Origin of the sequence: Methylobacterium bullatum (assembly GCF_014845095.1) — a bacterium.
Taxonomy (GTDB): Bacteria; Pseudomonadota; Alphaproteobacteria; order Rhizobiales; family Beijerinckiaceae; genus Methylobacterium; species Methylobacterium bullatum.
On record NZ_NKUG01000036.1, the window covers coordinates 1 to 104218 of the forward strand.

At 67.1% G+C, this 104218-nt stretch carries 95 protein-coding genes, 1 tRNA gene and 1 pseudogene; 44 read left to right on the plus strand and 53 right to left on the minus strand.

Annotated elements, in window-relative coordinates; translation table 11 throughout:
* Positions 1 to 71: 71 nt before the first annotated feature.
* From MBTS_RS04700 to MBTS_RS04715, 4 genes are read right to left on the minus strand one after another with little or no spacing between them, the layout of a single operon-like run.
* Complete coding sequence (locus tag MBTS_RS04700; protein ID WP_192215189.1) at positions 72 to 1097, minus strand: Gfo/Idh/MocA family protein; 1026 nt, start codon at positions 1095 to 1097, stop codon at positions 72 to 74.
* Positions 1097 to 2281, minus strand: a complete 1185-nt coding sequence (locus MBTS_RS04705; protein ID WP_192215190.1) for a class I SAM-dependent methyltransferase — start codon at positions 2279 to 2281, stop codon at positions 1097 to 1099. Before MBTS_RS04705 ends, MBTS_RS04700 begins: the two co-directional genes overlap by 1 nt.
* 31 nt (positions 2282 to 2312) lie before the next feature.
* Entirely contained in the window at positions 2313 to 3209 is an 897-nt protein-coding gene (locus MBTS_RS04710) for an HD domain-containing protein (RefSeq protein WP_238253762.1), read from the minus strand.
* Between the two features lie 23 nt (positions 3210 to 3232).
* The gene (locus MBTS_RS04715; RefSeq protein ID WP_018044958.1) at positions 3233 to 4426 is read right to left on the minus strand and encodes an inositol-3-phosphate synthase; all 1194 of its coding nucleotides are present in this window, start codon (positions 4424 to 4426) and stop codon (positions 3233 to 3235) included.
* 316 nt (positions 4427 to 4742) lie between these two features.
* Here MBTS_RS04715 and MBTS_RS04720 point away from each other — a divergent pair, with 316 nt between their 5' ends.
* From MBTS_RS04720 to MBTS_RS04735, 4 genes are all read left to right on the plus strand, one after another.
* Positions 4743 to 5933 carry a transglycosylase SLT domain-containing protein gene (locus MBTS_RS04720; protein ID WP_192215192.1) on the plus strand — a complete coding sequence of 397 codons (1191 nt, stop codon included), beginning with the start codon at positions 4743 to 4745 and terminating at the stop codon, positions 5931 to 5933.
* Positions 5934 to 6093: 160 nt separating this feature from the next.
* A complete protein-coding gene (locus tag MBTS_RS04725; RefSeq protein WP_192215193.1) occupies positions 6094 to 8568 on the plus strand; it encodes a PBP1A family penicillin-binding protein in 2475 nt (824 codons plus the stop codon).
* Positions 8569 to 8645: 77 nt separating this feature from the next.
* The gene (locus MBTS_RS04730; protein WP_147830225.1) at positions 8646 to 9080 is read left to right on the plus strand and encodes a MarR family winged helix-turn-helix transcriptional regulator; all 435 of its coding nucleotides are present in this window, start codon (positions 8646 to 8648) and stop codon (positions 9078 to 9080) included.
* Positions 9077 to 9862, plus strand: a complete 786-nt coding sequence (locus tag MBTS_RS04735) for an NADPH-dependent F420 reductase (protein WP_339161065.1) — start codon at positions 9077 to 9079, stop codon at positions 9860 to 9862. Before MBTS_RS04730 ends, MBTS_RS04735 begins: the two co-directional genes overlap by 4 nt.
* A gap of 103 nt (positions 9863 to 9965) precedes the next feature.
* On the opposite strand, the gene MBTS_RS04740 is transcribed toward MBTS_RS04735, so the two are convergent.
* Entirely contained in the window at positions 9966 to 11435 is a 1470-nt protein-coding gene (locus MBTS_RS04740) for an AMP nucleosidase (RefSeq protein ID WP_026176131.1), read from the minus strand.
* A gap of 230 nt (positions 11436 to 11665) precedes the next feature.
* On the opposite strand from MBTS_RS04740, the pseudogene tsaA reads away from it, so the two are divergent.
* Positions 11666 to 12166: pseudogene (gene tsaA / locus MBTS_RS04745) on the plus strand (tRNA (N6-threonylcarbamoyladenosine(37)-N6)-methyltransferase TrmO); the annotation flags it as partial.
* Between the two features lie 98 nt (positions 12167 to 12264).
* Positions 12265 to 12960 (plus strand): SGNH/GDSL hydrolase family protein, encoded by a 696-nt coding sequence (locus tag MBTS_RS04750; RefSeq protein WP_056140655.1) that lies wholly within the window; start codon positions 12265 to 12267, stop codon positions 12958 to 12960.
* On the opposite strand, the gene MBTS_RS04755 is transcribed toward MBTS_RS04750, so the two are convergent.
* From MBTS_RS04755 to MBTS_RS04765, 3 genes are all read right to left on the minus strand, one after another.
* Positions 12961 to 16059 (minus strand): efflux RND transporter permease subunit, encoded by a 3099-nt coding sequence (locus MBTS_RS04755; protein ID WP_192215194.1) that lies wholly within the window; start codon positions 16057 to 16059, stop codon positions 12961 to 12963. It abuts the gene before it with no gap.
* 62 nt (positions 16060 to 16121) lie between these two features.
* Positions 16122 to 17207, minus strand: a complete 1086-nt coding sequence (locus tag MBTS_RS04760) for an efflux RND transporter periplasmic adaptor subunit (protein ID WP_192215195.1) — start codon at positions 17205 to 17207, stop codon at positions 16122 to 16124.
* On the minus strand, positions 17204 to 18322 hold the full coding sequence (locus MBTS_RS04765) for an efflux RND transporter periplasmic adaptor subunit (protein ID WP_210322658.1): 1119 nt from the start codon (positions 18320 to 18322) through the stop codon (positions 17204 to 17206). The genes MBTS_RS04760 and MBTS_RS04765 overlap by 4 nt, the downstream gene beginning before the upstream one ends.
* 101 nt (positions 18323 to 18423) lie before the next feature.
* On the opposite strand from MBTS_RS04765, the gene MBTS_RS04770 reads away from it, so the two are divergent.
* A complete protein-coding gene (locus tag MBTS_RS04770; RefSeq protein WP_147830222.1) occupies positions 18424 to 19017 on the plus strand; it encodes a TetR/AcrR family transcriptional regulator in 594 nt (197 codons plus the stop codon).
* A 6-nt stretch (positions 19018 to 19023) separates the two neighbouring features.
* Here the strand turns inward: MBTS_RS04770 and MBTS_RS04775 are convergent, their stop codons facing one another.
* Positions 19024 to 19923 (minus strand): histone deacetylase family protein, encoded by a 900-nt coding sequence (locus MBTS_RS04775; protein WP_192215196.1) that lies wholly within the window; start codon positions 19921 to 19923, stop codon positions 19024 to 19026.
* Positions 19924 to 20086: 163 nt separating this feature from the next.
* Here MBTS_RS04775 and MBTS_RS04780 point away from each other — a divergent pair, with 163 nt between their 5' ends.
* The 3 genes from MBTS_RS04780 (at position 20087) to MBTS_RS04790 (ending at position 23694) form a co-directional block, all read left to right on the plus strand.
* Positions 20087 to 21247: a ceramide glucosyltransferase gene (locus MBTS_RS04780; RefSeq protein WP_147829159.1), complete on the plus strand. Its 1161-nt coding sequence runs from the start codon at positions 20087 to 20089 to the stop codon at positions 21245 to 21247.
* A gap of 96 nt (positions 21248 to 21343) precedes the next feature.
* Positions 21344 to 22720 carry an ethanolamine permease gene (gene eat / locus MBTS_RS04785; protein WP_147829157.1) on the plus strand — a complete coding sequence of 459 codons (1377 nt, stop codon included), beginning with the start codon at positions 21344 to 21346 and terminating at the stop codon, positions 22718 to 22720.
* Between the two features lie 275 nt (positions 22721 to 22995).
* Positions 22996 to 23694, plus strand: a complete 699-nt coding sequence (locus MBTS_RS04790; protein WP_147829155.1) for a glutamine amidotransferase-related protein — start codon at positions 22996 to 22998, stop codon at positions 23692 to 23694.
* A gap of 43 nt (positions 23695 to 23737) precedes the next feature.
* Here MBTS_RS04790 and MBTS_RS04795 read toward each other — a convergent pair.
* Positions 23738 to 23824, minus strand: a tRNA-Leu gene (locus MBTS_RS04795).
* A 143-nt stretch (positions 23825 to 23967) separates the two neighbouring features.
* On the opposite strand from MBTS_RS04795, the gene MBTS_RS04800 reads away from it, so the two are divergent.
* Positions 23968 to 24549 (plus strand): YqaA family protein, encoded by a 582-nt coding sequence (locus MBTS_RS04800; protein ID WP_018044975.1) that lies wholly within the window; start codon positions 23968 to 23970, stop codon positions 24547 to 24549.
* The gene (locus MBTS_RS04805) at positions 24546 to 25037 is read left to right on the plus strand and encodes a disulfide bond formation protein B (protein WP_192215197.1); all 492 of its coding nucleotides are present in this window, start codon (positions 24546 to 24548) and stop codon (positions 25035 to 25037) included. The genes MBTS_RS04800 and MBTS_RS04805 overlap by 4 nt, the downstream gene beginning before the upstream one ends.
* An 18-nt stretch (positions 25038 to 25055) precedes the next feature.
* Here MBTS_RS04805 and MBTS_RS04810 read toward each other — a convergent pair whose 3' ends face one another.
* From MBTS_RS04810 to cpdR, 4 genes are all read right to left on the minus strand, one after another.
* Entirely contained in the window at positions 25056 to 25541 is a 486-nt protein-coding gene (locus MBTS_RS04810; protein ID WP_056140625.1) for a DUF1178 family protein, read from the minus strand.
* Positions 25542 to 25566: 25 nt separating this feature from the next.
* On the minus strand, positions 25567 to 26442 hold the full coding sequence (locus MBTS_RS04815) for a carbon-nitrogen hydrolase family protein (protein WP_056140622.1): 876 nt from the start codon (positions 26440 to 26442) through the stop codon (positions 25567 to 25569).
* Positions 26439 to 26711: a glutaredoxin 3 gene (gene grxC / locus MBTS_RS04820; protein WP_056140619.1), complete on the minus strand. Its 273-nt coding sequence runs from the start codon at positions 26709 to 26711 to the stop codon at positions 26439 to 26441. Before grxC ends, MBTS_RS04815 begins: the two co-directional genes overlap by 4 nt.
* Positions 26712 to 26829: 118 nt before the next feature.
* Positions 26830 to 27186 (minus strand): cell cycle two-component system response regulator CpdR, encoded by a 357-nt coding sequence (gene cpdR, locus MBTS_RS04825; RefSeq protein ID WP_003603128.1) that lies wholly within the window; start codon positions 27184 to 27186, stop codon positions 26830 to 26832.
* Positions 27187 to 27394: 208 nt separating this feature from the next.
* Here cpdR and MBTS_RS04830 point away from each other — a divergent pair, with 208 nt between their 5' ends.
* Positions 27395 to 28303 (plus strand): N-formylglutamate amidohydrolase, encoded by a 909-nt coding sequence (locus tag MBTS_RS04830; RefSeq protein WP_147829151.1) that lies wholly within the window; start codon positions 27395 to 27397, stop codon positions 28301 to 28303.
* A gap of 324 nt (positions 28304 to 28627) precedes the next feature.
* Here MBTS_RS04830 and galU read toward each other — a convergent pair whose 3' ends face one another.
* Positions 28628 to 29494: a UTP--glucose-1-phosphate uridylyltransferase GalU gene (galU, locus tag MBTS_RS04835; protein WP_026176136.1), complete on the minus strand. Its 867-nt coding sequence runs from the start codon at positions 29492 to 29494 to the stop codon at positions 28628 to 28630.
* A gap of 188 nt (positions 29495 to 29682) precedes the next feature.
* Between galU and galE the strand changes: the two genes are divergently transcribed.
* From galE to MBTS_RS04850, 3 genes are all read left to right on the plus strand, one after another.
* Positions 29683 to 30675, plus strand: coding sequence for a UDP-glucose 4-epimerase GalE (galE, locus tag MBTS_RS04840; protein ID WP_192215198.1), 993 nt, complete (start codon positions 29683 to 29685; stop codon positions 30673 to 30675).
* Entirely contained in the window at positions 30672 to 31898 is a 1227-nt protein-coding gene (locus MBTS_RS04845; RefSeq protein WP_192215199.1) for a lytic murein transglycosylase, read from the plus strand. Before galE ends, MBTS_RS04845 begins: the two co-directional genes overlap by 4 nt.
* 405 nt (positions 31899 to 32303) lie before the next feature.
* Entirely contained in the window at positions 32304 to 33674 is a 1371-nt protein-coding gene (locus MBTS_RS04850; protein WP_147829175.1) for an SGNH/GDSL hydrolase family protein, read from the plus strand.
* A gap of 78 nt (positions 33675 to 33752) precedes the next feature.
* Here MBTS_RS04850 and MBTS_RS04855 read toward each other — a convergent pair whose 3' ends face one another.
* From MBTS_RS04855 to gltB, 4 genes are all read right to left on the minus strand, one after another.
* Positions 33753 to 35186: a glutamate synthase subunit beta gene (locus MBTS_RS04855; RefSeq protein WP_147829147.1), complete on the minus strand. Its 1434-nt coding sequence runs from the start codon at positions 35184 to 35186 to the stop codon at positions 33753 to 33755.
* 72 nt (positions 35187 to 35258) lie between these two features.
* Entirely contained in the window at positions 35259 to 35660 is a 402-nt protein-coding gene (locus MBTS_RS04860; RefSeq protein ID WP_192215200.1) for a type II toxin-antitoxin system VapC family toxin, read from the minus strand.
* Positions 35660 to 35890: an AbrB/MazE/SpoVT family DNA-binding domain-containing protein gene (locus MBTS_RS04865; RefSeq protein WP_056140600.1), complete on the minus strand. Its 231-nt coding sequence runs from the start codon at positions 35888 to 35890 to the stop codon at positions 35660 to 35662. Before MBTS_RS04865 ends, MBTS_RS04860 begins: the two co-directional genes overlap by 1 nt.
* A 95-nt stretch (positions 35891 to 35985) precedes the next feature.
* Complete coding sequence (gene gltB / locus MBTS_RS04870; protein WP_018044988.1) at positions 35986 to 40698, minus strand: glutamate synthase large subunit; 4713 nt, start codon at positions 40696 to 40698, stop codon at positions 35986 to 35988.
* Between the two features lie 434 nt (positions 40699 to 41132).
* Between gltB and MBTS_RS23970 the strand changes: the two genes are divergently transcribed.
* Complete coding sequence (locus MBTS_RS23970; protein WP_280529911.1) at positions 41133 to 41264, plus strand: hypothetical protein; 132 nt, start codon at positions 41133 to 41135, stop codon at positions 41262 to 41264.
* Positions 41265 to 41342: 78 nt separating this feature from the next.
* A complete protein-coding gene (locus MBTS_RS04875) occupies positions 41343 to 42260 on the plus strand; it encodes a superantigen-like protein SSL4 (protein WP_192215201.1) in 918 nt (305 codons plus the stop codon).
* An 85-nt stretch (positions 42261 to 42345) separates the two neighbouring features.
* Here the strand turns inward: MBTS_RS04875 and MBTS_RS04880 are convergent, their stop codons facing one another.
* From MBTS_RS04880 to MBTS_RS04905, 6 genes are all read right to left on the minus strand, one after another.
* Positions 42346 to 42639, minus strand: a complete 294-nt coding sequence (locus MBTS_RS04880; protein WP_018044990.1) for a formate dehydrogenase subunit delta — start codon at positions 42637 to 42639, stop codon at positions 42346 to 42348.
* A gap of 42 nt (positions 42640 to 42681) precedes the next feature.
* Complete coding sequence (gene fdhD, locus MBTS_RS04885; protein ID WP_147829139.1) at positions 42682 to 43539, minus strand: formate dehydrogenase accessory sulfurtransferase FdhD; 858 nt, start codon at positions 43537 to 43539, stop codon at positions 42682 to 42684.
* A complete protein-coding gene (fdhF, locus tag MBTS_RS04890; RefSeq protein WP_056140590.1) occupies positions 43526 to 46387 on the minus strand; it encodes a formate dehydrogenase subunit alpha in 2862 nt (953 codons plus the stop codon). The genes fdhD and fdhF overlap by 14 nt, the downstream gene beginning before the upstream one ends.
* A 13-nt stretch (positions 46388 to 46400) precedes the next feature.
* On the minus strand, positions 46401 to 47960 hold the full coding sequence (locus MBTS_RS04895) for a formate dehydrogenase beta subunit (RefSeq protein ID WP_192215202.1): 1560 nt from the start codon (positions 47958 to 47960) through the stop codon (positions 46401 to 46403).
* The gene (locus MBTS_RS04900; protein ID WP_018044994.1) at positions 47957 to 48430 is read right to left on the minus strand and encodes a formate dehydrogenase subunit gamma; all 474 of its coding nucleotides are present in this window, start codon (positions 48428 to 48430) and stop codon (positions 47957 to 47959) included. The genes MBTS_RS04895 and MBTS_RS04900 overlap by 4 nt, the downstream gene beginning before the upstream one ends.
* A gap of 154 nt (positions 48431 to 48584) precedes the next feature.
* Positions 48585 to 49493, minus strand: coding sequence for a LysR family transcriptional regulator (locus MBTS_RS04905; protein ID WP_018044995.1), 909 nt, complete (start codon positions 49491 to 49493; stop codon positions 48585 to 48587).
* Positions 49494 to 49916: 423 nt separating this feature from the next.
* Between MBTS_RS04905 and coxB the strand changes: the two genes are divergently transcribed.
* The 15 genes from coxB to MBTS_RS04980 all read left to right on the plus strand — a co-directional run bounded on the left by coxB (position 49917) and on the right by MBTS_RS04980 (position 66462).
* Positions 49917 to 50768 (plus strand): cytochrome c oxidase subunit II, encoded by an 852-nt coding sequence (coxB, locus tag MBTS_RS04910; RefSeq protein ID WP_026176137.1) that lies wholly within the window; start codon positions 49917 to 49919, stop codon positions 50766 to 50768.
* A 107-nt stretch (positions 50769 to 50875) separates the two neighbouring features.
* Complete coding sequence (gene ctaD / locus MBTS_RS04915; protein WP_018044997.1) at positions 50876 to 52504, plus strand: cytochrome c oxidase subunit I; 1629 nt, start codon at positions 50876 to 50878, stop codon at positions 52502 to 52504.
* Between the two features lie 198 nt (positions 52505 to 52702).
* Positions 52703 to 53665: a heme o synthase gene (locus MBTS_RS04920; RefSeq protein WP_027172192.1), complete on the plus strand. Its 963-nt coding sequence runs from the start codon at positions 52703 to 52705 to the stop codon at positions 53663 to 53665.
* Positions 53666 to 53670: 5 nt separating this feature from the next.
* On the plus strand, positions 53671 to 53835 hold the full coding sequence (locus MBTS_RS04925) for a hypothetical protein (protein WP_162238932.1): 165 nt from the start codon (positions 53671 to 53673) through the stop codon (positions 53833 to 53835).
* Positions 53836 to 53878: 43 nt separating this feature from the next.
* Entirely contained in the window at positions 53879 to 54493 is a 615-nt protein-coding gene (locus tag MBTS_RS04930) for a cytochrome c oxidase assembly protein (protein ID WP_192215203.1), read from the plus strand.
* Between the two features lie 165 nt (positions 54494 to 54658).
* Positions 54659 to 55510: a cytochrome c oxidase subunit 3 gene (locus MBTS_RS04935; protein ID WP_018045001.1), complete on the plus strand. Its 852-nt coding sequence runs from the start codon at positions 54659 to 54661 to the stop codon at positions 55508 to 55510.
* A gap of 140 nt (positions 55511 to 55650) precedes the next feature.
* Complete coding sequence (locus tag MBTS_RS04940; protein ID WP_026176139.1) at positions 55651 to 56019, plus strand: DUF983 domain-containing protein; 369 nt, start codon at positions 55651 to 55653, stop codon at positions 56017 to 56019.
* Complete coding sequence (locus MBTS_RS04945; RefSeq protein WP_147829135.1) at positions 56019 to 56795, plus strand: SURF1 family protein; 777 nt, start codon at positions 56019 to 56021, stop codon at positions 56793 to 56795. Before MBTS_RS04940 ends, MBTS_RS04945 begins: the two co-directional genes overlap by 1 nt.
* Before the next feature lie 95 nt (positions 56796 to 56890).
* A complete protein-coding gene (locus MBTS_RS04950; RefSeq protein WP_192215204.1) occupies positions 56891 to 57313 on the plus strand; it encodes a DUF4864 domain-containing protein in 423 nt (140 codons plus the stop codon).
* A 220-nt stretch (positions 57314 to 57533) separates the two neighbouring features.
* Positions 57534 to 58868: a glycosyltransferase gene (locus MBTS_RS04955; protein ID WP_192215205.1), complete on the plus strand. Its 1335-nt coding sequence runs from the start codon at positions 57534 to 57536 to the stop codon at positions 58866 to 58868.
* A gap of 133 nt (positions 58869 to 59001) precedes the next feature.
* Positions 59002 to 60414 carry a threonine synthase gene (gene thrC / locus MBTS_RS04960; RefSeq protein WP_192215206.1) on the plus strand — a complete coding sequence of 471 codons (1413 nt, stop codon included), beginning with the start codon at positions 59002 to 59004 and terminating at the stop codon, positions 60412 to 60414.
* Between the two features lie 6 nt (positions 60415 to 60420).
* Positions 60421 to 61716, plus strand: coding sequence for a M16 family metallopeptidase (locus MBTS_RS04965; protein ID WP_056140569.1), 1296 nt, complete (start codon positions 60421 to 60423; stop codon positions 61714 to 61716).
* Between the two features lie 401 nt (positions 61717 to 62117).
* Positions 62118 to 64937, plus strand: coding sequence for an EAL domain-containing protein (locus MBTS_RS04970; protein WP_238253768.1), 2820 nt, complete (start codon positions 62118 to 62120; stop codon positions 64935 to 64937).
* Positions 64938 to 65051: 114 nt separating this feature from the next.
* Positions 65052 to 65429 carry a hypothetical protein gene (locus tag MBTS_RS04975; protein ID WP_018045009.1) on the plus strand — a complete coding sequence of 126 codons (378 nt, stop codon included), beginning with the start codon at positions 65052 to 65054 and terminating at the stop codon, positions 65427 to 65429.
* 76 nt (positions 65430 to 65505) lie between these two features.
* Entirely contained in the window at positions 65506 to 66462 is a 957-nt protein-coding gene (locus MBTS_RS04980; protein ID WP_187273291.1) for a ferredoxin reductase domain-containing protein, read from the plus strand.
* A gap of 126 nt (positions 66463 to 66588) precedes the next feature.
* On the opposite strand, the gene MBTS_RS04985 is transcribed toward MBTS_RS04980, so the two are convergent.
* The 3 genes from MBTS_RS04985 to MBTS_RS04995 form a co-directional block, all read right to left on the minus strand.
* Positions 66589 to 67302: an RlmE family RNA methyltransferase gene (locus MBTS_RS04985; RefSeq protein WP_056140564.1), complete on the minus strand. Its 714-nt coding sequence runs from the start codon at positions 67300 to 67302 to the stop codon at positions 66589 to 66591.
* Positions 67299 to 68405, minus strand: a complete 1107-nt coding sequence (locus MBTS_RS04990) for a Ppx/GppA phosphatase family protein (RefSeq protein ID WP_026176142.1) — start codon at positions 68403 to 68405, stop codon at positions 67299 to 67301. Before MBTS_RS04990 ends, MBTS_RS04985 begins: the two co-directional genes overlap by 4 nt.
* Before the next feature lie 109 nt (positions 68406 to 68514).
* Complete coding sequence (locus tag MBTS_RS04995) at positions 68515 to 68985, minus strand: response regulator (protein ID WP_018045013.1); 471 nt, start codon at positions 68983 to 68985, stop codon at positions 68515 to 68517.
* A 392-nt stretch (positions 68986 to 69377) separates the two neighbouring features.
* Here MBTS_RS04995 and MBTS_RS05000 point away from each other — a divergent pair, with 392 nt between their 5' ends.
* Both MBTS_RS05000 and MBTS_RS05005 read left to right on the plus strand, forming a co-directional pair.
* A complete protein-coding gene (locus tag MBTS_RS05000) occupies positions 69378 to 70136 on the plus strand; it encodes a cold-shock protein (protein ID WP_018045014.1) in 759 nt (252 codons plus the stop codon).
* 174 nt (positions 70137 to 70310) lie between these two features.
* Positions 70311 to 70577, plus strand: a complete 267-nt coding sequence (locus MBTS_RS05005; protein WP_147829127.1) for a hypothetical protein — start codon at positions 70311 to 70313, stop codon at positions 70575 to 70577.
* Here MBTS_RS05005 and lpxB read toward each other — a convergent pair.
* From lpxB to MBTS_RS05050, 9 genes are all read right to left on the minus strand, one after another.
* Positions 70555 to 71745 carry a lipid-A-disaccharide synthase gene (gene lpxB, locus MBTS_RS05010; protein ID WP_187273290.1) on the minus strand — a complete coding sequence of 397 codons (1191 nt, stop codon included), beginning with the start codon at positions 71743 to 71745 and terminating at the stop codon, positions 70555 to 70557. The genes MBTS_RS05005 and lpxB overlap by 23 nt on opposite strands.
* Positions 71742 to 72626 carry an LpxI family protein gene (locus MBTS_RS05015; protein WP_192215207.1) on the minus strand — a complete coding sequence of 295 codons (885 nt, stop codon included), beginning with the start codon at positions 72624 to 72626 and terminating at the stop codon, positions 71742 to 71744. Before MBTS_RS05015 ends, lpxB begins: the two co-directional genes overlap by 4 nt.
* Complete coding sequence (gene lpxA, locus MBTS_RS05020) at positions 72623 to 73426, minus strand: acyl-ACP--UDP-N-acetylglucosamine O-acyltransferase (RefSeq protein ID WP_018045018.1); 804 nt, start codon at positions 73424 to 73426, stop codon at positions 72623 to 72625. Before lpxA ends, MBTS_RS05015 begins: the two co-directional genes overlap by 4 nt.
* Positions 73427 to 73431: 5 nt before the next feature.
* Positions 73432 to 73887: a 3-hydroxyacyl-ACP dehydratase FabZ gene (gene fabZ / locus MBTS_RS05025; protein ID WP_373321248.1), complete on the minus strand. Its 456-nt coding sequence runs from the start codon at positions 73885 to 73887 to the stop codon at positions 73432 to 73434.
* A gap of 160 nt (positions 73888 to 74047) precedes the next feature.
* Positions 74048 to 75112, minus strand: coding sequence for a UDP-3-O-(3-hydroxymyristoyl)glucosamine N-acyltransferase (gene lpxD, locus MBTS_RS05030; RefSeq protein ID WP_147829123.1), 1065 nt, complete (start codon positions 75110 to 75112; stop codon positions 74048 to 74050).
* Positions 75113 to 75159: 47 nt separating this feature from the next.
* On the minus strand, positions 75160 to 77745 hold the full coding sequence (gene bamA / locus MBTS_RS05035) for an outer membrane protein assembly factor BamA (RefSeq protein WP_147829121.1): 2586 nt from the start codon (positions 77743 to 77745) through the stop codon (positions 75160 to 75162).
* A 353-nt stretch (positions 77746 to 78098) separates the two neighbouring features.
* Positions 78099 to 79259 carry an RIP metalloprotease RseP gene (gene rseP, locus MBTS_RS05040; RefSeq protein ID WP_026176144.1) on the minus strand — a complete coding sequence of 387 codons (1161 nt, stop codon included), beginning with the start codon at positions 79257 to 79259 and terminating at the stop codon, positions 78099 to 78101.
* A 164-nt stretch (positions 79260 to 79423) separates the two neighbouring features.
* A complete protein-coding gene (locus MBTS_RS05045; RefSeq protein WP_056140540.1) occupies positions 79424 to 81001 on the minus strand; it encodes a DHA2 family efflux MFS transporter permease subunit in 1578 nt (525 codons plus the stop codon).
* 9 nt (positions 81002 to 81010) lie between these two features.
* Entirely contained in the window at positions 81011 to 82228 is a 1218-nt protein-coding gene (locus tag MBTS_RS05050) for an HlyD family secretion protein (protein ID WP_056140889.1), read from the minus strand.
* Between the two features lie 89 nt (positions 82229 to 82317).
* On the opposite strand from MBTS_RS05050, the gene MBTS_RS05055 reads away from it, so the two are divergent.
* From MBTS_RS05055 to MBTS_RS05065, 3 genes are all read left to right on the plus strand, one after another.
* Positions 82318 to 83007, plus strand: a complete 690-nt coding sequence (locus tag MBTS_RS05055) for a TetR/AcrR family transcriptional regulator (protein WP_210322659.1) — start codon at positions 82318 to 82320, stop codon at positions 83005 to 83007.
* 91 nt (positions 83008 to 83098) lie between these two features.
* Complete coding sequence (locus MBTS_RS05060) at positions 83099 to 84397, plus strand: SDR family oxidoreductase (protein ID WP_192215208.1); 1299 nt, start codon at positions 83099 to 83101, stop codon at positions 84395 to 84397.
* A 5-nt stretch (positions 84398 to 84402) separates the two neighbouring features.
* Positions 84403 to 84882, plus strand: coding sequence for a DUF2269 family protein (locus MBTS_RS05065; protein WP_147829111.1), 480 nt, complete (start codon positions 84403 to 84405; stop codon positions 84880 to 84882).
* A 7-nt stretch (positions 84883 to 84889) separates the two neighbouring features.
* On the opposite strand, the gene dxr is transcribed toward MBTS_RS05065, so the two are convergent.
* The 15 genes from dxr to MBTS_RS05140 form a co-directional block, all read right to left on the minus strand.
* Entirely contained in the window at positions 84890 to 86059 is a 1170-nt protein-coding gene (gene dxr, locus MBTS_RS05070) for a 1-deoxy-D-xylulose-5-phosphate reductoisomerase (protein WP_147829109.1), read from the minus strand.
* 13 nt (positions 86060 to 86072) lie between these two features.
* Positions 86073 to 86939: a phosphatidate cytidylyltransferase gene (locus MBTS_RS05075; RefSeq protein WP_147829169.1), complete on the minus strand. Its 867-nt coding sequence runs from the start codon at positions 86937 to 86939 to the stop codon at positions 86073 to 86075.
* The gene (locus MBTS_RS05080; RefSeq protein WP_018045030.1) at positions 86939 to 87784 is read right to left on the minus strand and encodes an isoprenyl transferase; all 846 of its coding nucleotides are present in this window, start codon (positions 87782 to 87784) and stop codon (positions 86939 to 86941) included. Before MBTS_RS05080 ends, MBTS_RS05075 begins: the two co-directional genes overlap by 1 nt.
* A gap of 49 nt (positions 87785 to 87833) precedes the next feature.
* Entirely contained in the window at positions 87834 to 88397 is a 564-nt protein-coding gene (frr, locus tag MBTS_RS05085) for a ribosome recycling factor (protein WP_018045031.1), read from the minus strand.
* Positions 88398 to 88548: 151 nt separating this feature from the next.
* Positions 88549 to 89028, minus strand: coding sequence for a BLUF domain-containing protein (locus MBTS_RS05090; protein WP_192215209.1), 480 nt, complete (start codon positions 89026 to 89028; stop codon positions 88549 to 88551).
* 166 nt (positions 89029 to 89194) lie between these two features.
* Positions 89195 to 89917 (minus strand): UMP kinase, encoded by a 723-nt coding sequence (gene pyrH / locus MBTS_RS05095; protein ID WP_192215210.1) that lies wholly within the window; start codon positions 89915 to 89917, stop codon positions 89195 to 89197.
* A 241-nt stretch (positions 89918 to 90158) separates the two neighbouring features.
* Positions 90159 to 91082, minus strand: coding sequence for a translation elongation factor Ts (tsf, locus tag MBTS_RS05100; RefSeq protein ID WP_056140520.1), 924 nt, complete (start codon positions 91080 to 91082; stop codon positions 90159 to 90161).
* Between the two features lie 122 nt (positions 91083 to 91204).
* Positions 91205 to 92269: a 30S ribosomal protein S2 gene (locus MBTS_RS05105; RefSeq protein WP_192215211.1), complete on the minus strand. Its 1065-nt coding sequence runs from the start codon at positions 92267 to 92269 to the stop codon at positions 91205 to 91207.
* A gap of 177 nt (positions 92270 to 92446) precedes the next feature.
* Positions 92447 to 93196 (minus strand): pseudouridine synthase, encoded by a 750-nt coding sequence (locus tag MBTS_RS05110; protein WP_056140515.1) that lies wholly within the window; start codon positions 93194 to 93196, stop codon positions 92447 to 92449.
* A gap of 10 nt (positions 93197 to 93206) precedes the next feature.
* On the minus strand, positions 93207 to 94130 hold the full coding sequence (locus MBTS_RS05115; protein ID WP_018045037.1) for a class I SAM-dependent methyltransferase: 924 nt from the start codon (positions 94128 to 94130) through the stop codon (positions 93207 to 93209).
* 359 nt (positions 94131 to 94489) lie between these two features.
* A complete protein-coding gene (gene era / locus MBTS_RS05120; protein WP_085984279.1) occupies positions 94490 to 95419 on the minus strand; it encodes a GTPase Era in 930 nt (309 codons plus the stop codon).
* A gap of 49 nt (positions 95420 to 95468) precedes the next feature.
* Entirely contained in the window at positions 95469 to 96281 is an 813-nt protein-coding gene (gene rnc / locus MBTS_RS05125; protein WP_056140511.1) for a ribonuclease III, read from the minus strand.
* Positions 96282 to 96292: 11 nt separating this feature from the next.
* Positions 96293 to 97093 (minus strand): signal peptidase I, encoded by an 801-nt coding sequence (gene lepB / locus MBTS_RS05130; protein WP_027172155.1) that lies wholly within the window; start codon positions 97091 to 97093, stop codon positions 96293 to 96295.
* 60 nt (positions 97094 to 97153) lie between these two features.
* On the minus strand, positions 97154 to 97609 hold the full coding sequence (acpS, locus tag MBTS_RS05135) for a holo-ACP synthase (protein ID WP_192215212.1): 456 nt from the start codon (positions 97607 to 97609) through the stop codon (positions 97154 to 97156).
* Positions 97606 to 98373: a pyridoxine 5'-phosphate synthase gene (locus MBTS_RS05140; RefSeq protein ID WP_147829167.1), complete on the minus strand. Its 768-nt coding sequence runs from the start codon at positions 98371 to 98373 to the stop codon at positions 97606 to 97608. The genes acpS and MBTS_RS05140 overlap by 4 nt, the downstream gene beginning before the upstream one ends.
* Before the next feature lie 115 nt (positions 98374 to 98488).
* Here MBTS_RS05140 and MBTS_RS05145 point away from each other — a divergent pair, with 115 nt between their 5' ends.
* The 4 genes from MBTS_RS05145 to MBTS_RS05160 all read left to right on the plus strand — a co-directional run bounded on the left by MBTS_RS05145 (position 98489) and on the right by MBTS_RS05160 (position 101103).
* Positions 98489 to 98863 (plus strand): PH domain-containing protein, encoded by a 375-nt coding sequence (locus tag MBTS_RS05145; RefSeq protein WP_056140506.1) that lies wholly within the window; start codon positions 98489 to 98491, stop codon positions 98861 to 98863.
* Between the two features lie 72 nt (positions 98864 to 98935).
* Positions 98936 to 99199 (plus strand): PepSY domain-containing protein, encoded by a 264-nt coding sequence (locus tag MBTS_RS05150; RefSeq protein WP_147829098.1) that lies wholly within the window; start codon positions 98936 to 98938, stop codon positions 99197 to 99199.
* A 95-nt stretch (positions 99200 to 99294) separates the two neighbouring features.
* On the plus strand, positions 99295 to 99960 hold the full coding sequence (locus MBTS_RS05155; RefSeq protein WP_192215213.1) for an MgtC/SapB family protein: 666 nt from the start codon (positions 99295 to 99297) through the stop codon (positions 99958 to 99960).
* A 483-nt stretch (positions 99961 to 100443) separates the two neighbouring features.
* On the plus strand, positions 100444 to 101103 hold the full coding sequence (locus MBTS_RS05160) for a transglycosylase domain-containing protein (protein WP_210322660.1): 660 nt from the start codon (positions 100444 to 100446) through the stop codon (positions 101101 to 101103).
* 85 nt (positions 101104 to 101188) lie between these two features.
* On the opposite strand, the gene MBTS_RS05165 is transcribed toward MBTS_RS05160, so the two are convergent.
* On the minus strand, positions 101189 to 102958 hold the full coding sequence (locus tag MBTS_RS05165; RefSeq protein ID WP_192215216.1) for a methanol/ethanol family PQQ-dependent dehydrogenase: 1770 nt from the start codon (positions 102956 to 102958) through the stop codon (positions 101189 to 101191).
* 373 nt (positions 102959 to 103331) lie between these two features.
* Between MBTS_RS05165 and rpsF the strand changes: the two genes are divergently transcribed.
* A complete protein-coding gene (rpsF, locus tag MBTS_RS05170) occupies positions 103332 to 103799 on the plus strand; it encodes a 30S ribosomal protein S6 (protein ID WP_018045048.1) in 468 nt (155 codons plus the stop codon).
* Between the two features lie 3 nt (positions 103800 to 103802).
* Positions 103803 to 104084 carry a 30S ribosomal protein S18 gene (rpsR, locus tag MBTS_RS05175; protein ID WP_018045049.1) on the plus strand — a complete coding sequence of 94 codons (282 nt, stop codon included), beginning with the start codon at positions 103803 to 103805 and terminating at the stop codon, positions 104082 to 104084.
* Positions 104085 to 104218 lie beyond the last annotated feature (134 nt).

Sequence of the window (104218 nt, forward strand, 5' to 3'; positions counted from 1 at the left end):
TTCGAGGCTGCTTCGCAGCACCTCAGGATGAGATCCGGGGTGGGAAGCAAGTAGGCGTCGCGGTCCGCATTCTAGTCCTCGACGACCCGAGCGGTCCGGCAACCTTCGTAAGCTCGCGCCAGGAGCCGCATCGTGTGAAGGTCGCGCTCGGCACTGTAGGCGTCGCGCTCGGCGGGCCGGCGCAGGGCGGAGCCGAAGGCGCGGACCTGTTCGAGGAAGGGCGAGGCCTCTGCGTCGAAGGAGAGGGCTTGCGCCTGCCCGCTGACACCGTCGGTGAGGCTGAGCGTGCCGCCCGCCACCTGCCCCATCGTGTCGATGGCGGTGAGGGCCCCCTTGGTGCCGATCGCTTCGAGGCGGCGGCGTGGCAGCGCGTCAGGGCAATTGTAAGCGACGTGAAGGTTGGCGAGGATGCCGGAGCCGGTACGGCCGATGAGAAGCGCGCCGTCATCGACGGCGTAATCCTGCGCCCTCGCCTGGGTCAGAGCGGCGATGTCCTCGATGGACTCGTCGAGGAGGAAATCAACGAGGTCGATGCCGTGGGGTGCCAGATCCATCAGCGCTCCGCCGCCTGCCTTCAGCGGGTCGATGCGCCAATTGTCCTGTCCGGCGAAGGAGGTCCAGGCGCGGTCGAGCCAACAGGCATAGACGATGCGGATCGTGGTCACGGCGCCGATGCGGCCCTGGCGGATCGCGTCGCGCATGGCCCGGTGCGCCGGGTGGTGACGCTGGTCGAAGGCGGTGCCGTAGAAGATGCCGCCTTTGCTAACCGCAGCGACCATCGCCTCGGCGTCGGAGAGCGAGGCCGCCATCGGCTTTTCGCAGAGCACCGCCTTGCCCGATGCGGCGAGGGCCTCCACCGCCTCTCGGTGGAGGTGGTTCGGGGTCGCCACGTAGACCGCCTCGACCTCCGGCTCAGAGAGCAGACCGGCGATGTCGGCATGAGTGCGCGCGCCCTCGGCCTCGGCCGCCGCGCGCGAGGCTTGCCCGGAATCGGACACGGCAACGAGCCGATGCCCCGCCGCGCGGATGCCCGGAGCCATGTAATCCCGCGCGACCCAGCCGTACCCGACGATGCCCCAACCGATCGAATCGCCCATCACCAGCGCTCCGGCAGGTCGACGAACTCGCGGCGGCGGACACGGTCCTCGTGGGGCGATTGCTCGCCGCCGACCCAGTCGAGGATCTCGGGTCCGTCCGAATGCGACGGATAGGTGACCCGGGACGCGTATTCCGCCTCGTAGCGTTCGGAAGGCCAAGCGACGGTGTAGCCGCCCGCCGGGTCGGGCTCATAGAGAGGGTTGAGGCGAAGCGACGTTCCCTCGCTCGGCCAGGTCAGACCATCGAGGATGGCGCGCGGGGCTGGCCTCATTCCGGCGCCGGCGACCACGGAGAACGCCTCCACATGTCGCAGGTCGGCCGGGCGCCGTGGCGACGGCGCGCGCTTCTCGACGAGGGCGCGGGTGAGTTCGTCGTCGTCATAGACGAGCGCGTCCGGAAACAGCTCCTCGATCTCGTCCGCCGAGACCGCACGACCGGCCGAGAAGCCCGGCCGCTCGGAATTGTGAATGTGGCTGAGAACGAGCCAGCCATCGTCGCCGGCATTCTGGCGGAGGCATTCGAGCACGGCCGGCTTGTCGTCGAGGAAGTAGAACGCGTCGTTGCAGACGACGAGATCCACCGGCGCACCCGGGATCGGCCAATGCGGCGAACCGGCGTCGAAACAAACGAACTGCGCCGTCTCGCCGACGACCCAGTGGCGCGCCACCCAAAGCTTGGCGAAGACGACGTCGGCGCCCGCTACTTTGACGCCGCGCGCCTGGATCTCGCGCAGATAATGGCCGATGCCGCAGGCGAATTCGAAGACGCAGAGGGGGTCGTTCCAATGCGCTTCGAGGAGCGTCAGCCCGGCCAGGAAGGTCGGGTCGGTCCAGCGATGCAGGAAGTAATCGCCGACCCGGCCCCAGCCGAGAAAACGCACGGCGTCGCGCAGACTGGCCTTGCTGCGGTCGCGGACGAGGGCATGGAGGTCCAGCGGATCGGCCGGCGGGCCGGTCCACCAATCGTCCTGATCGGCAAGGAGACCTTCCAGGGCAAGATCATCCTGCTCGTTGTCGAGCAGGGCGAGCGTGGATTCGACGAGGTCGTCGCGCCCGGTTCGGAGGTAGGGAATGCCGTCCACGACGGGCCAGCGCACATTCGTCTCCACGTCGCGCAGGGAATGCGGCGTGTCGGCTTTGAGCGCGTGCCCCGTGTGAGGGGAAAGGAGGTCGAATGGAATCATGACACGCGGCCCATCCTGCCGCTGCAAACCATCACGGGATTCGCATGTCCCTGAGGACACGGTCGTGGAAGCCCTTCACCGGTCCGGCATGGACCAGTTCCATGTCGTCGAGCACGGTCGTCATGGTCAGGGACGCAGCCTTAAGGTGCTGGGAAATCTGAAGAACCCGGTCGATGCAATCGGCGGCGTGGAAGGCGCGACCCTCAGCCGTCGCATCGTCGGGCAGGACTGCGCGCGCCCGCTCAACGGTCTCGCGCAAGGGGGCGTCCAACTCGTCGAGCGCCCATTGCGTGGTGCGCGCCATTATCGGAGCGAGGTGGTCGCCGAGCAGCATTTCGCCGGTGAAGCCGGCATCCGGCATCGCCGCGTTGTGGAAGTGGTGGCTCATGGCCGCCAGAAAAACCAGGGTGGGGTCGGCCCGGTAGAACGGGCTCAGCACGACCCCGTAGACCGCCACCATCAGGCAATGTTCGGCATGGTTTTCCGGCGGCTCCAGCAGGATGCGAGGCTTGCCGGGACAGGTCACGCCGGCGCGCGGCTGGTGGCTCAGTGCCGCCACGAAGCCCGGCAAAGGACCGCCATGCACCACCCCGTTCGTGCGCAACGCGACGGCCAATCGCCGCTTCAGCTCGGGGTCGACCGTGGCGGTGACGGCGTCGAGTCCAGACGTCAGAACATCGCCGATTTCCACCTCGCCGAGACCGGCGGAGGCGAGGAACGCCGCATCGAGGTCGCAGAGCCGGGAGGCCGCGAGCGCCTTGGCGGTGATGTCGATGGCGACCGTCTCGGGATCGGCGCCACCGGTCAGGGCCGACCAGCCTTGAGCGAACAGCCGCTCGGCGATGGAGCCGATGCGCCCGGCCGAATGCACGCGCTTGAGGTCGTTGAGCTCGACGAACAACTCGCGCAACGCGAAGGGGGCAGCCATGCCGCCCCCCGTATCGGACGAGGTCATTGCTGGCCGCCGAGCCACTCGAGCAGCATGTGCTGCTGCTTGCCGAAATCGTGCTCCGGCCCATGGCCGTTGGCGACCATCGGCGCCTTGAAGAACGAGGACAGCTGCTCCTGGGGGCCGCTCTCGCCGCGCTTCTTGGCGAGGTCGAGAACGCGGGCGATCTCGATCACCAGGGGTGCGGCAAGGATGGAATCCTTGCAGAGGAAGTTGACCTTGATCTGCATCCGCTGACCGAGAAATCCGGTGACGTCGATATTGTCCCAGGCTTCCTTGTCGTCGCCACGCGGACGGTAATAGTGGATGTGGACCAGATGGTCCTCGACCGGATAGCCGAGGATCGAATCCAGCACCGTACCCTTGGTGTTGAGCTTCGACTGGAGCGAATCCTTGTCGTTCAGGGCGAGACCGTCGCGGTTACCGAGGATGTTGGTGGAGAACCAACCATCCACGTGCAGGGCACGGGCCTTGAGGGCCGGCGCCAGGACGGTCTTCATCATGGTCTGGCCGGTCTTGCCGTCCTTGCCCGCCAACGGCACGCCGTTCTCGCGGGCGAGTTCGAGCAGGGCCGGAATGTCGGCGGCCACGCTCGGGGTGAAGTTGGCGTAAGGCACGCCGCTCTGGATCGCCGCATAGGCGTAGAGCATCGCCGGGCTGATCGCCTCGTCGCTGGAATCGAGACCCTTCTCGAAAGCGTCGCGCGAGTTCAGTGCGGGCGCATCCAGGTTGGGCCAACGTTCCGTGGAGGCGAGGTTGATCACGACGACTTCGTCGAGATTGCTCTCCAGGCGAAAACGACGAAGGTCGTTCGCGATGACGGAGACCGCCTCGCGGTGATCGGCGGCGACGATGCGGTTGGCACCCTCGATGTTCTTGCAGAACTTGGCGCTGCCGACAGCCGGCCAGGGCTTGATGCCCTTGAGCACCTGGGCGCCGTTCTCGATATCCTGCTTGGTGAGCACGCCGTGGCCGGTGGCGGCCGAGGCGAGATCGTCGTCGTTGAGATCCCAGCCGCCGAAAACGAGATCCTTGTAATCGGCCAATCCGGCCACCGAGAGGCCTGCGAGAGGCAACCCGTCGAGGCGGTTCGATCCGGATTTGATCATCTCGATGCCGGCGATGGCGGTGGTGGCGACAGCGCCACCCATACCGACGAAGGCAACGCCGACGCGGCGACCGGTCTGCATGCTCATTGGAAAAAGGCTTCCTTCAATGGGTCCATCGGGGCGCGTCTCGTCGATGTTTCGAAATCGCCCTCTGGGACCATCGTAACTGGGCTACGGAGCCTTCGTTCCAACCCCGGCCAGAATGCCTTTTTGACGCGGCCTCTCTGAACCGCGTCCGAACGATTACTTAAAATATCGTTAAATCATAGCCTTAACCGTTCCTTAAGCGTGCCACGCTTGAATCACGGAGCTGTCCCAATGTGGTCACAGCTCCCAGCGAGATGTCCGCTCGCTGAACTGATCGAAGCCGCGTCCTAGAACGCCGCGGCACGAACAAGGAACAATGATGGGGCTTTTCCCGGAGCCGGCGCATCGCGCCGACGACGCGTGCCGTCTCGTGCCTGACGAGACCCTCGATCGTGACGAGACGGTTGCTTGGCTGAAGCCCGGCTCCCTTCGCGACAGGAAGAAGGCAAGCACCACGGTATCGGCCAAACTCACCCTCGCGAAGATCGCGATCGGCCTGCTGCTCGGCTCGGGACTGCCGCAGAGCGCCTTGGCGCCGGCAGCGACCGCCCACGACCGCATCGACATCCGCGCCTACGTCGCCAGCGATTTCGCGGCGTCCACGATCGACAAACCCACGGATTGGGATGGGGTTCCCCTCCTCGACCAGGAACCTGCGACGGCCAGCCTGATCGAAAACGACCTCGCTTCTCTTCCCCAGAGCCGCGAGAGCGACGGACGGGACGTGCTTCGGTTCGGCGACATGAATGTGCCGCGCGACATCGTCGAGACGATCCTGAAGGCGTCGTCCGAAACCGGGGTCGATCCGGTCTACATGATGGCGCTGGCCGACAAGGAATCGAGCTTCTCGACCACCGTGAAGGCATCGACCTCTTCGGCCGAGGGGCTGTTCCAGTTCCTGTCCGCCACCTGGCTCGAACTGCTGCGAACCTATGGCGCCCGCTACGGCTATGAGACCGAGGCGAATGCAATCACCGGCCGCGGCAATGCCATCACGATCCAGGACGAAGCCACCCGCACCCGCGTGCTGCGCCTTCGGCAGGACCCCTATGCGGCAGCCCTCATGGCGGGAGAACTGATCAAGCGCGACCGCGCCCGCATCGAGCAGCGTATCGGCCGCGAACTGAAGACGTCCGAACTCTATCTCGCCCACTTCCTCGGGACATCGAGCGCCGGCAAGTTCCTGACGCTGAGCGACGACAACCCGGATCTCGTGGCCAAGCAGGCTTTTCGCGCCGCCGCGCGCGCCAACCGCAGCCTCTTCACCGCGAAGGACGGCAAGCACCGCCGCAGCCTCACCGTCGCGGAAGTTCGCGAGCGCCTCGGCGACATGATCGACCGCCGGCTCGACCAGTATGAAGGCGTCACCGCCCTGGTCGGTACCCAGGACGTCACCCCGGGGACGAACAGCGATCCGAGCCAGGCTTCGGCCCTCCTCGATGCCAGCCTGCGCGTTTCGGCCCCGACCCAGCGGATGCAGGTGACCGAGGCTTTGCCGAGAGAGTAGAGCTTCGGAGGAGATTCGGCGCTCGGGCTGCACGGGACCAAAGGGCGTGACGATGCCGCTTCCGGCATGGCGTCCACGGTTCTTTCCGGTCTAGAACCGCCAAATCAGCGCCGACGGTAAGCCGACGGGACCTGCACTCCTGGATGACGACCGGCGGCCGATGACAGATCAAGAACCGGAACGGCCGAAGGCCCCTGACGTGCCGGATGCCCGAACCGCCGCCCGCGAAGCCGGGCAGGCGGCACGTGTCCTGTTCAGGCATCTCGGCTTCCTCCTCGCCACGGCCTTACGCGGCCTCGCGCGGGGCTCGCTTTCGACGGGGCGCGCTGCGAGGCGGATGCTCGGCACCCTCGGTTCGAGGCTCACCGCACGCACCACGTCAGCGCGAGCGAGCGACACGGGCACTCCGCCTGCGGCAGGGATCGCTCCGGCGGCGCAGACGCCACAATCGGGCTGGCGCGGCCGTCTGCGGCAACGGCCCTACCTCGCTGCCGGTCTTGCGGCCCTCGCCCTGCCGCTGGTCTTCGTCGCTTGCCTCGTCCTCTACAGTTTCGCGACCCTGCCCCCGCTCGGCGGGGTGGTGCCGGAAGGCGGCCAGCGCGCCCTCACGGTGGAGGCGGATGACGGGAGGGTCTTCGCCACGCGCGGCGCCTTCCAGGGCCAGAAGCTCACGGCGGCGGACATGCCCGCTCATCTCGCCCAGGCGGTGGTCTCCATCGAGGACCGGCGGTTCTACTCGCATTGGGGGGTCGACCCGCGCGGGCTGGTGCGGGCGCTCTGGCGCAACACCGTGAGCGGCGGCGTGCGCGAGGGCGCGTCCACCATCACGCAGCAATATGTCCGGCTCACCTCCCTCACCCAGGAGAAGACGCTGCGCCGGAAGATCCAGGAAGCGTTCCTGGCCCTGCGCGTGGAGAGCACGATGTCGAAGGAGGACATCCTCCTCGGCTATCTCAACACCGCCTATTTCGGGGCCGGCGCCTATGGCATCGACGCCGCGTCCCGGCGCTATTTCGGCAAGGGCGCGAAGGCGCTGACGCTGCCCGAGGCGGCGATGCTGGCGGGCCTCGTCCGGGCGCCGTCGCAATTGGCGCCGACGCGCAATTTCGGCGGCGCCAAGGAGCGCGCCGACATCGTGCTGCAGACCATGGTCGAGACCGGCGCGATCACCGCCGCCGAGGCCGACAAGGCACGCGCCGAGACGATCACCCTGCGCACCCCGCCCGAGACGCCGCCGGGCACCAACTACTTCCTCGACATGGTGTCGGCGGACGCCAAGCGCCTGTCGGACACATCCGGCGACGTCACCCTGCGCACCACCCTGAACCTCGATCTGCAGAGCCTGGCGGAGGGCGTCATCGCCCGGCGGCTCGATGCGGAAGGGGCCAAGAAGAAGGCGAGCCAGGGCGCCATGGTCGTCCTGAACAAGGAGGGCGCGATCCTCGCCATGGTGGGCGGGCGCGATTACGAGGACAGCCAGTTCAACCGGGCGACCCAGGCCAAGCGCCAGGCCGGCTCACTGTTCAAGCTGTTCGTCTACCTCACCGCCTATGAGAAGGGCCTCTCGCCGGAGACGGTGCTGGTGGACCGGCCGATCCAGATCGGCGATTGGGAGCCGCAGAATGCGAGCGGCCGTTTCCGGGGAGCGGTCCCCCTCCGCACCGCCTTCGCGCAATCGATCAACACCATCGCCGCGCAGCTCGCCGATGAGATCGGCATGGCCTCCGTGATCGAGACCGCACGCAAGCTCGGCGTCACCTCCGACCTTCCCAACGTACCGAGCCTCGCCCTCGGCTCGGCCGAAGTCTCCCTGCTGGAGATGACACGGGCCTATGCCGGCGTGCTGGCGAGCGCCCAACCCCTCGACACCTACGGCGTCCATGCCATTCGCGGCCCCGGCCCAGACCCGCTCTACCTGCGCCCCGACGCCAAACCGACGACGCCGCTGCCGGGCGAGAGCCGCGCAATGATGCTCGATTCGCTTCAGGCCGTGGTGGATAGCGGAACCGGGCGGGCGGCGCGGATCACCAACCTCGCGGTGGGCGGCAAGACCGGGACGACGCAGGATTACCGCGACGCCTGGTTCGTCGGCGTGACGCCGGACCTCGTCGTCGGCGTCTGGGTCGGCAACGACGACAATTCCTCCATGAACAAGGTCGGCGGCGGCGACCTGCCGGCGGCGATCTTCAAGGACTTCACCCAACGCGCCACCGTGCAGATGGCGTCACGGCGCAAGCGCCCCTCGGCCGCCCGCGCCGAGCCGGCCCCCGCCGCCAAGGAGACCAGTGCGGCCGGGGCGTTGCGCGGCGTGCCGGAGGTGATCGATACCGGAACTCTCTCGTTCCGTGGCCGGACGGTGCGCCTGCTGGGCGTCGATGGCGAGCGCGGCGCCCTGGCGCGCCAACTCGCGCGCTATCTGCGCCGGCGCGAAGTCGTCTGTGCCCCGGCGGCCGGCGAGGCGACCGACGAGGCGCAGCCCGCGGGCCTGCGCTGCCAGATCGACGGCGACGACCTCGCCTCCCTCATCCTCACGGCCGGCGGTGCCCGCGCGTCTGAGGATGCCCCGTCGGACCTCCTGGCAGCGGAGGAGCAGGCCCGGTCCGAGCGGGCCGGTTTGTGGCAGCGGGAGCGGTAGGATCGTTCGCCCGTCGTTGACAGGCGACCATCCCTCACCCATTTGTGTAGTACGCTATATGATAGTAAGCTGCACGAATGACCCGTGATCGACAGAGGATCGCGACGGAGTTTTCCTTCGCGCTCAACGCCGCCGCCAACCGCATGGTGCGGCTGCACAAGCCTTTCCTCGAGCCGCTTGGCCTGACGTTCTCGCAATACCTCGTCGCCCTCGAATTGATGAATGGCTCGCCGCTGACGGTGGGCGAGTTATGTGCCCGCCTCGACATGGAGACGGGCACCCTGACGCCGCTGCTCAAGCGGCTGGAGGCCGCCGGCGTGGTGACACGGACACGCGACGCCTCCGACGAACGCCGGGTGTTGATCGATCTGACCCCGCATGGCCGAGCCCTGGAAGGAGCGCTTCGCGGCATCCCCGACAGGATCCGGACGGCGTGTCAGCTGACCCCGGAGGCCATCGAAGAGCTGCGCCGCACTCTCGACGGCCTCGCGCGCCCGGTGGCCGCCCCGTGAGGGGGGCGGCCACCCCAAATTCAAAGGACACAGGCATGAAAATCGGCGTCATCGGCACCGGCAATATCGGCGGCACGCTCGCCCGCAAGCTCAGCGCGGCGGGACACCAGGTCCGCGTGGCGAATTCGAAGGGCCCCGACGGCGTGCGCGCCTTCGCCGAGGAGATCGGCGCGACTCCCGCCGATGCCCACGGGGCCGTCGCGGGCGCGGACCTCGTGATCCTGTCGATCCCGTTTCCCGCCGTCGCCCAGCTGCCGAAAGACCTGTTCGACGGCCTGCCCGAGGCGACCCCGATCGTCGACACGGGCAATTACTATCCCGGCCTGCGCGACCCGCAGATCGCCGAACTCGACGCGGGTAAGACGGAGAGCGTCTGGGTGTCGGAACAGATCGGCCGCCCCATCGTCAAGGCGTTCAACAACATCCTCGCCCATTCCCTCGCCGAGCTCGGGCGTCCGGCGGGTGCGCCCGACCGGATCGCCGTCGCCGTGGCCGGCGATGCCGAAGCGGCGAAGCGGACCGTGATGGACATCGTGGACCAGGTCGGCTTCGACCCGGTGGATGGGGGATCGCTGGCGGAGTCCTGGCGCCAGCAGCCCGCCACCCCGGGTTATTGCTGCGACTACGACGCGGAGACGATGCGCGAGGCCCTGCTCGCCGCAGTGAAGGGAGAGGCTCCCAAGACCCTGAACCGGGTCTATGGCCTCTTGGGAAAACTCGGTCCCAATCCCAGCCATGCCGAGATGATCGCCATGAACCGTTCGGTGCATGCGGCCGACTGAGAGCGGACGAACCGTAACCCGGGACCATTCGCGGCGCCGCGCCGATCCGATGGCACCGGGGCGGCGTCCCACATCGTCCCTCGGTCGCCGGCCTTCGGACGGCCTACCGGAACGGCGGTTCGTCGAAGCTCCTCAGCTTGCGCGAATGCAGGCCGTTGCGGTCGGCGCGGAGGATATCGAGGGCGGAGAGGCCGATGAGCAGGTGCTCGGCCACCGCCCGTTCGTAGAAGGCGTTGGCCGCCCCCGGCAGCTTGATCTCGCCGTGGAGCGGCTTGTCGGACACACAGAGGAGCGTGCCGTAGGGAACCCGCAGGCGGTAGCCCTGCGCCGCGATGGTGCCGCTCTCCATGTCGACGCCGATGGCGCGGGACAGGTTGATCCGCCGCCGCTCCTGGCTGAAGCGGAGCTCCCAGTTGCGGTCGTCGTAGGTCACCACCGTGCCCGTGCGCAGGCGCCGCTTCAGGTCGTCGCTGGTCTCGCCGGTGACGCTGGCGGCCGCGGCCTGGAGCGCGAGCTGGACTTCGGCCAGGGCCGGCACCGGCACGTCCGGCGGAACCAGCTCGTCGAGGATACGATCCCGGCGCAGATAGCCATGGGCGAGGACGTAATCGCCGATGGTCTGCGACTGCCGCAACCCGCCGCAATGGCCGACCATGAGCCAGCAATGCGGACGCAGGACCGCCAGATGGTCGGTGATCGTCTTGGCGTTGGAGGGGCCGACGCCGATGTTGACCAGCGTCGTGCCCTGCATCGACCCGTCGGGGCCGCGCGCCACGAGGTGATAGGCCGGCATCTGGAACTTGTGCCAGGGCGACGCGGCGATGAGGGCCGCCGGATCGATGCCCGCCGCCTCCTCCCGCGAGACGGTGATACCGCCGGGCAGGATCATGCGCTCGTAGCCGTCCCTGCCGCTGGCGAGCTGCTCCAAGCCGTGCCGGATGAAGCCATCGACGTAGCGATGGTAGTTCGTGAGCAGGATCCACGGCTGGACGTCGCGCCAGTCGCAGCCGGTGTAATGGACGAGGCGGCGCAGGGAGTAATCGACCCGGATCGCGTCGAACAGCGCCAGGGGCTTCGGCTCTTCGACCGGCGCCACCCAGAGGCCGTCGGCGATCTCGTCACCCACCACCGAGAGCAGCGGGACGGGGAAGTAGGTGGCCAGATCGCGCGGCGTGATCCCGCTGCCCGAGAGGTTGGCGCCGGGCTCCAGCACGTAGGGATAGGGAATTTCCTGCGCGCTCAGGCCGACTTCGAGGGTCGCACCGTAATCCCGGATCAGGGGCGTCAGCTGCTCCAGCAGGTACGGCCGGAAATGCGCCGGCTGCGTCACCGTGGTGGCGTAGGTGCCGGGAGACTGGAACTTCGCCGTCGCGCGGGAAAAGCGCGGGATCGGCCCGGACGGGTGATAGGTGATCCGCAATTCGGGATAGCGGAACTGAAGCCGCTCGGCATGGTCGGGCGCGGCGCCCCCGTCGAGATAGCGGGTCAGGGCGGTCTGGAGCGACTGGATCGCACCCGCGTAGAGAGCGGCGAGGCGGTCGACGGCGGTCTCGGCATCGCCCACGGATTCCATCGGGCGCCATTCGCTGGTGGTCACGCTCTCTCCTTGGGAAGGCTTCGGCCCGAAGGCCGGCGGTGCCGCCGACGGCCATATGCAAGAATCTATACCGCACCGGCGCCCGATGGAACGATGCGGCCCGCATGGCGGCTCGCTGTCGACCGGCTTGCGCACGGGGGCGAGTTGTCCGACATGCTCGCTTCGAACGGCTCGGGGCTCTTCCGGGCACCGCCTCTCCAAATCCGATGCGTCTGATGAGCGACCCGATCGACCGGCGGCCCGGCGAAGAGACCGTCACGCTGCCCGCCTCCCACGATGCAGGGCTCTACTTCATCGGCCGTGTACGGACCCCGTGGGCGACCCGCGCGGAATGCCCCAAGAACGGGCTTCAGACCGACGCCATCTGCACCCTGGAGGTCGATGCCACCTTCGCCCCCGGCTTGCAGAACGTGGAGGGGGCGAGCCACCTCATCGTGCTCTACTGGATGGACCGGGCCGCCCGGGACATCGTGCGCCAGAGGCCGCGCCATGCGGAGGGCAGCCGGGGCACGTTCTCCCTGCGCTCGCCGGCGCGCCCGAACCCCATCGCGCTCTCGGTGGTGGAACTCCTCGGCATCGACGGAGCGACCCTGAGCGTCCGGGGGCTCGACTGCCTCGACGGCACGCCGCTCCTCGACATCAAGCCCTATTACGCCACGACGGATTCGCGGCCGGGCGCCACCGTCGACAGGGCCGGCACGGCGAAGACCTCGGAGGTATCGACGACATTGGAGGTATCGACGACATTGGAGGTATCGACGACATCGGAGGTATCCAAGACATCGGACTCGCCGGGAGCAACCCGATGAAGGCCCTGCGTCTGGGCATTGCCGGGCTGGCCGTCCTCGGTGTGGGCTTCGCCGTCGGATGGGTCGAGAAGCCCTCGCGTCTCAACGCCCGGCTCTACGCCACGGACCGGCTGCCTTCGATCCAGGCCCATCTCGACGATGCACCGAACGGCTACATCCTCCTCGCCGGCGATTCGCAGGCCGAGTTGCAGAGCCCGGCCCAGCGGGTCTGCGGTACGGAGATCGTCAATGGCGGCATCAGCGGCGCATCGGCTTCGGTCTATGCCGATCTCGTGGCCAAGCTGTCGGTGAAGACCCGCGCCCGCGCGGTGGTGGTCTTCATCGGAACCAACGACCTGCAGCGGAAGAAGGAGCCGTTGTCCGACAGGACCGCCCGGGGCTTCGACGACGCGGTGGAGCGGATCGTGACGCGGCTGCAGGCCGGCAGCGACCGTGTCGTGGTCGCCGCCGTTCCGCCCATCTCCCGTTCGGTGGAAAAGCGCCTCGAACCGGCGGCGGTCGTCGCGTACTCCGCGCGGATCGAGGCCCTGTGCCGGCGCCTCTCCTGCCGGTACGTGGACCCCTACGCGGATCTGCGCGACGGCGACACCGGGTTCGCCCTGCCCGGCGCCTTGCGCGACGCTCTGCACATCACCGATTATCGCCGCGTCATGCGGGCCCTGGAGCCCGCACTCTGCGCCGCAGCGCCCTGATCAGGCCTCGGCGTGATGGCCCGCCGCCGGGGCCGTCGATGCGCCGCCCGCGGGGCGATCCCCCTTCGGAGCCTTGATGCGGTACCAGCCGACATAGAGCGCGGGCAGGAAGAACAGGGTCAGGAAGGTGGCGGCGATGATGCCGCCGATCATGGCGTAGGCCATCGGCCCCCAGAAGACCTCCCGCGCGATGGGGATCAGGGCGAGGCTCGCCGCGCCGGCGGTGAGCAGGATCGGCCGCATCCGGTGGCAGGTCGCCTCCACCACCGCGTCCCATGGGGTGTAGCCCTCGCGGTCGTACTCGTCGATCTGCATCACCAGGATCACCGAGTTGCGGATGATGATCCCGATGAGCGCCAGCACGCCGAGGATGGCGACGAAGCCCAGCGGCTTGCCGAAGGGCAGCAGGATCGCCACCACGCCGATGAGGCCGAGGGGCGCCACGCTCGCCACCAGGAACAGCTTCTGGAAGCTCTGGAGCTGGATCATCAGGAACATCGCCATGGCGAGCAGCATCACCGGCGCCACGGCCGCGATGGGTCCGCTGCCCTTGGCGCTCTCCTCCACCGCACCGCCGACCGCGAGGGTGTAGCCGTCCGGCAAGGTCTTCTCGAACGCCTTGATGGCCGGATCGAGGGCGTTGACGATGGTGGGCGCCTGGGTGTCGTCGACGATCGCCGCCCGCACCGTGATAGTGGGCAGGCGGTCGCGGCGCCAGACGATGGGCTGTTCGAGTTCGTAGCTCACGGTGGCGAAGGCCAGCAGGGGCACGACGCTCCCGTTCGACAGCGGCACCTGCAGGCTTTGCAGCGTCTCGACGGAGTTGCGTTCCGCCGCCTGGGCGCGGCCGACCACGTCCACGAGGTAGATCGAGTCGCGCACCTGCGTGATCGAGCGACCGCCAACGATGCCGTTGAGGAGCCCGGCGATATCCTCCGAGGTGACGCCCAGCTGGCGCGCCTTGTCTTGGATGATGTCGACCTTCAGCACCTTGCCGGGCTCGTTCCAATCGAGGTTCGGCAGGCCGACATTCGGGCTCGATGCGACGATGTTGCTGAGCTGGAGCGCGAGGCCGCGCACCTTCTGGAGATCGGGCCCGCTCAGCCGGTACTGGATCGGTCGGCCCACGGGGGGACCGAGGTCGAGGGAGTGGACGAAGACGTCGGTGCCGACGAATTCCTTGGCCGCCAGCGCCTCGAATTTCTGGATCATCTTATCGCGGGCCTCGAGCGAGGAGGTCACCACGATGATCTGGCCGAAGAACGCGTTGCCGAGCTGCTGGTCCAGCGGAAGATAGAAGCGCACCGCGCCCTGCCCGACATAGGAGCTCCAGCGCAGGATCTCGGGATCGCCCTTCAGCGTCGCCTCGAACCGGTCCATCTGGGCCTTGGTCTCGGCGATGCTGGCATTCTGCGGAAGGGTCATGTCCACGAGGATCTCGGGACGGTCGGAGGCCGGGAAGAACTGCTGCTGCACGAACTGGATGCCGTAGAGGGACAGGCCGAGCAGGCCGACGCAGAAGGCCACGGTGATCCAGCGGAACCGCATGGCCGGCAGCAGCAACCCGCGGAAGGTGCGAAGCAGGAAGCTCGGTTTGTCGTGATGCTTCTTGATCGTCTTCGGCAGCAGCTTCACGCCGATCAGCGGCGCGAACAGCACCGCCACGACCCATGAAATCAGGAGAGAGGCCGCGATGACCACGAACAGGCTGTAGGTGTATTCGCCGGCCGCCGAGCCGTTGAAGCCGATGGGCAGGAAGCCCGCCACGGTGACCAACGTGCCCGTGAGCATCGGGAAAGCGGTGGAGGTGTAGGCGAAGGTCGCCGCCTTCTTCAGGGTGTCGCCCACCTCCAGCCGTGCGACCATCATCTCGACGGTGATCATGGCGTCGTCGACGAGGAGGCCGAGCGAGATGATGAGGGCGCCCAGCGAGATGCGCTGCAGCGTGACGCCCATCACCTGCATCACCACGAAGACCACGGCGAGGACGAGGGGGATCGAGAACGAGACCACGAGCCCCGCCCGCCAGCCGAGGCTGATGAAGCTGACGCCCAGCACGATGACCACGGCCTCGATCAGGGCCTTGGTGAAGCCGCCCACCGCCTCCTCGACGATCTTGGGCTGATCCGAGACGAGGTGGATGCCGACGCCGTAGGGCAACTCGCCTTCGAGCTTCTTCATCCGCGCCTTGAGGTCGTGGCCGAAGGTCAGCAGGTTGCCTGAGGGCTGCATGGCGATGGCGAGGCCGATCGCCGGCTGGCCGTCGAACCGGAACAGGGCGGTGGGCGGATCGGTGAAGCCGCGCGAGATCTCGGCCACATCGGAGAGGCGGAAGAAGCGGTCGTTCACCCGCAGGTTGATGGTCCTGAGACTGTCCTCGGAAATGAACTGGCCGCCGACCCGCACGGAGACGCGCTCGGGGCCGGCCTGGATCACGCCGGAGGGGGCGATGGCGTTCTGAGCCTGCAGCGTCGCGATGACGGCGGCCTGGTCGACGCCGAGGCCGGCGAGCTTGCGGGTGGAGAAGTCGAGGTAGATGACTTCGTCCTGCGCGCCGAGGAGCTGCATCTTGCCGGCATTGTTGACCTTCTTTAGGTCGGCCCGCACCCGCTCCACGTAGTCGCGCAACTGGCGCATCGAGACACCGTCGGCGGTGAACGCGTAGACGTTGCCGAAGACGTCACCGAACTCGTCGTTGAAGAACGGCCCCTGGATCCCCTGCGGGAAGGTGCTGCCGATATCGCCGATGCGTTTGCGCACCTGATAGAAGATGCTCGGAATCGTCTTCGGCGGCGTCGTCTCGCGCAACTGGACGAAGACCGTGGTCTGGCCGGGCGTGGTGTAGCTGCGGCTGAAATCGACGGCGTCGATCTGCTGCAATTCCTTCTCGATCCGCTCGGTGACCTGATCCAGCGTGTCGCTGATCGTGGCGCCGGGCCAGCGCGCCTGCACGATCATGGTCTTGATGGCGAAGGGCGGGTCTTCCTCGCGGCCGAGCTTCTCGTAGGCGAGGAAGCCCGCCAGCATCGAGATTAGCATCAGGAACCAGACGAAGGAGCGATGCTCGAGCGCCCATTCGGACAGGTTGAAGTTCTTCACGGGCGGCTCTCGCGTGAGGCTGTTCGGGTCGGCGCGGCTCTAAACCCAGCGCGGGGCGGCAGCTATTGCGGCTTGTCGGACAGGCGGACGCGCTGGCCTTCGCCGAGACTGCGTGCGCCCGCGAGGACGACACGGTCCCCCGGTTTCAGTCCCTCGGTGACGGACACGCGCTGGTCGTTTCGTTCCGCCAGGGTGACGTCGCGGCGGGACACGGAATCCCCGGCCTCGTTCACGATCCAGACCGCGCTTCGACCATCGGCTTCGAACACCGCCGTCGCCGGCAGCTGGAACCGCGCTTTCATGTGGCGCGAGAGCCCGACCGTGATGGTGGAGCCGAGACGGAACGCCTCCGGCGGGTTGAGTAGGGTCATCCGAATGCGCCGGGTGCGGGTCTTCTGGTCGGCGAAGGGCGAGATCTCGCGGACTTTGCCCGTCGCCGTCACGTCGGGGGCGCTCTGGAGCGCCACGGTGAAGACCGCGTCCTTCGGCATGGCGCCGACCAGATCCTCGGGGATGTCGACCACGGCCTCGCGCTCCTCGGGCCGGGCCAGGGTCGCCACCGCCTGCCCCGCCGAGAGCACCTGCCCCACTTCCGCGCTGCGGACGGTGACGACACCGTCGAAATCCGCATGCAGCTCGGTATAGCCCATCTGGTCGCGGGCCTTCTGCAGGTTGGCCTGGGCCTGGGCGAGACGGGCCTGGGCGGTGTCGCGGCTCGCCACGGCGCTGTCGAGCCGTGCCTGGCTGACATTGCCGTTGGCGATCAACCGCCGCTGGCGCAACTCCGTGGCGCTGGCATTCTCCGCCTGCGCCGTGGCATCGGCGAGCTCCGCCTCGGCGCGGGTGAGAGCGAAGCGGGTGACGATGGGGTCGAGGGCGGCGATGCGCTGGCCCTTCTTGACGACATCGCCCATCGTCACGTCGCGGGCAATCATACGGCCCGCGATCTGGAACCCGATCTCCGACTGGTATCGGGGGGCCACGAACCCGGCGAAGGGCCCGAACACGATGGTGTCGACGGGCTTGGCCTCCGTATAGAGCACGGGCCGCACCGGCGGCGGTCCGGCCTCTTCCTCCGCGCCATGGCAGGCGCCGAGGCCGGACAGGGCCACCCCGATCAGGGCGAAGCGAATGCCGGAGCGGATCATCGGGCGATCTCCTCGGCGACGGCGACGGTCTGGCCCGGCCGGAGGAACTGGATGCCGGCGACGACCACCTCCTCGCCCGGCTCGACACCGCCGGACAGAGCGATGGTGTTGGGAGAATACCGGTCGATGGTCACGTTGCGCGGGGCGACCTTGCCGCTGCTCGGATCACGCACCCACACGGCGGGGCCGTTCTCCCAGCGGTAGAGCGAGGACCAGGGCAGGACGATGGCCGTCTGCGGCCTGAACTTGCCGGTGCCGATGACGATGGCCCCGAGGGACATGGCGGCGGGCGTGTCCTTCAGGCCGACCTTGACCCGCACGGTGCCGGAGGCGGCGTCCACGCTCGGCGAGATCTCCCGCACCGTGCCGACGGTCCGCACCTTCGGGTCCGCCTGGAGGGTGATCTCCACCTGCTTGCTCTCGGGCGGGGTCGCCAGCACCGCCTCGAACACGTTGAACACCGCGTCGCGCGGCCCGTCCTCGGCCATGGTGAGAACGGTCTGGCCCGCCTGGACCACCTGGCCCACCTCGAAGCTGCGGCTGAGCACGATGCCGTCCACGCCCGCCTTCAGGTCGGTATAGGAGAACTGCTCCTGGGCGGTGCCCAGGGCCGCCTTGGCGGATTCCACCGAGGCCTGGGTCGTGCGGAGCTGCTGCTCGGCGTCGTCATAGCTCGGCCGCGTGGTGTATCCGCTGGAGAGCAGCATCTCCTGGCGCTTGAAATTGACCTTGGCCTGGGTCAGCAGCGCCTCGGCGGAGGTGAGCGCAGCCTGCGCGTTGTTGAGGTTGGCGCGTTGCTCCTGCGGATCGAGCTTGGCCAGAACCTGGTCGGCGGTGACGTGATCGCCCACTTCCACCAGACGCACGGCGATCTTGCCGTTGTTGCGGAAGGCCACGTTCACCTGCGACTGGGCCTGGATGTCGCCGGTGAAGACGAGATCGGCCGCGATGGTGCTGCGCTCGGCCTTCGCCGTGCGGACGGTGGCGAGGCTCTTTTTCGAGGGAGTCGGGCCGGGTTGGCCGGCATCGTCCTTCGCCTGCGCCGGGAAGCAGGCCAGGGCGGCGAAGCCGAGGCAGGCCACCGTCCGGGCGCCTTGGTACCGTCGAATGGACATGGTCGGACCAGACACTGTGACCCCATCCCGCAAAAGCTCTATCGAAACGCCTGTCTATCGGTTATCTTACCGACCGTCCAGACGGTTTTTAGGGTGTGAACATGGCGAAGCCGCGCACACGGCGGGAGGATCGGCCGAGCGTCATCCTCGATGCGGCCGAGAGCCTGATCCGTCGCGCGGGCACGCGCACGCTGACCATCGACGCGGTGGCGGCGGAGGCGGGGCTGAGCAAGGGCGGGGTCCTCCACCATTTCTCCTCGAAGGAAGCGCTCATCACGGCCATGGCCGAGCGCAAGCTGAAGGAGGTCAAGGAGGGCATTGCCAAGCTCGAAGCGGAGCAGGTGCCGGGCCCCTCGGCCCTCCCCCTCGCGCTGATCGCCCATGCGAGGCAGGTCTATGCGGAGGAAGAGGGGTTCCCGCGGGCCTTCCTCCTGGCCTCGGCGGAGAATCCCGAGGCGTTCGCCGGATTCAACGTGTTCCTCCGCGAACGGCTCGCCGGCCTCGAGAAGATCGAGACCTGTCCGGGAATCGGTGCGGCTTTGGTTTTCTCGACGCTGGGGCTGCTGATCACCCGGACGCTGGGCTTCCATTCCATGGAGGGCGCGCAGTTGGAGCGGCTCTTCGACGGTCTCGAAAAGGTGGCACGCTGCGTGACCGAGGGCGAGATCCCGCCGGAAGCGTGCGGGACGCCCTGAGCGGCTTCACGCGAGGGCGGCCAGGGCCTGGAACACGATGGCATGGCGGGCGGCCAGGGCATCGATATCGGTGGCGTAGCCGCCGCCGATCACCGCCACGAGGGGAATGCGGCGCCGGCGCGCTTCTCCCACGACGAAGCGATCCCGTGCGGCGAGGCCCGCATCGGTGAGGGCCAGGCGCCCAAGCCTGTCGTCCACGTGCGGATCGACCCCGGCATTGTAGAATACGATGTCCGGCGAGAGCCCGTCGAGGAGGCCCGGCAGATGCGCGCCGAGGACGGCGGCGTAGGCCGCGTCGTCGACGCCGTCGACGAGGCCCACATCGAGGTCGCCGGGGATCTTGCGTGTCGGATAGTTCTTCTCGGCGTGGATCGAGAAGGTGAACAGGTCCGGCGAGCCGGCGAGACAATCGGCGGTGCCGTCGCCCTGGTGCACGTCGCAATCGACCACCAGCGCCCGGCGGATCGTGCCCTCGTCCTGGAGCGCCAGGGCGGCGACCGCGACGTCGTTGAACACGCAGAAGCCCGCGCCGGTCTCCCGCCGCGCATGGTGGCTGCCGCCGGCGGCGCTGCCGGCGAGGCCATGGACCAGCGCGAGCCGCGCTGCCGCGAGGGTGCCGCCCGCGGAGGCACAGGAGCGGGCGACGACGCTCTCGTCCACCGGAAGGCCGATCTCGCGCTCGATCTCCCGCGAGACCAAACAGGAGAGGACCGCATCGACGTAATTCGAGCGGTGCGCGCGGTTCAGCAGGGCCGCATCGGCGGGCTCCGGCCTGACGAAACCGGAAGGGGCGAGGCCGAGCGCCGCCAGCGTTTCGGCGAGGCGACCGTATTTCCGCATCGGGAACCGGTGCCCGTCCGGCAGGACGGCCTGATAGGCGGGGTGGACGACGATGGATGGAATCATGTCGCGTCGGCGATCTGCCACGTCTCGGTCACACCGGCCCCTTCCCTTCGACGAGGAGCCGATCGACTCCGCATTGCTGTCATACGACTGAAACAGCCTGCCTGTTACGGCCTCGGGCAGGGGCTGGTTCCGTCAGGCGGCGGATGCCCGGAGGGAGCACGGCATGATCGGCAGCATCGAGACCGGCGCGATCGTCGCGCTCTCGCTCTGTGCCGCGCTGACCCTGGTCAATTGTCTCAGCATCGCCATCGCCGCATGGCGCATCGGCCGCAACCGCGGCACGCCGAGCTTTCCCAGCGCCGCGCCGATCTCCCTCGTACGCCCGGTCTGCGGCCTCGAAGCGTTCAGTGAGGAGATGCTCGAGCGCGGCTTCCATCTCGCCCATCCGGATTACGAGCTGATCTTCTGCGTCGCCGACGGGCGCGATCCCATCGTCCCTCTGCTGCATCGCCTGATGGCGGCCCATCCGGCGGTGCCGGCTCGGCTCATCGTCGGCGACGAGCGGATCAGCGACAATCCCAAACTCAACAATTGCGTGCGCGGCTGGGAGGCGGCCCGCCACGACTGGGTGGTGCTCGCCGATTCCAACGTCCTGATGCCGCCGGACTACCTGCAGCGGCTGCAGGCCTCGTGGCGGCCGGATACGGGCCTCGTCTGCTCGACGCCCATCGGCGCACGGCCGCATGGTTTCTTCGCCGAACTGGAATGCGCCTTCCTCAATACGCTCCAGGCGCGTTGGCAATATACCGGCGAGAGTCTCGGCCTCGGCTTCGCGCAGGGCAAGAGCATGCTCTGGCACAAGCCGTTCCTCGACGGGCGGGGCGGCATCCGGGCGCTCGCCGCCGAGATCGCCGAGGATGCGGCGGCGACCAAGCTCGTGCGCGCGGCGGGCAAGCAAGTGCATCTCGTGGCCGCGCCCTTCGACCAGCCCCTCGGATTCCGGACGTTTCGTGAGGTCTGGTCGCGGCAGGTGCGCTGGGCGCGCCTGCGCCGGGTCACCTTCCCGCATTTCTTCGCGCCCGAGATCGGCTCGGGCGCGGTGCTTCCCTTCGCCATCGCGGCTCTCGCGGTCCCGGACGCTCCGGTCATGATCGGCGTCGTCGCCATGGCCATGCTCTGGTACGGGGCCGAGTATACGCTCGCCGCCCGCGCCGGGTGGCACCGCTCTCCCCGGCTCCTCCTCGCCTTCCTCCTGCGCGACGCGATCCTCCCCGTCATGTGGGCGAGCGCCTGGATGCAGAGCGCCATCGTCTGGCGCGGTAACGCCATGGACATCCGCCCCAAGGAGACGCCCCGCCTGCGCACCCGCGCCACGGCGGCGTGAGGCCGGATACGGGCTTCGCACGCCCTATTTCTCTTGCGGCAAAACTCTTGCTTGGCCATTCCCGACGGCAGCCTTCGCCGATGACGGGAACCCACCATGCAAAGCGAATCCACCGGCCTGCATAAGGGCCTGAACGCCTTCCATCTCTGGGGCATCGCCGTCGGCCTCGTGATCTCGGGCGAGTATTTCGGCTGGAGCTATGGCTGGGCCAGCGCCGGAACGCTCGGCTTCCTGGTGACCACGACCTTCATCGCGGCAATGTACGTCGCCTTCATCTTCAGCTTCACCGAGCTCACCACGGCCATTCCGCAGGCCGGCGGCCCCTTCGCCTATAGCCGGCGCGCCTTCGGGCCCATCGGCGGCTGCATCGCGGGCTACGCGACGTTGATCGAGTTCGTCTTCGCGCCCCCCGCCATCGCGCTCGCCATCGGGGCCTATCTCAACGTCCAGTTTCCGGGCCTCGACCCGAAACATGCGGCGCTCGGCGCCTACCTGATCTTCATGACCCTCAACATCGTCGGCGTGCAGATCGCCGCCACGTTCGAGCTGTTCGTGACCATCCTGGCGGTGGCCGAATTGCTGGTCTTCATGGGCGTCGTCGCCCCGGCCTTCAGCTTCTCCAATTTCGCCGCCCATGGCTGGGCCGGTGAATCCACATTCAGCCTCGCCGCAATCGGCGGCATGTTCGCGGCCATTCCCTTCGCCATCTGGTTCTTCCTCGCCATCGAGGGCGTCGCCATGGCGGCGGAAGAGGCCAAGGACCCCAAGCGCACGATCCCCATCGCCTATATCACCGGCGTCCTGACACTCACCGTCCTCGCCTTCGGCGTGATGATCTTCGCCGGCGGCTCGGGTGACTGGCGCACCCTGAGCAACCTCAACGACCCGCTGCCCCAGGCCATGAAGACGGTGGTGGGCGAGTCGAGCGGCTGGCTGCACATGCTGGTCTGGCTCGGCCTGTTCGGCCTCGTGGCGTCGTTCCACGGCATCATCATGGGCTATTCGCGCCAGATCTTCGCCCTCGGTCGCGCCGGCTACCTCCCCGGGTTCCTGGCCAAGGTGCACCCCCGCTTCCAGACCCCCCACGTGGCGACCGTGGCCGGCGGCCTCGTCGGCATCGCCGCCATCTACAGCGACAACCTCATCGAGATCGCGGGCCAGTCCCTCACCGCGAGCATCGTCACCATGGCGGTGTTCGGCGCGCTGGTGATGTACGGGATGAGCATGGCGGCCCTGTTCAAGCTGCGCCGCAGCGAGCCCGACCTCGCCCGTCCCTACCGAGCGCCGTTCTTCCCCGTCGCCCCCGCCTTCGCCCTGGCCATGGCCGGCATCTGCTTCATCGCCCTGGTCGTCTTCAACCCGATGATCTTCGCGATCTTCCTGGCCGTGATGGTGGTCGCGGTCGCCGCCTCGCACTTCCTGGCAAAGCCGGTGGAGACCGCTCCCGCCGCGACGCTCGATCCGGTCATCTGAGGAGCTAATTGAGACGTTTCTCCAATGCTTTACCTCATCCTGAGGTGCCGCGCAGCGGCCTCGAAGGAGCCTTCCAGGGATCGCTTTGGTTTCTGGAGGGCTCCTTCGAGGCCCTTTGCTCCAGCAAAGGGCACCTCAGGATGAGGCGGTCTGCTTGGACGATCGCCTTTGGCGGATGATCGACGTCGACATGAGTATTCGCTGAGAAATCCAATCAAGCAGGATCTGAGGGCATAGGGCTCGCATCGATCCCCTCTCTTGGCCATAAGGCGGCGATGAAGATTGGAATCATCGAGGCGGGCGCACCGCCCGCCCGCCTGGCCGAGACCTACCCGTCCTACGGCCGCATGGTGGAGAGGCTCCTCGGCGACCCTGCCGAGGTGACCACCTTCCCGGTGGCGGAGGGGCGGTTTCCCACCTCTCCCGAGGCGTTCGATGCGTTCGTCGTGACGGGATCGGCGGCGGGCGTCTATGACGACCTGCCGTGGATCGCGCCGCTCAAGAGCTTCCTGCGCGACCTCGACGGGCGCGCCAAGCTAGTCGGGCTCTGCTTCGGACACCAGATCCTGGCGGCGGCCTTCGGCGGCACGGTGGAGAAATCGGCCAAGGGCTGGGGCATCGGCCTCCACACCTATGACCTGTTCGAACGCGCGGACTGGATGGACGAGGCGACCCGCGTCTCGGTCCCGGCGATCCATCAGGATCAGGTCGTCGTTCCTCCGGCGGATGCCCGCATCCTCGGCGGCAACGCCTTCACGCCCTACGGCATCCTGTCCTACCCGCAACGCCGGGCGATCTCGTTCCAGGTCCATCCGGAATTCGAGACCGATTACGCCACGGATCTGATTGCCGGGCACCGGCCCGCTCTGCCCCACGACGAGGCGTTTCAGGCAGCCGCCGTCGCCTCGCTGCGCGGCGAGAGCGATGCTGCTCGCGTCGGCGGCTGGATCCGCCGTTTCCTGCAATCGAGATAGGGTTTGCCCGCCTCTGGCTCACGGGCCGCGTCGCAGGGGCGATTGGTGCGGGCGGTCGGAATCGAACCGACACTCTGTCACCAGAACCGGATTTTGAGTCCGGCGCGTCTACCAGTTCCACCACGCCCGCAACATCCGCCTCATGGCACAGGTTCGCCCGGACGGCCAGAGGGGTTTTGCGGGGAAACCTCGCCGCTACGGTTCCGGCTCGCAAGTCCGGCCAGGTTGTGCTCAAAGGGCCTCGCGCCCTCCCCTTTCGGATAGAAGCCCTTCATGATCCGCCGCCTCTACGAGTGGATACTCGCGCTCGCGGGCAAGCCGTCGGCCCCCTACGCACTCGGTGCGGTGGCGTTCGCGGAGAGCTCGTTCTTTCCGGTCCCGCCCGACGTGATGCTGGTGCCGATGGCGGTGAGCCGGCCCGACAAGGTCTGGTTCTACGCGACGATCACCACCCTGTCCTCGGTGGCCGGCGGGCTGCTCGGCTACGCCATCGGCGCCCTGCTCTACGATTCCATCGGGGTCTGGCTGTTCTCGCTCTATGGGCTGAACGAGAAGGCGGCGAGCTTCCAAGCCTCCTACGCCCAGTACGGGCATTGGGTGATCCTGCTGAAGGGGCTCACGCCGATCCCGTTCAAGCTGGTGACGATCACCTCGGGCTTCGCCCATTACGACCTGTTCTGGTTCGTCCTGCTCTCGCTCATCACCCGCGGGGCGCGCTTCTTCCTGCTCGCTGGGCTTCTGAAGCGCTACGGCGTATCCATTCGCGCCGTCCTCGACCGGCATCTGAATGTCGTCGCGGCCATCACGGTGGCCGTCGTCATCCTCGGCTTCGTCCTGTTCAAGGTGCTGCTGTGATCGATTACTCCACCCTTCTCCGTCTTCGCCGGGCTGCGCTGGCGGTCCTGATCGGCTCCGCACTGGCGATCGCGGGCGCCTTCTATTTTCAGTGGGTCCTCGGCTACGTGCCGTGCAAGCTCTGCCTGACGGAGCGCCTACCCTATTACGCGGCGATCCCGCTGGCCCTCCTGGCCCTGTTCACGCCCGAGCGCCTGACCCGGCTGATCCTCGGGATCGCCGCCCTCGGGCTGCTCTACGGGGCCGGCCTCAGCGTCTATCACGCGGGCGCCGAATGGGCGTTCTGGGCCGGCCCGTCCGATTGCGGCGGCGGCAGCGGCGCCAATCCCAGCGATGTGGGCGACTTCCTCGATACCCTGAAGGCGACGCGGGTCGCCGATTGCTCCACCGCCGCCTGGCGTTTCCTCGGCATCTCGCTGGCCGGCTGGAATGCGGCGATCACCTTCGCCCTGGCCTCCATCGCCGGGACGGCGGCCCTCAAGCGGTGACGAGACGGGGCCGACCTCTCAGTTGAGGTCGCCCGGCAGTGCGGGGAGCGGCGCCACGTCGATTCCCTCCTCCACCAGCGCGCGCGCCTCGGCGGGACTCGCTTCACCGTAGATCGGCCGGGACTCGGCCTCGCCGTAATGCATGCGGCGGGCTTCCTCGGGGAAACGGGGGCCGACATTGTCGGCCGTCCGGGTCACATGCTCGCGCATGGCACGCATCAGGGCGCGCAACTGCCGCTCCGGCTCGGCCATCACCGGCACGTCCGCCGAAGGCACGGCAACGGACGCGCTCGCAGGAGGTTCGACAGTCGAGCGGCTTCGGTCAGGCGACAATGCGACGGTCTTTGCCAGCGCTGGCGCCATCATGGCCTTCGCGACCTTGGTCGAGCCGCAGGCCAGACAGGCCACGAGACCGTCCGCCGCCTGAGCGTCGTAGGAATCGCTCGAGCGAAACCAGCCCTCGAAATCGTGTCCGTTCTCGCAGACGAGCGTGTAGCGGATCATGGGCGGGATCGGACCGGACGCATGCTCACCCGGCCCGCCCGACGCGCTCGACCGTGAAGGGGCGCGCGTGTTTGAGGGCGGGGATCCGCCCCCTCGCCTCGGTGACGCGGGCGAGGTCGATCTCGGCCAGGATCACGCCGGGCTCCGCCCCGCCGGCATCCGCCAGCACCTTGCCCCAGGGATCGACGATAATCGAATGGCCGTAGGTCTCGCGGCCGTCCTCGTGGCGACCGCCCTGGGCGGCCGAGATCATGAACGATCCGGTCTCGATGGCGCGGGCGCGGTGGAGCACATGCCAATGCGCCTCGCCCGTCTGCTTGGTGAAACAGGCCGGCGCGCTGAGGATCGTCGCCCCGGCTTCCGCCAGAGCCCGGTACAGGGCGGGGAAACGCAGATCGTAGCAGATCGCGATTCCGAGCGGCGCCCACGGCGTCTCGGCGACGACCGCGCAGGCGCCGCCGGTATAGGTGTTGGATTCGCGCCAGCGCTCGCCGTTGGGAAGGTCCACGTCGTAGAGGTGGAGCTTGTCGTAGGACGCGGTGATCGCGCCTTCCGCATCGATGAGGAAGGCGCGGTTCGCGATCTTGTCGCCGTTCCGCACGGCCAGCGAGCCGATATGGACGACGATGCCGCGCTCGCGGGCCACATCGCGCAGGGCGGCGAGGGTCACGTCCTCGTCCTGCTCGCGCACGTTGGCGAACAGGCTGGCTTTGTCCCGCTCCACCAGGGAGGTCATTTCCGGCGTCTGGACGTAGTCCGCCCCCTGGGACGCCGCCTCTCGCACCAGGGCGACGGCGGCATCGCGGTTGGCGAGGGGATCGCGCCCGGACCGCATCTGGACGCAGGCCGCGACGAAGCGGGGCTCCGTCTTGCTCTGTTCCGTCGATGACGCGTCGCTCATGATTGCACTGCCGGCGCCGACAGGAGCGGGTCGAGCTTTCCCGACCGGTCGAGGGCATAGAGGTCGTCGCAACCACCCACATGCGTCTCGCCGATGAAGATCTGCGGCACACTGGTCCGGCCGCCGGCACGCTGGGTCATGGCGAGGCGCGAGCCCGCGATCTTCTCGACGTCGATCTCGGTGAAGGAAGCGCCCTTCTCCCGCAGCAAGGTCTTGGCGGCGGTGCAATAAGGGCACCAGGCTGTCGTATAGATGGTCACCGGAGGCATGGTTTGCTGACGTCCCGCTTCGCTCCCCTCAGCATATAGGGGAACGGCGGTCACCTTCCTACCGACAAGACACCGTCCTGTTACAAAGCCGTCGTCGGGCCGGGGATCACGTCCCGACTCAGGCGGCCAGCAGCTTCTCGACCTCATTGACGAGATCGCGCAGGTGGAAAGGCTTGGACAGGACCTTCGCGTCCTTCGGAGCCTTCGAATCGGGGTTGAGGGCCACCGCCGCGAAACCCGTGATGAACATCACCTTGATGTCCGGATCGAGTTCGGTGGCGCGGCGGGCGAGCTCGATCCCGTCCATTTCCGGCATCACGATATCGGTGAGGAGCAGCTCGAAAGGCTCCTCCCGCAGGCGGTTATAGGCCGACAGGCCGTTATCGAACGACAGCACGTCATAGCCGGCATTCTGCAACGCCTTGGCCAGGAACCGGCGCATGTCGTTGTCGTCTTCGGCCAGGAGGATCTTCATCTGTCGGTGTCCCGCACCCGTGAGTCGCTGAGTTCATTTCATAAAGCGCAGACTTGGTAAACAAGGTGTTGAGATTGGTGGCCGGGCCACGTGCACAGGGGCACACCGTTCGTTTCACCTCAGGTCGTGTCACAGTGGACACCACCCTCCGCGCACCGCAAAGTGCGGTCATGCGTTTCCCCGTCAGCCCCTGGGCGCCCACGCCGCGATGACCGAGCCGAGCCTCCGCCGGGATGCAGCGAATCCAGGAGATTTCGCGCCACCCTTCGCCATCGACGAACCGAGGGAGCACACGCTTCCGTTCGTGTTCAACACGCCTCATTCCGGTGCGGTCTACCCGAAGGCCTTCCTGGCGGCGTCGCGCCTCGACCCGTTGGCGCTCCGGCGCTCGGAGGACGCCTATGTCGACAGGCTGTTCGCGCCGGTGGTCGATCTCGGTGCGCCGCTGATGCGCGCGAACTTCCCGCGGGCCTATCTCGACGTGAATCGCGAGCCCTACGAACTCGACCCACGCATGTTCGACGGACGCCTCCCGCCCTTCGCCAACACCCGGTCCATGCGGGTGGCCGGCGGCCTCGGCACGGTGCCGAGGGTGGTCGCCGACGGCCAGGAAATCTACCGCGGCCGGTTTCCCGTCGAGGAGGCGGTCGCGCGGATCGAGGAACTCTACAAGCCGTATCACCGCACCCTGCGCGGTCTCGTTCAGCGCACGGCCCGCGTCTTCGGCCACGCCATCCTCATCGATTGCCACTCGATGCCGTCATCGAGCCTGCTGCGCGAGGAGGATTCGAAGGCCGATTTCGTTCTGGGCGACAGGTTCGGAACGAGCTGCACCCCAGCCCTGATCGCGGCGTTCGAATATCATTTGCACGCGCGCGGCTTCCGCACCCTGCGTAACAAGCCCTATGCGGGCGGCTTCATCACCGAGCATTACGGCGAGCCGAATATCGGCCGTCACGCGCTCCAGATCGAGATCAATCGCGGTCTCTACATGAACGAGGCCACCCTCGCGGTCACGCAGGGCTTCGCCGATCTGGTCTGGATGCTGCGCGAGGTGGTGAAGGCGGTCGCGGAGGAGATGGACAGCCTCACGCCGCGCAGAATGGCGGCCGAATAGGCCCCGGCTTTCTGCCCCCGTCCATCCAGGGTTCGAGCGCGCCTGAACGGCTGCACTGAGCCCGACCCCACCGAAGCCCAACCCCACCGAAGAATGGATCGCCCAAGAAAAAAGGCCGCTCCGAAGAGCGGCCCGAAGTCTAGGGAGGAAACGCCCAAGAAGGGCTGCGGGACCGCGACGCCATCGCGATCTCGCAATGCACAAAGTAAAGTGCGTCGCACAAAACGCAAGAGTGTTTCGCCGTCGAAAGGCTGCACACCGCGCATGCCCCGCCCGCGTCCGCTGCACCATACGGCGCAGCTTGCAGGTCTCCTCCGTTTTACCTCACGATTCGCTGAGCAGACGGGCGATTTCGGCTTTCAGCGGCTCGGCCAGATCCTTGCGCTCGAGCGCGTAGGCGATGTTCGCGGTGAGGAAGCCGAGCTTGGAGCCGGTATCGTAGGTCCGGCCCTCGTAGCGCATGCCGAAGAAGGATTGCTTCTCGGCGAGTTTGATCATGGCGTCGGTGAGCTGGATCTCGCCGCCGGCACCCTTCTCGCCATGCTCCAGGATCGAGAAGATCTCCGGCTGGAGGATGTAACGCCCGGAAATGATGAAGTTCGACGGGGCGGTGCCCTGTTTGGGCTTCTCGATCATGCCGTTGATCTCGAAGGTCTGCCCGTAGGTCTCGCCGACGCCGACGATGCCGTACTGGTGCGTCTCTTCGGGCTTCACCTCTTCCACGGCGATGACGTTGCCGCCATGGCGCTCGTAGGCCGAGAGCATCTGCTGCATGCAGCCCTTGCTCAGCATGTCGGGCAGCAGCACCGCGAAGGGCTCGTCGCCGACGATCTCGCGGGCGCACCAGACCGCATGGCCGAGGCCGAGGGGGGCCTGCTGGCGGGTGAAGCTCGTCTGCCCGGCGGCCGGGAGATCACGCTTCAACTCCTCGTAGATCGCTTCCTTGCCGCGCTCCTGCAGCATGCGGTCGAGTTCGAAGGCGATGTCGAAATGGTCCTCGATCACGGCCTTGCCGCGGCCGGTGACGAAGATGAAATGCTCGATTCCGGCCTCGCGCGCCTCGTCCACCACATGCTGGACGACCGGCCGGTCGACCACGGTGAGCATTTCCTTCGGGACGGCCTTGGTGGCGGGCAGGAAGCGGGTACCCAACCCTGCGACAGGCAGGACGGCTTTACGAATCGGTTTCATCAAGCGGGACCCGGTCTCTTAAAATGCGGTGGGAACAACCCGGAGGCGGAGGACGATAGCACGTTGTCGCGATCTCGCGAGCAAGAACAAAACCATTTCCACCCCCGACTCAGCCTAACGCGCCGCATGATCACACGGAGGGTTTGAGGTATATCTTCCGCGAAGTCGGCGGGAATGGAAGTGGGGCCATGGCGATTCTGGTGACGGGCGGCGCGGGATATATTGGCAGCCACATGGTTTTGGCGCTGCTGGATGCCGGCCATGAGGACGTCGTCGTCATCGATAATCTGTCCACCGGTTTCGACTGGGTGCTCCCCCCCGAAGTGACCCTCGTGGTGGGCGACGTGGCGGATCAGGCCCTGGTGAAGCGGGTCATCGCCGAGCACGGAATCGACGTGCTGGCGCATTTCGCCGCCAAGATCGTGGTGCCGGAATCGGTGGCGGACCCGCTCGGCTACTATCTGGCGAACACGGTCAAGACCCGGGCGCTCATCGAGGCCGCCGTCGCGGGTGGGGTGAAGCACGTCATCTTCTCCTCCACAGCCGCCGTCTACGGCGAGCCCGAGATCGTCCCGGTACCGGAGGACCTCGTGGCCGCGCCGATCAACCCCTACGGCCGCTCGAAACTGATGAGCGAGTGGATGATCGCCGACGCGGCCAAGGCCCACGGCTTCAGCTACGTCATCCTGCGCTATTTCAACGTCGCCGGGGCCGATCCGCGCGGGCGCAGCGGCCAATCCGCAAGCGACGCCACCCACCTGATCAAGGTGGCCACTCAGGCGGCACTCGGCCGGCGCACCCATCTCAATGTGTTCGGCACGGACTACCCCACCCCCGACGGCTCGTGCCTGCGCGACTACATCCAGGTGTCCGACCTCGCCGATGCCCATTGCGTGGCGATCGCGCATCTGCGCTCGGGCGGCGAGAGCAAGACGCTCAATTGCGGCTACGGGCGCGGCTATTCGGTCCTCCAGGTGATCGAGGTGGTGAAGCGCATGTCGGGCCGCGACTTCGAGGTGAGGCTGGCGCCGCGCAGGCCCGGCGACCCGGCGCAGATCGTGGCGAAGGCCGACCGGATCCGCGACGAATTGGGATGGCGCCCGCGCCATGACGACCTCGATGGGATCGTGGCCCAGGCCCTCGCATGGGAAGAGTCGCTGGCCCGGCGCAACCGCCTATGACAACGCTCCTTCGCGCCGCCCTCGCCCTCTGCGTCCTGTTGGCGACCGAGAGCAGGGCACAGGACGCTGTCCGGGTCCCCGCAACCGCGAAACCCGACATTGCGGCCAACGCATCGTTCCGCAGCTTCATCGATGCCCTGCGGCCCGATGCGGAGGCACGTGGGGTCAGCGCGGCGACCTTCGATGCGGCCTTCCGCGGAGTCTCCTCCCCCGACCCCGGCATTCTCGCCAAAACCACCGCTCAAGGGGAGTTCGGACGCCCCGTCTGGGACTATCTCGTCGGTGCGGTGTCGACCGGGCGGATCGCCAAGGGGCGATCCCAGGCGGCGCGTCTCTCCGGCACCCTGTCGGCGATCGAAGCGCGCACCGGCGTGCCCCGCTGGATCATCCTCGCCTTCTGGGGGGTCGAGTCGGATTTCGGGGCGAGCGGCGGGACCGTCCCGACCATCCGCGCCCTGGCGACCCTGGCCCAGGCGCGCTTTCGCGGGGCGCTGTTTCGCAACGAACTCCTCGACGCCCTGACCATCCTTCAGCGCGGCGACATCGCGCCGGAGGCGATGAAGGGATCCTGGGCCGGCGCCATGGGCCAAACCCAGTTCCTTCCGTCGACCTTCCTCAAACATGCGGTGGATTTCGACGGAGATGGCCACCGCGACATCTGGCGCTCCGAGGCCGATGCCCTTGCCTCCATCGCCGGTTATCTTCAAACGCTCGGCTGGAACCGCGACCTGTCTTGGGGCTACGCCGTGACGCTTCCCGGCGGTTTCGACCTGACGAAGTATCGCGCAGACCTGTCGGATTTCGCGAAGCGCGGCGTTCGCAGGATCGATGGCGAGGCCCTGCCGGCATCGGGAGCGGCGAGCCTGTTCCTGCCCGGCGGTTCGGGCGGCCCGGTCTTCCTGATCACCGACAATTTCGAGGTCATCCGGGGCTACAATACCTCGGATTCCTACGCGCTCGCCGTCGGGCACCTCGCCGACCGGCTCGCCGGCGGGCCGGCCTTGGCGGCGCCCTGGCCGACAGGCGCGGCTCGCCTCGACAAACCGGGCCTGCAGGCACTGCAGAAGGGCCTCGCTACCCGAAACCTCTATGCCGGCGACGCCGACGGCCGCGCCGGACCGAAGCTGCGCGAAGCGGTCCGCCAGTATCAGATCAAGGAAGGTCTCGTGGCCGACGGCTATGCCACGCCCGCTCTCCTCGAACATATCACGGCGCGCCCGTGACTCCTGTCATACGAAGCATCTTGCTACTCAAGGGGGATACCGGCGACGGGGGACCTGACGAGGTGGCTCGAATTGAGTTTGCCTCGACGATCCAAGACCTTACCTCATCCTGAGGCGCCGCGAAGCGGCCTCGAAGGAGCCCTCTAAGGATCGCATCAGTCTCTGGAACCCTCCTTCGAGGCCCTTCGCCGAGGCGAAAGGCACCTCAGGATGAGGTGGTCGGATCGGAAGACCCGATCGATCCCGATCATCCGCTGAAAGGTTCGATCGAACGCCCGCTTAGACGCGGGGCGGATCGTCGGATAGGATGGCATTGTCTCGTCCTTCGACGATCAGCAGGCAGGTCGCAGCGTGGCATCAAGGACCGTCAAGACCGTACCGAACGGGGCGACCATCGCGGGACGGGTGAAGGACGCCGTTCGTCGCGCCTGCCTCCTCGCTCTGTTCGCGACGCCCCCGCTGTTCTCGTCGAGCCCGTCCGCCGTGGCCCAATGGGGGGATTCCTACGATACCCCTCGCGGCGATTCCTACTACGCGCCGCGCCGCCGCCCCCGCGAGGAGGGTGATTACGGCGCACGCCAGGCCAATCGGCGCTACACCCCTCCCCCTCAGGAGGCACCGCGCCAGTTCTACTGGCCCTGGGAGGATCGTCCTCAGCAGGTTCAGCCGACCCCCGCGCCCGTGCCATCGGCCCGACCCACCCGGCCGCGGCCGCCGACCATCGGGGAGAGCCAGCGCTCCTACACGAAGCGGCCGCGTCCCGCTCCGGTGATCGCCCAGCCGAAGCCGGTCCAGCCCAAGGCGGAGCCGTCGATCCGCATCGCGGTGTTCGGCGATTCGCTGGCGAGCTATCTCGGACGCGGCCTCGACGACGTGTTCGAGGACAATGCCGATGTGGCGATCCTCGACCGCTCGAAGGCCGATAGCGGCCTCGTCCGGAAGGACGTGGTCGACTGGCCCAAGGCCGCGGAGGATTTCCTCAAGACGAGCCCGAAGGTCGCCTACGCCGTGGTGATGCTGGGCGCGAACGACCGGCAGCCCATCCGCGAGGGGACGGAGAATGTCGACCCGGGGACGGAGCGCTGGCGTGAGATCTACCGCGACCGCGTGGACGCCCTGGCCAAGGTCTTCGCCAGCCAGAAGATCCCCTTCATCTGGGTAGGCGCGCCCCCCATGCGCAGCGAGCCACTGACGAAAGACATCGCGTCGATCAACGACCTGATCCGTGACCGGGTCGCCAAGGCGGGCGGGACTTATGTCGACATCTGGCCGGGCTTCGTCGACGACCGCAACCGCTTCACCATGACCGGCCCCGACCTGGAAGGGCAGGAAGCCAAGCTGCGGACGTCGGACGGCGTGCATTTCACCAAGGCGGGCGCCCGCAAGGTCGCGCATTTCGCCGACGTGGAACTCAAGCGTCTCATGGGCACGAACCCCACGGAAGCGCCAGCCGTCGCGCCCGTGGCGACCGTCCCCGGCCCCCTCCTCGATGGCGAGGCGCCGAAGCTCGACGATACCGCCGCGATCGATCGCCAGATCACCGCGATGCTGCCGAGCCTGCCGGAGCCTCCGGGCATCCCCGCCTTGCCGGTGAAGCCCGCGTTCGGCCCGGTCATTCCCCTCGGCCGCGCCGAAGTGACCCCCGGCGGCACGCTCATCAGCGGACGGCCGCGCGATGGCGACGCATCGGGGAACGTCGAGCGGGTGCTTCAGCGCGGCTCGGCGCCGATGCCCCAGCCGGGCCGGGCCGACGATTTCAAATGGCCGCCGGGCTGAGCCCGGCGTGGCGGCACTGAGTTCGAGAAGAGATCAAGTCGCCGGGGCCTGACATAAAGCCGGCCCCGGATTGCTACTTCAGCGCGGCAGGACGCTCGATCCCATCAGCGCCTCGTCGATGGAGCGCGCCGCCTGGCGGCCTTCACGGATCGCCCAGACCACGAGGGACTGCCCACGGCGCATGTCGCCGGCGGCATAGATCTTCTCGTTGGACGTCCGGTAATCGAGTTCGTTGGCGGTGACGTTGCCGCGCTTGTCCATGACGACACCGGACTCCTCGAGCAGGCCCTTGCGGACCGAACCGGCGAAACCGATGGCGAGGAACACCAGATCGGCCGGCAGGGTGAACTCACCGCCGGGAACGGGCTGGCGCTTCTCATCCACACGGGTGCAGACCACGCCGGTGAGCTTGCCCTTCTTGTTGCCTTCCAGGCGCAGGGTGGCGGCCTGGAACTCGCGCTCGGCGCCCTCCGCCTGGCTCGACGAGGTCCGCATCTTGGTCGGCCAATAGGGCCAGACCGAGAGCTTGTCCTCGCGCTCCGGCGGACGCGGCCGGATGTCGAGCTGCGTCACCGAGAGAGCGCCCTGGCGGAAGGAGGTGCCGACGCAATCCGACGCCGTATCGCCGCCGCCGATCACGACGACGTTCTTCGCGGTGGCGAGGATCGGCAATTCGCCGTTGCCCGGCATCGGCTCGGCGCCGACCCGGCGGTTCGACTGGACGAGGAACGGCATCGCGTAGTGCACGCCGGCGAGCTCCTGGCCGGGAAGCTGCGGGTTGCGCGGGTCTTCGGCGCCGCCGGCGAAGAGCACGGCGTCGAACTCGGCGGTGAGTTCGTCGAGCGGCTTCGTCACGCCGACATTGACGCCGTAATGGAAGGTCACGCCCTCCGCTTCCATCTGCTTCACGCGCCGGTCGATATGGCGCTTCTCCATCTTGAAGTCGGGGATGCCGTAGCGCAGCAGACCGCCGGCCTTCGGCTCACGCTCGAAGACATGGACGTCGTGGCCGACACGGGCGAGCTGCTGCGCAGCGGCCATGCCCGCCGGCCCCGAGCCGATGACAGCGACCTTCTTGCCGGTGCGGGTGGTGGGGATTTCCGGCTTCACCCAGCCGTTGTTCCAGGCACGGTCGGCGATGGCCTGCTCGATCGTCTTGATGGCGACGGGCTGGTTCTCGAGGTTGAGGGTGCAGGCCTCCTCACACGGCGCGGGGCAGACGCGGCCGGTGAATTCCGGGAAATTGTTGGTGGAGTGGAGGTTGCGCGCGGCCTCCTCCCAATCCGACTGGAAGACGAGCTCGTTCCAGTCCGGGATCTGGTTGTGCACGGGGCAGCCGGTCGGCCCATGGCAGAACGGGATGCCGCAATCCATGCAGCGCGCCGCCTGCTTCTTCAGGTCGTGCTCGTCGAGGGGCAGCGTGAACTCGCGGAAGTGCCGCACGCGGTCGGCTGCGAGCTGATACTTCTGCTCCTGCCGGTCGAACTCGAGGAAACCCGTGATCTTGCCCATGACCTAAAGCCCCACTCACCCAAAGCGCTCCGCACGAAGCGGAGACCGATTCTTCTTTCGCGAGCGAGCTCGCTACGGTCTTAACCAGTTCTCGACGTCGAGCATCGGCACCCGCGAGAACTCACCGACATTGTCCGTCACCAATACACTGCCATCGCAAATCGCGTGCGACGCGATCAGCAGGTCGTTCGCTCCGATCGGTGTTCCAGCCGCTTCGAGAAGTCGGCGCAGTTCGCCATAGGTGTGATCGACGGGCACGGAGAGGGATGCGACGGTGATCGCACCCAAAACCGCATCCACCTGCCGGGTCAGGCGTTCGGATCCTTTCTTGGCGGCACCGAAACGCAGTTCCGAGGCCACCACCACACTCGTGTAGACGTTCGACTCCCCGACCCGCGCAATCGTCTCTCGCAGGAGCCCGTTGGGAGCGCGAACGAGGGCCGACAGGATGTTCGTGTCGAGCAGGAAGCGCACTAGAGATCGACCGGCTCCGGAAGTCGGTCCTCGATCTCGGGCCACGCGTCGTCCAGAGGCATGAGGCGCGAAAGGGTCGACAGGAGGGAAAGCTGTCCGACGGCTTCGAGCGTCAGACGGCCGGCCTCCAAGCGAAGGATCGCCTCGTCGCCGGGCAGAGCGAACTCATCCGGGAGCCGGATGGTCTGCTCGTGCCCCTCGCGATGAAGCTTGATCCTCCGTTCGATCATGTATCCCTTCTCCTCAGACACGGTCCGACGCGGGACGAGCGTCCGCATCGATCCCCTCGACGACGTCGGATCGGAACCGATCCGACGTCACAGTGCTATTCCGCCGCCACCGGCATCCGCGCCATCTCCATTTCGCGCAGGGCCCGGCGGTATTCCACCGGCATCACCTTCACGAACTTGGTGCGGTAGCCGGCCCAGTCTTCCAGAATCGCCTTGGCACGCGGGGAACCCGTGTACTTCAGGTGATTGGTGATGAGCTGGCTCAGGCGCTCCTCGTCGTGCCCGGACATGTCGGCGAGGATGTCGACGCGCCCCTTGGTCTCGAGGTCGCCGTCCTGGTGGAAGCGGCGCATGACGTCGTCCTCCTCCTCGACGGGTTCGAGATCGACCATGGAGAGGTTGCAGCGGGCGGCAAACGAACCGTCCGCATCGAGCACGTAGGCGATGCCGCCCGACATGCCGGCCGCGAAGTTGCGCCCGGTCTCGCCGATGGACACCACGACGCCGCCGGTCATGTACTCGCAGCCATGGTCGCCCATGCCTTCGACCACGGTGATGGCGCCTGAATTGCGGACGGCGAAGCGCTCGCCGGCCGAACCGCGAATGTAGCATTCGCCCGCGATGGCCCCGTAGAGCACCGTGTTGCCGGCCATGATCGTCCGCCCGGCGGGCGACCGCAGCGCGTCGCTCGGCCGGATGATCAGCTTGCCGCCCGACAGCCCCTTGCCGACGTAATCGTTGGCGTGGCCCGTGAGAACCACGGTGATGCCGGCGGCGAGCCATGCCCCGAAGCTCTGGCCGGCGGTGCCGGCGAGGTTCACCGTGATGGTGTCGTCGGGCAGGCCCTCATGGCCGTAGCGCTTGGCAACGACGCCGGAGAGCATCGCGCCCGCGGTGCGGTCCGAATTCCTGATGACCTCGTTGAGCACCACCGGCTCGGCGGTCTCGATGGCGGCCTTGGCGCCCTCGATCAAGCGACGGTCGAGCACCGTGTCGATCGGATGCTTCTGCTTCTCCGTATGGCGGATCGCCACGTCGGGGCCGACATCGGGACGATGGAACAGCTTCGAGAAATCGAGGCCTCGCGCCTTCCAGTGGTTGATGACCTCCAGCGTGTCGAGGAAGTCGGAGCGGCCGATGAGGTCTTCGAGCTTGGTGTAGCCCATCGCCGCCATCAGCTCGCGCAACTCCTCCGCCACGAAGAAGAAGTAGTTGACCACATGCTCGGGCGTGCCCTTGAAGCGCTTGCGCAGGACGGGGTCCTGCGTCGCCACGCCCACCGGGCAAGTGTTCAAGTGGCACTTGCGCATCATGATGCAGCCGGCCGCGATGAGCGGCGCGGTGGAGAAGCCGAACTGGTCGGCGCCGAGCAGGGCCGCGACGAGCACGTCGCGACCGGTGCGGATGCCGCCATCGGCCTGCAGCACGACACGGCCGCGCAGGTGGCTGAGCACCAGGGTCTGCTGGGTCTCGGCGAGACCCGTCTCCCATGGCCCGCCCGCATGCTTGATCGAGGTCAGCGGCGCGGCGCCGGTGCCGCCGTCGAAGCCCGAGATGGTGATGTGATCGGCGCGCGCCTTGGCGACGCCGGTGGCGACCGTGCCGACACCGACCTCGGACACGAGTTTCACCGACACGTCGGCCGCTGGGTTCACGTTCTTCAGGTCGAAGATGAGCTGGGCCAGGTCCTCGATGGAGTAGATGTCGTGATGCGGCGGCGGCGAGATCAGGCCGACGCCGGGGGTGGCGTAGCGGACCTTGGCGATCTTGGCGTCGACCTTGTGGCCGGGCAGCTGGCCACCCTCGCCGGGCTTGGCGCCCTGCGAGACCTTGATCTGCATCATGTCGGCATTGACGAGATATTCCGTCGTGACGCCGAAGCGGCCGGAGGCCACCTGCTTGATCGCCGAGCGGCGCGAACGACCGTCGGCCATCGGCTTGAACCGCTCGACCTCCTCGCCGCCCTCACCGGAATTCGAACGACCGCCGAACGAGTTCACCGCGATGGCGAGGGTCTCGTGGGCTTCCTTCGAGATGGAGCCGTAAGACATCGCGCCCGTGGCGAACCGCTTGACGATGTCCACCGCCGGCTCGACCTCGGAGATGTCGACGGGCGCCCGGCCGAGCTCGGCCGCCTGCTTGATCCGGAACAGGCCGCGGATGGTCTTGAGGTGGTTCTCCTGCTCGTTCACCAGCCGGGCGAACTCGCGGTAGCGCTCGGGCAGGCCGAGGCGCACCGCGTGCTGCAGGGTCGCCACCGAATCCGGCGTCCAGGTATGGCTCTCGCCGCGCAGGCGGTAGGCATACTCGCCGCCGACATCGAGGGCATGGCGGAAGACCGGGGCATCGCCGAACGCGTCGGCATGGCGCCGGGCGGTCTCCTCGGCGACCTCGGCCATGCCGATGCCTTCGATGGTGGTCTTGGTGCCGAAGAAGTCGCGGGCGACGAAGGACGAGTTCAGGCCGATCGCGTCGAAGATCTGGGCGCCGCAATAGGATTGATAGGTCGAGATGCCCATCTTGGACATGACCTTGAGCAGGCCCTTATCGATCGACTTGATGTAGCGGTAGACGATCTCGTCGTCGGTGAGATCCGGCGGGAACTCGGCCTTCATCGCGATCACGGTCTCGAAGGCGAGATAGGGGTTGATGGCCTCCGCGCCGTAGCCGGCGAGACAAGCGAAGTGATGCACCTCGCGCGGCTCGCCGGATTCGACCACGAGACCGACCGAGGTGCGAAGCCCCTTGCGGATCAGGTAGTTGTGCACCGCCGCCGTGGCCAGCAGGGCGGGAATCGCGATGCGATCCGGGCCGACGCCGCGGTCGGTCAGGATGATGATGTTGTAGCCGCCGCGCACCGCCGCCTCGGCCCGGTCGCAGAGCCGGTCGACCGCGCCTTCCATGGCGACGGCGCCGGATTCGGCCGGGAAGGTCATGTCGAGGGTCTTGGTGTCGAAACGGTCCTCGAAATGCGAGATCGAGCGGATCTTCTCCAGATCGCCGTTGGTCAGGATCGGCTGACGGACCTCGAGGCGCTTCTTGCGGGAGGCGCCTTCCATGTCGAGCAGGTTCGGGCGCGGCCCGATGAACGAGACGAGGCTCATCACGGCCTCCTCGCGGATCGGGTCGATCGCCGGATTGGTGACCTGGGCGAAGTTCTGCTTGAAGTAGGTGTAGAGGGGCTTGGGCTTGTCGGAGAGAGCCGAGAGCGGCGTATCGGTCCCCATGGAGCCGACCGCCTCCTGGCCGGTGACGGCCATGGGCGCCATCAGCAGCTTGAGGTCTTCCTGGCTGTAGCCGAACGCCTGCTGGCGATCGAGCAGCGACACGTCGGAGCGCGAGGCGCGCGGGATGACCGGCTTCAGGTCTTCCAGCACGATCTGGGTGTTCTTCACCCATTGCGCATAGGGATTGGCCGCCGCGAGCTCGCTCTTGATCTCCTCGTCGGAGATGATGCGGCCCTTCTGCAGGTCGATGAGCAGCATGCGGCCCGGCTGCAGGCGCCAGGATTCGACGATGCTCTCGTCCGGGATCGGCAGGACGCCCATCTCGGAGGCCAGCACGACGAGGCCGTCTTCCGTGACGATGTAGCGGGCGGGGCGCAGGCCGTTGCGGTCGAGGGTCGCGCCGATCTGGCGGCCATCGGTGAAGCAGACGGCGGCGGGGCCGTCCCACGGCTCCATCAGCGCGGCGTGATATTCGTAGAACGCCTTGCGCTCTTCACTCATGAGCGGATTGCCGGCCCAGGCCTCCGGGATCAGCATCATCATGGCATGGGCGAGCGAGTAGCCGCCCTGCACGAGGAATTCGAGGGCGTTGTCGAAACAGGCCGTGTCGGACTGGCCCTCGTAGGAGATCGGCCAGAGCTTCGAGATGTCGTTGCCGAACAGATCCGAATCGACACTGGCCTGGCGTGCCGCCATCCAATTCACGTTGCCGCGCAGCGTGTTGATCTCGCCGTTATGGGCGACCATCCGGTAGGGATGCGACAGCTGCCAGGTCGGGAAGGTGTTGGTGGCGAAACGCTGGTGCACGAGGGCGAGGCCCGAGACGTAGCGCTCGTCCTGCAGGTCCTTGAAGTAATGGCCGAGCTGCGTGACCAGAACCATGCCCTTGTAGACGATGGTACGGGTCGAGACGGAGACCGGGTAATAGGCCTTCACGCGCGGATCGTTGAGGCCGTAGACCTTGTTCGAGATGACCTTGCGCGCGATGAACAGACGGCGCTCGAAGGCGTCCTCGTCCGTGATCGCGGCCGGGCGGCCGATGAAGACCTGCTTGTGGTGCGGCTCCGTCTCCTTGACGCGCACGCCGAGGTCGCTCGAATCCACCGGCACGTCGCGCCAGCCGAGGAAGGGAAGCCCTTCGTCTTGGAGGGCCTTCTCGACGATCTCCTCGACGATGCGGCGGCCTTCCTCGTCCTTCGGCATGAAGAACTGCCCGACGCCGTAATGGCCGGGCTCGGGCAACGCGATGCCGAGGCTCTCGCACTCCTCCTTCAGGAGGAAATGAGGGATGTGGGTGAGGATGCCGCAACCGTCGCCCATCTTCGGATCGGCGCCGACGGCGCCGCGATGGTCGATGTTCTCGAGGATGAGCAGGCCCTGCGCCACGATGGCGTGGGTGCGCCGGTCATGCATGTCCGCCACGAAGCCGACGCCGCAGGCATCGCCTTCGCGGGCGGGATCGTAGAGGCCCTGCTTGGGCGGGAGAGCGTGATCGCGGACGACGAGCGGCGCGACGCCGTCCCGCGTGGCGGGGATCGGGTTCTGGACGACCCCGGCAACCTCAGATGCGGCCATGTTCATAACCCCTCAGCCTCGTTCGTCCGTGCCCGCATGCGAGCATGTTTCATGCCCAAATGCCATCCGGCACTCAGGCTCCGTCCTCGACGCGGTCGGATTCGGGCAGGGTCTTCGGTGAGGAAGCGCCCGCTCTCCGCGGGCTCAGCGCCGGCTTGAATTCAAGCCGTGCGGGCCCGGATCGCCGCGATGGCGACCGGCTTGGAATCTCGTTTTTTCGTGAGATTCGACACCCGCTCCAGACCTTCCACGTTCCTCGAAGGCACTTCGTCCCCGGCGATCGCTCGCCGTGGGGACGCCCCGCCAAAAATGGGACAGCCGTACTGTCCTAATTATGGAAGGTGACAGATTTTAAACGGTCCAGCAAGAGGCTCGCGCGCCCGATGGACAGGTTTGATGCGCCATGCGACGCCGCGACCGGCCGAGGCGCAAGGCAGCCTATGAACAGCACTCGCCCCCTCGCCGAATGGCGGCGGATCGAGGCCGCCCGCGACTTGCCGCGCTTCACCCGTATTCCCGCCCCATTCGGGCATTCTACAGGGCTTGCCAAGCACAAGCGGCATGCGGGGTGATGGACCGCACGGAGACCTCCTTAGACCTGCGCCAACAGTGGGCTACGGAACGACGACACTTCATCGAGACGAGGCACCATGGAATCGAGCCGCAGGGCGCCTGTGCGCTCCCATACGATCAGCCTGACCATGCTGGCGGGGTTCATCACCCTGTCGGCTCTCGGGACGGGCGCGGCCCAGGCACAGTACGGCTACGAGCCCGATCCGTTCCTTCCCCCCCGTGCCGTGGTCTGGCGCCTCAACGACCGGGGCTTCACCGAAGTGACGCGGCCGCGATTCGACGGCCGGGCCTATATCGTCGAAGCGACCGGCCCCTATGGAGACAGAGTCCGTTTGTTCGTGGACGCACGGGACGGCGCCGTTCTCGACCGCCAGCGGCTCGGTGTCCCGATGCAGCCGGCACCGGTTCCGGTCGCCCGTCCGGCGGCGCCCGGCTATGGCTGGACCGAAGCGGACGAGCAGCCCCGTCGACCGATGCGCGAAGCGGAACGACTGGTTCCTCCCGGCAGGATCCCGAGCCAGGATGGCATCGGCCGGCAGCCACGTTACGACGTGGCGGCGCGCCCCGAGTCCACCAGCCGCGCCGAACCCTCCGACCGCAATCCGCTGGGCCTGAACCCGGATGCCCGGTCCGGCGACGTCAGACGCCCGGCGGAAGCAGCACCTGCCCGCAAAATCACCAGATTGGCCCCGCCGGCGAAACCGGCCGCGCCCCGGCTCGCGCCGGAAGCCCCCTCGCCGTCCCCCGCGGACGCAGCGTCCGACGCTCGGGCCAGCACGCCGCCGGTCGCCGCCATCGAGCAGCCGAAGGCCGAGCCAACGACGCCGGCAGCGAATCAGCCCCGCCGCGACACGGCGCAGGCTCCGTCATCCGCCAAGTCTCAGACCTGGAGCGACCCGCCGTCTGACAGGAAGGCCGTTCGGGTCATCGGCGGCGCGACGGTGGTGCCGGGATCGACCGACAAGGATCAGCAAGGCGACCGTCCGGCCGAATAGCCGGCACCTCGATTTCCACCATGCCGACAAAAGGCGTCGAGCCATGAGGGCTCGGCGCCTTTTTCTTCGAAACGCCTCCGGCCGTTCAGCCGGCGTCGCTGGCGCCGGCACCCTGGAGGTGCGGATCGTTGGTGGCCGCCCGAACGGGGCTGTCGTTCTGGTCCGGGGAGGTCGTGATCGCCTTCAACGCCAGCGGATCGAGGCCGCTTCCCTCCGTGGGGCCATGCGCTTCGAGGGCGCGGCGCATCTTCGGCGTCCAGAACGCGACGATGTGCTTGTGAATGCCGGCGACCGCCTCGTCATCGGGGTAAGATCGGAAGAAGCCCGCGATCTGGTTCGCCATGCGGACGAGCTTGTCGTTGGTGGTCAGGGCGCTCATGGGACTGGCTCTGGTCGACGGGTGAAGGGGGGCCGCGCGCCTCTAGCGCTCGGCTGCAAGGAGAAGGCGTTCGCGGCCGGTGAAGACCGTGAGGGTGTCAGACCGGGCGATGGCGCAGAGCGTCATGTCGTGCAGGCGCGCCCGGTCGATGGCCAGCGATGTCGGGGCCGAGATCGCCACGAGGATCGCGGCGCCGAAGGTCGCGGCCTTTTCGACCATTTCGAACGAGCAGCGGCTGGTGATGACGACGAACCCCTCGCGTGGGTCGGTCCGCTCCCGCATCAGCGCGCCGATCAGCTTGTCGAGGCCGTTATGGCGGCCGACATCCTCGCGCAGGGCAAGAAGGTTGCCGTCCCGATCCGCCCAGGCCGCGGCATGGACGGCGCGGGTCGTGTGGTTGAGAAGCTGCGCGTCGCCCATTCCAAGCAGGGCGCGCTGGATCGATTCGATCCCGACCGCCTGCACCGCATGAGCACGCGGCTCCGCCTTGGGCAGGGCCGCGAGATCGTCGATCCCGCAGACGCCGCAACCGGTGCGCCCGGAGATGGCGCGTTTCCGGGCAAGGTGCTCGCGCAACCGCCCCGGTGCGAGATCGACCACGAGGCGCAATCCCCCGTCTCCGTCCTCGACCCGGACCGACCTGATCTCGTCGACGGACTCGACGATTCCCTCGGTGAGGCTGAACCCGTAGGCGAAATCCACCAGGTCGGACGGGGTCGTCATCATGACCGCGTAGGGCACGCTGCCATAGACGAGGTTGACGGGCATCTCGACGGCAAGATCGCGATGCCCTTCGCGGGCCGTGGGGTCGTCGTAGGCCACGACCAGGGTCGGGACACGCCGGCTCGTCGGAGCCGGCGCGTCGCTCTCGTTCAGATCGTTCCGTTCACTCGGCAGCATTCAATTGCGTCGCGATTCTCGTGAGCGAGAAGTCCTCCTCGAAGAACTTCGCCTGCCAATCCGACGGCCGGTTGGTCCGTCGCACCTGCACCGCCGTCACCTTATACTCGGGGCAGTTGGTGGCCCAGTCCGAGAAGTCGGTGGTGATGACGTTGGCGCCGGTCTTGGCGTGGTGGAACGTGGTGTAGACCACGCCCGGCTGCATGCGCTCGGAGACGATCGCCTTGAGGGCGATGTCGCCGGAACGGCTCTCCAAGGCCACCAGATCGCCGTGGACGATGCCGCGCACCTCCGCGTCGAACGGGTGGATCTCCAGCACGTCCTCCTCGTGCCAGCGCGAGTTCTCCGTGCGGCGGGTCTGCGCGCCGACATTGTACTGCGACAGGATGCGGCCGGTGGTGAGGATGAGCGGGAAGCGCGGGCCGGTGCGCTCCTCGGTGGCCACGTATTCCGTGATCATGAACTTCCCGAGGCCGCGCACGAAGCGGTCCACGTGCATCATCGGCGTGCCGTTGGGGGCGGCGTCGTTGCACGGCCACTGGATCGAGCCGAGCTCGTCGATCTTGGCGAAGCTCACGCCCTTGAAGCTCGGGGTGAGCGAGGCGATCTCGTCCATGATCTCGCTGGGATGCGAATAGTTCATCGGGTAGCCCAGCGCGTTGGAGAGCAGAATCGTGCCCTCCCAATCGCCGTAGCCGGCCAGCGGCGGCATCACCTTGCGCACGCGGCTGATACGCCGCTCGGCATTGGTGAAGGTGCCGTCCTTCTCGAGGAACGACGCGCCCGGCAGGAAGACGTGGGCGTATTTCGCCGTCTCGTTCAGGAAGATGTCCTGGACGACGATGCATTCCATCGCCATCAGGCCGGCGGTGACGTGGTGCGTGTCGGGGTCGGACTGGGCGATGTCCTCGCCCTGGATGTACATGCCCTTGAAGGCACCATCGACGGCTTCGTCGAGCATGTTGGTGATGCGCAGGCCCGGATCCTTGTCGAGCTGGACGCCCCACAGGGATTCGAAGGTCTCGCGGGTGGCATCGTCCGACACGTGGCGGTAGCCCGGCAGCTCGTGCGGGAACGAGCCCATGTCACAGGAGCCCTGGACGTTGTTCTGGCCGCGCAGCGGATTCACACCGGCGCCCAGCATGCCGATATTGCCGGTGGCCATGGCGATGTTGGCCATGCCCATGACCATGGTCGAGCCCTGGCTGTGCTCGGTGACGCCCAGACCGTAATAGATGCCCGCGGCCCCGCCGGTGGCGTAGAGGCGGGCGGCACCCCGGATGTCCTCGGGGTTCACGCCGATCTTGTCGGCCTGGGCCTCGGGCGAGTGACGCTCCTCGGCGATGAAACGCGCCCAGGATTCGAAGTCGCCGAGATCGCAGCGCTCGCGGACATAGGCCTCGTCGATGAGCCCTTCCGTGACGATGACGTGCGCCATCGCGTTGATGAAGGCGACGTTGGAGCCGGGCTTCAGCGGCAGGTGATAATCGGCCTCGATATGGGGCGACTTCACGAGGTCGATCCTGCGCGGATCGGCGACGATGAGCTTGGCCCCCTCACGCAGGCGCTTCTTCATGCGCGAGCCGAAGACCGGGTGACCGTCCGTCGGGTTGGCGCCGATGACGAGGATCACGTCGGAATGCGCCACCGAGGCGAAATCCTGCGTGCCGGCCGAGGTGCCGAGCGTCGACATCAGGCCGTAGCCCGTGGGCGAATGGCAGACGCGGGCGCAGGTATCGACGTTGTTGTTGCCGAAGGCGGCGCGCACGAGCTTCTGGACGAGGTAGGCTTCCTCGTTGGTGCAGCGCGACGAGGTGATGCCGCCCACCGAATCCTTGCCGTACTTGGCCTGGATGCGCTTGAACTCCGACGCGGCACGGTCGATCGCGACCTCCCACGACACTTCCTGCCAGGGGTCCGTGATCTTGTCGCGGATCATCGGCTTGGTGATGCGGTCCTTGTGGGTGGCGTAGCCGTAGGCAAAGCGGCCCTTGACGCAGGAATGGCCCTCGTTGGCCTTGCCGTCCTTGTAGGGGACCATGCGGACGATGCGGGTGCCCTGCATCTCGGCCTTGAACGAGCAGCCGACGCCACAATAGGCGCAGGTGGTGACCTCGGAATGGTCCGGCTGGCCATGCTCGATGATCGACTTCTCCTGCAGCGTCGCCGTCGGACAGGCCTGGACGCAGGCGCCGCAGGACACGCATTCGGAGTTGAAGAAGTCGGTGGGGCCGGCAGCCACGCGGCTGTCGAAGCCACGGCCCGAAATCGTCAGCGCGAAGGTGCCCTGGGTCTCTTCACAAGCGCGGACGCAGCGATTGCAGACGATGCACTTCGACGGATCGTAGGTGAAATACGGGTTGGACGTGTCCTTGGCCAGGTACTGGTCCGAGGTCGGCTTGACGTGGTTGGCGCCGTCATAGCCGTAGCGCACGTCGCGCAGGCCGACCGCGCCGGCCATGTCCTGCAACTCGCAATCGCCGTTAGCGGCACAGGTCAGGCAGTCGAGGGGGTGATCGGAGATGTAGAGCTCCATCACGCCCTTGCGGAGCTTGGCGAGCTTGTCCGTCTGGGTCGAGACCACCATGCCGTTCTCGGCCGGGGTGGTGCAGGAGGCGGGCGTGCCGCGCCGCCCCTCGATCTCCACGAGGCAGAGGCGGCAGGAGCCGAAGGCTTCCAGCGAATCGGTGGCGCAGAGCTTGGGGATCTGCGTGCCGGCATGCATCGCCGCCGCCATCACCGAGGTACCGGCGGGAACGGTCACGCTCATGCCGTCGATGGTGAGGGTGACGGTCTGCTCGTTCACCCGGATCGGGGTGCCGTAATCGATCTCTTTGATGAGGGCCATGGGTCGCGCCTCCTTATTCAGCGGCCACGGACATCGGTCCGCGCTGCTGGAAATCCTCGGGGAAATGGGTGATCGCGCTCATGACGGGCATCGGTGTGAGGCCTCCCATGGCGCAGAGCGACCCATCGGTCATGACGTCGCAAAGGTCGGCCACGACGGCGAGATTCTCGGTGGGACGGATGCCGGCGATGACCTTGTCCATGGTCTCGACGCCGCGCGTCGCGCCGATGCGGCAGGGGGTGCACTTGCCGCAGGATTCCACCGCGCAGAACTCGAAGGCGAAGCGAGCCTGCTTGGCCATGTCCACGGTGTCGTCGAACACGACGATGCCGCCATGGCCGACGAGGCCCTTCTTGGCCGCCATCGCCTCGTAATCGAGAGGCGTGTCGAGGAGATGGTCGGGGAAGTAGGCCCCGAGGGGGCCACCGACCTGCACGGCGCGGACCGGACGGCCGCTCTGCGTGCCGCCGCCGAAATCCTCGATGATCTCGCGCAGGGTGATGCCGAAGGCAAACTCGATGAGGCCGCCATGCTTGATGTTGCCGGCGAGTTGGATCGCCAGCGTGCCGAGCGAACGACCCATGCCGTAATCGGCATAGGCCTTGGCGCCGTGCTCCAGGATGTAGGGCACGGCCGTGAAGGTCATGACGTTGTTGACGAGGGTCGGCTGACCGAGGAAGCCCTTAAGTGCCGGGATCGGCGGCTTGGCGCGGACGATGCCGCGACGGCCTTCCAGGCTTTCCAGCAGCGAGGTCTCCTCGCCGCAGATATAGGCGCCGGCGCCCAAGCGCACTTCGAGATGGAAGGCCTTGCCCGAGCCCGCCACGTTCTCGCCGAGATAGCCGGCGGCCCGGGCATTGACGATCGCTTCCTTGAGCGTCGCGAAGGCCTGGGGATATTCGGACCGCAGATAGATGTAGCCGCGCGTGGCACCCGTCGCGATGCCCGCGATGGTCATGCCCTCGATGAGGTTGAAGGGGTCACCCTCCATCATCATCCGGTCTGCGAAGGTGCCGGAATCGCCCTCGTCGGCATTGCAGACGACGTATTTCTGCTCGGACTGGGCGAGCATAACCGTGTTCCACTTGATGCCGGCGGGGAAGCCGGCGCCACCGCGTCCGCGCAGACCGGAATCGCGCACCTGCGCCACGATGCCGGCGGCATCGAGCTTCAGCGCGGCATCCAGCCCGTTATAGCCGCTATGCGCCCGGTAATCCTCCACCGAGACGGGATCGATCACACCGCAGCGATGGAAGGTCAGGCGCTGCTGACGGGCGAGATAGGTCATCTCCTCGGGCTTGCCGAGGCGAAGGGCATGCTCGCCGCCGTTCACCAGACCGGCATCGAGAAGGCCGTCGACATCGCCGGGAGTGACGGGACCGTAGGCGATGCGGCCCTCCGGGGTCGCGACCTCGACCATGGGCTCGAGCCACAGCATCCCGCGCGAGCCCGTGCGGACGATGGTGACGTCGAGGCCGCGGCGCTCGGCGCCGGCGAAGATCGCGCGGGCGACACGGTTGGCGCCGAGACCGAGGGCGACGGCGTCGCGCGGGACATAGATGGTGATGCTCACGACTTCATCTCCGTGAGGGCCGATTCCAGGGAATCTGCGGTGAGGCGCGCGAGCGGCTCATCGTCGACCAGGGCGCCCGGACCGTTGGCGCAGAGGCCGAGACAATAGACGGGCTCCACGGTGATCTGACCGTCAGGCGTCGTCCCGTGCCAATCGATCCCGAGGCGGGCGAGAATGTCGGCATGCAACGCGTCCGAGCCCATGGCCTGGCAGGCCTCGGCCCGGCACAGCTTCACCTGATGCTTGCCCGAGGGAGCGCGACGGAAGTCGTGGTAGAACGTGATGCAGCCGTGAACCTCGGCCCGGGACAGGTTCAGCGCATCCGCGATCAGCGGTACCGCGCCCTCGTCCACGTAACCGAAGGTCTCCTGCAAGGCGTGGAGGATGGGGAGCGTGGCGCCTTCGAGATGCGTATGGTCGGCGATGATGCCGGCCGCACGCTGCGCGCTCCAGGGCTCGTGCTGCAGCATTGTTCCTACCTAGTGAACTTGTTGTCGTTCCAAGGTGGTATATCTCCGAACGTGAATCAATCGCGCGGTTCGGTCGGTCGACAATGCTTTTTTGTTATAATTCTATTGTGCGCTGCGAAAGGGCAGTGTGACGAGTGAGTTGCGGGGCAGCCCGTCAGAGCGAGGCGATGTCGTCGGCGACGGTGGGAGCGATCGCCTGGGCCTCGACGATGAGCGCGGCGCAGAGGGGCGTCATCGGGTCCCGTTCCGGCACCACCAGCCCGATCATGTGGCTCACGTCGGGCTCACCGATCGGAACGGAGCGGACGCGCTCACTCAGGCGGAAGCTGTCGGCGAGGACAGCGGGCATCACGCTCGCCCATTTCGCCGTGCGGACATGGGTGAGCAGCACGATCATCGAATTCGACTGGAGCAGCGGCGCGGCATCCCGCCCGGCATTGTGCAAGTGACCGTCGATGATGCGGCGGTTCTGCATGTCCGGCGTGAGCAGGCACAGGGGCAGACGACCGACCTCCTCCCAGCTGACCGAATCCCTCTTGCCGTAGACGCCGTCGATGGCCGTGAGCAGGCGGTAGCGCTCGCGGTAGAGTGGCACCGCGATGACTTTCCCGAGGGGCTCGTTCTCCAGATAGGTGATTCCGGCGTCGATCTCGTGGTCGGCGATCAGCCGGCCGATCTCGCCGGAGGTCGTCGAGTGGACGGAGAACCGCACGTCGGGATGGCGGGCACGGAAGGGCGTCGTCAACGAGGCGACGATGGGCGTCGCGGTGGGAACCGCCGCGAGCCGCAGGGTACCCGACAAACCTCGGCGCAAGCTGGCCACTTCTTCCCGCATGGCGCGCGCGTCGCCGACGATCCGGCGTGCCCAATCGAGGACGCGCTCGCCTTCCGGGGTGAACCCCTGGAAGCGGGACCCGCGCTCCACCAGCAGGACGCCGAGTCGCTCTTCGAGCTGCTTCACCCCGGCCGACAGGGTTTGCTGAGACACGTTGCAGAATTGCGCCGCCCGGCCGAAATGCCGCTCGCGGGCCAAGGCAAGGAGGAATTCGAGACGCTCGATCACCGCCGGGACCCTATCGTGTTCATCCCCGTTCCGGCCTTCGGCGCGTTCGAAACCTGGATGGGCACGGGCATCCTCGCACGGGATCAAGCCCCCTCCATAGCGGGAACGGCGCTATACTGGCGACGGATTCAGCCCCGAAGACGGCTGTAAGATAAATTTAAGTTCGCCGCCGAGCAAAATCGCTTTGAACCCCGCTCGTCATTCGGGCTCCCTTCGGCCTGGACTACGGGGAAAGCCTCATCCATGCGACGCTGTTGCGGTTGCGCCGTCGACCTCCATGTGGTCTGACACCGGCAATGCCGGCCCGAAATACGTGATCGAGGCTTGCCTTTCCCGTTGAGCTAGGACTTGCGCGCGACGTCAAAAGTCGCAAGACGCTGCGGGACGACGTAGAACGATACCAAGGGGAGCCACGAGAGGCACATGCGGACCACGCAGGCGCAACACCGGTCATCATGGGGACTTGCTGCGGGCGCTTTTGCTGCGCTCGGCACCGCCCTCGTTTCTACAGCCGCCCTGGCGGCGGGCATCGGCCAGCCCGAACCGTGGCAGATGGACCGTCAGGTCGCCGTCACAGAGAACGCGCGGGACATCCACACGTTCGAGCAGGGCATGCACTGGCTCTCCTTCGGCATCTCGGCCTTCGTGCTGGGCCTGATCGTCTATTGCATCTTCAAGTTCAACGCGAAGGCGAACCCGGTCCCGTCCAAGACCACCCACAACACCATGATCGAAATCGCCTGGACCATCGTCCCGGTGCTGATCCTGGTGGCGGTGGCCATCCCCTCGTTCCGCCTGCTGCGCACCCAGCTCTCGGACCCCAAGGCCGACGTCATCATCAAGGTGATCGGTCATGCCTGGTACTGGTCCTACGAGTACCCGGCCGTGGAGAACGGCGGCGGCTTCACCTTCGATGCCAATATCGACGAAGACAAGCAGCCCAAGCTGCTGGGCACCGACAACGACATGGTCGTTCCGGTGAACAAGATCGTGAAGATCCAGGTGACCGCGGCCGACGTGTTGCACTCCTGGGCGATGCCGTCCTTCGGGTTCAAGATCGACGCGATCCCCGGCCGCCTAAACCAGTTCTGGTTCAAGGCCGAGCGTGAGGGCACCTATCACGGCCAGTGCTCGGAGCTCTGCGGCGCCCGCCACGCCTACATGCCCATCACGGTGCAGGTGGTGAGCGACGAGGCCTACGCCGCTTGGCTCGCCGAGGGGAAGACCAAGTTCGCCCGCCTCGACGACGGTTCGAAGTTCGCAGAAGCCAAGTAGCGGCTTTTTCCGGCGCCGCCCGACGGCACCGGCTGGACCGGCCCTTCACCGGGTCGGTCCATTCGCAAATCGAGAGATTTAGAGAAACCTGAACAGGGTCTGCAACGATGGCAACCGCCACAGCACAATCAGGGCATCACGACGCCCACGCCTCCCATACGCCGTCCTTCTTCGCCCGTTGGTTCCTGTCGACCAACCATAAGGACATCGGCACGCTCTACCTCCTGTTCGCGTTCTGCGCGGGCATCATCGGCGCGTTCCTCTCCTTCGGCATCCGCATGGAGATGGAAGAGCCCGGCCTGCAGTACTTCTCGAATCCCGGCACCTACAACGTGTTCGTGACCGGCCACGGCCTCATCATGGTGTTCTTCATGGTGATGCCGGCGCTCATCGGCGGCTTCGGCAACTGGTTCGTCCCGCTCATGATCGGCGCGCCAGACATGGCGTTCCCGCGCATGAACAACATCTCGTTCTGGCTGACCGTCGCCGGCTTCGCGAGCCTCGTCTGCTCGCTGTTCGTCGAAGGCGCCCCCGGAACCACCGGTGCCGGCACGGGCTGGACCGTCTACCCGCCGCTCTCCACCTCCGGCCATCCCGGCCCGTCCGTAGACTTCGCGATCTTCGCCCTCCACCTCTCGGGCGCCGGCTCAATCCTGGGCGCCATCAACTTCATCACCACCATCCTGAACATGCGCGCGCCGGGCATGACCCTGCACAAGATGCCGCTGTTCGCCTGGGCGGAGCTCGTCACCGCGTTCCTGCTGCTCCTGTCGCTCCCGGTCCTCGCCGGCGCGATCACGATGCTGCTCACCGACCGCAACTTCGGCACGACCTTCTTCGATCCGGCCGGCGGTGGTGATCCGGTGCTCTACCAGCACCTGTTCTGGTTCTTCGGCCACCCCGAAGTGTACATCATGATCCTGCCGGCCTTCGGCATCGTCTCCCACATCATCTCGACATTCTCGCGCAAGCCGGTGTTCGGCTACCTCGCCATGGCCTATGCCATGGTCGCCATCGGCGTCGTCGGCTTCGTCGTGTGGGCTCACCACATGTACACGGTCGGCCTGTCGCTCCAGACGCAGTCCTATTTCGTCTTCGCCACCATGGTCATCGCGGTACCCACCGGCGTGAAGATCTTCTCGTGGATCGCGACGATGTGGGGCGGCTCGATCCGCTTCACCGCCGCCATGCACTGGGCGGTCGGCTTCATCTTCCTGTTCACGGTCGGCGGCGTCACCGGCGTCGTGCTGGCGAACTCGGCGGTCGATAAGTACCTGCACGACACCTATTACGTCGTCGCCCACTTCCACTACGTGCTGTCGCTCGGCGCCGTGTTCATCATCTTCGCCGGTGTCTACTACTGGTTCCCGAAGATGACCGGCTACGTCATCCCGGAATGGGCCGGCAAGCTGCACTTCTGGCTGGCCTTCATCGGTGCGAACGTCCTGTTCTTCCCGATGCACTTCCTGGGTCTCGCCGGCATGCCGCGTCGTTACGCCGACTACCCGGAAGCCTTCGCCGGCTGGCACAAAGTCTCCACCTGGGGCGGTCACATCTTCGCTCTCGGCATGGTGGTGTTCTTCATCGGCGTCGTCCTCGCCTTCCGTTCGAAGGTCCGCGCTGCCGACAATCCGTGGGGCGAAGGCGCCACCACCCTCGAGTGGACGCTCTCCTCGCCGCCGCCCTTCCACCAGTTCGAGACGCTGCCGACCATCGTCGACGACCACGGTCACTGAGGCACTGCCGTCTTCACGATCGCGATCGGCTTCGAAATTGCGATTGTTCTAAAACGACACTAGGGATTGCGAGGATCGCGTGAGCGGTCCTCGCTCTTTACCGGATGCCCCTCTTCACCGAGCGACATCCCGCAAAGGGCGGCGCCAGAGACGGCGTGATCCGAATTCCGGCCATACCGACAACAGTATCGGGACCCCATGACGAGCCTGTCGAACAGCGTCTCCGCTGCCGCCGAGCCGCACGATTTCGCGCCGACCCCGATGATGGTCGGTGGTGAGGTCGCGGATTTCTTCGCACTCCTGAAGCCGCGCGTGATGGTGCTGGTGATCTTCACCGCCCTCGTCGGCATGGTGGTCTCGCACGTTCACATCCAGCCCGTCGTCGGCGTGATCTCGCTCCTGATGATCGCGGTGGGCGCCGGCGCCTCCGGCTGCCTCAACATGTGGTGGGATGCCGATATCGACGCGGTCATGACCCGCACCGCGACCCGCCCGATACCCGGCGGCCGCATCCAGCCCGGCGAGGCCCTGGCCTTCGGCATCGTCCTGTCGGTGGGCTCGGTGCTGGTGCTCGGCCTCGCCTCGAACTGGCTCGCCGCTTCGCTCCTGGCCTTCACGATCGTCTTCTACGCCGTCGTCTATTCCATGTGGCTGAAGAGGGCGACGCCGCAGAACATCGTCATCGGCGGCGCTGCCGGTGCCCTGCCCCCGATGATCGGTCAGGCGGCCGTGTCGGGATCGGTGGGCATCGAATCGACGATCCTGTTCCTCATCATCTTCATCTGGACGCCGCCGCATTTCTGGGCGCTCGCGCTGATCAAGGCCGGCGAATACGCCAAGGCCGGCATCCCGATGATGCCCAACGTCGCCGGGCCGCAATCCACCCGCCGCCAGATCATCTACTACTCGATCGTGTTGTTCCCGGTGGGCCTCGCCCCGGTGTTCCTCGGCTTCGGTGGATGGCTCTACGGCGTCACCGCCTTCATCGGCGGCCTCGGGATGCTGGCCTTCAGCGTCCATGTCTACCGCAACCGCGAGGGCGAGGCGGAACGCAAGGCCGCCCTCGGCATGTTCGGCTTTTCCATCCTCTACCTGTTCCTGCTGTTCTCGGCGGTCCTGGCCGAGCAGGGCCTCGGGCTCTACCGCGCGGTGCTCGCGTGACCTCGATGCCGGAGAAATCCACGCCGCCGCGGCGTCTGACGCCCGAGGAGCAGCAGCGCCAGCGCAGGCGCTCGATCGCCATCGCCACGGTGCTGTTCGTCCTCGTGGCCATCTTCTACGCCCTGACCATCGCCAAGCTCGGACCGCAGATCCTCAACCGCCCGCTGTGACCCGATCGACCGGACCGTTCAGCGAAGAGAGTCGGACGTCATCATGACCGACATGCCAACCAAGCGAAGCAGCACGCCGAACCGCACGGCTTCGGTCACCGCCCTCGCCTGTGCGGGTCTGGCTATGGGAATGGTCGGCCTCGCCTTCGCGTCGGCGCCGCTCTACGACATGTTCTGCAAGGCCACCGGCTATGACGGCACGCCGCGGGTCGGGCTCGCTCCCACTCAGGTCGCGATGGACGACAGCATGGTCGTCCATTTCGACACCAATGTCGCGTCGACCCTGCCCTGGCGCTTCGTCGCGGAGACGCCGAAGATCGAGGCGCGTCTGGGCGAGACGAAGACCGTGTTCTTCCGCGTCAAGAACACGGGGACGACCCCCTCGACGGGGATCGCGACCTACAATGTCCAGCCCGGGCTCATGGGCAGCTTCTTCGTGAAGATCCAATGCTTCTGCTTCAACGAGCAGACGTTGCAGCCCGGCGAGACGATGGATTTCCCGGTGGTGTTCTACATCGATCCGGCCGTGCGCGCCGATTCGAACACCGCCCATCTGCAGGAACTGACGCTCTCCTACACCTACTTCGCGTCGAAGAACGGCCAGCCCTCGGCCGCCCTGGCGACGACGGACGGCAAGGGTGCGAAAACCAATTTCTGAGGTCGTCAAATAATTTGGCGGGACGCGTTTTGTACGCGCCAGGTTTTTTGAGGTCTCAAGCGTGACAACACTGCGCCGTCCCGATTAAGGGTTCCGGTGTAGCCGAACGTTCAGAAGGTCAGAGCCGTTCGCGGCATTGGGCCCGGGGTGAGGAGAAGAATTGAGATGGCCGAGGCGCACGCCAAGAATCACGACTTCCATATCTTGAGCCCGAGCCCTTGGCCGCTGTTGGGTGCCTTCTCCGGCTTCCTCATGGCGTTCGGCGCCGTGTTCTGGATGAAGAGCCTGCAGATCGGCACGCTCAGCCCCGGCCCCTACATCTTCGGCGCCGGCACGATCGGTGTGCTCTACGTCATGTTCTCCTGGTGGCGCGACGTCGTCCACGAGGCGAATGCCGGCGACCATACCCGCGTGGTGCAGCTTCACCACCGCTACGGCATGATCATGTTCATCGCCTCCGAGGTGATGTTCTTCGCCGCCTGGTTCTGGGCCTATTTCGAGGCGGCGCTCTACACCGCCGACCCGATCCAGACCACGCGCCTGGATTTCACCGGGGGCACCTGGCCGCCCAAGGGCATCGAGGCGTTCGATCCCTGGCACCTGCCGCTCCTCAACACGCTGATCCTGCTGACCTCCGGCACGACGATCACCTGGGCTCACCACGCCCTGCTGCACAACGACCGCAAGGGCCTGAAATACGGTCTGTGGCTCACGATCATCCTCGGCGTGCTGTTCACGGCCTGCCAGGCCTACGAGTACAGCCACGCGCATTTCGGCTTCTCGGGCAGCATCTACTCGGCGACCTTCTTCATGGCGACGGGCTTCCACGGCGCTCACGTCATCATCGGCACGATCTTCCTCGCGATCTGCCTATACCGGGTCTATCTCGGCCAGTTCACAGTCCAGCAGCATCTCGGCTTCGAGTTCGCCGCTTGGTACTGGCACTTCGTCGATGTGGTCTGGCTGTTCCTGTTCGCGTCGATCTACGTCTGGGGCGCCGGCACGGCGGCTCACTGACACCGGTCCCGCCTCATCGAGGCGAAGCGACACAGGTATGAGAATCAGGGCGGCGCGAGCCGCCCTTTTTCGTGCCATGACTGCCGGGAACCCCATATGGGGCGGACGGCGGACTCGCCCGTCACCGAGGAGCAAGCATCGTGAATCACCCTCGGCCGCTACCGCCGCCAGTTCCCACCGGATTGCGCTGCCGCTGCCCCCGCTGCGGCAAGGGCGCGATGTTCGACGGCTTCCTCACGTTCCGGCCGTCCTGTGAGGTCTGCGGCCTCGACTATTCGAACTTCAATTCCGGCGACGGCCCCGCCTTCTTCGTCATGTCCATCGTCGGCATCGTCGTCGTCGGGCTGGCGCTCTGGCTCGAGATCACCTTCGAGCCGCCGATCTGGGTCCATGCCGTCGTGGCCATCACCCTGTCGGTCGGGCTGAGCCTCGCCCTCGTGCGCCCGTTGAAGGGAATGCTGGCGGCGCTTCAATTCGCCAACAAGGCCGCGGAGGGGCGCTTTCGCTGATGCCCAAGCCTGTTCGTCCGGGCGCCGTGCGGGCGCTTGCGGCGCCCGCCATCGCCTCGCTGATCTGCCTTGCCATCCTGTTGAGCCTCGGCGTCTGGCAGTTGCATCGCAAGGGCGAGAAGGAAGCCCTGATCGGCCGCATCGTCGCTCGCTCGCGCGCCGAGCCCCCTGCCCCTCTCCCGGCCCGAAACGATTGGGATCCGGCGCGGGACGAGTTCGAGCGCGTGCGGGTGACGGGGACGCTGCTGAACGATCAGGAGACCCTGGTCCACGGTCTCGCGGCCGGTGCCGTGCCTGGCAAGGCTCTCCAGGGCTTCTACGTTCTGACACCGTTGAAGCGGGACGATGACGGCAGCCTCGTCATCGTCAACCGGGGTTTCGTGCCCACGGAGTTGAAGGATGCGGCGCGGCGCCAGCCGGGACAGGTCGCCGGATCGGTCACGATCACCGGGATGCTGCGCGGTTCCGAGATACGGACCATGTTCGTGCCGCCGCCGGAGCCCGCCAAGGGAGAGTGGTTCCATCGCGACATCGACGGCATCGCCGCTGCGAGGGGGCTCACCGTGATGCCCTATCTCATCGAGGCGGATGCCACGCCGAACCCCGGCGGCTGGCCCAAGGGCGGACAGCTTCGCGTCGACCTTCCCAACAACCACATGCAATACGCCTTCACATGGTTCGGCATCGCCGCCTGCCTGGTCGGCGTCTTCGGCGTCTTCGCGTGGAAACGTCTCTCGGAAGAACGGGACGGCTCCGCGAGCAACCCGGCCACATAAGGAAGCCGGCAGGGCTCGGGATCCGGGCTCGCTCTTGCCGGCCGGACGCGTCGCGCTATCCTGACGTCGGACATCCCCATCGCGGAGTGTGGTCCATGCGCGCCGTCCTCTCCCTGCTGATCGCCCTCACCTGTCTCGCTTCGGAACCGGCCCGGGCCGCAGACGAAGCGGCGAAGCTCGCAGCCAGGGCGACGGTGGAGCGTCAGATCGAGGCGTTCCGCAAGGACGACGCGGCCACCGCCTATGCCCAGGCCGCCCCGTCGATCCAGGGGATGTTCGCCTCACCGGACACGTTCATCGAGATGGTCCGGAAGGGATACGGTGCCGTCTACCGCGCCCGCAGCTTCAGCATCGATCGTGTCGAGGAGAGCGGCGAGGACGGTCTCAGCCTGGGCATGACGCTGCAGGACGAGAACGGCATCGACTGGACTGCGCTCTACAGCCTCGAAAAGCAGAGCGACGGCACATGGCGGATCAATGGCTGCCGCCTCGTCAAGGCGCCCGGCGACAACGCATAGGTGAGGGCCGGCTGGGATGGTCATGGCCCGGTCTTTCCCGAAGCCTGAAGCTCCCTAAAGAACCCGATCCGCCGGTAGATGCGCCGCGCCCCCTTCGCGGCTAAAGAAGGCCTCAGGAAACCCTCCGTGACGACCGGTCCTCGTACCGAGCGCGACGGCGCGGTGGGAATTTGGTGAGACACGTTCGAGGTCTCGCCGGATCGAGGAGGATGAGGTCGAGATGAGCGGAACACAGCCGGTGGATCCGTATTGGGCGGCACTCCTCGCGTTCCTGGACGAAGACGGCGCGCTCCTTGCCGCCACGGCGGCACCGGACGGGCTCAAGGAGTATCGCCCGGACCTGATCGCCTTCTCGGACCTCGACGACATCCCCTCTGTCCGGCAGGTGGTTTGCCACAAGGGCCTGATCGAGCAGATTCCGGTACGTCTGCTCGCCGCCAGTTTCGGAAGGGCCAAGCTCGCTTTCTCCAACGAGGTATTCGTCGTGTTCCGTCTCGGGCACAGCGAGTCGGACCACGTTCGGTCGTTCGAGATCGATCTCGCCAACCATCTCTCCAGTTCCGATCTCGATGCCGGGCAGCCCGCCGCCCGGCGCAAAGAGGTGACCCGGCCGCTCCTCCGGCGGCCCGTCGCATCCGCGAGAGGCGTGGGCGTGCCCCGCATCGTGGCAGCCCTTCAATCCCCGACGCTCCTCAACAACTGGGCGTCCGCCGGCGGATGGAATCTGGAAGCGGCCAAGCTCGGCGATCATGACGGCTTGGCGGAATCGGCCCTGCTGCAGGTTCCGTCCTGGGACGGGAGCGACGAGAACGTCGCGGCAGTCCTCGTGACCACCCCGCTTCAGCTCGAGGAAGCCAGAACCCATTTGCCCAACGCCGCCCATATCTGGATCATCCACAACGGGCGCGCGGGACTTCTTCCGCCGAAGCTCATCGACGAGGTGGATGGCGTCATCACCTTGTCCCGCAAGGTCCTCGCCCTTCAACGCACCCATCATCCGGCGTTGCTGCACAAACCGTCCTGGGTGATCGCCCCCTGGTACGAGCCCGAGCGGCGTTACCGATGGAGCGCGGACCGCGCCTGGACGATGAAATCGCGGCCGAACACGCGCGATCGCTACGACTTGGCGCTGACCCATCAGGTCATCGAACTGGCCAAGCGGCGATCCGTCGACATCGTCATGTACGGACAGGACACGGTGGGAGGCTTTCTCGACGGGCGCGCCAAGGACGAGTTGCAGAGCTCGTGTTCGTGCTACGTCAGTCCCCTGCCGCCCTGGGCGGGGTTCGGCCTGGCGCAGCACGAGTGCCTGTCGGGCGGCGTTCCGCTGGCGGGCCTGCTTTGGGGCGACTTGAAAGAGGACCTTCCGGCCCCGTATCCGGCTCTCACCGAGACGCTGGACGATCTGGCCGAGACCATACGGCGGCTCTGCACCGAGGAAGCCCATGCCGAGGCGGTGTCTGAGGCGGGGCTGGACTACATCGCTCAGGCGCGAACGAAGTCTCGGACGGAGCGGGCGATCGAAAGGTTCCTCGACGAGGTCGGCGGAGCTTGATCGATTCGGTCTTCGCGGAAACGGCGCCGCTTCATTCATCTATCGGCGAAGCGTGATCCCGGACGTCGGCAATTTCCGGCTTTCGACAGCGCCATCCACTTCGTGTAGACCGGCCCCCTTCCCGGAGGCCCCTTTGCTACACGTTTCGACCCGCGGCGCCGCGGCGCCCCTCAGCTTTTCCGATGCTCTCCTCGCCGGCCTCGCCCGCGACGGCGGTCTGTACCTGCCCGAGAGTTGGCCGCAGATTTCCCGTGACGAGATCGCCGGGCTCGCCGGACAGCGCTACGCCGACGCGGCCAAGCTCGTCCTGCGGCCGCTGATCGACGGCGAGATCGCGGATGCCGATCTCGACCGGATGATCGAGGACTCCTACGCCACCTTCCGCCACCCGGCGGTGTGTCCGCTGGTGCAGCTCGACGACAACCTGTTCCTGCTGGAGCTCTTCCACGGTCCGACGCTGGCGTTCAAGGACGTGGCGATGCAGCTCCTCGGCCGGCTGATGGACCACGTCCTGCGGTCCCGCCGCTCCCGCGCCACCATCGTCGGCGCCACCTCCGGCGATACCGGCAGCGCCGCCGTCGAGGCCTTCCGAGGGCTCGATCAGGTCGACATCTTCATCCTGTTCCCGCATGGCCGCGTCTCCGAGGTGCAGCGCCGCCAGATGACGTCGGTGGGCGCGGACAATGTCCACGCCATCGCCATCGACGGCAATTTCGACGATTGCCAGAACATCGTCAAAGCTTTGTTCCAGCACGCGGATTTCGCCGACGAGCTGCGGCTTTCCGGCGTCAACTCGATCAACTGGGCGCGGGTCGCCGCTCAGGCGGTCTATTACTTCACCAGCGCCGTGGCCCTGGGCGCACCGCACCGCCCCGTCTCCTTCTCGGTGCCGACGGGCAATTTCGGCGACATCCTCGCCGGGTGGGTCGCCAAGCGCATGGGCCTGCCCATCGAGCGCCTGATGATCGGCACCAACGCCAACGACATCCTGGCCCGCACCCTGGAGCATGGCGCCTACGAGGTTCGCGGCGTCCAGCCGACCACCTCGCCCTCCATGGACATCCAGATCTCCTCGAATTTCGAGCGCCTGCTGTTCGAGGCCCTGGGCCGCGACGCGTCGAGCCTGTCGCGACTGATGGCCGGTCTCAAGCAATCGGGCGGCTTCCACCTCGACGAGGCGGTCCTCAAGGCCGTCCGTGACGAGTTCGATGCCGCCTCGGTCCCGGAAGAAGCCGTCATCGCCGAAATCGCGCGGGTCCACCGGGAGATCGGCATGGTCATCGACCCGCATACCGCCATCGGCGTTCATGCCGGCCGGCGCCTTCTGGAGAAAGACGGTAAGACCCCCGTCGTCGCCCTGGCCACCGCACATCCGGCGAAGTTTCCGGATGCGGTCGCACAGGCGACGGGGGGCCATCGCCCGGCCCTGCCGCCGCACCTCGCCGATCTGCTGGATCGGAAGGAGCGTTTCATCCGCGTCGCCAACGATCAGGCGGCGGTGGAAGCTTTCATCCGCGCACATTCACGCATCACGGCGGGGAACTGAGAACCCATGAACCAGCATTTCGCGACCCATGGCGCTTCTCCCGGCCTGAAGGTGTCCCGCCTCTCCAACGGCATCACCGTCACCACGGAGACGATGCCCGGTGTCGCCACCGCGACCCTGGGCGTCTGGGTTGGCGCCGGGTCGCGCCACGAGAGGCCCGACGAGGGCGGCCTCAGCCACCTCATCGAGCACATGGCGTTCAAGGGGACCGAGACCCGCTCGGCCCGCCGGATCGCCGAGGACATCGAGAATGTCGGCGGCGACATCAATGCCGCCACCAGCGCCGAGGGTACGAGCTACACCGCACGCGTGCTCGGCGAGGATGCCGGCGTCGCCCTGGACGTCATCGGCGACATCCTGACCCGCTCGGTCTTCGACGCGGGTGAACTCGCTCGCGAGAAGGGCGTGATCCTGCAGGAATACGCCGCCATCGAGGATACGCCCGACGACGTGGTCTACGAGGCCTTCACCGCGGCGGCGTTTCCGGACCAGCCGATCGGCCGTCCGATCATCGGCACGCCGCAGACCATCGCGAGCTTCGACCGCGACGCCATCGAAGCCTATCTCGCCCGCGAATACACCCCGGACCGCATCGTCGTGGCCGCAGCGGGCGCCATCTCGCACGAGGCCATCGTCGAGGCGGCCGAGCATCATTTCGGCGGGATGCCGGCGACGGTCGCCCCGGACATGGTCCCCGGCACCTATGTCGGCGGCGAGAAGCGGATCCAGAAGAAGCTCGAACAGGCCAATCTCGTGCTGGGCCTGCCCGGCCTCTCGTTTCGCGACGAAGGCTATTACGCCCTCCACATGTTCGCGCAGGTGCTCGGCGGCGGTCTCACCTCGCGGCTCTGGCACGAGGTGCGCGAGACCCGCGGCCTCGCCTACGAGATTCAGGCGTTCCACTGGTCCTTCGTCGATTGCGGCCTGTTCGGCATCGGCGCCGGCACGTCCGGCTCGGATCTCGCCGAACTCGTCGACGTGACCCTGGCCGCCACGGCCAAGGCGGCGCGCGATGCCGATTCCGTGGAGGTCGCCCGCGCCAAGGCGCAGGTGAAGGTGGCACTCCTGTCGGCCCTGGAGACCCCCGGCGGCCGGATCGAGCGCAATGCCCGCCAGATGCTCGCCTGGGGCCGGGTGATCCCGCCTCAGGAAGTCATCGCCAAGATCGATGCCGTCACGGTGGATGACGTCAGGGCGGCGGGATTGCGCCTGCTCTCGGGCGCTCCGACGCTCGCGGCGATCGGCCCGATCAAGAAGCTCCCGTCCCTGGAAAAGATGACGGGCGTGCTGCGGGCGAATTGAGGGGCGCCGCCGGCCGGGCGGCTCGGCGTCGAGGATAAGGCTTTCGACGACCGACCGAACGCCCGGCAAAGGGTCGTGGGTATGATCTCATACCGGCGATTGTCGCCCCTGGGAGCAATCCGGGCGTACGCCTCCACGTTTCAGAAGTGTGTCCGGCTTGTTTTGGCCGCAAAAGGACGCGATCCAAAACGTCTCGGCGCTACGCCAAGAAGCAGTGGGTGCCGCGATTGCGGGCAAGCCGCTCGCCTTGTCCGTGGACCCCCCCGCCGGTACGACTGGGCCACAAGCTGAGCCGTATTCCTCGTCAGTGCCCGCCCGGCCGGAACACTCGCCCGTTGCGCAGATCTTTCCTCGTCCTCACCGCCTTCGTCTCGCTCCTGATCGGCTTCCTCGGAACGGGGATGCCGGCTTCGGCCGTGGAAGCCGTGCGCGTGACCCTCGACGCTCCGGCGATCGATCTGACGCCGATGATCGAGCGCTATCGCTCGGACGGCGACCTGATCCAGATCTCCACCGCCCCCGGCAAAGACGGCATCGTCCGGCGCATCGTGGTGAAGGCCCGCGACAGCGGCGCGCGGCCCGACTGGATGGTCTTCGCGCTCACCAACGACACCGACGAGCAGGTCGACCGGGTCCTCGTGGCGCCCCATTTCCGTCTCGTCGGCTCGGGCGTGATCTGGCCGGATCTCGGCGGCTCGCGCATCGCGGCGATCACGGCGAGCCAGGGCATCAGACCCGAGCGGGACGAGAACCCGGAAGCCGACCAGTTCGTGATCACCCTCGATCCCGGCGCCACCGTCACCTTCGTCGCCGAGCTGAACGGGCCGAACGTGCCGCAGGTCTATCTCTGGGACCAGGAAGCCTACCGCAAGAAATCCACCGGCCTGACGCTCTACAAGGGCATCATCATCGGCATCGCCGGCCTTCTCGCCCTGTTCCTCACGATCATCTTCGTGGTGAAGGGCGCGATCATCTTCCCCGCGGCCGCAGCCCTCGCCTGGGCGGTGCTCGCCTATGCGTGCATCGATTTCGGGTTCCTGCAGCGGGTCTTTCCCGTCACCGAAGTGGCCGAGCGGGTCTACCGGGCCTCCGCCGAGGCGGTGCTGGGGGCGACGCTCCTCGTCTTCCTGTTCGCCTATCTCAACCTGAGCCGCTGGCATGTGCGCTACGGCCATGTGGCCTTCTTCTGGCTCGCGTTCCTGGCCGGCCTCGTGGGCCTGGCGGTGTTCGACCCGCCGGTGGCGGCGGGCGTCGCCCGCATCTCCATCGCCGCCGTCGCCGGCGTCGGCCTGCTGCTGATCGTCTATCTGGCCATCCATAACGGCTACGACCGGGCGATCCTGCTGGTGCCGACCTGGTTCCTGCTCCTCGTCTGGGTCGTGGCCGCGGGCTTCGCCATCACCGGCCAGATCGGCAGCGACCTCGTCCAGCCGGCGCTCATCGGAGGCCTCGTCCTCATCGTCATGCTCATCGGCTTCACGGTGATGCAGCACGCCTTCACCGGGGGCGGGATGACCCATTCCCTGGTCTCGGACACCGAACGGCGTGCCCTGGCCCTGACCGGCGCCGGCGACGTGGTCTTCGACTGGGACGTGCCGGCCGACCGGGTCTTCGCCGGACAGGAGATCGAGAACCAGCTCGGCCTCAAGCGCGGCACCCTCGAGGGGCCGGCCTCGAACTGGCTCGGCCTCGTCCACCCCTTCGACGTGGACCGATACTCGGCCGCCCTGGACACGGTGATCGAGGAACGGCGCGGCCGCATCGTCCACGATTTCCGCCTGCGCTCCACCGAAGGCCTCTATGTCTGGTACCGGCTGAAGGCCCGGCCGGTGATCGGACCGGACGGTGAGGTCATCCGCATCGTCGGCACCATCTCGGACGTTACCGAGGTGAAGACGGCCGAGGAGCGTCTGCTCTACGACGCGATCCACGACAGCCTCACCGGCCTGCCCAACCGCGAATTGTTCAACGACCGCCTCGACGCCGCCCTCGCCTTCGCGAGCCAGGACGCGCGCCTCAAACCGACGACGATCCTCCTCGACGTCGACCGGTTCAAGGCGATCAACGACGCCATCGGTCTTTCGGCGGGCGATTCGATCCTGCTCACCCTGTCGCGCCGTCTCGGCCGGCTTCTACGCCCGCAGGATTCCCTGGCCCGCATCGCAGGCGACGAGTTCGGACTGATCCTGCTCTCGGAGCGCGAGCCGGACCGCATCCTCGCCTTCACGGACATGATCCGCCGGGCCATCGCCACGCCGATCACCTATGCCGACCGCGAGATCTTCCTCACCGTCTCCATCGGCATCGTCCTGCACGAGGCCGGTGCCGCCCTGAAGCGCGAGGACGTGTTCAAGAACGCCGAGATCGCGATGATCCAGGCCAAGCGCAACGGCGGCGACCGCACCGAAGTGTTCCGCGCCTCCATGCGCAACGAACGCAGCGACCGGCTGATGCTCGAAGCCGACCTGCGCCGCGCCCTGGACCGCAACGAGATGAAGGTGCTGTTCCAGCCCGTCGTCCGCCTTGAGGACCGCACGGTAGCGGGGTTCGAGACGGTCCTGCGCTGGGACCACCCCAAGCTCGGCCGCATTCCGCATTCCACCTTCATGCCCATCGCCGAGGAGAGCGGTTTCGTCGTCAATCTCGGCATCTTCGCCCTGGAGCGCACGGCCCTCGAACTCGCCGCCTGGCAGCGCTCCCTCGACGTCGATCCGCCGATCTTCGCCTGCGTGAACGTGTCCTCGCGGCAGATCCTCCGGCACGACCTGCTTCACGACGTGAAGACGATCCTGGCCCGCTCTGGCGTACTTCCCGGTTCGCTCAAGCTCGAACTCGGCGAAGGGCTGGTGATGGAGAACCCGGAATACGCGGCTCAGATGCTGAGCCGCATCCACGATCTCGGGGCGGGCCTCTCGCTGGACGATTTCGGCACCGGCTACTCGGCCCTGTCCTATCTCCAGCGGTTCCCGTTCGACACGATCAAGATCGACCCGAGTTTCGTGCGCCAGATGGCGGCCGGGCACTCGGTGATGCTGCGCTCCATCGTCAAGATGGCCCAGGAACTCGGCCTCGCGATCATCGCCGACGGCGCCGAGAACGAAACCGATGCGCAGGCCCTGGCCGAGTTCGGCTGCGAATACGCGCAAGGTCCTGCCTTCGGCGATCCGATGTCGATGCTCCAGGCCCGCCAGCTGGTCGGCGCGGCACCGGAAGCGGCCTGATCGCCAAACCGCGACGGTTGAATTAAACCTCCCTTAACCATGATCGCTCATCGTGACGGTCGAGATGGATCGAGCGGCGCGGCACGGTCTGCCGTTCGACAGGAGGCGGGCGTGATGGCCGAAGCGGCATTGCGATTAGGTGATGAATTCGGCCCGGGCGAGGATTTCGGCTCGGATATCGTGAAGCGCCTCATGGCGCGCCCGATCCGCACCGGCGCCGCGCGGAAGCGCGTGGACATCGCTCCGGTGACATTGCCGGTGGAGCCGCGGGCGGAGGTGGCCGAGGAGGCCGCACCGTCCGACGACCTGGCGCGGCTGCGCTCCGAGATCATGGTGATGAAGGCGGTCCTGCGCGCCGAGCGGGAAGAAGCCGCCAGCGTCCGTGCCAGCGTCGAGCGTCTCGCCGGGCCGGCACCGCTCTCGCCGGAAGCCTGCGCGGTGCGCGACCGCTGGGCCGCTCTCGTGGATCAGTTGCTCGACGGACACCGGTGAGGTCTCCGCCATCGGCCGGCGCGCGTCATCCGACGCCGGCTTCCTTTCGACTTCTCTCACCATTCGAGGCTCGACCATGAGCGCGCGCTGCTCGCTTGTCGTCAACGGCAAGGCCGTGCGGGTCTCGACCGGCGATACGCCGCTCGAAGCCGCCCTTGCCGACGGCGTGATCGCCCCCACCACCGGCCTGCACGGGTCACATCTCCTCGGCCAGGGCGCCAGCCCGTCGTCGCGCCGCGCCCAGGCCCGCCTGCACCGGGCAGAGCCCGTCAAGCTCTCCACGCCCCGCCCGTCCAAGGCGGCCGAGAGCCTTGTCTTCGCCGAGGTGAAGCCGGCCGCCCAGGCGCGCCGGGTCGGCACCGTCACGCAGATCGTTCCCCTCGGCGCCCATGTGGTCGAGGTCGTGGTCACGATCACGCGCCGTCTCGACATCGAGCCCGGTCACCAGGTCACCGCCGCGTTCGAAGGGTTCGACCCGATCGACGTGAGCCCGACCCTGCGCCTCGACGGCACGACGGAGCTCAACGAACTCGTCTTCCACCTGCGTCTCGGACATGCCTGCGACGCGGTCGCCCATGCCCTCGGCGAGGAGATCCTTCTCGGGCATCCGGTCAAGATCAAGGGTCCGGTCGGTCGCGGCTATTATCGTCCCGGCGGCGGTCGTCTTCTCCTCGTCGGCCGCGAGACCGGCTTCGCGCCGATCTGGGCGATCGCCCGGGCGGCGCGCTACATCGAGCCACAGCGCGAGATCGTGGTGGTGATCGGGGCGAGCGACCCCCTCGACCTCTACATGCGCCCGTCGCTCGACTGGCTCAGGGCCACGGGAGTCTCACGGATCACCCTCGTCGCCGACAGGACGCGGCAGCGCCCCCCGGATGTTCGTCCGGGCCCCCTCACCGCACACCTCACCGGCCTGAAGACCACCGACGTCGTGCATGTGGCGGGTGACGCCTCCACCGTGGGCGCGGTCGAGGTCCTGGCAGCGGGTGCCGGCGCGCGATGCTACCCGATCCTGATCCCGCCGGGACTCTGACCGCGACGGCTCATACCGGGCGGCGCAGATCCCAACCGCCGGTCGACATCGGCTCGCCCGGCGAACGGTCGCCGCCCTGCGATCAAACCGGCAGACGGCCATGAGAGCCCTCATTGCCATCCGCTGTCAGGCGTCGTCCTCGGCAGTTTCGGCGACGGCTCCGCGAAACCCGGTCGCCAGCACGTAGAGTTCGCTCGAATCGGCGCGGCTCGCCGAGGGCTTCACGTGGCGCACCAGGGTGAAGTCGCGTTTCAGGTCGGCGAGGAGCGTGCCCTCCGTCCCGCCCTGGAAGACCTTGGCGAGATAGGTGCCGCCCGGCGCCAACACCTCGCGGGCGAATTCGGCGGCGGTCTCGGCGAGGCCGATGATGCGCAAATGGTCTGTCTGCTTGTGGCCGGTCGTGTTCGCCGCCATGTCGGACATGACGATATCGGCCTGCCCGCCGAGAAGATCGATCAGCCGCTTCGGGGCGTCGGGATCGAGGAAGTCGAGGGTGATGAACTCGACGCCGACCATCGGCTCGATCTCGAGCAGATCGATGCCGACGATCCGCCCGCTCGGCCCGACGATCTTGGCGGCGACCTGGGACCAGCCGCCGGGTGCGGCCCCCAGATCGATGATCTTCTGGTTCGGCTTCAGGATCTTGAAGCGCTCGTCGATCTCGAGAAGCTTGAAGGCCGCGCGGGAACGGTATCCCTCGCGCTTGGCCCGCGCCACGTAGGGATCGTTGAGCTGCCGTTCGAGCCAGCGCTTCTGAGAGGCGGTACGGCCCCGCCCCGTCTTGACCCGCTGCTTGAGATCGCCCCGCAACCCGCCGCCCGCACCACGCCTGTCGGTCAACGGTAGCCTCCGCGGCGCCAGACGCCGTCTTCGCGCATCATGTTCATCAAAAGACCTTCGCGCAGCCCCCGGTCGGCGATGCGTAGCCGTTCGGAGGGGAATGCCCGGCGGATCGCTTCCAGGATGGCGCAACCCGCGAGCACGAGATCGGCCCGATCACGGCCGATGCAGGGATTGTCTGCCCTCTGGTCGAGGCGCGTGTCGAGCAGATCGTCGATGGCGTCGCTGACTTCGCCGTCGCTCATCCACAAGCCATCGACGCGGCGGCGCTCGTAGCGTGCCAGTCGCAGATGCATGGCGGCCAGCGTCGTCACCGTTCCGGACGTGCCGAGGAGATGGAAATGCCGGGCATTGGCCGCCGGCGCGGCGCGGATGGCAAAGCGCGACAGCATGTCGGCCACCTCCTCCACCATGCCCTCGAACGTCAGGCGGGTGACATCGGCAGTTCCGTGCCGCTCGGCCAGGGTGACCACCCCGACGGGGAGGGAATCCCAGGCGCGGATCCGTAAAGTGGGGTCCGCCGAAGGGTTGGTGGCCGCGCCGTCGAGCCAGGCGATCTCGGTGGAGCCGCCGCCGATATCGAAGATGACAACCGATTCCGAATAGGGGTCGGCCAGGGCGGCGCAGCCGGTGACGGCGAGGTAGGCCTCGGTCTGCCGGTCGACGATTTCGAGATCGAGCCCCACCTCGTCGCGCACGCGCGCCACGAAATCCGCCCCGTTGACAGCAAGCCGGCACGCTTCCGTGGCGATGATCTTGGCACGGGCGACGCCGCGTGATTCCATCTTGGCGCGGCAGACGCGCAGAGCCTCCAGCGTGCGCTCCACGGCGGCTTCGCTGAGACGGTCGGACGTCCCCAGCCCTTCGCCGAGCCGGACGATGCGCGAGAAGGCATCGACCACGCGAAAGCCGTGGGACGCAGGCTCGGCGATCAGAAGGCGGCAATTGTTCGTGCCGAGGTCGAGGGCGGCGTAAGCATTGCGCCGTCCGGGCCGGTAACCCACCACGGGCGACCGAGCCGCATCCGGCAAGGCGGGAGCGCTCGGTGAAGACGGGCCAGCCATAGGGCGGGCCGGCATCATGGCGGCGCTCTCTTCCCTCATCGGCCTAGCCGGCATCCTCGATCGTGGCCCGACCGGGTAGGTCGACCGTCATGCGATAAGAAGCCTACAGGCCTTGGGCGTCAGTGCAAAGCCTCGATCTATGATCGGCTTAGAGAGCTTTGCCGGCTGCCGTCATTCTCGGCACCGGACGCAGGAGGCTCTTCACCTGGGAGAACGGCCGGGGCCGGTTGATGACTTCGTCCAGGCGCGACCACAGGGTCTTGGGCGAGAACGGTTTGGCGATGATCTCGTTGACCCCGAGGGAGATGGCACGGTCGACGACGTTGCGGCGGGGCTGCGCCAGCATCAGGATGATCGGCACGGTGGGCGACGGCGACGTGGTGGGCGTGCGGGCGAGGCGGATGAACTCCTCGCCGGACAGGATGGCGAGGTCCCAGTCGATGATCGTGATGTCCGGCTTGCTCTCGGCCAGCACACCCAGCGCCTCGGCACCGTCCGGCGCTTCGAGGACGCGTTTGATTCCCACGCGCATCAGCATGTCGCGAACGATTCGGCGAATATAGAGGCTCTCGTCCACGACGAGGGCCGAAAGATCCGGAAATGACGGGGTTGCGATCATCGGCCAGGGGTTCCGGGCCACCGGCTTTCGCAGGCGCCTGTGCGCATCCTAGCGGCCATCGATGTGCATTTTCCTAACGCGATCAGGAAAAATTGGGAACGCGAAGTCGTTCATCCGCATGGCGTTTGCGCATCCTGTACGCAATGGCCTCCTGTCGGAAAGGCAGGCCTGAGACGGAACGGAGTACGTAATCTGTCGCAGGAAATCCGCGGAACCTTGCAGAGTCCGGCGAGAAGCACCTTGCGAGAGAGCCAAGATTCAGTCAGGACTAAGGCGTTATTCTTGGTCACCGCTGCTGAGAGTGATGATAGTGTGGTGCAGTGCCCGTCTGGGACGGCGCGCACCCGGTATTCAAAGACAGATGGTCGGCGGACGGTTTTTGCGAGCTTTCGATGGGACGTGGTCGTGATTTCAGGGGGCCGCAGAAGCGCGGCTTCGATGAGGGTGGTGCCGAGCCTCGCTGGCCGGATCAGGCACCCCCGAGCGGTGGCTTCGGCGGTGGATATGGCGGTGGCGGCGGCGGTTTCGATCGTGGTCCGGCCCGTGCTGCAGCCGCTCCCTCTGGACCGGAGCGTGACGCGACGGTCAAGTGGTTCAATAAGGAGAAGGGCTTCGGCTTCGTCGAACTGGCTGACGGTTCCGGCGACGCGTTCCTTCACATCCGCGCAGTCGAGGCTGCGGGCCATGCCGATCTGCTTCCCGGCACGCGCCTGACCGTCCACACCGCGCAGGGCCAAAAGGGTCCGCAGGTCACGGACGTGACCAGCGTCGACACCTCGACGGCCGAGGCCGAGGCCCCGCGTCGTGCGCCCGCACCCCGCGCCGGTGGTTTCGGTGGTGGTGATCGCTTCAGCGGCGGTGGCGGCAGCTACGGTGGCGGCAACGATCGCTTCGGCGGTGGTGCTGGCGGCGGTGGCGGTCGTTTCGCCAGCGGTCCGTCGGTCGAGATGAGCGGCACCGTGAAGTGGTACGACCCGGCCAAGGGCTTCGGCTTCGTCTCCGTCAATGACGGCGGCAAGGACGTGTTCGTGCACCGCTCGGCCCTGTCGCGCGCCGGACTCGAGTCCCTCGCCGAAGGCCAGCAGGTCACCCTCAGCGTGATCGACGGCCAGAAGGGCCGCGAGGCTCAGAGCATCAACGCAGATTACTGATCGGTGAGAGAGCTTTCGGGTCAGACCGCGGTTACGCGGCCTTGCCCACGGAGAGACGAATCAGCGGCGGCCTTCGGGTCGCCGTTTTTCGTATCCAGCATCCTCGGGGGAAACCCTATGACGGTCTCCGAACGAAACGATCCGAAGGGACGATGCCGGGTGCCGGGAACAGCGATGCGTACCGTCTTCATGACGATGAGCCTGTGCCTGCCGACGGCTTTCGCGGTTCCAGCGCAGGCCGAGGATTTCACCGGCTTCTATGCGGGCGTGAATGCCGGCTACGCGTTCGGACGCGACGAGGCAGCGCGAACACCGGATATGCCGTCCCTGTCCTCGACACGCGGGGCGGACGACCGGGCCCTCCCGCCCAGCGCCCTCCAGGCCTCGGAAGTCATGCGGGGCGCGAGACCGAAAGCGCTTACGTCGACGACGGTCCGCTGACCGCGGGGCGAGCCGCCGACAGCACGATTCTCGCTGCCTTGCGGCTCGGCTCGTCATCGCCCGCGAGGCGCATCGAGCCGTCGATGCGTTGAAGCGAGCGCACCTGCGCGTCACGCGCCGCGCCGCCCTTGAGGAGCGGAAGCAGGGCCTCGCCCAGGCGGCCGGGGGTGCATTCGGCCTGAATGAATTCGGGCATGGCATTCTCGCCGAGGATCAGATTCGGCAGCACGATGGTCGGCACCTGGATCAGCCGCCGCGCCACGGCCTCCTCCAGGCGCGAGACCTTGTAGGCGACGACCATTGGCACACCGGCCAGGGCGAGTTCGAGGGTGACCGTGCCCGAGGCCGCCAGGGCCGCGCGGGACCGCCGGAAGGCCGCGTATTTCGCCGCCTCGCCATGCACGATCGTCACAGGGCGGGACCAGGAAAGAGCCAATCGCTCGATCATGGCGCGATGGCGTGTGACCGCCGGGAGCACGGCGTCGATAGGCCCGTATCGCTGCACGAGAAGGTCCAGGGTGGCACCGAAGACCGGCATCAGCCGCTCGATCTCGGAGCGGCGCGAGCCCGGCAGGATCACGAGGGTCGGCGGCGTCCCCTCCCGCGCCGCCGCCTCCGCGGAATCCGGGCGCAGCTCGGCCAGACGCTCGATGAGCGGATGCCCGACATAGGTGCAGTCCGGGCCGCCGAGCCGGCGATGCGCCTCCGGTTCGAAGGGCAGGAGCGCCAGGACGTGGTCGATGAACGGCCGCATCTTCGCCGCACGCCAAGGCCTCCACGCCCAGACGCTGGGAGAGACGTAATCGACGATGGGCAGATCGGGCAGGCGCTTTCGCACCCGCGAGGCGACCGCATGGGTGAAACCGGGACTGTCGATGATGACGAGGACGTCCGGGCGCGCTTCGACGATGTCCCGCACCGTCTGGCGAATGCGGCGCAGAAGGGTGCGCAGGCGGGCCGCCACGGGCAGGTAGCCCATCACCGCCACGTCATCGAGGGGAAACAGGGAGAGGAAGCCCTGCGCGGCCATGGCCTCGCCGCCGACCCCACCGAACGTCACCTGCCCGTCGGAGAGGTCCGACAACGCCCGCATGAGCTTGGCGCCGAGCTGATCGCCAGAATCCTCGCCGGCAACGAGCCAGATTCGTCTGGACGGATGCATGGTCATGCCTCAATCCGCAAACCGATGAGGAACAGGCCCGCACGGTCGGCCTCGGCCACCGTGGCGTCCCTGTCGATGATGAGGGTGTAGCCCGCCTGGATGGCGATGCCGGCGCAGCCCGCCGCTGCGGCGGCCTTCACCGTGCGCGGACCGATGGCCGGCAGGTCGACCCGCAGATCCTGGCCGGTCTTGGCGAGTTTCACCAACACGGTACCGGGCTGAGCCGTGCCCAATCCGAACGGCTTGCGCCCGAGGGCACGCGCGCGGGCGAGCATCCGGTCGGTGCCCTCCGGCCCCTCCACCGCCAGCGCGCGCTGGGCCGCGACGACGATCGCCTGGCCGACATCGTAGGCGGCCAATGCCGCGAGGATGCCGCAACCCGTGGCGATGGAGGCCCGCGCCGCGAGATCCGGCGCGAGGCGCCCGAGCTGCCCCTCTGGACTCAGCAGGTCCGGCGCCACGTCGTGGATGCCGACGACGCGGTGGCCGTTATCCTCCAGAAGGACGAGGGCGCCCCGCAGCAGCCGGTCGTCCCCTCCCCCCGAAATGGCCCGGAGCGCATCGCGATTCCGCAAGGCCGCCGCCGCGTTGAGGATGGCGGCGGGGTTGGGCCGCGAGACTCCGCCCACCGGTATGACGCAGGCCGGCCCCCAGGCCTCGAGGATCTGCAACGCACCGGCGATGTCGAGGAGATCGACCGTGGCCTCGGCGCGTGCGCGCATCGGGCGTTCGGCGAAACCACGGATGGCGAGCACCCGGAACGGGCGTCCCGACCTATCGAGGGATTCGGCCACGAGTTCGGGGAGCCGCCCCGCGCCGGCGACCAGAACCAGACGCTCCTCCGGATGGGGATCGACAAGAGAGGTCGGCTGGAGAGAGGCGGTCAAGCCGAGCCCGGATTCTCGCGCGGGGTGCAGATCGAGCGTTTACCGCCCACGCGGATGAAGGCGATGATCTCGGCCACGGCACGATGCGCCTCGAACTCCGCCGCCACGTCCTCCACACGCTCCATCAGGGTGCCCTCCTGGGCAAAGAGCAGGCGATAGGCCCGGCGCAGGGCATGGATATCCTCGCGGGCGAAACCCCGGCGCTGCAGGCCGATGATGTTGAGGCCCGAGAGATAAGCGCGGTTGCCGAGCGCCATGCCGTAGGGAATGCAATCGTTCTCCAACCCCGAGAGGCCGCCGACGAAGGCATGGGCCCCGACGCGGGCGAACTGGATCACGGCGGCTCCACCACCGAGAATCGCATAGTCGCCGACGCTGCAATGGCCGGCGAGCATGACGTTGTTGGAGAAGACGACCCCATCGCCCACCCGGCAATCGTGCCCCACATGGGAATTGGCAAGAAAGGTGCACTTGTCGCCGACGACCGTCTCGAGGCCGCCGCCGGCCGTGCCGGGATTCATCGTGACGCCTTCGCGAATCAGGCAGTCGGCCCCGATAGTCAGCGTCGACGCCTCGCCGCGAAACTTCAGATCCTGCGGTGGATGACCGATGGACGAGAAGGGGTAGAGCTTGGTGCGGGGACCGATTCCGGTGCGTCCGGCGACGACCACGTGACTGACGAGCTCGCAGCCCTCGCCCAGGACGACCTCCGGCCCGACATGGCAGAAGGGGCCGATCCGCACGCCTTCGCCGATCGTGGCCCCGTCTTCGATGACGGAGCTCGGATGGATCTCGGCCAATGCGCTCACTCCGTCACCAGCATGGCGCCGATCTCGGCCTCGGCCACGAGGGTGTCACCCACCCGCGCCTGGCCCTTGAACCACCACATGGTCCGGCGCTGGTTCATCTTCGTCATGTGGTACCGCACCGTGTCGCCGGGCACGACGGGCTTGCGGAACTTGCACTTGTCGATGGTCATGAAGAACACCTGCTTGGCCCGCATCTCGTCGGTCTTGATGTGCTGGCAGCAGATGGCGCCGGCGGTCTGGGCCATGCCCTCGATCAGCAGGACGCCCGGGAACACCGGCAGGCCCGGAAAATGCCCGGTGAATTGCGGCTCGTTGAACGAGACGTTCTTGATCCCGATGCAGGAGCGATCCCCGTCGATCTCGATGATGCGGTCGATCATCAGGAACGGGTAGCGATGGGGCAGAAGTTCCAGGATCTTCTGGATGTCGGCCGAGCCCAGATCTTTCGGCATGTCACTCATCGATCGAACAATCCCATGGCGCCCCGGCGCCCCTGACGCCTCGCCCCGAACCTTGGAAGAAAACCGAACGTCGTCATCGGCATAAACGCCAACGGATGCAAGTCTCGGAGAGTCGTGCAGCCGGTCATCCCGTGCCGGGGACGGTTCCGGCTCAGTCCTTGGGGGGCTCGCTCGTGTCGCGGCCCGACTTTTCCGCGAGGCGGGCGAGAGCGGTGAGTTCGCGGAACCAGGTGCGCACGGGCTTGGCCGGCGTACCACCCCAGCGGCTTCCGGGCGGGACGTCCCGGTTGACGTTCGAAGACCCGGCGATCTGCGAGCCCATGCCGATCCGCAGGTGCCCGACCACGCCGACCTGGCCGCCGAGGACCACGTAATCCTCCAACGTGGTCGAGCCGGAAATGCCCACACCCGAGACGATGACGCAGTGGCGCCCGATGACGACGTTATGGGCGATCTGGACGAGGTTATCGATCTTGGTCCCCTCCCCGATCACGGTATCGCGTCCGGCGCCGCGATCGATCGTGGTGTTGGCGCCGATCTCGACATCGTCCTGCACGATGACGCGGCCAGTCTGGGGCACCTTGAGATGCCCGCCCGGTCCCATGGCGAAGCCGAATCCGTCCTGGCCGATGCGCGCGCCGGGATGAAGGATCACGCGGTTACCGACGAGGGCATAGGCCAGGGTCACCCCCGCCCCGATGGAGCAATCGCGGCCGATGCGGACATTGGGGCCGATCACGGCGTTCGGGCCGATGACCGTCCCCGAACCGATCTCGGCACCGGGACCGATCACGGCGCCGGGATCGACGATCACGCCGTCTTCGAGGCGGGCCTTGGGATGGACATGGGCGCCCGGAGATACCCCCTCGGTGGCGAATTGCGAGTGGGGCCGCATGGCCTCCGGGTGGAAGCGCGCCAGCAGGCCGGCATAGACCCGGTACGGATCACGCGTGACCAGGGCCACCGTCGTCGGTGGCACCTTGGCCGCGAAGCGCGGTGAGACGAGGCAGGCCAGCGCCTTCGTCTGCGCCAGGACATCGCCGTAGCGGGCGTTGTCCATATAGGCGAGGTCGCCGGGGCCTGCGGTCTCCAAGGGAGACGCGCCGCCGACCATCGCGCCAGGGTCCGCGCCTTCGGGAAGCGAAATGCCGGCAGCCCCGGCGATGTCGCCGAGGCTGAGGGCCGTGCTGGATGCGAAGAAGATGGGATCAGACATGATGCGACAACGCACGGGCTTCGAGAAGGAAGCCCGTGCGTCTTGGCTCAGAAGCGCGAACCGCCGGAGAAGCGGAAGGCCTGGAGCTGATCCTTGCCGACGCGGCCGAGGAAGCTGCCATCGGCGTTGTAGATCTTCTGGCCCTCGTCCTTGGTCAGGGCGTAGGCGTAATCGAAGCGGATCGGGCCCAGCGGCGAGTTCCACAGGATGGACGCACCGATCGAGGAGCGGATCGTCATCTTGTCGCGGACGTTCAGGCATTCCGGCTCGACGGTGATCGCTCCGGCACCCAGCGCCGTGTAGGCACAGGCCCCGCCGGGTGCGATGCCGTTGATGATCGCGTCGCCGTTCACGTTGAACTGGGTGCGGCTGTTGTAGCCGAACAGCGTACCGGCATCGGCGAAGACGGCGCCCTTCAGACCGAGATCACGCGGAATACCGTAGATCGGGAACTGAACTTCGAGCGTACCGCCGAAGTAAGTCGTACCGCCGACGGCATTCGAACGGGAGTCGGCGCTGCCGACGTCGCGGGGACCGATACCGTTGGGCGCGAAGCCGCGAACGAGCGACGGGCCGAGGAAGTACTGATCGGTGATGCGCAGCTTCTCGTCGGTGAGCGGCGAGATATGGCCGCCCTGGAAGCGGGCGAAGCCGACCACGTCCTCGTAAAATTCCTTGTAGTAGCGAACGTCGCCAGCCACGCGGAAGAACTTCGAGTCACCGCCGAGACCGGCGATTTCGGGTTTCAGCTCGGCATAGAGGCCGTTCCGCGGCTGGGCGAGGTTGTCCAGCGTCGAATAGGCAAGCGTCACACCGGCAAGCGAGGTGAGCGTGTTGCCGGTCGAGCCCTTAAGAGCAATCGAGGCTTCGCCATTGAAGGCACAATTATCCGGGTAGCGCGCCAGACCGCCCGTGTTGAGGCCGGAGACGGGGTCGATCGTGCCCGCCGGGTTCACCGTTGTGAAACCGGGGATCGGGTTCGAACAGTCGTTATACGGCCGCTTGGTGCTGTTCGGGATCGTCAACTCGGTGTTGTAGAGCGAGTAGCGCAAGGTGACGCCGAACTCTTCCGTGATCGGCAGGCCGACGCGGATCTGGCCACCGTAGACGGTGGTCTCATAGCGCGAGTAGCGGGTCAGATCGCTGTACTTGTAGAAGGCGTCGAAGCCGGCGGCGAGGCGGTAACCGAGGAAGTACGGCTCGGTGAAGGAGAAGTCGACGCCGCGGGAGTACTGGCCGCCGGTGCCGGCGACGCGGACATACTGGCCGCGACCGAGGAAGTTCGACTCGGAGACCGAGACTTCGCCGATGATGCCGTCCTGGGTGGAGTAGCCGCCCGCCACCGAGAACGAACCCGTGGGCTGATCCTCGACGTCGATGTTGATGATCACGCGGTCGGCCGACGAGCCCGGCTCGTTGGAGAAACGGACCTTCTTGAAGAAGCCGAGACCATTCAGGCGACGCTCGGCGCGATCGGTGAGAACGCGGTTATAGGCATCACCCTCGGTGAGATCGAGCTCGCGGCGGATGACGTAGTCGCGGGTGCGGGTGTTGCCGCGGATGTTGATGCGCTCGACATAGACGCGCGGGCCGTCCTCGACGACGAAGCCGAGGGCCACGGTGTGGGAGGCGCGGTCGCGCTGGCCGGTGGGGCGGACCTGGGCGAAGGGGAAGCCCTGGCGGGCGACCTGGTTGGTCACACCGGAGAGGGTCTTCTCCACGTCCTCGGCGTTGTAGACGTCGCCCACGGCGGCGCGGACCTCGCCGTCGAGGATCTGGGTGTCGACACCCGGCAGGCGCGAATCGATGGCCACCGCGCCGACGGTGTATTGCTGACCCTCGTCCACGGTGACGGTGATGACCCAGCCGGCATCGCCCTCGCCTTCGACGTAGCGCGCATCGGCATTCACCACCCGGAAATCGGCATAACCGTTCTTCAGGTAGTAGCGGCGCACGAGGTCGAGATCGTTGGTGATCCGGTCGGGATCGTAGACGTCCGAGGTCTTGATGAACGAGAGGAAGTTCATCTCCGACGAGCTCATCAGCTCGCGCAGCTTGCTGTCGGAATAGGCGCTGTTGCCGACGAACTTGATCGCCTTGATGCCGGTCTTGTCGCCTTCCTCGATCACGTAGATCAGGTCGATGCGGCCGTTGGGCAGATCGACGGTGCGGAAGCTCACCTTGGCGGTGCCGCGGCCGGCGCGGCGGTAGATCTCGCGGATGCGCTGAAGATCGGCCTGGACGATGCCCTCGCTGAAGCCGCCGCGGGCCTTGGCCTCGACCTCGGCTTCGAGCGTCCCCTTCTCGACCTTCTTGTTCCCCTCGAACACGACGCGGTTGATGAGGTTGTTCTCGCGCACCGTCACCACCGTCCCGCCGCCGCTGCGCGAGACCTTGACGTCGGAGAACATGCCGCTCGCCAGAAGGTTGCGGCGGGCCTCTTCGGGAGATCCCGAGGCCGTGCCGGTCACGTAGGACCGGATCGTGTCGGCATCGACGCGCTTGTTACCCTGGACGACGATCTGCTGCGCCTGTGCCGTACCGCCCAGAACCAGCCCTGCGGCCGCGGCAGCGACTAGGACGATGGTCCGTTCGGCCGACTTCCGCCGGCGCTTCCCCGTCATCGACATCATGTAATCGCCCGTCTCTATTTATTAACAGTCCGGGTTTGCACCCGCAGACAGGCGGTCGTTGTCCGACCGTCCCGTCACCTGGTCCCAAGCTCAGCTTCTACCGAGTTTCCCGAGCGAAGCAAACGCTCGGACCTGGGCTGTAGGGGGGATTTTGGGGAGACGTGGCCTTCCGGTCACTTAACGGTTCCCGTTCATCGCTCGATAAGGTGAATCAATCGTCAATTTGCAGCAAAAAGCCCGCCCCGAGGACCGGGCGGGCTTTTCGATTATCGAGCTCGATCAAGGCGTTACGGAGACATCCACAGCCTTGCGAGAGACGCGCTCCGCGCCGCCGCGGAGACGATGGCGCCGGGTCAGGAACCCCGTCCGGACCAGGACGCGCCGAGGTTCAGGATGTCGTTCCAGGCGGCGAACAGCATCAGGAACAGCACCAGGGCGAGCCCGATCCGGAAGCCGATCTCCTGGGTCTTCTCGCTCAGGGGACGGCCGCGAACGGCCTCGAACGCGTAGAACAACAGGTGCCCGCCATCGAGGAGGGGGACCGGGAAAAGGTTAAGCAGGCCGATCGACACGGATAGGAGCGCCACGAGGCCGATGAGCCCGCCGACACCGCCGACCTTGGCGACCTCGCCCGAAACGCGGGCGATCCCGATGGGTCCGGAGAGCTGATCGGCGGATTCGCGCCCGGTCACCAGCTTGCCGAGGTAGTTCATCGTCCGGTCGACCACGAAATAGGTCTCCGACACGCCGAGCCCGAGGGATTGGACGAGGCCGTAATGCCGAACCTGGGCGTCGGCGCCGTTCGGTCCCTTGATGCCGAGGCGGCCGAGGCGGTGCTTGCCGAACGGCGTGCGCTCCTCCACCGCGTCGGGAATCGCGGTCAGGGTCTTCGTCTCGCCGCCGCGGTCGACGGTGACGGCGAGGCTGGCGCCGGCGCTGCCGGAGACGGTGCGCTGCATGTCGAGGAAGTTGGTCACCTGCGTCCCGTCGATGGACGTGACGAGGTCGCCGGGCTGGAAGCCCGCCCGCTCGGCCGCACTGCCCGGCATCACGCCGTCGATGCGCGGCGGAAGCTCGTAGCGGCCGGAGACATAGATCGCCCCGGCAAAGAGCGCGATGGCCAGGAGGAAGTTGGCGATGGGTCCGGCGGCGACGATGGCCGCGCGCTTACCCAGGCTCTGGGCCGGGAAACTCGTGGCGCGCTCCTCCGGCGTCATGCGCGCGAGGGCGGCGGGATCGGCCACGCTGGCGCCGTTCGCGTCGCCGTGGAACTTGACGTAGCCGCCGAGCGGGATCGCCGAGACCTTCCAACGGGTACCATGGCGGTCGTTGAAGCCGAAGAGTTCGGGGCCGAACCCAAGGGAGAAGGCATGGACGCCGACCCCGCACCAGCGGCCGACGAGGAAGTGGCCCATCTCGTGGACGAACACCACGATGCTGAGCACGATGACGAAGGGGATCACCGACCCGAAGAAGCCGGAGGCCGTCCCCCCCATCGAAGCTAGAAAGTCCATTCGTCGATCCTCAGGGCCTCGCGAGGGGCCAACACACGTCCATAGCAGATCGGATCGCGGACGAGCGAACGCAAACCGGACGGGGCCGGCGAGATCGTCGCATGCGGCTCGCCCGTCCCCGTATTCCTCGGTGGAGGGTTAAGGGCTCGGCCGGAGCAGTCGTCTCAATGGCCGCCGCCCGCCGGAGCGGCGGCGCGCGGCCGGCGGATCAGCGGCGTCGCGCAGGCCATGGCGAGGAACAGGAAGGTCAGAACCAGGAAGACGTCGGTGAAGCCCATCACCAGACCCTGCATCCGCACCGTGTTCATCATCGCCTTGAGGGCCATGGCGTTGCCGTCGAGGCCCAGCGCATCGAACTGGCGGCGCGTCATGTCGAGCCGCTCCAGCACGGTATTGTTCGTCCAGGTGAAGCGCTCGTGCAGACGGGCGAGATGCAGATCCCAGCGGTCGTTGAGCACGGTGTTGATGAGGGCGAGGCCCACCGCCCCGCCGAGGTTGCGGGTCAGGTTGTAGAGGCCGGACGCGTTCTTCATCCGCGCCGGCGGAAGCGTGCCGAGCGCGATGTTGTTGATCGGGATCATGCACAGCATCAGCGAGCAGCCGCGCAGGACCTGCGGCAGCAGCAATTCCCAGAAATCCCAATCCTTGGTCAGCCCGGTGACGATCCACGTGCCGGCGGCGAAGCCGGTGAAGCCGATCCCCATCAGGATGCGCGGATCGACCTTGCCCGAGAATCGGCCCGCGATGGGCGCGGTGGCGAACATGCACAGGCCTGAGACGAACATCGTCTCGCCGATCTGCAGGGCGGAGTAGCCGCGCACGCGTCCGAGATAGACCGGGTAGAGATAGGTCAGGCCGTAGAGGCCGATGCCGAGGACGAAGCTGAAGATGCAGCCCGCCGCGAAGTTGCGGTCGGAGAAGGCGCGCAGGTCGACGATGGGCTCTGCCGCCGTGAGCGCGCGCCAGAAGAAGGCGACACCGCCCACGACGCAGACGATGGCGCAGGCGAAGACCGCCTCGTCCTGAAGCCAGTCGTGGTTCGGCCCCTCCTCCAACACGTATTCGAGGCAACCGAGGAAGGCGGCCATGAAGGCGAGACCGAACCAGTCGAAGCGCTTGAACAGGTCGAGGTTGGGCTCGTCGAAATCGACGAGCAGGTAGGTCGAGACGGTGACGACGATGCCCGGCACCACGTTGATGAGAAACAGCCAGTGCCAGTCGAACGCATCCGTCAGATAGCCGCCCACGGTCGGGCCGATGGTGGGGGCGAGCGTCGCCACGAGGCCGATCATCGGCGAGACGATGGGGCGCTTGGAGGGCGGGAAGATCGTAAAGGCCGAGGCGAAGACGGTAGGGATCATGCCGCCGCCGATGAAGCCCTGCAGCGCCCGCCACAGGATCATCTCGTTGATCGAGGTCGAGGTCGCGCACATCAGGCTCATCAGGGTGAAGCCGCCGGCCGAGACCACGAACATCCAGCGGGTCGAGATCACCCGCGACAGGAAGCCGGAGAGCGGGATCGCGATGACCTCGGCGATGAGATAGCTGGTCTGGACCCAGGGGATCTCGTCGCCCGAGGCAGAGAGCCCGGCCTGGATCTCGGCCAGCGATGCCGAGACGATCTGGATGTCCAGGATGGCCATGAACATCCCGAACACCATGCAGACGAAGGCCACCATGCGACGGCGATCGAGGGGCGGCTCGGCGGCGGGTGCCGGCGCGATGGTGGCGGTAGCGGCCATGATCGGCCCCTAATGCCGCCACGCCGTGCGGACGGGCTCGCCCCCGTCGCGGGTATCGACACGCACGGTGACGGAGAGACCCGGACGCAGGAGCCCCTCATGGGCGACGTCCGCCGGCACGTGGATACGCACCGGAAGGCGCTGCACGATCTTAGTGAAATTGCCGGTAGCGTTGTCCGGCGGCAGCAGGCTGAAGACCGAGCCCGAGGCCGGTGACAGGGATTCGACCTCACCCACGATGTCCTGACCGGGATAGGCGTCCACCGCGATATGGACGCGCTGACCGGGATGCATTCGCTCGACCTGCGTCTCCTTGAAGTTCGCGTCGATCCGCACGCTCTCCAGGGGAACGAGGGCGGCGACCCGCGAGCCCGGCGCGACATAGGCGCCCGCCTCCACGGCCTTGTTGCCGACGACGCCGTCGAAGGGGGCCTGGATCACCGTGAAGGAGAGGTCGCGGGCGGCCCTGTCCTCGGCGGTCTTCAGTTCGGCCGCGAGCCCTTCCGCCTCCCGGCCCTGAGCCCGCAGCACCTCGACATTGGCTTTCATCATGGCGAGGTTCGCCTCGGCGCCCTTCACCGTGGCCTCGGTGCGGTTACGGTCGGCCAGAGCCTGCTCGATCCGAGATTTGGCGACGAAATCGACCTTCTCCAGCTGCTGCTGGCGGGCGTAATCGGCGGCGGCGCGAATGGAATCGGCCTTGGCCGCATCGATCTGCGCTGCGCTCTGGAGGATCTGGGCCTGCGCGGCCTCCACCTGCCGGCCGATGCGGGCGATGGTGGCCTGCTGCGTCAGGAGCTTGTCATGCGCGGCTTGGGCGGCGAGGCGATAATCGCCGTCGTCGAGGCGGGCGATCACGTCGCCCTTCCGCACCGCCTGCCCGTTCATCACCGGCACGGCGGCGAGATAGCCGGGAACCTTGGCGGCGAGGATCGAGATGTCGGCCTGGACATAGGCGTCGTCGGTGGAGACGAAGAAGCGTCCCACCGTCCACCATTCGTAGCCCTTGTAACCGCCGCCGGCGAGGCCGAGGACGACGAGGCTCGCCAGGATGGCCTTGCGCAGAGGACGTCGCTTCGCAGGTGATGCGACCGCTCCGGCCGGCGGCGCGGTCGGCGGTCCGGCCACGACGGGGATCGCCGGCGAGGCCACCGGCGCCACGACATCGTCGGAATTAACCGCCCCCGAGGACGCGTCGCGGTGCCCATCATCGTCACGCAGAGACATGATCCCGTCCCGAAACAAATGAATTGACCGAACCGTTCGGTCAATTTCGGCATCGGATTGACCGAGGCCGTCGATTGCACCTAGTTAGGATGACTGAACGGTTCGGTCAATCGGAGGGAGAGGTGGTGGCAGGCGGAGGGGACGTTCCAACGTCGAACGGGACGGGCGCTAGAAACCCGGCGGAGACCGATAAGCGTCGGCAGATCCTCGACGGCGCGCGCTCGGTCTTCATGGCCTCGGGCTTCGACGGAGCCAGCATGGGCGAGATCGCCAAGGCGGCAGGCGTGTCGAAGGGCACGCTCTACGTCTATTTCGACAGCAAGGAGGCGTTGTTCGAGGCGCTGACCCTGGAGGAGAAGCGCGGCCTCGCCGAGGCTTTATTCCAGCTCGATGCCGACGATCCGGACGTGCGCGGGGTTCTCACCCGGCTCGGCGAGACCTACCTCGTCCACATGATCCGTCCGGACCACGTGGCGATCATCCGGATGGTGATCGGGGCGACGGAGAAGTTTCCGCGCTTCGGCCAGGCCTTCTACGAGGCCGGCCCGGCACAGGGGGTGGCGCGGCTCACCGCCTATCTCGACCGCCAGGTGGCGGCGGGTCGTTTGCGCCGCGCGGATACGGAACTCGCCGCCAAGCACTTCCTGCATCTGTGCCAGGCCGGGCTGCTGACGCGCCTGCTCTTCGCGGCGGGCGGTCCGGTGACGCAAGGCGAGATCGCGCCCCGCGTGAGCGAGGCCATCCGCGTGTTCTTCGCGGCCTACGGGCCCGAGGATTGACGGGTTTCCGCCTCGCGAACGGTCACGCTTGATTTAGGCAAACCTGCCAAGGGTGGGCCGAGACGCGATCGGAGCGGTGGATCACCGATAGATGCGAATCCTGGTTCTCGGAGGCTACGGCCTCATCGGCTCGGCGGTGGTCTCCCGCTGCCTCGCCGCCGGCCATGCGGTGACGGGTCTGGGGCGGGACGTCCGGTCAGCGCGATGGCGTCACCCCGATGCCGACTGGATCGCGTGCGACATCGCGAGACTGGCCGAGCCGGAGGATTGGACAACGATCCTCACCGGGTTCGACGCCGTGGTGAACTGCTCGGGCGCCTTGCGGGACGGCCCGCGCGACGATGTGCGCGCCGTCCAAGCGGTCGCCATGCGCGCCCTGTTCGCCTGCTGCCGGCAGATGGGCATCCGGCGAATCGTCCAGGTTTCGGCCGTGGGAGCCTCGCCCGATGCCCCCACCGAATTCATGCGCAGCAAGGCCGAGGCCGATGCGGCCCTTTGCGCCCTCGATCTCGACTGGGTGATCCTGAGGCCCGGCCTCGTCGTCGCGCCCGTCTCCTACGGCGCCACCGGCCTGATACGCGGGTTGGCGTCGCTTCCGGTGGCCTTCACGCGGATGCCCTCTCTCCGGCCGATCCAGACCGTCCATGTGCAGGACGTAGCGGGGGCGGTCCTCCTCGCGGTGGAGGGAGGGATCGCCGTACGGGCGCAGTACGACCTCGTCGAGGATCAAGGCCACACCCTGCCGGACATCGTCGCGGCCTACCGCGCCTGGCTCGGGCGCCCTCCGGCCCCGCTCGCGCTGCCGGTCTCGTCCTGGCTCCTCCGGGCCGGTTTCCGCATGGGCGATCTTGTCGGCCGACTCGGCTGGCGGACTCCCATCCGCATCACGGCTCTGCGCCAGATCGAGGCCGGCATCGACGGAGATCCGACCGCCTGGGAGCGGGTCGCGGGCTCACCGCTCTCCTCCCTGTCGGAGAGCCTTCGGCGGATGCCGTCCGGGGTGCAGGAACGCTGGTTCGGCCGGCTCTGGCTCCTGAAGCCGGCGATCCTCGCCACGCTCTCGCTGTTCTGGCTGCTCTCGGGCCTGATCGCCCTGACGCATCTCGACGCCGCCATGGCGGCGATGACCGACCACGGCATCGATGCGGTGACGGCGCGGGTCACGGTGCTCGCCGGGATTTTCGTCGACCTGGCGCTGGGGGCCGCGATCCTGGTGAGGCGCACCATGCCGCTCGCCGCCCTCGGCATGGCGGCGATGACGGGGATCTACCTCTTCTTCGGCTCGGCCATCGCCGCCGGCCTCTGGCTCGATCCCCTCGGCGCCTATCTCAAGACCCTGCCCGGGGCGATGCTGGCCCTCGTGGCCTATGCGCTGGCCGACGAGCGCTGACCCCGATGGAGTACGTCGATCTCCTGCGCTGGCTGCACGTCATCGGCGCGACGATCCTACTGGGCACCGGGGCCGGCATCGCCTTCTTCATGACGATGGCGCACCGCACGGGACGGCCCGACCTGATCGCCCATGTGGCGGGGACGGTGGTCGTCGCCGACACGCTCTTCACGGCGACGGCGGCGGTCATCCAACCGGTGACGGGTTGGCTGCTGGCACGCGCGGTGGGCTGGCCCCTCTCCGAGGGATGGATCGCCCTGTCGCTGATTCTCTACGTCGTCATCGGCTTGTTCTGGCTGCCGGTCGTCAGGATCCAGACGACCTTGCGCGATCTCGCCGGGGCTGCGGCGGCATCCGGAATGCCCCTGCCGCCGCGCTATCACAGGCTGTACCGGATCTGGTTCGCCTGCGGTTTTCCCGCCTTCGCCGCCATTCTCGCCATCGTCTGGCTGATGACGGCGAAACCGCGATTCGCCCTATTCTGAGCTGACCTCAGGCGGCCGAAGGCAGCGCCTTGGCGCTCCAGGCGCGGACATGGGCGTCGATGGCCAGAGCCTCGTCCACGTCGGCGGGCGCGCTGCGATACTCCGGGGCGAAATGCTCGCAGGCTCGCTCCACCAATTCGGCGATGCCGTAGAAGTCGATCTCGCCGCGGATGAAGGCGGCCACGGCGATCTCGTTGGCGGCGTTCATCACTGTCGGGGCGGCACCGCCCTCCGCGAGCGCCGCGCGGGCGATGCGCAGGCAGGGGAAGCGCGCCTCGTCCGCTGCCTCGAAGGTGAGGCTGCCGACGGCGGCGAGATCGAGGGAGCGTCCCCGCTCGATGGTCAGGCGGTCGCCGAGGCCGAGACAATGGGCGATGGGGACGCGCATGTCAGGCATGGCGAGACCGGCCGTCACGGCGCCGTCGCGCCAGGTGATGAGGCCGTGCACGATGGATTGCGGATGCACGATCACGTCGAGGCGCTCGGCCTCGATGGCGAACAGGTGATGCGCCTCGATGAGTTCGAGGCCCTTGTTCATCAGCGACGCCGAATCGATGTTGATCTTCATTCCCATCGACCAGGTCGGATGAGCCGCGGCCTCGGTGGGCGAGGCCGCCGCGATGCGCTCCCGCGTCCAGGTGCGGAACGGGCCGCCGGAGGCGGTGATGGTCATCTTGGTCACGTCGGAGACACGGCCGTCTCCGAGAGCCTGCGCCAGGGCGTTGTGCTCGGAATCCACGGGCAGCAGCGTCGCCTTGAACCGCGCGGCATCGCGCATGAACGCATCGCCGGCGCAGACGAGGCTCTCCTTGTTGGCGAGCGCCACCGTGCGGCCGAGGCGCAGGGCGGCATGGGTCGGCCGCAGGCCGGCCGCGCCGCTCACCGCCGCCACGACGATGTCGGCGTCACGGGCCACGGCTTCGAGGACGGCGCTATCGCCTGCCCCATTGGCGATGCCGGTGCCGGAAAGCGCGTCGCGCAGGGCCGCCCCCTGGCTCTCGTCGGCGAGCGCGGCGAAATCTGCGCCGATCTCACGGGCGAGCTTTGCCAAAGCGGCGGCGTCGCGGCCACCGACGAGGGCGCCGATCCGGAAGCGCCCGGGATGTTGCGCCAGGAGGTCGGTGGTGGAACGACCGATGGACCCGGTGGCGCCGAGGATGGTGACGGTATGGGTCAACGAATCGATTCCTTCAGACCACCGCCAGGCGGTGGGCGATGAGATAGAGGCCGGCGAGGACGGCCACGGCGAAGAAGCCGTCGAGCCGATCCATGACACCGCCATGGCCCGGGATCGAACGGCCCGAATCCTTGACGCCGTAATGACGCTTGAGACCTGATTCGGCGAGATCGCCGGCCTGACTCAGGATGGACGCGAGGGCACTCGTGATGGCGACCGCGACGAGGGGGGCGTTCGCCAGACTGCTCCACCCCTGCGAGCGCGCGGCCATCACCAGCAGGGTGCCGGCGGCGATGCCCGCCACAAGGCCGCCGAGGGAACCGGACCACGTCTTCTTGGGGCTCACGGACGGCATCAGCTTCGGCCCGCCGAAGGTCCGGCCGGTGATGTAGGCGACGATGTCGGTGGACCAGACCACGGCGAACATCCAGGCCGGGCCGAAGATGCCGATGGCCGGGTCGTCGCGCAGGGCCGGGGGAACCAGGGCCAGCACGGCGGCGCTGAGGAAGCCGATGAGGACGCGGCCCCGCCCGCCGGAATCCCTCACGGTGACGAGGAGCGCCACGAGGGCGGCGCCGGTGACCGCGAGCCAGATCGGCGGCGACGCATCAAGGCGCAGGCAGAGGGCGAGGCCGGCCAGCCCCAGGCCCGTGATCGCAACGGTAGGCCTGAGCGGCGCGATCCGGCTGATCGTGATCCATTCGCCCGCGAAGACGATGCCGGCGATGAGCCAGATGGCGGCGAAGGCCCAGCCGCCGAGGAACAGCGTGGTGAGCACGATGGTCGCCAGCACGATGGCTGAGGCGGTCCGCAGCTGGAACTCGCGGCCGCCGAGGGGGCCACGCCTCGGCGCAGACGCCGCGTCGCCGGGCGAGACCATCACCCGGCCTTGCCGCTGAGGCCACCGAAGCGGCGGTCGCGGCGATGATACTCGTCGATGGCCGCATGGAAGCAGGCGTGATCGAAATCCGGCCAGAATTCCGGCACGATCACGTATTCGGCGTAGGCCGTCTGCCACGTCAGGAAGTTCGACAGGCGCTGCTCGCCGGAGGTCCGAATGACGAGGTCGGGATCGGGAATGCCGGTGGTGTCGAGGGCTTGGGTGATGGCTTCGAGGCCGATCTCGGCGGGGCTCATCCGCCCGTCGGCCACGGCCTGGGCGAGGGTCCGGACCGCCCGGAGGATCTCCTGGCGCCCGCCGTAATTGAAAGCGATCACCAGGGTGAGGCCGGTATTGCCGCGGGTCCGCGACTCGGCCTCGTCGAGCAGGGCGGCGATATCGGTGCTCAGGCCCTCGCGGGCGCCGATGATCTTGACGCGCACGTTGTTGCCGTGGAGCTCGGCGAGGTCGCGGCGCACGAACAGCTTCAGCAGGCCCATGAGATCGGCGATCTCGGCCGGTGGCCGGCGCCAGTTCTCGGAGGAGAAGCTGTAGATCGTCAGATAGGAAACGCCGAGTTCGATCGCGGAGCGGACCGCGCGACGGACGGCCTCGACGCCGCGGCGATGCCCCTCCACACGCGGCAGACCACGGCGCGCGGCCCAGCGGCCGTTGCCATCCATGATGATGGCCACATGGGCGGGTGCCGCCGGACGGGTGACGGGAGACGGGCCGGCCCCCGACGGCGCGGCATCGCGCGAGGCGAGGCCGACCGTGGCAGCGGCCGCATCCCTATCCCCGGCCGCAGATACCTCGATCTGACGCGCGCCCTCTGAGCGACCCAACGCGCTTCTCCCCGTCCCTGATTCCGTCGATTCCATACCTGTCCGAAACCTAGACCTGCATGATTTCCTTTTCCTTCGAGGCGAGAACGCCGTCGATCTCGGCGATGTGCTGGTCGGTCACCTTCTGCACCTCGGTGGCCTGACGCTTCTCGTCGTCCTCGCTGATGGCGCTGTCCTTCTCGAGCTTCTTGAGATGGTCGAGCGCATCGCGGCGGACGTGGCGGACCGCGACGCGGGCCTCCTCGGTGTATTTGTGGGCGACCTTGACCATTTCCTTGCGGCGCTGCTCGTTCATCTCCGGCACGCGCAGGCGGATGGTCTGGCCTTCGGTCTGGGGGTTCAGCCCGAGATCGGATTCGCGGATGGCCTTCTCCACGGCAGCGACCATGCTCCGGTCCCAGACCGAGATCGACAGGAGGCGCGGTTCGGGCACGCTCACCGTGGCGACCTGGGCCATCGGCATCGACGACCCGTAGGCATCGACGTTGATCGGATCGAGGATGCTCGGAGTGGCGCGTCCGGTGCGCAGGGAGCCGAGATCCTTCGACAAGGCGCTCACGGCGCCCTGCATCCGGCGCTTGATATCGTTCAGGTCGAACTCTGGGGTCGCCATACTGTGTGTCCCGACGAAATTAGGGAGAAAGGGCGTTGGGCCGCCGGGGCCCGTGCGTGCGGCCTCAATGAACCAAAATCCGACAGGTCGCAAATGGCGTTCGCAGCTGCGGCGGATCAAATCGCCGGTGCGAGCCGGGTTCGCGATCGGCCTATGGCGCGACCGGCTTCATCGGCACGATCCCCGGCTGGCCCGAGCGCTGCACGAAATGGCTCGCATCGAGTTCCGTGAACGCCCGGAGCAGGGCGATGATGGACGTCGCGGACATCTCCGTGGGGTCGAACTTCGCGGTGGGACCGTATTGGAGATAGAGGGCGTTGAGGGCCTCCGAACGGCCGGCATAACCCACCGTCCATCCCCCCAACGAACGCTGCTGCACCGGGGCGGCCGAGACGAGGACCATGCCGCTGTGACGGCTGTCCGCCGCTAGGGTCCAGAGCTGCTCCGAGATCGTCGATGCCTCGCCCTCCATGGCCTGGAGGAAGAAATCCTCGTTGAACACAAGGGCCCCGGTCATGCCGGACGCGCGATCGTAGCGGCTGCAGGAGGCCAGGATGTCCCGGACCATGTCGCGCATCGAACCACCCGTCAGCTTGACGAGATTCCGGCTATAGAAAACGATCTGCGACAAGGGCATCGACTATGCTCGGTAGCCGCTTCGGGCGTGCGGCAAGCGTTCCCTTGCCCAGGACGACCTAAAATCCTCAAGAAACCCTGAGTGCAGAAGCATCGATCGACTGACAGACCGCCGCGCATCAACTCGGCACGGCCAATCCGATACTTGAGACAGGGTGCCGTCAGGGCACGACATGCGTCGAAGGGGCGTTCCCGGTGAGGATCGCGGTCACCGAACTCGGCGCGTGGACCGAGCCGACGACGATGGAGATGCGGCTCTCGCGGGCGAGAGCGAAGGCGGCGGTATCCATGATCTTGAGATCGCGGGCGATGGCATCGTCATGGGTCAGGCGATCGAACCGCACCGCCGACGGGTCCTTCTTCGGATCGGCCGAATAGACACCGTCCACCTGGGTCGCCTTGAGCACGGCTCCGCAGCGCAGTTCGGCCGCGCGCAGGACGGCGGCGGTGTCGGTGGTGAAATACGGGTTGCCGGTGCCGCCGGCGAGGACGACCACCTGGCCCTTGTCGAGATGGTGAAGGGCCGGCTGGCGCGCATAGGTCTCGCAGATGGTCGGCATCGACACGGCGGACATGGTGCGGGCGGGCACGCCGGCGGCATTGAGCGCCGTCTCCAGGGCGAGGGAGTTCATCACCGTGGCGATCATGCCCAGCGAGTCGCCGGTGGCCCGGTCGATCCACCCCGCCGACGAGATGCGCGCGCCCCGGATCATGTTGCCGCCCCCGACCACGAGAGCGACCTGGAAGCCGGCCTCCAGGGTCCTGGCGATATCGTCCGCCAGGGCCGCGAGAAGCGGGGGATGCAGCCAATACCCGTCCGGGGCGGCCAGGGCCTCGCCCGACAGTTTCACGAGCACGCGGCGAAACGGTTTGGTCTTCGACATGGCGCCAGTCCCCTCGAGCACCGGCGCAAGGCCGAACGATCCAATCGGAAGTGTCCGCTGTCTATCGCAAGGCGGTCGCGCAGGTCGAGGGCCAGGACGCCGTTAGCGCGTCATCCCCCATCACGCTCCCAAACCTGTGGAGAGACGCGACGAGGCCGGGGGACCGGAAACGCGAAACGGGCGGCGGCATCGCTGCCGCCGCCCGTGTCACAGGGAGACCCGTCTCGGATCGAAGGCCGTATCAGCCGCGGGCGGCGGCGGCGACTTCGGTGGCGAAATCGGGGGCTTCTTCCTTCTCGATGCCCTCGCCGAGGGCGTAGCGCACGAAGGCCGTGAGCTTGACCGGCGCGCCGGCCTTGCCCTCGGCTTCCTTCAGCACCTGCGTGATCGTCTTGGAGCCGTCATGGACGAAGGGCTGCTCCAGGAGGGTGACCTCCTTGTAGTAGCTCTTCAGGCCGCTCTCGACGATCTTGGCGAGCACGTGGTCCGGCTTGCCGGCGTTCTTCTCGCGCAGGATGTTGCTCTCACGCTCCAGCACGGCCTGATCGACGCCCGCTGCGTCGAGGGCCACCGGGTTGGTGGCCGCGACGTGCATGGCGATCTGACGGCCGAGAGTGGAGAGAACCTCCACATCGCCCTCCGATTCGAGAGCCACCAGCACGCCGATCTTGCCGAGGCCGTCGGCGACCTGGGCATGGACGTAGGACGCGATCACGCCCTTGGTCACGTCGAGCTTGGCGACGCGGCGCAGGGTCATGTTCTCGCCGATGGTGGCGATGAGGCTGGAGAGCGTCTCCTTGATCGTCGTGGAGCCGCCGGGGAAGTGCGCGGCCTCGAGGCCTTCGAGGGTGCCGTCGGTGTCGAGGGCGAGCTTGGCGGCCTCGCGGGCGAAGCCCTGGAAGCTGTCGTTGCGGGCCACGAAGTCGGTCTCGGAATTCACCTCGACGATGGCGGCGTGATGGCCCGACGATTCGACGGCCACGAGGCCCTCGGCGGCGACGCGGCCGGCCTTCTTGGCGGCCTTGGCGAGGCCCTTCTTACGCAGCCAGTCGACGGCGGCTTCGATGTCGCCGTCCGTCTCGTTGAGTGCGCCCTTGCAGTCCATCATGCCCGCGCCGGTCTTTTCGCGGAGCTCTTTCACCAATGCGGCGGTGATGTTGGCCATGGCGAGTCCTCTCTTCGGGTCTGTCTCAAATGATAAAGGAGCCCGACGCTAGGGTCAGCGCCGGGCTTCGGGGATGGTTTCGACGTCAGCGGCGGCGTCCCGTCACCGGGATGCCTGTGCGATCAAACGGCGGCAGCGGCCTCGGCGAAGCCACGGGCCTGATCGACCCAGCCGTCGCGGCTGATACGGCCGTTGAGCTTCAGGTCGGCATCGACCTTCGCGACTTCCGCGTCGGTCATCGCGGCGATCTGCCAGTAATGGTAGACGCCGGCATCGTTGAGCTTCTGCACGATCTGCGGGCCGGCACCGTGGAGCTTGGACAGGTCGTCCGGAGCGCCGCGGGGAGCGGAGAGCAGTTCGAAATGCTCGGTGGACTCGACGAGTGCGGCCACGTCGGCCGGGTCGAGAGCACCGGATTCCACCGAGATGGCAGCCTCTTCCTGCGGGAGTTCCTCGGCGACGGGAGCCTCGGAGGCGCCGAGATCGATGCCGCTGGAGCCCTGGCCACGCGAGATGCCGTCGATGGCGGCGCGGGCGATGAGGTCGCAATAGAGCGAGATCGCGCGGCCGGCATCGTCGTTCGCCGGGACGACGTAGGTGATGCCGTCGGGGTTGCAGTTGGTGTCGACGATGGCCGCCACCGGGATCCCGAGGCGCTGGGCCTCCTTGATCGCGAGCTGCTCCTTGTTGGTGTCGATCACGAACAGCAGGTCGGGCACGCCGCCCATGTCCTTGATGCCGCCGAGAGCCTTCTCGAGCTTGTCCTTCTCACGGGACAGCATCAGGCGCTCCTTCTTGGTGAGGCCCTGGCCACCACCTTCGAGGGTCTCGTCGACCTTGCGCAGACGGGCGATCGAGCCCGAGATGGTCTTCCAGTTGGTCAGCATGCCGCCGAGCCAGCGGGAGTTGACGTAGTACTGGGCCGAACGCTTGGCGGCTTCCGCGATCGTGTCGGCGGCCTGACGCTTGGTACCGACGAACAGCACGCGGCCGCCCTTGGCCACGGTGTCGCTCACGGCCTGGAGGGCCTGGTGAAGAGCCGGCACGGTCTGGGCCAGATCGATGATGTGGATGTTGTTGCGGGTACCGAAGATGTAGGTCTGCATCTTCGGGTTCCAGCGGTGGGACTGGTGTCCGAAATGGGCGCCCGCTTCGAGGAGCTGACGCATCGTGAAATCAACGGCCATGATCTTGTTCTCTTCCGGTTGATGCCGCCGCGGAGGAAGCGACCGCCCCTCGAAAGGAACGATCACCGGAAACGCCTCATTCAGGCATGAGGCCGGCTCCGCGTGTGGAATGGGCGGGGCCTTAGCAGAGGATATCTGCCGAGGCAAGGCTATGCGAAGGACATCGCAGGCAGCGAATCAGGCAGCTGGTGCCTCGCCGAACAAGGCGGCGACATCCCCCTTGGTGAGGATGCGGTAGGCGCCGGCTTCCAGGTCGGCCGGCAGGGTCAGGCCGCCGATGCGGTCGCGATGCAGGGCGGTGACGTGGTTGCCGAGCGCCGCGAACATGCGGCGGACCTGATGATAGCGGCCCTCATGCAGGGTCACGACCACATGGGTCTCGTCCTCGACTTCCATCTCCACCGGCAGGAGCGGCTTGTCCTCTCCTTCGAGCAGCATCGAGCCGCTGCCCAGCACCATGACCTCGTCGCCCTTGAGCGGACGGTCGAGGGCGACACGGTAGCGCTTGGCGACTTTCGATTTCGGCGAAATCACCTTGTGCAGGAAAGGCCCGTCATCGGTGAGGAGCAGGAGACCGGAGGTTTCCTTGTCGAGGCGGCCGATGGTGGAGAGGGCCGGGTCGCGCCTTCGCCAGCGCTCTGGAAGGAGCCCGTAGACCAGGGGACCGGCCTCCTTGTGAGAGCAGGTGACGCCCAGCGGCTTGTTCATCATCAAGGCGAGGCCGGGCGGCGGATCCAGGGGATCGCCATCGACGACCATGCGCTCCGACAGATCCGGCGTCGCGGCGATGCGCTGGCTCGCGTCCCGTAAAGGCGCGCCGTCGAGCACGACGAGGCCGGCCTTGGCGAGAAGGCCGATCTCCCGGCGCGAGCCGTAACCGAGATTCGCCAGCAGGCGATCGAGCCTGAGGCTCGGGCTCTTACTCACGAAGGCACGCTCACTTGCGCGCTTCGTAGATCTTGTAGCCGCCGGCCGAGGCCCTCAGCGTGACGGCCTTGAAGGCGGCCTTCAGGGGTGCCTCGTAGGGCAGGTGCGCATTGGCCGTGAGCCAGAGCGTGCCGCCTGGCCTCAACGTCTCGGCGGCGCGACGGATGAAGACCTCGCCGAGGAAACGGTCCTCGATCCCGCCATCGTGGAAGGGCGGGTTCATCACCACAAAGTCGAGACGCTCCAGGGTGACGTCGGTGGAGCGGATGTCGGCCCAGCGGATGTCGGCGCGGGGATCGCCCACGTTGCGGCGGGCCATCTCCACGGCGCGCCGGTCGATGTCGATCAGGGTCAGCGCGGTGACCCCCTGGGAGGCGAGGACGGCACGGGCGAGGACGCCGATACCGCAGCCGAAATCGGCACCCCGGCCGGACAGGGCCGGCAGGTTGGCCAGAAGCAGCGCCGTGCCCGGATCGAGCCGGTCCCAGGAGAAGACGCCGGGCTGCGTGCACAGGGCGAGGTTGTCGATATGGCGGGGGGCGCCTTCCTGGATCACCTCGTCGAGGTCGATGATCGCGGCGGGCCGGGCGACCTCGCAGATCCGGTGATGCCGCTTGGCGGTCTCGGCCGGCTCGCAGCCGAACTCCTTCAGCTCTCGGCCGAGGCGGGCGCCGCCCTTGTCCTTCGGCGCCAGGGCACGCAGACGACCGCCCGGACGCAGGGCGCGCAACGACAGGGAGAGTGCGTAGCGCCGCTCGATCGTCCCCGCCGGGGCCAGCATGGTCACGCTCTCGAGGCTGCCCTCGGCGATGTCCTCGAGCCGGACCGATCCGGGGATCAGCGGCGAGAGTTGGGCCGCTCCTGCGGACACGTCGGCGAGTTCGGCGGGAGGTGAACCATAGACGGCATCCGGGACGGTGGGAGAAGGCATCATTGATGGATCCGGCGCGACAGCACGCGCGCCTCGAGAGTTGGGCGTTGAGAGGAGGATAGAGAGGTCCGCGACTCGGAATCGGGTGCGGCTTCGTGATTGGTAGCCGGCGATGGCCTCGTTGGAAAGGTTATCTTCGCGGCATCCGCCAAATTCGCAAAATCGAGCGAATCGGTTGGCAACAGCCTGTCAAGTCATTGCCAAGCTGTTCTGTACGGAATCATTCAAAGCAGGCCTTTCAATTGCAACTCCGCCTTGAGAACCCCAACCTTCCGCGAAACGATACTGTGGTTTATGCGGCGGCGCAGCATGAAACGAGTATCCGATACCTCGAATCATGTCGTGCGACATAGGGCCTTTCTTTAGCCGCGCGGGAATTCGAGTCCCATTTCGCGATAGCGCGCCGGGTCGTCGGCCCAGTTCTCGCGCACCTTGACGTGCAGGAACAGGTGGACGGGCTGATCCGCCGCCTCGGCGATCTCGCGCCGCGCCGCCTGCCCGATCGCCTTGATGGTCTGTCCGCCCTTGCCGAGCACGATGGAGCGCTGGCTCTCGCGCTCCACGAAGATCGTCTGCTCGATCCGGACAGAGCCATCGGTCTTGGCCACCCATTGGTCGGTCTCGACGGTGGAGCGGTAGGGCAGTTCCTCGTGAAGCCTGTCGTAGAGCTTCTCGCGGGTGATCTCCGCGGCGAGCATGCGGAGCGGAGCGTCGGAGACCTGGTCCTCCGGGTAGAGCCAGGGGCCAGGCTGCATCATCCCGGCCAGGGTCTTGCGCAGCGTATCGATGCCGTCGCCGTTGAGCGCGGAGATCATGAAGGTGTGGGCGAAGGCGATGCGCTCGTTGAGCGAGGCGGCCAGCGCCAGCAGCCGGTCGCGCGGGATCAGGTCGATCTTGTTGAGGATCAGTGCCTTGGGGCGGCGCACCTCGGGCAGACGGGCGAGGATCGCCTCGACCTCCTCGGTGACGCCCTTGCGGGCATCGACCAGCAGGCAGATCGCGTCGGCATCGGCGGCCCCGCTCCAGGCGGAATGCACCATCGCCCGGTCGAGGCGGCGCTTCGGCGCGAAGATGCCGGGCGTGTCCACCAGGATGATCTGGGCGCTGCCCTCCATGACGATACCGCGCACCAGCGCCCGCGTCGTCTGGACCTTGCGGGAGACGATGGAGACCTTCGTGCCCACGAGGCTGTTGAGCAGGGTCGACTTGCCGGCATTGGGCACGCCGATCAGGGCGACGAAGCCCGCGCTCGAATCCGCCGGGATTACCGGCAGCGGCTTGATCTCGGGCATCGGGGCCTGAGGAGGCAGGTCGTCCTCGTCGTCGAAATCGTTGTGGTCGTCAGGCATCGGAGTCGCTTTCTTCACCGACGTCCGCCGACGTCTCCATTCCGTTGAGGGGGCGCGCGCCAGGTTGCTGGCTCACACCCTGGACCTCGCGGTCGAGGACGAGGCGGGCGGCCTCCTGCTCGGCGAGGCGTTTCGAAGGGCCGGTGCCGTATCCGGGCTCCAGGCCCTCGACACGCGCGGCGATCCGGAAGACGGGGGCATGGTCCGGGCCGGACCGCTCCACGACGTCGTAGACCGGGATCGGCAGGGCGCGCCCCATCGCCCATTCCTGAAGGGCGGATTTCGCGTCGCGTCCGCGCGGCGCCGCCGTGTCGGTGCCGGGCGCGAAGGCCGCCAGGACGATGGCTTTGGCCGCCTCGTATCCGGCATCGAGGAAGACCGCGCCGAGGATCGATTCGCAGGCATCGGCCAGGATCGTCTGGTTGCGGCGGCCGCCGCTCTGGATCTCGCCCGGGCCGAGGGCGAGATGCGGCCCGACATCCCAGGCCGTCGCCACGGCGGCGCAGGTCTCCCGGCGCACGAGCCCGGCGAGACGCCGCGACAGGTCACCCTCATCCGCCTGGGGAAACGCTTCGTAGAGGAGGTCCGCGATGGCGAGGCCGAGCACCCGGTCTCCGAGGAACTCGAGGCGCTGATAGCTTCCCACCCGTCCGCCGCCACCGGCCTTGCTGACATGGGTCAGGGCCAGGGACAGCAGGCTGCGGTCGGCAAAGACATGGCCGATCCGCTCTTCGAGCACGTTCAGGCCGGGCTTGGGTCGCGGTGCGCGCCGCGCCCGGCTGGAAGGACGCGCCTCCTCACCCACGATCGATCATCCTAATGGATGCTGCTGAAGATGCGGCCCCACCGCACCTTCGTCGGCCATTGCCAAATCTGCCAGGCGGGCGTGCCCTCGTCGATGGAGAAGAAGATCATTTCGGCGCGGCCGACGAAATTCTCGAACGGGACGAAGCCGACATTGGCGAGATCGCGCGAATCCGTGGAATTGTCGCGGTTGTCGCCCATCATGAAGTAACGGCCCGGCGGCACCAGATAGGGCTCGGTATTGTCCCAGTAGCCGTTGTCGCCCTCGCGCTCGATCACCTGATGCACCACGCCGTTGGGCAGGGTCTCGGTATATTGCTCGACCTTCGTTTCCTCGCCGTACGGACCGGTGGTCTCGTAGGGGGCGATGCGCTCACGCTTCACCGCCACGTCGTTGATGTAGAGGATGCCGGCCTTCATCTGGATCTTGTCGCCCGGCAGGCCGATGACGCGCTTGATGTAGTCGGTGGCATTGTCCTTCGGCAGCTTGAACACCGCGATGTCGCCGCGCTTGGGCTCGGCCGCCCAGATCCGGCCATCGGCCTTGAACGGCAGGTACTCGCTCAGGGGGAGAGAGTACTTCGAATATCCGTAGGAGTACTTGGACACGAACAGGTAGTCGCCCACGAGAAGCGTCGGCACCAGCGACCCCGAGGGGATGTTGAACGGCTGGAAGAGCAGCGTGCGCACCACGAGGGCGATCAGCAGCGCCTGGACGCCGACCTTGACCGTCTCCTTGATGCTCGCCCAGGCGCCGGTGTCGGCCGCCCTCAGGTCTCGCTTCGTCTGGTGATCCACGCGCGCTCGTTCCATCTGTCTGCAATCTCCGGCTCGACGCGCGAACCCGATCGACTGTCGGTGAAGACCGGCGGTCTAGACCATGCGGTCGGGGGCCGCAACGCGAGCGGTCGCCGGCTCAGCATGCGCGGCCGGAAGGGGCAAGGCTTCGATGATCACGAATGCTTGCGCCATGGGCGGATCGTCGGTGAGCGTCACGTGGATCTTCGCGGCATGCCCGGCGGGAATCATCGCCCGCAGTCGCTCCGCGGCGCCCCCGGTGAGACGCAGGGTCGGTGCCCCGCCCGGCAGGCTCACCACCTCCATGTCGCGCCAGAAAACACCGTGGCTCATGCCTGTGCCAAGGGCCTTGGCACAGGCCTCCTTGGCGGCGAAGCGCCTCGCATAGGACGGGGCGCGGGCGGCGCGGCCCTCCGACTTCGCGCGCTCGCCATCGGTATAGATCCGGTGGGTGAACCGCTCGCCGTAGCGTGCGAGGGACCGCTCGATCCGGCGGATGTCGCAGAGGTCCGAGCCGATGCCGACGATCATGCCGCGATCCCCGCCCGCGCCCGGTCCATCGCGGCGCGCATGTCGCGGATCGCCTGGCCGAGCCCCCAGAAGATGGCCTCGCCGATGAGCGAGTGGCCGATATTGAGCTCGGCGAGCTGCGGCAGGGCCGCCACCGGCCCGACGCTGTCGAGGGCGAGACCGTGCCCGGCATGGACTTCGAGGCCGATCCGCGAGCCGTAATCGGCGGCCCGCGCGATGCGGGCGAGTTCATGCGCCACCCGCGCGCCGTCGCCCTCGGCGACCGCTTCGCAGTAGCTCCCCGTATGCAGTTCGACCACGGGTGCTTCGAGACGGAGTGCCGCGTCCATCACCGCCTCGTCGGGCTCGACGAAGAGCGAAACGCGGATGCCGGCGACCGACAGGGCGGCGATCCGGGGGGCGAGGTGCGCCGCCTGGCCGACGATGTCGAGGCCGCCCTCGGTGGTGCGCTCCTCGCGCTTCTCGGGAACGAGGCAGGAGGCGTGCGGCCGCAGGCGGGTGGCGATCCCCACCATCTCGTCGGTGGCCGCCATCTCGAAATTGAGCGGCACCGAGAGCCGCCCCATCAGCGCCTCGATATCGGCGTCGCGGATATGCCGGCGGTCCTCGCGCAGATGCGCGGTGATGCCGTCCGCCCCGGCTTCCACCGCGAGCAGGGCGGCGGCGACGGGATCGGGATGGATGCCGCCGCGAGCGTTACGCACGGTGGCGACGTGGTCGATATTCACCCCGAGGCGCAGGGGAACGGGGGTTGTAGCGGACATCATGCGGCTCCGGACGGCAGGCGGGTCCCGAGAAAAAGGACGACCGGCAGAGGATGTGCCGGGCCGGCTCGTCCCTAGATAGGGGCGAGGCGGCATTTTCGGGATAGGCGGCGCAATGGGAATTCTCGACGGCCTGTTCGGCCATGGCAGCGACCTCTCTCCGCAGGAGGTGAACGACAGCCTCGCGGGAATCCTCACCCAGGGCGAGACGGTGCAGGTCGCCTTCCGGGTGATCCGCGACCTCATCGTCTTCACCGACCGGCGGCTGATCCTCGTGGACAAGCAGGGCATGACCGGGCGTAAGGTCGCCTACATGACCGTGCCCTATCGGGCGATCACCTGCTTCTCGGTGGAGACGGCGGGCGGTTTCGACTTCGATTCGGAACTGGCGATCTGGGTCTCCGGCCGGCCGGAGCCGATCAGGAAGACGCTCAAGCGCGGCGCCGACATCCTCGGCATCCAGCAGGCGATCGCCGCCTCCCTCAGGTGATTCGTCTCCGGAACCGGAAAACCAGGGCAGATGTTTGCGTTTAGACGGCAAACTAAATCTTGGAGGAACCCCATGAGTGTCCTGAAACCCGCGCTCCTCGCCCTGCTCCTCACCGCCGGGTCCGCCGGCATCGCTCTCGCCGACAAGCCCGGTGCGGACTGGATGCCGGCCGAGCAGGTCAAGCAGAAGCTGATGGCCGCCGGTTACACCGACATCACCGAGTTCGAAGCGGATGACGGCCATTGGGAGGGCGAGGGCATGAAGAACGGCGTGAAGATGGAGTTCCACGCCGATCCGAAGACCGGCGCCATCATTTCCGAGAAGCCCGACAAATAGGCCCATCGACGGGTGAACAGGGACGGCGGCAGGATTGTCGCCGTCCTCGTCTCTGTTTAGGAGCGACCGACGGGCTCTGAGCGGATGGACTGCGCGTGATCGGCAATTTCGAGATCCTGGGCCGTCTTCTCCTCGCGGCGCTGCTCGGCAGCGCCGTGGGTTTCGAGCGTGAGCGCCTCGTCTGGGCGGCGGGGATGCGGACGCACATGCTCGTCTGCGTCGGCTCCTGCCTGATCGTCATCGTCTCGGCTTTCGGCTTTTCGGACATTCTCGGTACGCCGAACGTCTCTCTGGATCCGTCGCGCATGGCGGCGCAGGTGGTGTCCGGCATCGGCTTTCTCGGTGCCGGCACGATCATGCTGCGCGGAGAAATGGTGAAGGGCCTCACCACGGCGGCGGGGTTGTGGGCCGTGGCCGCCATCGGCCTGGCTGCGGGAACAGGCCTCTATGTGGCGGCGATCGCGACCACCGCCATCGTCCTCCTGATTCTGGCGGGGATGAAACCTTTGGAGGCGCGCTATCGCGAGCGGGCGCAGACCCGCACCCTCACCATCACGGCCAGGCGCGGCACGATCACCATTGAGGTCCTGCGCGGCCTGTCCGGTTCCTATGCCTCCCGCCTCCTCCAGTTCGTCGCCCAGCCGACGGCGGAGGACGGCATCGACACGATCGACGTGTCTTACGTTCACATACCGGAGAAGAGCTTCGACGAGATCGTGGCCGCCCTCCGAGCCCGCGACGGCGTGACGAGCGTCTCCTGAGGCGTCAGTCCCGCATTTCGGGAAGGGCGAAGACCGTGAGCTGCCCGCCCAGCGCCGTGTAGCGCGACAGGCCGGCATAGCCGGAGACGGCTAAGAACGCAGTCACCTCTTGCCTGCGCGATAGCTCTGGGTGTTCACGGTAGCGATGATGCCCGAGGGCGTCCTCCAGCGGGCAATGTCCGACTTCTTCGCGTCTTGCTTCGTACGGTTCCTGGCACAGCCAACGGCGGAAGATGGCATCGATACGGCCGGCATGTCCTACGTGCACATCCCGGAGGAGAGCTACGCCAAGATCGTGGCCGCACGGCATCGCAGCGTTCGAGGCGCTGTTGGCATAGCGTCTCACCGCGGCAATCCCTGTCCGTCATAATTTTGGCATCAACCCCTGAATACAGAATAACAAGGCATAGGCCCAGCATAGAGGACTAATTTTATTTTCTTCCTATTAGATTTTAGTGAATCTATCCAGGGAGGTCGGTTAAGATGAAACGAGTATTGAAATATGCACTTCTGGTAACCGCCCTCCTGTTTATAGGTGTAGTGGGATATGGCGCCAAGGGATATTGGGACGCGTTAGAAGACGCCGACGGCTTGCGTACTCGGGCCGATGGGCTGATCGCTCAAGGGCGTGGTGGCGGTTCCTTGGGGGTAGGCCATCTGTCTATCCTGCTTGCTGTCGAAGACCCTAATTTTTCAAAGCATGCCGGCGTCGATGTCTCGACCCCGGGCGCTGGCTTGACCACAATCAGCCAATCGGCAGCCAAGCGGCTCGCCTTTCGGGAATTCCGCCCCGGTATCGGCAAGGTACGCCAGACTGGCTATGCGCTTGGGCTGGAGAGCCGACTTTCCAAGGAGCAAATACTTGCCCTGTGGCTGGATACCCTGGAAATGGGAAGCGGTCCGAATGGATGGATGATTGGCTTTCATTCGGCCAGTTCCACAATTTACGGGCGAGGTCCAGCCGAGTTGACGGATGCCGAATTCATTCGGCTTGCGGCCGTCTTGATCGCGCCGGCGTCATACGACCTCTCTCATGCCGATGCGAAACTGGACGACCGCGCTGCGCGAATCCAGCGTCTCGTGGCGGGGGAATGCGCACCGACGGGCTTTTGGGATGTTTGGCTCGAGGGGTGCCGGCGATGAGTCCAACACGTTGCGGGGATGTCTCGTGACGGCATGGGTGAAATGCTCCGAGCGCACGACGGCGTGACGAGCGTCTCCTGAAGCGTCAGTCCCGCGATTCGGGGAGGGCGAAGACCGTGAGCTGCCCGCCCAGCGCCGTGTAGCGCGACAGGCCGGCATAGCCGCCCACCGCCCCGGCCCCGTCCGCCGGGTCGGTGAGACCGGCCGCAAGCCCGATCCCCGCCCAGCCGCCGACGCCCGAGAGCACGGCGACGTATTGCCGGCCGCGATGGAGGTAGGTCGTCACGTTGCCGATGATGCCCGAGGGCGTCTTGAAGCGGTAGAGTTCGCGGCCCGTGCGCGCATCGACGGCCTTCAGATAGCCTTCCAGCGTTCCGTAGAAGACGACGCCGCCGGCCGTGGCGAGGGCGCCGGACCAGACCGAGAACGGCTCGGTGTTCGACCAGACGACCTTTCCGGCGACGCCGTCCCAGGCGATGAACCGGCCCGTCTCGGGACCATCCTCGGTCGGCTGCAGGGTCACCGTGGCGCCGACGTAGGGGATGCCGGGCGTATAGGTGACGTGGAACGGCTCGTAACTCATGCAGATGTGGTTGGTCGGCACGTAGAAGAGCCGGGTAATCGGCGAATACGCCGCCGGTTGCTCGTTCTTGGCGCCGATGGCGCCGGGGCAGATGCCCGTGGTGGTCTCGTCCTCTCCCGTTTTATCGGGTGAGCGGCGCGGATCGACCAGGGGGCGCCCGTAACGGCCCGAGCCCTCGTCCATGTCGATCCCGGTGGCCCAGTTCACCGCCGGATCGAATTTTTTCGCCACCAAGAGTTCGCCGGTGCTCCGGTCCAACGTGTAGCCGAACCCGTTGCGGTCGAAATGGGTGAGAAGCGGACGCGTCCGGCCGTCGATCGTCTGATCCGTGAGGATCATCTCGTTGACGCCGTCGTAGTCCCACTCGTCGTGGGGCGTCATCTGGTAGACCCATCGCATCATGCCGGTATCCGGGTTGCGGGCGACGATTGCCGTCGTCCACCTGTTGTCGCCGGGACGCTGCGTCGGATTCCAGGTCGAGGGGTTGGCGGTGCCGTAATAGATGAGGTCGAGCTCGGGGTCGTAGGAGTACCAGCCCCAGGTCGCCCCGCCGCCGGTCTTCCACTGGTCGCCCTCCCAACTCGCGAGGGACGAATTCTCGCCGATGGGCCGGCCGAGCGAGGTGGTCTTCTGCGGATCGACGATCATGTCCGCGTCCGGCCCCGTCGAGTAGCCGCGCCAGAGCCGTGTCCCGGTCTTGGCATCGTAGGCGGTGATATGGCCGCGCGCGCCGTACTCGGCGCCAGAGATGCCGACGATGATCTTGTCCTTCACCGGCATCACGGTGGCGGTGTTGGTCTCGCCGACCGCCGGATCGCCGTTCTTCACGGACCAGTTCACCCGGCCGGTCCTGGCATTGAGGGAAACCAGGGTGGTGTCGGCCTGGTGCAGGATGATGGCGCCGTCGGCATAGGCCAGACCACGGTTGACAGTGTCACAGCACATCACCGGGATGACCGACGGGTCCTGCTTGGGCTCGTACTTCCAGACGATCACGCCGTCCTTGTCGAGGTCCAGTGCGTAGACGATGTTCGGGAAGGGGGTGTGGACGTACATCATGTTGCCGACGACGAGAGGCGAACCCTCGTGGCCGCGCAGGACGCCCGTCGAGAACGTCCAGGCCACCTGCAGCTGCTTCACGTTGCCGGCGTCGATCTGGTCGAGCTTCGAATAGCGCGTATTGGCGTAATCGATCGTCTGCAGCACCGGCTCGTCGGCGTTGGCCGGGCCGGACGCAATGAGACAGAGCAGGAGGGCCACGGCTCGTTTCATAGCTGACATCGGCGATCCTCCAACGTGGCGTGCGCGTTCCGGCGGCTCCTCTATCACCGGATGCGGATCGATTCGCGGGCCTCCTTGTCGCCGGGATCGGAGCGATCATCCGTGTCGCCATCCTTGCCATCCCGTCCGAACTCGTCTATGCGCCGCAATTCGTGTTCGCTCCGGCTGGGGGCTGAACGGACGGTGCCGGCTTGTCCGGCATGCGGAGTTCGCTCCATCGTCCCGTGTCTCCGCCTTCGATCAACCGCTCGGGCCTTCAAACGGCTCGAAGGGCTTGGCGCCGGGCGAAACGCGTTGAACCGGCCCGACGATCGACACCCGCACATCCGTGCCGTCGGGCCCCTTTTGCTATGAAGGGCCCGTTATGCCTCTTTATGAACACGTCTTCCTGGCGCGCCAGGACGTGACGGCCCAGCAGGTCGAGACCATGGTCGAGACCTACAAGGGCGTCATCGAAGCCAATGGCGGCAAGGTCGAGAAGATCGAGATGTGGGGCGTGAAGTCCCTCGCCTACCGCATCAAGAAGAACCGCAAGGCGCATTTCACGCTCCTCAACGTCGACGCCCCCCCGGCGGCTCTCGCCGAGATGGAGCGCCAGATGCAGATCTCCGAGGACGTCCTGCGCTTCATGACCGTCCGCGTCGAAGAGCTCGAGTCCGAGCCGTCGGCGATGATGCAGAAGCGCGACCGCGACGACCGCAAGGATCGTGAGCGCGGCCGTCGTCGTGACGACGAAGGCTTCGGTGGTGGTGGATTCGGTGGCGACCGGGATCGTGGCGACCGCGGTGATCGCGGCGACCGTCCCGAGCGCAGCTTCGGCGGGGAGAACTAAGCCATGGGTTTCGGTGCTGGACCTGGTGCGGCTCCTGCCGCTGGTGGTGGTGCGGGCGGCGGACGTCGTCCCTTCTTCCGTCGTCGCAAGACCTGCCCGTTCTCGGGCGCGAACGCTCCCAAGATCGACTACAAGGACGTCAAGCTCCTGTCGCGCTACGTCTCCGAGCGCGGCAAGATCGTGCCGTCGCGCATCACGGCGGTGTCGGCCAAGAAGCAGCGTGAACTCGCCCAGGCGATCAAGCGCGCCCGCTTCCTCGGCTTCCTCCCCTACGTGATCAAGTAGGCCTCGGCCTCTCCACGAGGCCCCCTCCTCCCCCTTGTGGGGAGGAGTTGGAGGTGGGGGTGATTGGGTGGCCCTCGGCCTGCGCAGGCTGGCGGAGCCACCCTTACCCTCGATCCCTCCCCACAAGGGGAGGG

Excerpts from the sequence above, each read along its gene's own strand:
- MBTS_RS04700 (WP_192215189.1), bottom strand. The coding sequence starts at position 1,097 with ATGGGCGATTCGATCGGTTGGGGCATCGTCGGGTACGGCTGGGTCGCG.
- MBTS_RS04705 (WP_192215190.1), bottom strand. The coding sequence starts at position 2,281 with ATGATTCCATTCGACCTCCTTTCCCCTCACACGGGGCACGCGCTCAAA.
- MBTS_RS04710 (WP_238253762.1), bottom strand. The coding sequence starts at position 3,209 with ATGGCTGCCCCCTTCGCGTTGCGCGAGTTGTTCGTCGAGCTCAACGAC.
- MBTS_RS04715 (WP_018044958.1), bottom strand. The coding sequence starts at position 4,426 with ATGAGCATGCAGACCGGTCGCCGCGTCGGCGTTGCCTTCGTCGGTATG.
- MBTS_RS04720 (WP_192215192.1), top strand. The coding sequence starts at position 4,743 with ATGATGGGGCTTTTCCCGGAGCCGGCGCATCGCGCCGACGACGCGTGC.
- MBTS_RS04725 (WP_192215193.1), top strand. The coding sequence starts at position 6,094 with ATGACAGATCAAGAACCGGAACGGCCGAAGGCCCCTGACGTGCCGGAT.
- MBTS_RS04730 (WP_147830225.1), top strand. The coding sequence starts at position 8,646 with ATGACCCGTGATCGACAGAGGATCGCGACGGAGTTTTCCTTCGCGCTC.
- MBTS_RS04740 (WP_026176131.1), bottom strand. The coding sequence starts at position 11,435 with ATGGAATCCGTGGGCGATGCCGAGACCGCCGTCGACCGCCTCGCCGCT.
- MBTS_RS04750 (WP_056140655.1), top strand. The coding sequence starts at position 12,265 with ATGAAGGCCCTGCGTCTGGGCATTGCCGGGCTGGCCGTCCTCGGTGTG.
- MBTS_RS04760 (WP_192215195.1), bottom strand. The coding sequence starts at position 17,207 with ATGATCCGCTCCGGCATTCGCTTCGCCCTGATCGGGGTGGCCCTGTCC.
- MBTS_RS04765 (WP_210322658.1), bottom strand. The coding sequence starts at position 18,322 with ATGTCCATTCGACGGTACCAAGGCGCCCGGACGGTGGCCTGCCTCGGC.
- MBTS_RS04770 (WP_147830222.1), top strand. The coding sequence starts at position 18,424 with ATGGCGAAGCCGCGCACACGGCGGGAGGATCGGCCGAGCGTCATCCTC.
- MBTS_RS04775 (WP_192215196.1), bottom strand. The coding sequence starts at position 19,923 with ATGATTCCATCCATCGTCGTCCACCCCGCCTATCAGGCCGTCCTGCCG.
- MBTS_RS04780 (WP_147829159.1), top strand. The coding sequence starts at position 20,087 with ATGATCGGCAGCATCGAGACCGGCGCGATCGTCGCGCTCTCGCTCTGT.
- eat (WP_147829157.1), top strand. The coding sequence starts at position 21,344 with ATGCAAAGCGAATCCACCGGCCTGCATAAGGGCCTGAACGCCTTCCAT.
- MBTS_RS04790 (WP_147829155.1), top strand. The coding sequence starts at position 22,996 with ATGAAGATTGGAATCATCGAGGCGGGCGCACCGCCCGCCCGCCTGGCC.
- MBTS_RS04800 (WP_018044975.1), top strand. The coding sequence starts at position 23,968 with ATGATCCGCCGCCTCTACGAGTGGATACTCGCGCTCGCGGGCAAGCCG.
- MBTS_RS04810 (WP_056140625.1), bottom strand. The coding sequence starts at position 25,541 with ATGATCCGCTACACGCTCGTCTGCGAGAACGGACACGATTTCGAGGGC.
- MBTS_RS04815 (WP_056140622.1), bottom strand. The coding sequence starts at position 26,442 with ATGAGCGACGCGTCATCGACGGAACAGAGCAAGACGGAGCCCCGCTTC.
- grxC (WP_056140619.1), bottom strand. The coding sequence starts at position 26,711 with ATGCCTCCGGTGACCATCTATACGACAGCCTGGTGCCCTTATTGCACC.
- cpdR (WP_003603128.1), bottom strand. The coding sequence starts at position 27,186 with ATGAAGATCCTCCTGGCCGAAGACGACAACGACATGCGCCGGTTCCTG.
- MBTS_RS04830 (WP_147829151.1), top strand. The coding sequence starts at position 27,395 with ATGACCGAGCCGAGCCTCCGCCGGGATGCAGCGAATCCAGGAGATTTC.
- galU (WP_026176136.1), bottom strand. The coding sequence starts at position 29,494 with ATGAAACCGATTCGTAAAGCCGTCCTGCCTGTCGCAGGGTTGGGTACC.
- galE (WP_192215198.1), top strand. The coding sequence starts at position 29,683 with ATGGCGATTCTGGTGACGGGCGGCGCGGGATATATTGGCAGCCACATG.
- MBTS_RS04845 (WP_192215199.1), top strand. The coding sequence starts at position 30,672 with ATGACAACGCTCCTTCGCGCCGCCCTCGCCCTCTGCGTCCTGTTGGCG.
- MBTS_RS04855 (WP_147829147.1), bottom strand. The coding sequence starts at position 35,186 with ATGGGCAAGATCACGGGTTTCCTCGAGTTCGACCGGCAGGAGCAGAAG.
- MBTS_RS04865 (WP_056140600.1), bottom strand. The coding sequence starts at position 35,890 with ATGATCGAACGGAGGATCAAGCTTCATCGCGAGGGGCACGAGCAGACC.
- gltB (WP_018044988.1), bottom strand. The coding sequence starts at position 40,698 with ATGAACATGGCCGCATCTGAGGTTGCCGGGGTCGTCCAGAACCCGATC.
- MBTS_RS23970 (WP_280529911.1), top strand. The coding sequence starts at position 41,133 with ATGAACAGCACTCGCCCCCTCGCCGAATGGCGGCGGATCGAGGCCGCC.
- MBTS_RS04875 (WP_192215201.1), top strand. The coding sequence starts at position 41,343 with ATGGAATCGAGCCGCAGGGCGCCTGTGCGCTCCCATACGATCAGCCTG.
- MBTS_RS04880 (WP_018044990.1), bottom strand. The coding sequence starts at position 42,639 with ATGAGCGCCCTGACCACCAACGACAAGCTCGTCCGCATGGCGAACCAG.
- fdhD (WP_147829139.1), bottom strand. The coding sequence starts at position 43,539 with ATGCTGCCGAGTGAACGGAACGATCTGAACGAGAGCGACGCGCCGGCT.
- fdhF (WP_056140590.1), bottom strand. The coding sequence starts at position 46,387 with ATGGCCCTCATCAAAGAGATCGATTACGGCACCCCGATCCGGGTGAAC.
- MBTS_RS04900 (WP_018044994.1), bottom strand. The coding sequence starts at position 48,430 with ATGCTGCAGCACGAGCCCTGGAGCGCGCAGCGTGCGGCCGGCATCATC.
- coxB (WP_026176137.1), top strand. The coding sequence starts at position 49,917 with ATGCGGACCACGCAGGCGCAACACCGGTCATCATGGGGACTTGCTGCG.
- ctaD (WP_018044997.1), top strand. The coding sequence starts at position 50,876 with ATGGCAACCGCCACAGCACAATCAGGGCATCACGACGCCCACGCCTCC.
- MBTS_RS04920 (WP_027172192.1), top strand. The coding sequence starts at position 52,703 with ATGACGAGCCTGTCGAACAGCGTCTCCGCTGCCGCCGAGCCGCACGAT.
- MBTS_RS04925 (WP_162238932.1), top strand. The coding sequence starts at position 53,671 with ATGCCGGAGAAATCCACGCCGCCGCGGCGTCTGACGCCCGAGGAGCAG.
- MBTS_RS04930 (WP_192215203.1), top strand. The coding sequence starts at position 53,879 with ATGACCGACATGCCAACCAAGCGAAGCAGCACGCCGAACCGCACGGCT.
- MBTS_RS04935 (WP_018045001.1), top strand. The coding sequence starts at position 54,659 with ATGGCCGAGGCGCACGCCAAGAATCACGACTTCCATATCTTGAGCCCG.
- MBTS_RS04945 (WP_147829135.1), top strand. The coding sequence starts at position 56,019 with ATGCCCAAGCCTGTTCGTCCGGGCGCCGTGCGGGCGCTTGCGGCGCCC.
- MBTS_RS04950 (WP_192215204.1), top strand. The coding sequence starts at position 56,891 with ATGCGCGCCGTCCTCTCCCTGCTGATCGCCCTCACCTGTCTCGCTTCG.
- MBTS_RS04955 (WP_192215205.1), top strand. The coding sequence starts at position 57,534 with ATGAGCGGAACACAGCCGGTGGATCCGTATTGGGCGGCACTCCTCGCG.
- MBTS_RS04965 (WP_056140569.1), top strand. The coding sequence starts at position 60,421 with ATGAACCAGCATTTCGCGACCCATGGCGCTTCTCCCGGCCTGAAGGTG.
- MBTS_RS04970 (WP_238253768.1), top strand. The coding sequence starts at position 62,118 with ATGCCGGCTTCGGCCGTGGAAGCCGTGCGCGTGACCCTCGACGCTCCG.
- MBTS_RS04975 (WP_018045009.1), top strand. The coding sequence starts at position 65,052 with ATGGCCGAAGCGGCATTGCGATTAGGTGATGAATTCGGCCCGGGCGAG.
- MBTS_RS04980 (WP_187273291.1), top strand. The coding sequence starts at position 65,506 with ATGAGCGCGCGCTGCTCGCTTGTCGTCAACGGCAAGGCCGTGCGGGTC.
- MBTS_RS04990 (WP_026176142.1), bottom strand. The coding sequence starts at position 68,405 with ATGAGGGAAGAGAGCGCCGCCATGATGCCGGCCCGCCCTATGGCTGGC.
- MBTS_RS04995 (WP_018045013.1), bottom strand. The coding sequence starts at position 68,985 with ATGATCGCAACCCCGTCATTTCCGGATCTTTCGGCCCTCGTCGTGGAC.
- MBTS_RS05000 (WP_018045014.1), top strand. The coding sequence starts at position 69,378 with ATGGGACGTGGTCGTGATTTCAGGGGGCCGCAGAAGCGCGGCTTCGAT.
- MBTS_RS05005 (WP_147829127.1), top strand. The coding sequence starts at position 70,311 with ATGCGTACCGTCTTCATGACGATGAGCCTGTGCCTGCCGACGGCTTTC.
- lpxB (WP_187273290.1), bottom strand. The coding sequence starts at position 71,745 with ATGACCATGCATCCGTCCAGACGAATCTGGCTCGTTGCCGGCGAGGAT.
- fabZ (WP_373321248.1), bottom strand. The coding sequence starts at position 73,887 with ATGCCGAAAGATCTGGGCTCGGCCGACATCCAGAAGATCCTGGAACTT.
- lpxD (WP_147829123.1), bottom strand. The coding sequence starts at position 75,112 with ATGTCTGATCCCATCTTCTTCGCATCCAGCACGGCCCTCAGCCTCGGC.
- bamA (WP_147829121.1), bottom strand. The coding sequence starts at position 77,745 with ATGATGTCGATGACGGGGAAGCGCCGGCGGAAGTCGGCCGAACGGACC.
- rseP (WP_026176144.1), bottom strand. The coding sequence starts at position 79,259 with ATGGACTTTCTAGCTTCGATGGGGGGGACGGCCTCCGGCTTCTTCGGG.
- MBTS_RS05045 (WP_056140540.1), bottom strand. The coding sequence starts at position 81,001 with ATGGCCGCTACCGCCACCATCGCGCCGGCACCCGCCGCCGAGCCGCCC.
- MBTS_RS05050 (WP_056140889.1), bottom strand. The coding sequence starts at position 82,228 with ATGTCTCTGCGTGACGATGATGGGCACCGCGACGCGTCCTCGGGGGCG.
- MBTS_RS05055 (WP_210322659.1), top strand. The coding sequence starts at position 82,318 with ATGACTGAACGGTTCGGTCAATCGGAGGGAGAGGTGGTGGCAGGCGGA.
- MBTS_RS05060 (WP_192215208.1), top strand. The coding sequence starts at position 83,099 with ATGCGAATCCTGGTTCTCGGAGGCTACGGCCTCATCGGCTCGGCGGTG.
- MBTS_RS05065 (WP_147829111.1), top strand. The coding sequence starts at position 84,403 with ATGGAGTACGTCGATCTCCTGCGCTGGCTGCACGTCATCGGCGCGACG.
- MBTS_RS05075 (WP_147829169.1), bottom strand. The coding sequence starts at position 86,939 with ATGGTCTCGCCCGGCGACGCGGCGTCTGCGCCGAGGCGTGGCCCCCTC.
- frr (WP_018045031.1), bottom strand. The coding sequence starts at position 88,397 with ATGGCGACCCCAGAGTTCGACCTGAACGATATCAAGCGCCGGATGCAG.
- pyrH (WP_192215210.1), bottom strand. The coding sequence starts at position 89,917 with ATGTCGAAGACCAAACCGTTTCGCCGCGTGCTCGTGAAACTGTCGGGC.
- tsf (WP_056140520.1), bottom strand. The coding sequence starts at position 91,082 with ATGGCCAACATCACCGCCGCATTGGTGAAAGAGCTCCGCGAAAAGACC.
- MBTS_RS05105 (WP_192215211.1), bottom strand. The coding sequence starts at position 92,269 with ATGGCCGTTGATTTCACGATGCGTCAGCTCCTCGAAGCGGGCGCCCAT.
- MBTS_RS05115 (WP_018045037.1), bottom strand. The coding sequence starts at position 94,130 with ATGATGCCTTCTCCCACCGTCCCGGATGCCGTCTATGGTTCACCTCCC.
- era (WP_085984279.1), bottom strand. The coding sequence starts at position 95,419 with ATGCCCGAGATCAAGCCGCTGCCGGTAATCCCGGCGGATTCGAGCGCG.
- lepB (WP_027172155.1), bottom strand. The coding sequence starts at position 97,093 with ATGGAACGAGCGCGCGTGGATCACCAGACGAAGCGAGACCTGAGGGCG.
- acpS (WP_192215212.1), bottom strand. The coding sequence starts at position 97,609 with ATGATCGTCGGCATCGGCTCGGACCTCTGCGACATCCGCCGGATCGAG.
- MBTS_RS05140 (WP_147829167.1), bottom strand. The coding sequence starts at position 98,373 with ATGTCCGCTACAACCCCCGTTCCCCTGCGCCTCGGGGTGAATATCGAC.
- MBTS_RS05145 (WP_056140506.1), top strand. The coding sequence starts at position 98,489 with ATGGGAATTCTCGACGGCCTGTTCGGCCATGGCAGCGACCTCTCTCCG.
- MBTS_RS05150 (WP_147829098.1), top strand. The coding sequence starts at position 98,936 with ATGAGTGTCCTGAAACCCGCGCTCCTCGCCCTGCTCCTCACCGCCGGG.
- MBTS_RS05160 (WP_210322660.1), top strand. The coding sequence starts at position 100,444 with ATGAAACGAGTATTGAAATATGCACTTCTGGTAACCGCCCTCCTGTTT.
- MBTS_RS05165 (WP_192215216.1), bottom strand. The coding sequence starts at position 102,958 with ATGAAACGAGCCGTGGCCCTCCTGCTCTGTCTCATTGCGTCCGGCCCG.
- rpsF (WP_018045048.1), top strand. The coding sequence starts at position 103,332 with ATGCCTCTTTATGAACACGTCTTCCTGGCGCGCCAGGACGTGACGGCC.
- rpsR (WP_018045049.1), top strand. The coding sequence starts at position 103,803 with ATGGGTTTCGGTGCTGGACCTGGTGCGGCTCCTGCCGCTGGTGGTGGT.